The sequence below is a fragment of the Agromyces sp. NPDC029043 genome (assembly GCF_055564615.1).
Genome location: NZ_JBVHVX010000003.1, coordinates 135,073 through 247,049, shown reverse-complemented (window position 1 = coordinate 247,049; position 111,977 = coordinate 135,073). Strand labels below are relative to the sequence as shown.

The following is a 111,977-nucleotide window of genomic DNA, read 5'->3' as shown; positions in this document are numbered from 1 at the left end:
GCGAACGCACGCCCGCGAACGCGGGACGGTGCGTGACCGGGCGCAGCCGGGTGGGCGCGGAGAGGGTGGACATGGCGGTGCTCCTTCCAGAGCGACGTTGTGGGTGACATGCCGGAGTGCGGCGATGTCATCCAGTGAACCGTCGGCCCCGAGCCCGCGTATCCGGGCCGATCCCGGAACGATGCGAGGGATCGCCCTCCGTTTCCGTGGGGGCCCGCCCTGACCCCGACTCAGGGCCCTGCGCCATCCGCCCCTGTTCGGGGGCCGCGCCCCCGCGCCGCCCCGTGGTGGCATCGGACATGGCCGAGGTGATGATCGCCGTGATGCCGTTCGCGGGACACATCGCGCCGCTCGCCGCGGTCGCCTCGGCGTTCCTCGAGGCCGGCCACCGCGTGCGCGTGTACACCGGCGGCGCGTACGCCGGCCGGTTCGAGGCGCTCGGTGCGGAGGTCGTGCCCTGGTCGCGCGCGCCCGACTTCGACGAGCACGACCTCGCGGCGACGTTCCCGACGCTGCGCGGTCGCAAGGGCCCGTTGCAGGCGATCGCGAACATCGAGCACGTGTTCATCCGGACGGCCGCCGCACAGGGCGAGGACCTCGTCGCCGCGTACCGGGCGCGCCCGTGGGACGTCATCGTCGCCGACGGGCTCAGCCTCGGCGCTCGCCTCGGCTCCGAGCACACGGGCACGCCATGGGTGACGGTGTCCATCGTGCCGCTCACCATCCCGACGCCGGAGCTTCCGCCGCCGGGGTTCGGGCTCCCGCCCGCCCGGGGACCGCTCGGACGCATACGGGACCGTGTCCTCCACCGGGTGCTCGCGCTGGCCTCGCGCGGCCTGGAGCACGCATACGACGAGCAGCGCACGGCGTCGGGACTTCCGCGGTCGTCTGTGCCGTTCGAGCTGGTGTTCTCCTCTCCCGACCTGGTCTGCGCGTCGGGCATCCCCGATCTGGACTGGCCCCGACGCGGCTGGCCCGTGCCGATCGAGTACGTCGGCGCACTCGCCCCGACCGGTCGAGCCGACGCGACGTCGCCGTCCTGGTGGGCCGTCCTGCCCGAGGACCGGCCGATCGTGCACGTGACCCAGGGCACGCTGAACGTCGATCCGACCGATCTCATCCGGCCCGCATTCGCCGCGCTCGGCCGGCAGGCGGTGTCCATCGTGGCGACGACCGGGCGCGCCGACGCGCCCGAGCTGCCCTTCCCCGCGCCGCCGAACGCGTACGTCACCGGCCTGATCGACTACGCGGCACTCCTCCCCCGCCTCGACGCGATGATCACCAACGGCGGCTGGGGCGGCGTGCTCGCCGCCCTCGCGCACGGGTTGCCGCTGATCGTCGCCGGCGGCGACCTGGACAAGCCCGAGATCGCCGGTCGCATCGCGTGGACGGGCGCCGGGATCGACCTGCGCACGGGCACACCCACGCCCCGCGCGATCCTCCGCGCCTGGCGTCGGCTGACGGCCGACCCGGCCTACCGCGCGAACGCCGCGCGCCTCGGCCGTGAGCTGCGCCGGCACGACGGGCCGCGCGAGGTGGTCGCCCATACGACGGCGCTGCTCGACCGGCTGGGCGACCGCGAGCCCGCGCGCCGAGCGGAGGCGGAGGGGACGCTCGTCAGGCCTTCGCGTGCGAGATCGCCGCGAGCAGGCCGTTGACGAACCCGGCCGAGTCGTCGGTCGAGAGCACGGTGGCCGCCTCGACCGCCTCGCTGATCGCGACCGGGTCGGGCACCTCGTCGTTGTAGACGATCTCCCACACGCCGATGCGCAGGAGCGCCCGGTCGACTGCGGGCATGCGCTCGAGGGTCCAGCCGCGCGAGTGCGTCGTGATGAGCTCGTCGATCTCGTCGCGGTGATCGACCACGCCGTCGACGATCTCGCGCGCGTACAGCCATGACGCCTGGCGCTCGGGCTCGTTCACCGCGCGTTCGGCCTCGACCGCGAGCAGCTGTTCGACAGGCACCTGCCGCATGTCGGCCGCGTAGAGCAGGTCGAGGGCGCGCTTGCGCGCCTTCGTACGCGCGCTCACTAGTCGTTCACGCGCCCGAGGTACTCGCCCGAACGGGTGTCGACCTTGACCTTCGTGCCGGTCTCGAGGAACAGCGGCACCTGGATCTCATAGCCGGTCTCGACCGTCGCGGGCTTGGTGCCGCCCGTCGAGCGGTCGCCCTGCAGGCCCGGCTCCGTGTAGGTGATCTCGAGCACGACCGACGCGGGCAGGTCGATGTACAGCGGGTTGCCGTTGTTCAGGGCGATCGTGACGGCCTGGTTCTCGAGCATGAAGTTCTTGGCGTCGCCCACGATGGTCGCCGGAACGGTGATCTGGTCGTAGTCGGTCGCGTCCATGAACACGAAGCCGTCGCCGTCGCTGTAGAGGTAGGTGAAGTCGCGGCGGTCGACGTTCTCGATATCGACCTTCGCGCCGGCGTTGTACGTGCGGTCGACGACCTTGCCGCTGACGACGTTCTTCAGCTTGGTGCGCACGAACGCGCCGCCCTTGCCGGGCTTGACGTGCTGGAACTCGATGACGCTCCAGAGCTGGCCGTCGATGTTCAGGACGACGCCGTTCTTGATGTCCGCGGTGCTTGCCATGGGTGGATCCGTTCGATGGAGAGGAGAAGTCGAGGGCACGACGAGGCGTGCGACCGATCGAGTCTAGTCGAGAGCTACGGACGCCGCAGAAGCCAGTCGACCGCCAGCCGGTAGGAGTCGGCGCCGAACCCCGCGATCACGCCCGTCGCCACGCCCGAGATGACGCTCGTGTGGCGGAACGTCTCACGCGTGTGCGGATTCGAGAGGTGCACCTCGACGAGCGGCACGGCCGCGGTCTTCAGCTGGGCCGCGGCATCCCGCAGCGCGTAGCTGTAGTGCGTGAACGCGGCAGGGTTCAGCACGACGGGCGTGCCCCGGTCCACGGCCTCGTGGATCCATCCGATCAGCTCGGCCTCGTCGTCGGTCTGGCGAAGGTCGATCTCGACGTCGTCGGGCACGGATGCCGCGAGCTCGGCGCCGATGTCGGCGAGCGTCTGCGACCCGTACACCTCGGGCTCGCGCGAGCCGAGGCGGCCGAGGTTGGGCCCGTTGAGGACGAGGATCGTGGTCATCCTCGAAGCCTAGCGACGGTGCCGGTCCGGGAACGCACGACGCACGCGCCTCGCTGACGGCCGCCACGACCGCCGCTCAGGACGCGATCTCCTGGTACGCCGCGAACAGGAGCGACTGGTCGGGCGCGAGCATGACGGTGGGCTTGGCGAGGTCGTCGAGCACGATGAAGCGCAGCTGCCCGGCGCGCGCCTTCTTGTCGCGCTGCATGGTCGCCAGCAGCGTGTTCCAGCGGCCGGCGGGGTACGACGTCGGCAGGCTCAGCAGGTCGAGCACGCGCTTGTGCCGGTCGGCGACCTCGTCGGAGAGCCGCCCGGAGAGCCGGCCGAGCTCGGCCGCGAACGCGAGGCCGACGGCGACCGCGGCGCCGTGGCGCCACTGATAGCGCTCGGCGTGCTCGACCGCGTGGCCGAGCGTGTGCCCGTAGTTGAGGATCTCGCGGAGGCCCGCCTCGCGGAAGTCCTCGCTCACCACGTCGGCCTTCATCGTGATCGCCAGCTCGACCACGCGGCGGAACTCGGACGTGGTCGGGTCGGTCGCGACATCCGGATCGGCTTCGATGACGTCGAGGATCTCGGGATAGCGGATGAAGCCGGCCTTCACGATCTCGGCGAAGCCCGCGAGGATCTCGTTCCTCGGCAGCGTGTCGAGCAGCTCGAGGTCGCACAGGACCGCGGCCGGCGCGTGGAAGACGCCCACGAGGTTCTTGCCCTCGTTGGTGTTGATGCCGGTCTTGCCGCCCACCGCGGCGTCGACCATGCCGAGCACGGTCGTCGGCACCTGCACGATACGGACGCCTCGCAGCCACGTCGCCGCGACGAATCCGGCGAGGTCGGTGATCGCTCCCCCGCCCAGCCCGACGATGACGTCGGTGCGCGTGAAGTCGGCCTGGCCGAGGATCTGCCAGCAGAACGCGGCGACCTCGACGCGCTTGGCCTGCTCGGCGTCGGGCACCTCGGCGAGGAGCACCTCGTAGCGGCCGAGGAGCGACTCGCGCACGGCGGCCGCCCGCGCGCCCAGCGTCGGCGGGTGCACGATGAGCACCTTGGTCGCGCCGGTGCCGATCGCGTCGGCGAGGCCCGCGAGCACCCCGCGGCCGACGACGACGTCGTAGCCCGGCTCGCCTCCGACATGGATGGTGGTGGCCTCGTCGGTCATGCGCGTGCTCCTGCCCACTCGGTGATCTCGGCGACGATCCTCGCGACCGAGCGGCGCGAGGTGTCGATGACGAGCCCGGCGACCTGCTCGTAGAGCGGTCGTCGCTCGTCGCGGATGCGGATCCAGGCCTCCAGCCCGCCGTCCGCGATGAGCGGACGCGTGCCGCCCGTCAGGCGCGGCGCGACCGCCTCGGCCGACACCTGCAGCCAGACGGTGGCCAAGCCGGCGAGGTCGGCGCGCGTGTCGGCGTCGAGCACGGCACCGCCGCCGAGCGAGACGACGGCATCCTCTCGCAGCGCCTCGGCGACGACCTCGCGCTCGATGCGGCGGAAGCGCCCCTCGCCCTCGCGGGCGAAGATCTGCTCGATCGGCCCGTACCGCTCGACGATGCGCTGGTCGGTGTCGACGAAGGGCGCACCGACGGCGTTCGCGAGCCGGGCGCCGACCCGCGACTTGCCGGCGCCCATCGGACCGACGAGCACGATCGGCAGCGGCGGCACCGGCCGCCCGGAGCCGGACGGGACGTCGGCAGCGGCCGTGGGCGCGTCAGGCACGGATCGCGTCGGGCGCCGCGACCTCGCTCGCGAGCGCGTCGGGGATCGCCGCGAGGTAGCCCTCGAGGTTCCGGCGCGTCTCGGCGACCGAATCGCCCCCGAACTTCTCGAGCACGGCGTTGGCCAGCGTGAGCGCGACCATCGCCTCGGCGACGACGCCGGCCGCGGGAACCGCGCAGACGTCGGAGCGCTGGTGGTGCGCCGGCGCCGGCTCGCCCGTGGCGACGTCGACCGTCGGCAGGGCGTGCGGCACGGTCGCGATCGGCTTCATTCCGGCGCGCACGCGGAGCACGGTGCCGGTCGACATGCCGCCCTCGGTGCCGCCGGCGCGGTCGCTGGCCCGCACGATGCGGCCATCGGCCAGGTGCAGCTCGTCGTGCGCGGCCGAGCCGCGCCGCGTGGTCGTGAGGAACCCGTCGCCGACCTCGACGCCCTTGATCGCCTGGATACCCATGAGCGCCGCGGCGAGCTGCGCGTCGAGGCGGCGGTCCCAGTGCACGTGCGAGCCGAGCCCGGGCGGAAGCCCGTAGGCGAGCACCTCGACGACGCCGCCGAGGGTGTCGCCGTCCTTGTGGGCCGCATCGACCTCGGCGACCATGCGCGCGCTCGTCGCGGGGTCGAAGCAGCGCAGCGGGTCGGTGTCGAGCGCGTCGACATCGGCGGGCAGCGGCAGCGCGCTGCCCTCGGGCACGCGCAGCGGACCGATGGCGACGGTGTGCGAGACGAGCCGGATGCCGAGCTGGGCGAGGAACGCCCGGGCGACGGCACCGAGCGCGACACGGGCGGCGGTCTCGCGCGCGCTCGCGCGCTCGAGCACCGGGCGGGCCTCGTCGAATCCGTACTTCTGCATGCCCACGAGGTCGGCGTGACCGGGACGCGGGCGGGTGAGCGGAGCTCCGCGGCCGCGGCCGAGCGTCTCGGGGTCGACCGGGTCGGGGCTCATGACCTGCTCCCACTTCGGCCACTCGGTGTTCCCGACGCGGAGGGCGACCGGGCTGCCGAGCGTGAGGCCGTGGCGGACGCCGCCCGAGATCGCCAGCTCGTCCTGCTCGAACTTCATGCGCGCGCCGCGCCCGTAGCCGAGCTTGCGGCGGGCGAGATCGGCACGGATGTCGTCGAGCGTGACGGGGATGCCGGCGGGAAGTCCCTCGAGGATCGCGACCAGCTCGGGGCCGTGCGATTCACCGGCGGTGAGCCAACGGAGCATGCCCACCATCCTCCCACAGCGGGCTCAGGGGCTCCGACGCATGACGTCGAGCACCGCCGCCTCGTCGGGCAGTTCGGCGAGCGGGTCCCCGTTCACGAAGATGCGCACCTGGAGCAGCGCCTGGTGCACGAGCATGTCGAGGCCGTGCGCGACACGACCGCCGCCAGCCGTCCAGGCGGCCGCGAGCGGGGTAGGCCAGGGCGAGTACGCCACGTCGAGCAGCGGCGCGCCGACGAGTTCGTCGGACGGCCCGATGCCGAGGTCGGTGCCGCCGGGAACCGTGCTGATCACGAGGTCGGCCGGCCCGCCCTCCGTGAGCCGGGCGATCGGGCGCACGTCGACGACGAGCCCCATCGCGTGGCCGAGCTCGACGACGGATGCCGCGCGGCCGGGGTGGCGCGCGCAGACCTCGACGCTCACGGCGCCGAGCTCGGCCATGGCGATGAGGGCGGAGGCGGCGGTCGCCCCGCCGCCCACGAGCACGCCGTGCCGGATCGTCGTGACCCCGGAGTCGGCCAGGGCGCGCACGATCCCGCCGATGTCGGTGTTGAAGCCCAGCCGGCGCCCGTCGTCGGCGAGCAGCAGCGTGTTCACCGCGCCGGCGCGTTCGGCGAGCCGCTCGACCTCGTCGGCGATCGCCAGCGCCTCGGGCTTCAGCGGCATCGTCAGCGAGAGGCCGCGCCACTCCGGGCCGAGTCCGTCGAGGAACGCGGCGAGGTCACCCTCGCCGACCTCGGCGCGCTCGTACGTCCAGTCGGCCAGGCCCAGCCGGTCGTACGCCGCGCGGTGCAGCGCCGGGCTCTTCGAGTGCGCGATCGGCGAGCCCAGGACGGCGAGCCGGCGCGGCCCACCCGTCGTGCCCCGACGCTCGCCCGCGACCTCCGCCGACTGCTCGCTCATCACCCGCTCTCCTCGAGGTACTGGAGGAACCGCTCCACGGCCGCGTCGTGCTCGGCGAGCGTCGCCGAGAAGACCGTCTCGCCGGTCTCGAGGTTCACCGTCACGAAGTAGAGCCACGGCCCCTCGGCCGGGTTGCGCGCCGCGTCGATCGCCACGTCGCCCGGGTTGCCGATCGGGCCGGGCGGCAGGCCCGGATGCACGTAGGTGTTGTACGGGTTCGCGGGATCGGCGCGCTCGGCATCCGAGGTCTCCACCGTCGAGTCGTCGCCGATGCCGTAGTGCACGGTCGAGTCGAACTGCAGTAGTCCGCTCTCGAACTGCGCCGGGTCGAGGCGGTTCCGGATGACGCGCGAGACCTTGTACGAGTCGTCGGCCGATCCCGCCTCGCGTTCGATGAGCGACGCGACGACGATCGTCTCCCACCGGTCCTCCGGCGGCACGCCCGCGTCATCGAGGGCCTGGAACGTGCGGTCCACGAGCGTCTGCACGACCTGGTCGGCGGTGACGTCGGGCGGGAACGTGTACGTCGCCGGGAACAGGAAGCCCTCGACGGAGGTGGCCTGCTCGGGCAGGCCGAGCGCCTGCGGGTCGGCCGCGGCCGCCTGCAGCTCCTCGACCGGGATGCCGGTCGCCGCGGAGGCCGCCGCGAACGCGTCGCGCGCCCACAGCCCCTCCTGGATCACGAACGTGTTCTCGAGCTTGTTCGCCGGATCGAGCAGGGCGTCGAGTGCCGACTTCGCGCTCATCTCGCTCGCGAGCCGGTACGCGCCCGGGTAGAACGTCGGCGTCGACGACCGGCTCGTGACCTCCTCGATGAACGCCTCTGCGGAGGCGACCACGCCCTCCTCCTCGAGGTTCGCCGCGATCGTCTCGCCGCCGTCGCCCTCGTTGATCATGAAGACGACCTCGCCCGAACCGGAGCCGGAGTAGTCGGCCGCCGGCTCGAAGCGCTCCAGGAACGCCGTCACGGGCGCCTGCAGGAAGAAGAACCAGGCTCCGGCCGCGACGGCGGCGAGCACCAGCAGCGCGATGAGGCAGCCGAGCGCCCCGCGACCCCGGCGTCGACCCTGCTCGGGTTCCTGCTCATCGAGGTCGAGGGCTGCCGCGGCTCGGCGGTCCGCACGCGAGGGCCGCGGTGCAGGGTCGTCATCCCACGGGGAGAGCAGGTCGGGCTCGAGCGGGTCGGCGTCGGCCACGGCGTACGCCGGTCGGACGCCGCCGCCCCGGACGCGCTCCTCGCCGTTGGCGATTCCGGAGTAAGCGGCCCGGTCGTCGTACCCGCCTCGCGGTTCCTCCGAGGCGCGCTGCGCCTCGTACGCACGCCGTTCCTGCTCGGCGCGTCGCTCCTCCTCGGCCCGCTGCGCCTCCCGCGCGCGCCACTCCAGTTCGGCGCGGCGCTCTTGCTCCGCGTGCCATTCCTGCTCGGCGCGCCGTTCCTGCTCCGCCCGCCACTCCTGTTGGGCGCGCCACTCCTCCTCGGCGCGTCGCTCCTCGAGCTCCGCGACGCGGCGGCGCTCGGCCTCCTGTCGCTGCTCCAGCTCACGCAGCTCCCGCCGGCTCCGAGGCGCCGGCGGCCCCGAGGGGGTCTCGGGATGGTACGGCTGGTCGGAGCCGCGGCGATGCTCTGGGGGGAGCTGGGTCACGGGGTCAGAGCCCTTCGTCGGGGAGGATCGTTCGTCCGGGGGCGGTTCCCGATGCCCGTTCGGCATCGATGGCATGTTGCAGAATGATAACGGCTGCAGCTTGGTCGATGATCGGACGCTGCTTTCGCGCGGACTTGCCGGCGGAGCGGAGCGCCTGCTGGGCGCTCACGGTCGACATCCGCTCGTCGACCAGCCGCACGTGCGCCCCCGCGCCGGCGAGTCGCCCCGCGAAGGAGACCGCGTCGGCCGTCGACGCGGTCGCCTGGCCCGACAGCGACAGCGGATTGCCCACCACGAGCTCGATCGCGTCGTGGTCGCGCGCGATCTCGAGGATGCGGCGGAGATCGCCATCCTCGCCCTCGGGGCTGCGCGGGACGGTCTCGACCGGGACCGCGAGGATCGCGGAGGGGTCGCAGCGCGCCACGCCGATGCGGGCCCGGCCGACGTCGATGCCGAGGCGCGCACCGGGTCGCAGCGTCACCGCGCGATCGCCCCCCGCGCCGCCGCGAGGGCCGCCGGGATCGCGGCGAGATCGCTGCCGCCGCCCTGGGCGAGGTCGGGCTTGCCGCCGCCGCCGCCGCCCAGCGCCCCGGCCATGGCCTTCGCGATCACGCCCGCATTCGCCCCGGCGTTGCGCGCGGCGGGCGACGTCGCGGCGATCGCGAGCGGCTTTCCTCCGACCTCGCCCACCAGCGCGACGACGGATGCGGCGTCGCCGAGCTTCGCGCGCACCGCGGTCGCGAGCGACCGCAGTTCGTCGCCCGATCCGAGGCGCCCGACCGATTCGAGCACGACGAGCAGGTCGCCCACTCGCTCGGCCGCTCCGGCGAGCTCGGGCACGCGATCGCTCAGCGCCTTCGCCTCGTAGGCCTGGATCTTCTTCTCGGCCGCCTTGAGGCTCGCGACGAGCTCGCCGACGCGGTCGACGAGCGACTCGGGTCGGGTCTTCAGCGTCGACGTGAGCTCCTGGACCAGGGTGCGCTCGGCTGCGAACCGACGGAACGCATCCTGGCCGACGAGCGACTCGACGCGGCGGTTGGACGCGCCCACGGACGATTCGCCGATGATGTTGATCATGCCGACCTCGGCGCTCGTCGCGACGTGCGTGCCGGCGCAGAGCTCCCGCGACCACGGCCCGCCGATGTCGACGACGCGCACGACATCGCCGTACTTCTCGCCGAACAGTGCCATCGCGCCGAGGGCCTTCGCCTCGTCGATGGGCATCTCGCGCGTGACGACCTCGAGGTTCTCGCGCACGGCGCCGTTGGCGATCTCCTCGATCTCGCTGCGGGTCTCGGCCGAGAGGGCCTGGTTCCACCCGTAGTCGAGGCGCAGGTAGCCGGCCTTGTTGAACGAGCCCGACTGGTGCGCGGTGGGTCCGAGCACCTGGCGGAGCGCGGCGTGCACGAGGTGCGTGCCGGAGTGGGCCTGCGTGGCACCGCGCCGATAGTCCTCGTCGACGAGCGTGGTCGCGGGCACGCCCACGCCGACCTCACCCGACGACACCCGGACCGTGTGGCTGATCAGGCCCTTGACCGGCTTCTGCACGTCGAGGACCTCGAGCTCGAACCCGTCGCCGACGATCCGGCCCTGGTCGGGCGCCTGCCCACCCGACTCGGCGTAGAGCGACGTCTCGGCCAGGATCACCTCGGCGGTCTGGCCGGTCGTGGCCTGCTGGGCCGGGCGACCGTCGACGAGGATCCCGAGCACCGTCGAGTCGGTCGCGAGGTCGGTGTACCCCGTGAAGACGGTCTCGCCCTTCGCACGGAAGTCGCTGTACACCGACAGGTCGGCCAGCACCTTCTTCTTCGACTTCGCGTCGGCCTTCGCGCGCGAGCGCTGGTCGGCCATGAGCGTGTCGAACGCCTGGCGGTCGACCGCAAGGCCGGCCTCCTCGGCCATCTCGAGCGTGAGCTCGATCGGGAAGCCGTACGTGTCGTGCAGCAGGAACGCGGTGTCGCCCGCGAGCTGCTCGGCGCCCGACTCCTTCGTCTTCGCGACCGCGGTGTCGAGGATCGACGTGCCCGCGGTGAGCGTGCGGAGGAACGTCGCCTCCTCGCCGACCGCGAGCTGCTCGATCTGGGCGTAGTTGGCGGCGACTTCGGGGTACGCGGCCTTCATGGCGTCGCGGGATGCCGCGAACAGCTCGTGGAACGTCGGCCCCTCGACGCCGAGCAGCCGCATCGCACGGATGCTCCGGCGCAGCAGTCGCCGCAGGATGTAGCCGCGCCCCTCGTTCGACGGCGTGACGCCGTCGCTCATGAGCATGAGCGAGGAGCGGATGTGGTCGGCGATGACGCGCATGCGCACGTCATCCTCGTGGTCGGCGCCGTACCGGCGGCCCGAGAGCCGGGCGGCCATGTCGAGGACCGGGCGCACCTGGTCGATCTCGTACATGTTGTCGACGCCCTGCTTGATGAACGCGACCCGCTCGAGGCCCATGCCCGTGTCGATGTTCTTCTTCGGCAGCTCGCGCACGATCGTGAAGTCGGTCTTCGACTTCACGTCGGCGATGAGGTACTGCATGAAGACGAGGTTCCAGATCTCGACGTAGCGGTCGTCGTCGGTCGCCGGACCGCCGTCGATGCCGTACTCGGGCCCGCGGTCGAAGAAGATCTCGGAGCAGGGGCCCGCCGGGCCGGGCTGGCCCGTGTGCCAGTAGTTGGTGTCCTTGCCGAGGCCCTGGATGCGCTCGTCGGGCAGCCCGACGACGCGCCGCCAGATGTCGCGGGCCTCGTCGTCGTCCTCGTAGACCGTGACCCAGAGGTCCTTCGGGTCGAATCCGTACCCGCCGTCGGCCTCGGAGCTCGTGAGCAGGTCCCACGCGAAGGTGATGGCGCCTTCCTTGAAGTAGTCGCCGAACGAGAAGTTGCCGTTCATCTGGAAGAACGTGCCGTGCCGGGGGGTCTTGCCGACCTCCTCGATGTCGTTCGTTCGGATGCACTTCTGCACGCTCGTCGCCCGCGGGTACGGCGCCGGCACCACTCCGGTCAGGTACGGCACGAACGGAACCATGCCCGCGACCGTGAACAGCAGGGACGGGTCGTCCGACACGAGCGAGGCCGACGGCACGACCGTGTGGCCGCGCGCGGCGAAGAAGTCCAGCCAGCGCTGGCGGATCTCGGCAGTCTGCATGGTTCCGTTCTGGTTCCTGGGAAGGGTGGAGCGCCCGCGGGTCGCGGGAGTGGGGGGCGTGAGGGCTAGCGGCCTTCGACGGCGTGCGCCTCGGCGGCGCGGAGCTCGGCCTCGCGGGCGTGGTACCCCTCGGCGACGGCGCGGCCGAAGGCCCGCGCCTTCGCGTCGAGGCCGGCGAAGAACTCGCGGCCCTGCGCGGTGCGGTTGACCTGGTGCGCGGCGGCGAAGCCGGCCGCGACGCCGATGGCGAACCACAGGATGCTCTTCACGTGTCACTCCTCGAGGGGTCGGGCCCTGCGGCGTGCGATGCGCACGCGTCCTCCCAGTCTAGGGCTGGATCGTGCGCCGCGCGGGGACGACGAACGGGGCCGCGGCGAGCCGCGACCCCGTTCGGGAGACCGTCCGACTAGCGGGCGGCGTAGTACTCGACGACGAGCTGCACGTCACACGTGACGGGCACCTCGGCGCGCTTCGGGCGACGCACGAGCTTGGCCTGGAGCTTGTCGAGCTCGACCTCGAGGTAGCCCGGGGTCTTGGGGAGCACGTCGACGTGGCCGCCGGCCGCTGCGACCTGGAAGGGCTCGGTGCCCTCGGAGCGCTGCTTGACGCCGATGACCTGGCCCGGCTTCACGCGGAACGAGGGGCGGTCGACGATCTTGCCGTCGACGGTGATGTGACGGTGGACGACGAACTGGCGGGCCTGCGAGATCGTGCGGGCGAAGCCGGCGCGGAGCACGAGCGCATCGAGGCGCATCTCGAGGAGCTCGACCAGGTTCTCACCGGTCAGGCCGTCGGTGCGACGGGCCTCGTTGAAGGCGATGCGGAGCTGCTTCTCGCGGATGCCGTACTGGGCGCGCAGGCGCTGCTTCTCGCGGAGGCGAACGGCGTAGTCGGAGTCCTGCTTGCGCTTGGTGCGACCGTGCTCACCGGGAGCGTACGGGCGCTTCTCCAGGTACTTGGCGGCCTTCGGGGTGAGGGCGACGCCGAGCGCCCGGGAGAGGCGGGTCTTGCTGCGTGACTGGTTCGACACGAATGTCCTTTCGGAAGAATCTCAATTGAACCCACGGCGCGTTCGTGCGCCGGAAGTCTGTGTCAGAGGGATTCGCCAAGGGTGGATCGGCTACAGATCGCACCCGTTCGCCGGTGACTCTCTCACAGCCGCGCTCGAGAATCTGGCTTCAGGCCAGCGGAAATCCTATCACGAACCGGGGTTCCGGGCGGTCGAGCGGGCTCAGCGGTCGCCCCGGACGATCCGGCGCAGCTTCGCGAGCCGCGCGGACACCTCGCGCTCGTTGCCGTGCTCGGTCGGCGTGTAGTAGATCGCGCCGCGCAGCGCATCCGGCAGGTACTGCTGGCCCACCACGCCGATCGGGTCGTCGTGCGGGTACGCGTAGCCCTTGCCGTGGCCGAGTCGCTTCGCCCCGGGGTAATGCGCATCGCGCAGGTGCTTGGGCACCCGGCCGGCGTTGCCGGCGCGCACGTCGGCGAGGGCCGCATCGATGCCGAGGTACGCGGCGTTGGACTTCGGCGCGGTCGCGAGGTGCACCACCGCCTGGGCGAGCGGGATCCGGCCCTCGGGCATGCCGATGTACTGCACCGCATCGGCCGCGGCGACGGCGACGCCGAGCGCCGTCGGATCGGCCATCCCGATGTCCTCCGAGGCGAGCACGATGATGCGCCGGGCGATGAACCGCGGATCCTCCCCCGCCTCGATCATCCGCGCGAGGTAGTGCAGTGCGGCGTCGACGTCGCTCCCCCTGACCGACTTGATGAACGCCGAGATGACGTCGTAGTGCTCGTCGCCGTCGCGGTCGTACCGCAGCAGGGCCCGGTCGACCGCACGAGCGACGATCTCGGGCGTGATGAGGGGTCGCGGCGGCTGGCTCGCCTCGCCGTCGTCGCCGGATGCCGCGACAGCCGACTCCTCGGCATCGGCGCCAGTGACCGCGCCCACGGCCTGTTCCGCTTCGCTCACGGCCGAGACGGATGCCGCCTCGAGGGCGGTCAGCGCGCGGCGCGCGTCTCCTGACGCCAGCCGCACGATCGCGGCGCGCGCCTCCGGGGCGAGTTCGACGCGGCCGCCCAGCCCCCGCGGATCGGCGACCGCCCGATCGACCAGGACGCCGAGGTCGTCGTCGCCGAGCGTCTCGAGCGTGAGCAGCAGGGAGCGCGACAGCAGCGGCGAGATCACCGAGAACGACGGGTTCTCTGTCGTCGCCGCGACGAGGATGACCCAGCCGTTCTCGACACCCGGCAGGAGCGCATCCTGCTGCGCCTTGGTGAAGCGGTGGATCTCGTCGAGGAAGAGCACCGTGGAGACCCCGTAGAGGTCGCGGTTCGCGCGCGCCTCCTCCATGACCTGGCGGACGTCTCGGACGCCCGCCGTCACGGCGGACAACTCCACGAACTTGCGGCCCGACGAACGGGCGATCGCCTGCGCGAGGGTCGTCTTGCCGGTGCCGGGCGGCCCCCAGAGGATCACGGAGACGGCGCCGGACTCGCCCGTGCGATCGGCGGCGAGGGCCACGAGCGGCGATCCCGGAGTCAGCAGGTGCTTCTGGCCGGCCACCTCATCGAGGCTGCGCGGGCGCATGCGCACCGCGAGCGGGGTCGCGCCGGAACGCAGCCCCGGAGCCGAATCCACCATGTCGACCAGCGTAGCCGTGGCATCCGACACCCCCGGCGGCGCACCTCTCCGGGATTGGCACCCCGGGGTCGCGGCCCCGTAGAGTCTCCCCGCAGGATCCCCCGAAGGAGCAGCGTGGCAGCGAACGACCGTCAGGCGCGCGAGGAGCGTGCGCGCCTCCGCACCTACCAGGCACGCCAGGAGGTGCACCGTCGGACGGTGCGCCGGCGAGCGCGCGACAACGTCATCGCCGGCATCGCCCTGGTCGTGGTGCTCGCGCTCGCGACCGGCGCGCAGCTGCTGTACTTCAGCGGCGGACCGGGCACTCCCGAGGCCGAGGCGACGCCCACGCCGACGCCCACCCCGAGCGCGGCCGCCGTGCCCTCGTCCGAACTCGCCGAGAACCGCACCTGGACCGGCGCGCTCACGCTGAACGAGACGCCGCTGACCGTCGAGCTCGACGGCGCCGCGGCACCGCAGGCGGTCTCCAGCACGATCAGCCTCGTCGAGCAGGGCTTCTACGACGGCCTCTCGTGCCACCGCCTCACCACCGAGGGAATCTTCGTGCTCCAGTGCGGCGATCCCAACGGCGACGGATCCGGCGGACCCGGCTACAGCTACGGTCCGATCGAGAACGCGCCCGAGGACGGCGTGTACCCCGCCGGGACGATCGCGATGGCGCGCCAGTCGGGCAACGCGGAGAGCCAGGGCAGCCAGTTCTTCATCGTGTACGACGACACGACCCTGCCCGCCGACGCCGCGGGCGGATACACCGTCATCGGCCGCGTCACCTCCGGACTCGACGCGCTCCGCACCGACATCACCGCTCTCGGCACGGCCGACGGATCGACCGACGGCGCGCCCGCGGGTCCGGTGAGCATCACCGGGTTCACGGTCGAGTGAGGCACCTCCCCAGGCCCTCGCGCCGCGCCGGTGAGGCGCCCGGGACCGGACGGACGCCGCTTCCGGGGGTGCAATAGGCTTGATGCCGTCATCCGCCGCGCACGCGGCATCCGACGAACGACAGGGCGAGTCAGTGACCGATTCAGCACAGCAACCGTGGGGCCGCGTCGATGAGACGGGCACCGTCTTCGTGCGGACCAGCGAGGGCGAGCGCGAGGTCGGGCAGTACCCCGACGCCACCCCCGAAGAGGCGCTGGCGTACTTCGAGCGCAAGTACGCCGACCTCGCCGGCGCGGTCGGGCTGCTCGAGCAGCGGGTGCGTCGCGGTGCCCCGGCAGCCGATGTCGCCAAGGCCGTCGCGACGCTCCAGGAGAGCGTCGCCAACGCCCACGCGGTCGGCGACCTCGAGTCGCTGACGCGCCGCCTCGACGCGCTGTCGGGCACCACGCAGGAGCTCACCGCCCAGCAGCAGGCCGAGGCGAAGGCCGCCCTGCAGGATGCGGTCGCCGAGCGCACGCGGATCGTCGAGCAGGCCGAGGCGCTCGCCGCCCAGGACCCGGCGAAGACCCAGTGGAAGCAGACCAGTGCCGAGCTCGACGCCCTGTTCGCCCAGTGGCAGAAGCACCAGCAGGACGGCCCTCGTCTTCCCAAGGGCGAGGCGAACGAGCTCTGGAAGCGGTTCCGCGCGGCCCGTTCGACCATCGAGCAGCACCGGAAGGCGTTCTTCGCCGAGCTCGACGCCGCGCACCGCGACGTGCGCCAGCGCAAGCAGCAGCTGATCGAGCGCGCCGAGGCCCTCGCACCGCGCGGCGCCGACGGCGTCGCCGACTACCGCTCCCTCCTCGACGAGTGGAAGCAGGCCGGCCGTGCCGGCAAGAAGGTCGACGACGCGCTCTGGGCCAAGTTCAAGGCCGCGGGCGACGTGCTCTTCCAGGCCAAGGCCGAGGTCGACGCGAAGGATGACGAGGAGTACCGCGCCAACCTCACGGAGAAGCTCGCGCTCCTCGACGAGGCCGAGAAGCTCCTGTCGTCGAGGGATGCGCGCGCCGCGCGGACCACGCTGAACGGCATCCAGCGCCGGTGGGATGACATCGGCCGCGTGCCGCGCGACCAGGTCCGTCCCGTCGAGGACCGCCTCCGCAAGGTCGAGAACCACGTGCGGGCGCTCGAGGACGAGCGCTGGGAGCGCGAGGACCCCGAGAAGAAGGCGCGGTCCGAGGGCATGCTCGGCCAGCTGCACGAGGCGATCGCCAAGCTCGAGTCGGAGCTGGCCGATGCCGAGGCGGCGGGCGATGCGAAGGCCGTCGCCGCCGCACGCGAGGCGCTCGACGCCCGCCGCGCCTGGCTCAAGGCCGTCGGCGGCTGATCGCCGGACCGCGGCTCGTCCCTGCACGCCGCGCTCCGCCGAGCGTTCTCCACAGGAGCTCGCCTCGGCGGCACACTCCGTCGCCGGATACCGCAGCATGGGCGGATGGCCAGGCTTCCCCCAGTGCTCAGCACCGATGACCTCCCCCTCGCCGAGCTCTGCGCGGCACGACTCGACGGCGAGCTCGCCGCGATCGGCACCGGCTGGTGCCCGGTCGACGAACCCGACCTGCCCTCGCTGCGGGCAGCGGCCGTCGCGCCGAGGCTGCCGGCGCCGCTGATCGTCGAACGGCGCTCGGCTGCATGGGTGCATGGCGCGCTCCCGTCGCCGCCGCACGTGACCGAGTGCTGCGTGCCCCACGAGTCGCGGGTCGCCGCCCGAGCCGATCCGCTGCGCGCCGTCCGCGAGGTCGCGATCACCGACGGCGAGATCGTCGAGCTCGGCGGCATCCGGTGCACGAGCGTCGAACGCACGGCGTTCGACCTGCTGCGCGATACGAGCGCCGACGACGCGGCGACCATCCGCGTCGTCCGCGCACTGGTCGCGATCGAGCCCGCCGCCGCGCGACGCCTCGTCGACCGCATCGGGTCGGCGCATCGGCTGCCGCACAAGGCGCTCGCGCTTCGCCGGCTCGCCGAGGCCGTGACGGCGCCCGAGATCGATCCGAGCGGGACGGGTGCGATCGACCGGGTCGAGTCGGTCGGGCTCAGCCGTCGCTGACTCGGTACACGTCGTAGACGGCGTCGATCCGCCGGACGGCGTTGAGCACCCGGTCGAGGTGGGTCGTGTCGCCCATCTCGAAGACGAACCGGCTGAGCGCCAGGCGGTCGGTCGAGGTCGACACGTTCGCCGAGAGGATGTTGACGTGGTGCTCAGAGAGCACGCGCGTGACGTCGGAGAGAAGCCCGGCCCGGTCGAGCGCCTCGATCTGGATCTGCACGAGGAACACGCTCTTCGAGCTCGGCGCCCACTCGACGTCGATCATGCGCTCGGGCTCGCGGAGCAGCGCCTGCACGTTGTGGCACGACGCCTGGTGGACCGACACGCCCGAACCGCGCGTGATGAAGCCGACGATCTGGTCGCCGGGCACGGGCGTGCAGCAGCGCGCGAGCTTCACCAGGATGTCGGGCGCACCGCGGACGAGGACGCCCGAGTCGCTGTGCCGCGGCAGCGGTCGCGTGCGCACCGGGATGGGCAGGTCGGGCTCGTCGACGTCGTCGACGTCGCGGACCAGGGCGACGACCTTCTCGATGACCGACTGCGTCGAGACGTGGCCCTCGCCCACGGCCGCATAGAGCGCTGAGACGTCGTCGTAGCGCAGCTGCGCGGCGACCTCGGCGAACGACTCCTGGCTCATGAGCTTCTGCAGCGGCAGGTTCTGCTTGCGCATCGCCCGCGCGATCGCGTCGCGGCCGTGCTCGATGGCCTCGTCGCGTCGTTCCTTCGTGAACCACTGCCGGATCTTGCTGCGCGCGCGAGGGCTCTTGACGAAGTTCAGCCAGTCCTTGCTCGGGCCCGAGTCGGGATTCTTCGAGGTGAACACCTCGACGACGTCGCCGCTGTTCAGCACGCTCTCGAGCGGGACGAGACGGCCGTTGACCTTCGCGCCCATCGTGCGGTGCCCGACCTCGGTGTGCACCGCGTACGCGAAGTCGACCGGCGTCGCCCCGGCGGGCAGGCCGATGACCCGGCCCTTCGGGGTGAAGACGTAGACCTCCTTGGCCCCGATCTCGAATCGCAGCGAGTCGAGGAACTCGCCGGGATCGGCCGTCTCGGCCTGCCAGTCGGAGATGTGGGCGAGCCAGGCCATGTCGGCCTCGTCGCGCGAGCCTCCGCCGTCGGTCCGACCGGCCGCCATCCGCTCCTTGTACTTCCAGTGCGCCGCGACGCCGTACTCGGCGCGCTGGTGCATGTCATGCGTGCGGATCTGGATCTCGACCGGCCGGCCCTTCGGGCCGATGACCGTCGTGTGGAGCGACTGGTACAGGTTGAACTTCGGCGTCGCGATGTAGTCCTTGAACCGGCCGGGCAGCGGCGTCCACCGCGCGTGGATCGAGCCGAGGACGGCATAGCAGTCGCGAACCGAGTTGACCAGCACTCGGATGCCGACGAGGTCGTAGATCTCGTCGAAGTCGCGGCCGCGCACGATCATCTTCTGGTAGATCGAGTAGTACTGCTTCGGTCGTCCGACGACCTTGCCCCGGATGCGCGCGGCCTTCAGGTCGTCGGAGACCAGGTCGATCACCGACTGCACGTACTCCTCGCGCTGCGGCGTGCGGCCCTTCACGAGGCTCTCGATCTCAGCGTAGAGCTTGGGGTAGAGCACCGCGAACGAGAGGTCCTCGAGCTCCCACTTGATGGTCTGGATGCCGAGTCGGTGCGCGAGCGGAGCGTAGATCTCGAGCGTCTCGGTCGCCTTGCGCGCCGCGGAGTCGGCGGGGACGAACCCCCACGTGCGGGCGTTGTGCAGCCGGTCCGCCAGCTTGATGATGAGCACGCGGATGTCCTTCGACATCGCGACGATCATCTTGCGGACGGTCTCGGCCTGAGTGGAGTCGCCGTACTTGACCTTGTCGAGCTTGGTGACGCCGTCGACGAGCATCGCGATCTCATCGCCGAAGTCGGCGCGGAGCTGGTCGAGCGTGTAGGCCGTGTCCTCGACGGTGTCGTGCAGCAGGGCCGCGGCGACCGCCTTGGAGCCGATGCCGAGGTCGGCCAGGATCTGCGCGACCGCGATGGGGTGGGTGATGTACGGCTCGCCGCTGCGGCGCTTCTGCCCTTCGTGCGCCCGCTCGGCGACCGTGTAGGCGCGCTCGATGACCGTGAGGTCGGCTTTCGGATGGTGCATCCGAACCGTGCGCATGACGGTGTCGACGGCACCGGTCGGCAGCGCCTTCGAGAAGATCCGGGGCACGAGACGGCGCAACGACGCCGTCGAGTTGACTCCGGTCTCCGTCATCGCCGCACCTCCAGACCTCAATTATCACCGGTCCCGAGCCGGGCGCGTGCCACGGAGGCGGGCGGCACCTCGCTCAGGCGACGGGAACCGCCTCGACGCCGGATCCGCTCGAACCGCCGGCGCGCTCGCGCTCCTTGAGCACCTTCTGGTCGTGGCGCTTGATCTCGGGCTCGCCCTCGCGCAACTGCGAGTAGAGCGGCGCCGCGATGAACACGGTCGACCACGTGCCGACGATGATGCCGATGAGCAGCGCGAGCGAGATGTCGCGGAGCGTGTCGGCACCGAGCACGCCGGCGCCGATGAACAGGATCGCGGCGACCGGCAGGGCCGCGACGACGCTCGTGTTGATCGAGCGCACCAGGGTCTGGTTCACGGCGAGGTTCACCGACTCGGCGAACGTGCGCCGCGATTCCTGCCCGTCCTCGGCGGTGTTCTCGCGGATCTTGTCGAAGACCACGACGGTGTCGTACAGCGAGTAGCTGAGGATCGTGAGGATACCGATCATCGCCGCGGGCGTGACCTCGAAGCCCACTGCGGCGTAGACGCCGCCGGTGACGATGAGGTCGCCGAGGAGCGACAGGATCGCCGCGACCGACATCTTCCAGGTGCGGAAGTACAGGGCCATGACGATGGCGGCGAGCAGGAGGAAGGCGAGCAGGCCGAAGATCGCCTGGCGCGTGACATCGGCGCCCCAGCTCGCGCCGACGAACGAAGACGTGACCTCGGACTCGTCGACGCCGTAGGCCTCAGCCAGGGCGGTGGTGAGCTCACGCGCCTCGGCCTGCTCGAGCTGCTCGGTCTGGACGCGGACGCCGTCCTCGCCGACGATCGTGACACGCGGTGCGGCGCCCGGCGCCACCTCGCCGACCGCGTCGATCGCAGGCTGCTGCTCGGCGGTCTGGGCGCCGGTGATCACGAACTGCGAGCCGCCGCGGAACTCGATGCCGAAGTTGAAGCCGCGCACGACGGGGACGAGCACCGACAGGATGATCAGGACCGCCGCGATCGCGTACCACTTCTTGCGGCCGCCGACGAAGTTGAACGAGCGCTTGCCCGTGTAGAGGTCGTTGCCGAACGTGGTGAGTCGGTTGGCCATCAGGACTCCTTGCCTTCGCCGGCGCCGACGGTGGCGTCGACCTGTGCTGCCTTGCGCTCTGCGATGGTCTGGCGCTTCTGCGCCTCACGCGAGCTGGATGCGGCCTTCTTCGCGGGGACCGCGACGGGCTTGCGGAACTCGGCCCGCCCGCGGTACACGGCGCCCAGCGCCTGGGGGTCGAGCCCGGACCAGGGGTGACCGCTCGAGAAGAACCGCGTCTGCGCGAGCAGCTGCAGCATCGGGTGGGTGAAGAGGATGACGACGAGCACGTCGATCACGGTGGTCAGACCGAGCGTGAACGCGAAGCCGCGAACGCTTCCGACCGCGAGGATGAACAGCACGATCGCCGCGAGCAGGTTCATGCCCTTCGAGGACAGCACCGTGCGGAGTGCGCGCTTCCACCCCGCCTCGACCGCGCCGACGAGGGGGCGGCCGTCGCGCAGCTCGTCGCGCACGCGCTCGAAGTACACGATGAACGAGTCGGCGGTGAAGCCGATCGCGACGATCAGGCCCGCGATGCCGGCGAGCGAGAGACGGTAGCCCTCGCGCCACGACAGGATCGTGATCGTCAGGTAGGTGATGATGCCCACGATCACGAGCGATGCGATCGTCACCGACCCGAGCGCCCGGTATTGGAACAGCGTGTAGATCACGACCAGGATCAGGCCGATGAGACCCGCGATGAGGCCGGCCTGGAGCTGCGAGGTTCCGAGCGTGGCCGAGATCGTGTCGGACGACTGGACCTCGAAGCTGATGGGCAGCGCGCCGAACTTCAGCTGGTCGGCGAGCGCCTTGGAGGACTCCTGCGTGAAGCTGCCGGTCACCTGCGGGCGGCCGTCGGTGATGACGCCGTTCATCTGCGGCGCGGAGAGCACCGCGCCGTCGAGGACGAACGCGAACTGGTCGCGCGGGGTCTGGCCGTTCAGCGCGAACAGGCGCTGGCTGACCTCGGCGAAGGCCTCGGTGCCGCGCTCGTTGAACACGATGTTGACGGCCCACGTGCCGGTGGTCGCACCGGTCTGGGTCTGCACCATGCCGTTGGTGGCGTCGACGATGTCTTCTCCGCCGACCTCGACCGGGCCGAGCACGTACTTGATCGTGCGCGAGGTGTCGCAGGTGACGAGCGGCTCGTCGGCCGGCGCGACGTTGGCCTCGCCCTCGTCGAGGGTGGCGCAGTCGAACGTGTCGAACTCGTCCTGCAGGGCCGGCGTGATCCAGTTCGGGTCGCTCGCGTCGGTCGGCTCGACGGTCGGGGTCGCCTCGAGCTCCGCCTCGGCGCCGTCGGTCGGCTCGGGGCTCTCGGTCGGGTCGATCGACTGGTTCGTCGCGGCGTCGGCCAGCAGCACGGGGCGCAGCTCGAGCTTGGCCGACGACTCGATGCGCGAGCGGGTCTGGTCGTCGAGCTCGCCCGGGATCGCGACGACGACGTTCTGCCCGCCCTGCGTGTTGATCTCGGCCTCGGAGACGCCCGACGCGTCGACGCGCTGCCGGATGATCGACACCGCCTGGTCGAGCTGCTCCTGCGTCACGGACTCGCCCTCGGCCAGCTGCGGCGCGAGGATGATCTGCGTGCCGCCCTCGAGGTCGAGCGCGAGCTTCGGCGTCCACGAGCCGCCGCCCCAGATCACGCCGGCGGCGTTGATGCCGAACAGCGCGACGATGATGACGCCGAGCCAGGTGAGGGAACGCAGCGCCTTGCGGACGGGCGTCGGTCGAGACGACCGCTTGGATGGTGCAGCCACGAGATCTGCTTTCTGTGCAGGTGCCCGCGCAGCATCGCGCGGGCCGAGGGGAGGGTGAGCTCTAGTCGTCGGACTTCTTGACGTCGGGCGTCTCGTCGCCCGGGGTCTCGTCGACGCGCTGGCCGAACTCGGGCTCGCCCTCGAGGGCGGCGGCCGAGGCCGCGGGCGCCTCGTCGGCGGCATCGATGACGCGGGCGATCGTCTGACGGTGGACCGTGAGCACGGTGCCCGGGGTGGACTCGAGCTCCACCTGGTTGTCCTCCTCGTCGATCGAGAGGATGGTGCCGAACACCCCGAAGTTCGTCATGACCTTCGCCCCCACGACGGTCTTCGACTGCATCTCACGCGCGTCCTGCTGGCGCTTGCGCGAATTGCGGAACATGAAGAAGATCAGCACCGCCAGGACGACGAGCATGATGATGGTGAAGGGGTCGAAGACCATGGGGTGGAAACCTTCCGGGGTGCGCGACGCGCACGATCAGGGGTGGATTGGCCGAAGCCTCAAAGGATTATAGGTCATCGATCGGCAGCGTCGCCGGGCCGTCCCCACCCTCGCGGACGAGTCCGAAATGCCGCCAGGCGGCCGGGGTCGCGACGCGGCCGCGCGGCGTGCGGGTGATGAGCCCGATGCGCACCAGGAACGGCTCGACGACCGCCTCGATCGTCTCCGCCTCCTCGCCCACCGACACGGCGAGCGTGTTGAGCCCCACCGGGCCACCGCCGAAGCGCGTGAGGATGGTCGTCATGACAGCCCGGTCGAGTCGGTCGAGTCCGAGCGGATCGACGTCGTACAGGTCGAGCGCGGCGCGCACGGCCTCGACGTCGGCTCCGCCTGAGCGGCCCGACGGGTGCACGAGCGCGTAGTCGCGGACTCGTCGGAGCAGCCGGTTCGCGATGCGCGGCGTGCCTCGGCAGCGGCCGGCGATCTCGGCGACCGCCTCGCGATCGATGACGAGCCCGAGCATCGCGGCCGCCCGCGTGAGCACCTGCTCGAGCTCGGACTCGTCGTAGAACTCGAGGTGCGCCGTGAAGCCGAACCGGTCGCGCAGGGGATTCGGCAGCAGGCCGGCGCGCGTCGTGGCGCCGACGAGCGTGAACGGCGCGAGGTCGAGCGGCACCGAGGTCGCGCCGGCCCCCTTGCCGACCATGATGTCGATGCGGAAGTCCTCCATGGCGAGGTAGAGCATCTCTTCAGCGGAGCGGGCCATGCGGTGGATCTCGTCGATGAAGAGCACCTCGCCAGGGACGAGCGAGGAGAGGACGGCGGCGAGATCGCCGGCGTGCTGGATGGCGGGACCGCTCGACATGCGCAGCGGCCGCCCGCCCTCGTGCGCGACGATCATCGCGAGCGTGGTCTTGCCGAGCCCGGGCGGCCCCGCGAGGAGGATGTGGTCGGGCGTGCGCTGCTGGAGCGCCGCGGCCGACAGCAGCAGCTGCAACTGCCCGCGGACCCGGGTCTGGCCGACGAACTCCTCGAGGCTGCGGGGCCTCAGCGCGCCCTCGAACGCGAGCTCGGCCTCGGACGCGAGCGCCGGGTCGGTGAGGTCGAGGTCGGCGTCGCTCATCGCGCCCTGGCCGAGGACTGGGCCGGCCCGAGACGGGCGAGCGTGAGCCGCAGCATGGCCGGGACGGAGGCGGCCGAGACCGGGTCGACCGACTCCAGCGTCTCGGCGATCGCCTCGCCGGCGAGCTTCTCGGACCAGCCGAGCCCGGTGAGCGCCGCGAGCACGTCGTCTGCGACGCCGGAGGCGCGGACCGGAGCGCCGGACGACGTCACGGCGGGTGCGACGAGCTTGCCTGCCAGCGAGACCGTGATGAGCTTGGCGGTCTTCGGGCCGATGCCGCTCACCCTGCGGAACGCCGCGTCGTCATCGGCGTCGATCGCCCGCGCCACGTCTGCCGGCGACATCGCGGAGAGCACCCCGAGCGCCGACTTCGGCCCGACGCCCGTCACGCCGATGAGGAGCTCGAACACGTCGAGCTCGTCGCGCGTGGCGAATCCGTACAGCGTCATCGCGTCTTCACGGACGATGAGGGCGGTGTGCACGAACACCTCCTGCCCCTCGCGACTGGAGAGGACGAAGGCGGGCGTGGCGTTCACGAGGTAGCCGACGCCGGACACGTCGACGACGAGCGTGCCGCCGGATGCCGATGCGACGCGACCGCGGAGGGAGGAGATCACTCCTTCACCCTACGGGCGGCTCCCGACACCGTCGCGGCACGCTCCGCGGCGAGCCACGCACGCTGCGCCGGGGTGAGCCCGGACGCCTCGCCCGGTGCGCTCCCCCGTCCGGCCGCGGCGTCGGCGACCGCCGCCCCCGCGACGCCACCGGTGCGCCACGCGTGGCAGATCGCGAGTGCGAGCGCGTCCGCGGCATCCGCCGGCTTCGGCACCGCACCGAGCCCCAGGATGCGCGCGACCATCGTGCCGACCTGCTTCTTGTCGGCGCGGCCGTAGCCGGTGATCGCGGCCTTCACCTCGCTCGGCGTGTGCAACGCCACGGGCAGCGCGCGGCGCTCGGCGATGAGCATCGCCACGCCCGAGATCTGCGCCGTGCCCATGATCGTCGACACGTCGCTGCGGGCGAACACCCGCTCGAGCGCGACCGCGTGCGGCCGGTGCTCCTCGACGATCGCCTCGAGCCCGTCGGCGATGCGCGCCAGGCGACCGGGCGTCGCGAGCTCGGCGGGCGACCGCAGCACGACGACGTCGACGAGCACCGCGGTGCGGTCCGGAGCGACGTCGACCACGCCCACGCCGCAGCGGGTCAGCCCGGGGTCGATGCCGAGCACCCGCACCACGGCTACTCCGACTCGGATTCGAGTTCGGCCTGCACCTCGGGCGAGAGGTCGAAGTTGCTGTAGACGTTCTGCACGTCGTCGCTGTCTTCGAGCGCGTCGATGAGCCGGAACACCTTCTTGGCGGTGTCGGCGTCGACCTCGACCTTGAGGTTCGGCACGAACTCGACGTCGGCCGACTCGTAGTCGAGGCCGGCCTCCTGCAGCGCCGTGCGCACCGTGACGAGGTCGCCGGCCTCGGTGATGACCTCGAAGCCCTGCGCGTGCGGCTCGACCTCCTCGGCGCCCGCCTCGAGCACCGCCATCATGACGTCATCCTCGTTGGCGCCCTCGCCGGAGACCACGATGACGCCCTTGCGCGAGAAGTTGTAGGCGACGCTGCCGGGATCGGCGAGCGTGCCGCCGTTGCGGCTGAGCGCGGTGCGCACCTCGGCCGCCGCGCGGTTCTTGTTGTCGGTGAGGCACTCGACCATGAGCGCGACGCCGTTCGGCCCGTACGCCTCGTACATGATGTTGAGGTACTCGACGCTCTCGCCCGAGATGCCCGCGCCGCGCTTGATCGCGCGGTCGATGTTGTCGTTCGGGACCGAGGTCTTCTTGGCCTTCTGCACGGCGTCGTACAGGGTCGGGTTGCCGTTCAGGTCGGCGCCGCCGAGCTTGGCCGCGACCTCGATGTTCTTGATGAGCTTGGCGAACGACTTCGCGCGGCGCGCGTCGATGACGGCCTTCTTGTGCTTGGTCGTCGCCCACTTGGAATGCCCGGACATGCGTCTCCCGTAACGGTGATCAGTACCCCGACATTCTAGGCCAGGGCACCGTCACGCCCCGCGGGCCGGTGCGGCGGGCCGCCGGCGGCGGATGGCGCGCCGCGACATCCGGCCGCGTCAGGCGAACGCGACCCCCGTCGGTTCCGGGAAGAGCCGCCGCAGTGCTCGCTCGTACTGCCGGCGGCCGACGACCCGGTACGCGACTCGGATCGGCGCCGGCAGCTGCGTCGCGAACCACTCGTCGCGCTCGGACTCCGGCACGCTGTCGATCATCAGCCCGAGCAGGAGGAAGATCGGCAGCGGCGGCTTGTGGCGGCGCGCGTGCCGGTGGATGTCGTCCCACTCCTCGTCGGAGAGCACGGCGTCGAGCACCGGGAACGCGTCGCGCTCCTCGTCGGCGAGGTGCTGGATGAGCAGGCGGTCGACCACGTCGAGCTCGGCGGCGAGCCGCGCGGCGGCCGCCGCGTTCGCGTGCGTCGCCCACTCGTCGATGAGCACGTCGACGGCGTCCAACCGGTCCGAGACCGCTTCGTGCTGGCGGATCATCAGCGCCACGTGCAGGCCGCATGCCGGCGCACGGTCGCGCATGGGGTCCCAGAAGAACTCGTCCTCCGTGCGGTGGTGCACGTGGAGCAGGGTCGTGATGCCGTGCAGGTGCTTGGCGAGGAACCTCGCGCGGTCGGTATCGCCCGGCTCGACGTCGCGCACGAGGCGCGGCGCGTCGGCGAACAGGCGGCGGAAGATGCGGTGGATCACCACCACCTCGTCGCTGCGACAGGTCGTGGCCGGAACGGCGTCGGTCGCGGGCGCGACGCCGGTGCTGGGAAGTCGAGTGGTCATGCTCCGAACACAACCGGATGGCGCGCCGCGCCGCTCCGGTGCCAGCCCGCCGATCGCCCCGGGGCCCACCCTGAATCCCACCCCGAGGCCTGCCCCGACCGGAACCGGACGAGTCAGCCCACGAGCTTCTCGAGCGTGCGGAGGTTGCGGTTCGTGGTGCTGGGCTTGAACCTCGGTTTCGCGAGGAGCCTCGCGAACGGGGTTCCGACCGTGGTCCCCTTCACGGGATTCCAGTAGACGACGCCGTCGCCGCGCGCGACGGGGTCGACCGTCGGGTCCAGGCCCGCCGCCGCCTCGGCGAGCTCGTCGAGCGCGGCGTCGTCGGAGCCGAACACCGCATAGGGCTGGCGCCCCGCGTCGCCGGCATCGAACGGGAAGCCCTCGAGGACCTCGCGGACGTGCTCGGCGGTGGTGAGGACGATCCAGGCGTCGTACCCGAACGCGTCGGCGAGCGCGTGCTCGATCCGCCGCTTGAGCTCGGCGGTGCGGGCGGACTCGGCCTCGAAGACGACGTTGCCGCTCGCGAGCACCGTCCGCACCTCGGTGAAGCCGAGGTCGCGGAACACCTTCGCGAGTTCGGCGGACTTCACGGTGACGCCGCCGACGTTCACTCCGCGCAGCAGCGCGATGTACCTGGTCACCGCGACCACGCTACTCGCGACACGGCGAGCTCGGTGGTCACGGGATCGGCGGTACCGGCCGCCCCTCGTACAGCTCGTCCAAGGCACGCTCGTATCGTCGCTTCAGGAGCAGGGAGTAGAGCAGCCGGACGGGAGCCGGCAGGTTCGCCTTCGCCCAGTCCGGCCGCTCGTCGGGCGGCACGGTCGCGAGCATGAGGCCGAGCTGCAGCGCCATGACGTCGCGGGGCAGTTCCTTGCGGGATGCCTGGATGCCCGCGCGCGCGTGCTCGCCCATCTGGTCCCACTCCGACTGGGTCAGCGTCGACGCCGCGACCGGCGCGAGGTCGTCCTCCTCGGGCCGGAGGTGGCGGATCAGGATGTCGCGGACGTGCTCGACGCCGTCGGCGAGCCGGTCGCGCGTCGCCGCGTCGGCGTGCGCGCGCCACGGGGCGAGGAGGGGCTCCACCTGCCCGAGCGCCGCCGCCACCTCGGCGTGCTGGGCCTTCATCTGCTCCACGTGGGGCGCGCACCCCGGGGACCGGTCGACGAGCCGGTCCCAGAGCACGAGGTCCTCGCTCTCGTGATGGAGGTGCAGCGCGAAGAAGTCCATCGACGCGTAGTCGGCCACCAGGGCGGCCCGCTCGACGTCGCCGTCGCCCACCCCGCGGATGAGCCCCGGCAACTCGCCGTACAGCCATCGGAAGATCCGGTGGACCTGGATGAGGTCGGAGGTGTCGCATCCGATCGGCTCGCTGTCGGGCTTGGGCCCGGACGAGCTCGGCAGCTTCGTGACCACGGGTCACCTCGCTCCTGCGCCGCTCGGCGGCAGTCGCGGCCGGTACGGCGCGTCGCCGGCCGCGGCGATGACAGCCGCATCCTAGGAGCCGACCGGTTCGGCCGCATCGGTTCCCGCGAATCGCGGGCCCCCCAGTTCGCGGGGCGCGGCTCAGACCGCGGCGGACGCGGCCGCGCGCACCTTGGCGAGGAAGTACTCGTGGAAGCGGACGTCGCCCTCGATCTCGGGGTGGAAGCTGGTGCCGACCAGGTTGCCCTGCTCGACCGCGACCACGCGCCCGTCGGGAAGGGCGGCGAGCGGCGTCGCCCGCTCCCCCACCGACTCCACGACCGGGCCGCGGATGAACACGGCGTGCACCGGCGCGTCGCCGAGCACGGGCACGTCGAGGTCGGTCTCGAACGACTGGTTCTGCGAGCCGAACGCGTTGCGACGCACGACGACGTCGAGACCCCCGAGGTTCTGCTGGCCCTGGATCGTGTCGAGCAGCGTGTCGGCGATCATGATGAGCCCGGCGCACGTGCCGTACACGGGCAGGCCGTCGGCGATGCGGGCCTTCAGCGGCTCGGCCACGCCGAACGCGCGCGAGAGCTTGTCCATCACGGTCGACTCGCCTCCGGGGATCACGAGTCCGTCGATGCCCTCGACGTCCTCGGGTCGCCGGACGAGCACGACCTTCGCACCGAGCCCGCCGAGCACCCGGGCGTGCTCGCGGAAGTCGCCCTGCAGCGCGAGCACGCCGACCGTGGGGCCCGTGGCATCCGCCGGCCCCACGGATTCGTCGCGGAGACTCACCATCCGCGCTCGGCGAGGCGGTGCGGCGCCGCGAGGTCGGCGACGTTGATGCCGACCATGGCCTCGCCCAGCCCGCGCGAGACCTCGGCGATCACCTTGGGGTCGTCGTAGAACGTGGTCGCCTTGACGATCGCGGCGGCGCGCTGCTCGGGGTTGCCCGACTTGAAGATGCCGGAGCCCACGAAGACGCCGTCGGCACCCAGCTGCATCATCATCGCCGCGTCGGCCGGGGTGGCCACGCCGCCGGCGGTGAACAGCACGACCGGGAGCTTGCCGGTCTCGGCGACCTCGAGCACGAGGTCGTACGGCGCCTGCAGCTCCTTGGCGGCGACGTAGACCTCATCGCGCGTCATCGACTTCAGCTGGTTGATCTCGGACGTGATCTTGCGGATGTGCTTGGTCGCCTCGGAGACGTCGCCGGTGCCGGCCTCGCCCTTCGAGCGGATCATCGCCGCACCCTCGTTGATGCGGCGGAGCGCCTCGCCGAGGTTCGTCGCGCCGCACACGAAGGGCGTCTCGAAGCCCCACTTGTCGATGTGGTTGACGTAGTCGGCCGGCGAGAGCACCTCGGACTCGTCGATGTAGTCGACGTCGAGCGCCTGGAGCACCTGCGCCTCGACGAAGTGGCCGATCCGGGCCTTTGCCATGACCGGGATCGAGACCTCGGCGATGATCGCCTCGATGAGGTCGGGATCGCTCATGCGGGCGACGCCGCCCTGGGCGCGGATGTCGGCGGGCACGCGCTCGAGCGCCATGACGGCGACGGCGCCGGCGTCCTCTGCGATGCGCGCCTGCTCGGGAGTGACGACGTCCATGATGACGCCGCCCTTCAGCATCTCGGCGAGGCCGCGCTTCACGCGGCTGGAGCCGGTCTCGGCAGTGCTCATCGGGGATTCCCTTCGACGGATGGCGCGTGATCACGCAAACTTACGGACAAGACGCTTGCTTGACCTAGGCCAAAAGATAGCATGGTCCGAGCCCTACGTTCGGAGCATCCATGCAACATGACGTGACCCTCGAGATCACCGGCCGGTCTGCCGCGGACATCGCCGCGAGCGTCCGCGCGCTCATCGAGCGCGGAGCCCTGCTCCCCGGCGATCCGCTCCCACCCGTCCGGAATCTCGCCGACGACCTGGGCGTGAACCGCAACACCGCCGTCGCGGCCTACCGGCAGCTCACCGCGGCGGGCGTCGTCGTCACCCGCGGTCGGGGCGGCACCCGGGTCGCCGATCGGACCGCGGTCGCCCAGGAGGGGTTCGCCCCCGACAGCGTGCTCCGCGACGTGGCGACCGGCAACCCCGACCCCGACCTCATCCCCGACCCGTCGCGCGCGCTCGCGGGCATGGCGGGCCGTCCGGTGCTGTACGGCGAGCCGGTCATCGACCCCGACCTCGATCACTGGGCCCGGGCATGGATGAGCGCCGACCTCGCTCCGGCCGACCTCCGGCTCACGATCACGAGCGGCGCGGCCGACGCGGTGGAACGGCTCCTCGCCCAGTCGCTCGTCCGCGACGACGCGGTGGCGCTCGAGGATCCGTGCTTCCTGACCAGCATCCACACCGTCCGCGTGGGCGGGTACCGCCCCGTCCCGGTGCCGGTCGACGACGAGGGGATGACGGTGGACGGGCTGCGTTCCGCGCTCGACCAGGGCGTGCGCGCCGTCGTATGCACCCCGCGCGCGCAGAACCCGACGGGCGCGAGCCTGTCCGAGCGTCGCGCCGAGGAGCTGCGAGCGGTGCTGCGAGCGCACCCCTACGTCCTCGTCATCGAGGACGACCACTTCTCGATGCTCTCGCGCCGCCCGTTCCGCTCGATCATCGGCCCCGAGCACCGGCGCTGGGCGCTCGTGCGCTCGGTGTCGAAGTTCCTCGGGCCCGACATGTGCCTCGCCGTGACGGCGTCCGATCCCGACACCGCCGAGCGGCTCGCCATGCGGCTCACCCCGGGCACGACCTGGGTGAGCCACCTCCTGCAGCGCCTCACGTTGGCCCTCGTTTCCGATCCCGAGGTCGTCGCACGCATCGCGGACGCCGGGGCGCACTATGCGGCGCGGAACGACGCATTCGCCACGCGGCTCACCGCGCTCGGCGTGCCGGCGGCCGCCGGCGACGGGCTCAACCTCTGGGTCGCGCTGCCCGTGCCCGCCCGCGACGTGTCGGAGCAGCTGATGCGCCGCGGCTGGCTGGTCCGCGCGGGCGACGAGTTCGCCATCGGCCACGCGCCGGCCGTGCACCGGCTGCGGCTCACCGTCCACGACCTCGGCGACGCCGACGCCGCCAGGCTCGCCGCCGACATCGCCGCCGCCGTGCGCGCGGCCGGCGGACGGCTGGTCCCGACCAAGATGGAATGATCGAGGGGTGAAGGTCCTCTCGATCCAGTCCGCCGTCGCCTACGGCCACGTCGGCAACTCCGCGGCCGTCTTCCCGCTCCAGCGGATCGGCGTCGAGGTCATGCCGGTCTACACGGTCAACTTCTCCAACCACACCGGCTACGGCGCGTGGCGCGGCCCCCTGATCAGTCCCGACGACGTGCGCGCGGTGATCGACGGCATCGAGGATCGCGGCGCCTTCCCGAAGATCGACGTGGTCCTCTCGGGCTACCAGGGGTCCGAGGGCATCGCCGACGTCATCCTCGACGCGGTGGCCCGCATCAAGGCGGCGAATCCAGAGGCCGTGTACTCGTGCGACCCGGTGATGGGCAACGCGAAGAGCGGATGCTTCGTGGCGCCCGCCATCCCGGTGCTCCTGCGCGATCGCGTGGTGCCCGCGGCCGACCTCATCACCCCGAACCAGTTCGAGCTCGGTTACCTCACCGAGACCGAGCCCGACACCCTGGAGTCGACGCTCGAGTCGGTCGACCTGGCGCGCGCGTCCGGCCCCAGAACCGTGCTCGTCACGAGCGTCGAGCGACCCGACCGCGAGGAGGGCACCATCGAGATGCTCGCGGTCGACGACCTCGGCGCGTGGATCGTGCAGACGCCGCTGCTGCCGATGAAGGCCAACGGCTCGGGGGATGTCACGGCCGCGCTGTTCACCGCGCACTACCGTCGCACGGGCGACGCGGCCACCGCGCTGGCGCGGACGGCGTCGAGCGTGTTCGACCTGCTGGCGAACACCCACGAGTCGGGCGAACGCGAGCTGCAGCTCGTCGAGTCGCAGGAGGCGTACGCGCACCCGCGGATGCAGTTCGAGGTCCGCCAGGTCCGCTGAGCGGGCTCGCCGCGGCCGCAGCGCGTCAGTGCGGCCAGGCCTCGGCGATCTCCTGCCGCACCTCGCCGAGCAGCCGCGGGATCGCCTTGGTGCCGGCGACGATCGGGAAGAAGTTCGCGTCGAGCGCCCAGCGCGGCACGATGTGCTGGTGCAGGTGCTCGGCGATGCCGGCGCCGGCGATGCGCCCCTGGTTCATGCCGAGGTTGAAGCCGTCGCACCGCGAGACCTGCTTCACGGTGCGCATGGCGATCTGCGTGAGCTCGCCGATCTCGGCGACCTCGTCGACGTTCGCCTGATCGTACGTCGCGATGTGCCGGTACGGGCACACCAGCAGGTGCCCGCTGTTGTACGGGAACAGGTTCAGCAGCACGAACGCGTGCTCGCCCCGCGCCACGATGAGCGACTGCTCGTCGGAGAGCTTCGGCGCCCGGCAGAACGGGCACGTGTGCTCGTCGGGCTGCTCGCCCTGCTGGATGTAGACGAGCCGGTGCGGGGTCCAGAGCCGCTGGAAGGCGTCGGGCACGCCCGCCAGGTCGGTCGAGGCATCCGTCTGGACGCCCTCGAACTCGCCGTGCTCGTAGGAGGTCATGCGAACAGGTCGTCCCTCGTGGTCACCTGGCGGCGATCGGCGATCGCCTGGAGGATCCGGCGCTCCGCCTCGGCGATCGGCACGCCGTTCTCCTGGGTGCCGTCGCGGAACCGGAAGCTCACGGTCTCGGCGGTGCGGTCGTTCTCGCCGGCGATGAGCTGGATCGGCACCTTCTGCGTCGTGTGCGTGCGGATCTTCTTCTGCATGCGGTCGTCGCTCATGTCGAGCTCGGTGCGCACGCCCGACCCCTTGAGCTGGGTCAGGATGCCCCCGAGGTAGGGAGCGTACTCGTCGGCGACGGGGATGCCGACGACCTGGACCGGCGCGAGCCAGACGGGGAACGCGCCCGCGTAGTGCTCGGTGAGCACGCCGAAGAACCGCTCGATCGAGCCGAACTTCGCGGAGTGGATCATCACCGGCTGCTGGTGGGTGCCGTCTGCCGCGGTGTACTGCAGGCCGAAGCCCTCGGGCTGGTTGAAGTCGTACTGGATGGTCGACATCTGCCAGGTGCGGCCGATCGCGTCGCGCGCCTGCACCGAGATCTTGGGTCCGTAGAAGGCGGCGCCGCCCGGGTCGGGCACGAGCTCGAGGCCCGATCGCTCGGCGACGTCGCGCAGCACGTTCGTCGCGATCTCCCACTGCTCGTCGGAGCCCTTGAACTTGTCACTGTGCTCGTCGCGCGTCGACAGCTCGAGGTAGAAGTCGTCGAGGCCGAAGTCGCGCAGGAGCCCGAGCACGAAGTTCAACAGGTGCTCGATCTCGGCGGGCGCCTGCTCGGGGGTGACGTAGCTGTGCGAGTCGTCCTGGGTCAGGCCGCGCACGCGCGTGAGGCCCTGCACGACGCCCGACTTCTCGTAGCGGTACACCGTGCCGAACTCGAAGAACCGCAGCGGGAGGTCGCGGTACGAGCGTCCGCGAGAGCGGTAGATGAGGTTCTGCATGGGGCAGTTCATCGCCTTGAGGTAGTACTCGCTGTTCTCGAGCTCCATGGGCGGGAACATCGTGTCCTTGTAGTACGGCAGGTGCCCCGACAGCTCGAAGACGTGGGACTTCGTGATGTGCGGGGTCGAGACGTACTGGAAGCCCTCCTCGATGTGGCGCCGGCGGACGTAGTCCTCCATCTCGCGCTTGATGACGCCGCCCTTGGGGTGGAACACGGGCAGGCCGGAGCCGATCTCGTCGGGGAAGCTGAAGAGGTCGAGCTCGGCGCCGAGCTTGCGATGGTCGCGTCGTGCGGCCTCCTCGAGGCGGTGCTGGTACGCCCGCAGCTCATCCTTGGTCGGCCACGCGGTGCCGTAGATGCGCTGGAGCTGGGGGTTCTTCTCCGACCCGCGCCAGTACGCGGCCGCGACGCGCATGAGCGCCCAGCCGTTGCCGATCATGCGCGTGCTCGGCAGGTGCGGACCGCGGCAGAGGTCCTTCCAGGCCACCTCGCCCGTCTTCGGGTCGACGTTGTCGTAGATCGTCAGCTCGCCGCCGCCCACCTCGACGTTCTCGCCGGACTCCGACGGCACCGTGTCGCCGGATGCCGTGGCGCCCTTCAGGCCGATCAGCTCGAGCTTGTACGGCTCCCCGGCAAGCTCGGCGCGCGCCTCGTCGTCGGTCACGGCCCGACGCACGAATCGCTGGCCGGCGCGGATGATGCGGGCCATCTCCTTGTCGAGCGACTTCAGGTCCTCGGGCGTGAACGGCTCGGCGACGTCGAAGTCGTAGTAGAAGCCGTCGGTCACGGGCGGGCCGATGCCGAGCTTCGCGTCGGGGTTGACGTTCTGCACGGCCTGCGCGAGCACGTGGGCGGTCGAGTGGCGGAGGATCGCGAGCCCGTCGGGCGAGTCGATCGTGACGGGCTCGACGACGTCTGCTTCGGTGACCGTCGTCGCGAGGTCCTTCAGCTCGCCGTTGACGCGCATCGCGACAACGGACCGGTCGGTGAAGAGCTCGAAGCCGTCGGCCAAGTGGATCCACTCCCTGCAGTTGAGACGCAACCCCTCAACTGTAGTCGGGCGGCACCGACATGGCCCGCCGACGACTACTCCCACTTCTCCTTCTTCGCAAGCACCTTCCCGGTTCTCGGCAACGCTGCTTCTCTTCGAAGCGGAGGGCTTCCCGGGGGACGGCGCTGGAAGGAGGCGAAGGATGGACGTGAGCACGACGGAGCGCGACGATCGGCGTCGCGCAGAATGGCGGCGCCGGCAGCGTTGGACGCAGGCCCGGCTCGGCGAGTTGCCCGGCATGCGGGGTCAACGCCGCCGCTCGGCGGAGGAGGCGATCGTCCTCCGCCACCTCGATCTCGTGGACGGCATCGTGCGCCGCATGGCGTCGGGCTACCGCGAGCAGGGCGACCTTCGCCAGGTGGGCTGCATCGGCCTGGTGCACGCGGTCCGGCGCTACGACCCGGAGCGCGGCGACAGCTTCCTGGCCTTCGCGGTGCCGACCATCTCCGGCGAGATCAAGCGGTACCTGCGGGACTGCGGATGGTTCGTCCGCCCGCCTCGCAACCTGCAGGAGGTCGCCGCGCTGGCCTCGACGGCGGCGGACTCGCTCGCGCAACGGCTGGGCCGTGAGCCGAGCCTCGCGGACGTGGCGGAGTACCTGGACCTCCCCAAAGCGCTCGTCGCCGAGGCCGCCGCAGCGAGGGACAACATGCGCCCGGTGTCGCTGGACGTGGCGCTCGATGAGGACGACGACCCGCTGATCGGCTCGCTCGGCGCGCCCGACGAGCGCCTCGAGCGCGCCGACCTCCGGCTCTCCCTCCGGCTGGCGGTGAGCCGGCTGGCGCCGCGCGAGCGGCGGATCGTCTACCTGCGGTTCATCGAGGAGCGGACGCAGCGGGAGATCTCCGCGGAGGTCGGGGTCACGCAGATGCAGGTGTCGCGACTGCTCACGGCGATCCTCCGCCGGCTCCGGACGGAGCTCGAGGACGGCGCTCCGGCGCCCGCAGTCGATCGAAGCGCCGTGGCATCCCGCCCGGCGCCGGGGATGCCGTTGGCGGCCTAGGCGGGCCGAGCCATCGCGCCGCCGAGCACGCGCTCGACCGCCTCGAGCACGTCGCCGGCCTCCACCGCGAGCAGGGCCGGGTCAGGCTCGTCGGTGAAGACCTCGCCGACCCGGCGGGACGCGTCGGTGAGCACGGCGTGGGGTCCGCTCGACGGCGGCCCCCAGGCCTCGGGCGGGGCCGGTCCGAACAGCACCACCGAGGGCCGCCGGTACGCCGAGGCGAGGTGCGCGGCGCCCGTGTCGGCCGATACCAACACGCGGGCCTCCGAGATGAGGGCCGCGAGCCCGGAGAGATCGAGCCGTCCGGCGAGCACCGAGTCCGCGCCGAGTCCTGCGGCCCGCGCCACCTCCACGGCGCGCTCGCGCTCCTCGGCACCCGCGGTCACGACCACGCGATGCCCCGCGTCGGCGAGCGCGGCCCCGACGGCCGCGAAGCGGTCGACGGGCCAGCGGCGCGCGCCGTAGAACGCGCCGACGTGCAGCACCGACGCGCCGGGCTCGGGCGAGGGCACCGGAGCGCGGGCGATGGCGACGTCGTCCGCGTCGGCGGGCATCCCCCACGTGCGCACGAGCCTCGCCCACCGTTCGCGTTCCAGCATCCCGTCCACCCAGGCTGGTCCGTCCGGAGCGTCGGGTGCGTGCGCGAGAAGCCGCCGCGGCGCGACCGCGGCGAGGAGCCGCCCGCTCTCGGGACCGCGGCCGTGCAGGTTGACCGCCACGTCCACGTGCCGATCGCCGAGCCGGAGCGGTTCATCCAGCCCCTTGGCGGGGACCAGCTCGTCGACCGCGTCGATGAGCTCGACGATGGGCCGCAGCCATCCCGTCGTGGCCAGCACGATGCGATGCTCCGGGAAGCCGCGCCGCAGCCCGCGGAGGGCGGGGACCGCCACCAGGAGATCGCCGAGCTTCAGCGCCCGCAGCGCCAGCACGACGGGTGGATCCGACGGAGTGCCCATCGGGACAGCGTTGCAGCCTCCCGGCGTCCGGCGGAACCCCCGGCGGTCGACGTTTCGCTTCCCGAGAAGTGGGTACCGGACCTCGTATGGCGAACCGCATCCCGCGCGCAGTGCTCTTCGACCGCGACGGCACGCTCATCCGAGACGTGCCGTACAACGGCGATCCGTCGCTGGTCGAGCCGATGCCCACGGCGGCGGAGGCCGTCGCGCGCCTCCGCGCGCGCCGGATCCTGATCGGCGTGGTCACGAACCAGTCGGCCGTCGCGCGCGGGATGGTCTCCCCGACCGACGTCGACGCGGTGAACGCCCGGGTCGACGAACTGCTCGGGCCGTTCGACGTCTGGCGCGTCTGCCCGCACGCCGAGGCCGACGGCTGCGCCTGCCGGAAGCCCGCTCCCGGGATGCTCCACTCCGCCTGCGCCGAGTTGGGGATGCCGCCGGCCGACGTGGTGATGATCGGCGACATCGGCGCCGACATGGCGGCGGCCGCGGCCGCCGGGATGCGCGGCGTGATGGTGCCGACGCCCGTCACCCGCACCGCCGAGGTCGAGTCGGCGTCGGAGGTCGCCCCGACCGTGCTGGCCGCCGTTCGGCGACTGCTCGCGGAGGGGGGTGCGGATGTCGCCGCCTGACGCCCGTTCGCGCGTGCTCGTCGCCCGGCTGGACAGCCTCGGCGACATGATCCTGTGCGGTCCCGCGATCCGCGCCGTCGCCGCTGCCGCGGAGGTCCACGTACTGTGCGGACCGCGCGGCGCTCCAGCCGCCCGCCTGCTGCCCGGCGTCGCCGGCGTGCACGTGTGGGACGCCCCCTGGATCGCGAACCCCGCGCCCGCGATGACCGATGAGGCCGCCGCGGCCCTGCGTCGCATCGTCGAGCGGGTCCGGCCCGACGCCGCCGTGATCCTGACCTCGTTCCACCAGTCTCCGCTTCCCCTCGCAGTGCTCCTGCGGATGGCGGGGGTGCGCAGGATCACGGGCGCGTCCGTCGACTACGCCGGCTCCCTACTCGACGTGCGGCTCCGGCCGGGCGAGGACTTCCCGGAACAGCAGTCGGAGGTCAGCCGGGCGCTGACCATCGCGGGCGCGGCCGGATTCGCCCTCCCCGACGACGACGAGGGCCGCCTCGCCATCCGCCCCGCCACCGAGCCTTCGCCGATCGAGGGCGGTGCCGACGGCGTGGTCGTCGTGCATCCCGGCGCCGCGGTCGCGGCGCGGACCTGGCCCGCCGAGCACCACCGCGACGTCGTCCGGCGGCTCACCGCGGCCGGCATCCGGGTCGCGGTGACCGGAGGCGACGACGAGCGCGAGCTGACCCGGTACGTCGCGGGCGACGCCGGCATCGACCTGGGCGGGCGGACCACGCTCGGCACGCTCGCCCGGCTGCTCGCCGAGGCCGACGTCGTCGTGGCGGGCAACACGGGCACCGCACATCTCGCCGCGGCCGCGGGCACGCCGATCGTGAGCCTCTTCTCCCCCGTCGTCTCCGAGGCGTGCTGGCGGCCGTTCGGCGTTCCGGTGGTCGTGCTCGGCCTCGAGGACGCCGCGTGCGCGGGCACTCGCGCCCGGGACTGCCCGGTCCCCGGGCACCCGTGCCTCGCGGCGGTGACGCCGTCCGCCGTCGTCGACGCCGTGCTGGCCCTGCGTCCGCACCGCGCGACCGCGGCGGTCGAGCGTGGTGCGGCGTCCCGCGACGAGGAGGTGGTGCCCGCATGAGGATCCTCGTCTGGCACATGCACGGCGGATGGACGGACGCGTTCGTCCGCGGCGCGCACGAGTACCTCCTGCCGGTCGACGACGCCCGCGGACCGTGGGGGCTCGGCACCGGCGGCCGGGACTGGCCGGCGGTGCGCGAGGTGGCGCTCCACGAGCTCCGCGACGAGGCGGTCGACCTGGTCGTGCTGCAGCGAACCGAGGAGCTCGTGCTCGCGGAGGCGCTGCTCGGGCGCCGTCCGGGGCGCGACGTGCCCGCCGTCTTCGTCGAGCACAACACGCCGAAGCCGGATGCGGCGACCACGCGGCATCCGCTCGCCGACCGTGACGACCTCGTGATCGCGCACGTCACGCACTTCAACCAGCTGATGTGGGACGGCGGCCGCACCCGCTCGGTGGTCGTCGAGCACGGCGTGGTCGATCCCGGACACCGGTACCGGGGCGGGCTCGAGCGGATGGCCGCGGTGGTGAACGAGCCCGTCCGCCGCGGACGGATCACGGGCACCGACCTGCTGCCCCGCTTCGCCGAGGCCGGGGGCATCGACGTGTTCGGCATGGGCGGGGAGCCGCTCCCGGCCGCGCTGGGCGTGTCTCCCGACCTCATCCGTCCCGCGGGCGACCTGCCGACCGCCGACCTGCACGCGGCCATGGCCGAGCGTCGACTGTACCTGCACACGGCGCGCTGGACCTCGCTCGGCCTCTCGCTCATCGAGGCGATGCACCTCGGCATGCCCGTGGTCGCATTGCAGACCACCGAGGCCGCGCGCGCGGTGCCGCCCGGTGCGGGCTTCCTCTCGACCAACGTCGGGGAGCTCGTCGCCGCGGCGCGACTGCTGCTCGAGGACCGCGACGAGGCCGCTCGCCTCGGCGCCGCCGGCCGCGAGGCCGCACTCGACCGGTTCCGCCTCGCGCGGTTCCTCTCCGACTGGGACGTGCTCATCGCCGACCTGGTCGAACGTTCCCCCGGCCGTGGCCCGCTCGTCGCCGTGGGCGGCGGGCGCGGACCGCGGTCCTCCGGATGGAAGGAGTCATGATGCGCATCGCCATGGTGTCGGAGCATGCGAGCCCGCTCGCCACGCTGGGCGGGGCCGACGCGGGCGGGCAGAACGTCCACGTCGCGGCGCTCGCCCGCGCGCTCGCGCGGCGCGGCCATCACGTCCGCGTCTACACGCGGCGGGACGACCCGGCACTGCCGCGCGCCGTCGCGTTCGGGCCGGGCGTCGAGGTCGTGCACGTGACGGCCGGACCGGCCGAGCCGATCCCCAAGGACGACCTGCTGCCGCACATGACCGCACTGGCCGAGGGCATCGCCGAGGACTGGCGGTCCTGGCCGCCCGAGGTCGCGCACGGGCACTTCTGGATGTCGGGCATCGCCACGCTCGCCGCGGCGGCGGCGACCACCTCGCCGCCCGCCGTCCTGCAGACCTTCCACGCGCTCGGGGTGGTGAAGCGCCGCCACCAGGGGCCGGATGACACCAGCCCGCCCGAGCGCGAGTCGCTGGAGCCCGACGTGGGTCGCCGTGTCGATCGCGTGGTCGCCACGTGCTCGGACGAGGCGTTCGAGCTGAAGAAGCTGGGAGTCCCACAGTCCCGCATCTCGGTGATCCCGTGCGGCGTCGACCTGCGGCACTTCACGCCGGACGGCGAGGCCGAGCCGAAGCGCCGGCCGCATCGCGTGGTGAGCGTCGGCCGCCTCGTGCCGCGCAAGGGCGTGGGCACCGTCATCGAGGCGATCTCGCTCGTCGCGGCCGAGGGGCTCGACGTCGAACTGCTCGTCGTCGGAGGCGCCGCGCCCGCCGGCGGCGGCGCGGACCCCGAGCTCACGCGGCTCGCCGAACTCGTCGACCGATTCGGCGTCGCCGACCGCGTCGAGCTCCGCGGACAGGTTCCGCAGTCGGAGCTGCCCCCGGTGTACCGATCGGCCGACGTGGTGGTGTGCGCCCCGTGGTACGAGCCGTTCGGCATCGTGCCGCTGGAGGCGATGGCGAGCGGACGGCCGGTGGTCGCATCCTCGGTCGGCGGCCTCATCGACACGGTGGTGCATGGCGGGACGGGACTGCACGTACCGCCCCGGGACGCCGGGGCGGTCGCCGCAGCGATCCGGGAGCTGCTCGAGGATCCCGAGCGGGCTGGACGCCTGGGCGCCGCCGGGCGGCGGCGCGTGGAATCGCGCTACTCGTGGGACCGCGTGGCCGCCGACACCGAACGCGCCTACCGGTCCACGCTGTCGCGGCCGCGCGCCGCGGCCGAGCGCGGCTCGACCGTGGGCGGGGTGGTCCGATGACCTCGCTCACCGAGACCACGCAGCACCGCCGGGGCCGGCGCGACCCCGCGACCGCGGCGGCCGCGGCCGTGGTGCGATCGCATGTCGCCGGCGCGACCGACGTGCTGGGAGCGCTCGCGACCGAGGCGGATCGGATCGCCCGGTGGGGCGCGCAGCTGGCCCGCCGCCTCGGCGCCGGCGGGCGCCTGCTGGTCGCCGGCAACGGCGGTTCCGCTGCCGAGGCGCAGCACCTCGCCGCCGAGTTCGTCGGCCGCTTCCGCGACGACCGCCCGCCGTTCTCCTCGATCGCGCTGCACACCGACACGTCGGCCGTCACGGCCATCGGCAACGACTACGGCTTCGACGAGGTCTTCGCACGGCAGGTGCGCGCGCACGGGCGGCACGGCGACGTGCTGCTCCTGCTGTCCACGAGCGGAGCCAGCGCCAACCTCCTGCGGGCGGCCGCGGCGGCCGCCGATCTCGGCATGCTCCGCTGGAGCCTGACCGGACCGGCGCCGAACCCGCTTCATGCGGCGTGCGACGACGGGATCGCCCTGCCGGGCGCCTCCGCCAACGTTCAGGAGGCGGAACTCGTCGCGGTGCACGCCCTGTGCATCGCGTTCGAGCAGGCGCTCGAGGGAGGGCCGGCGTGAGCCCGCGCATCGTGGTGGTCGGCGACACGCTGCTCGACGTGGACCTCGACGGGACCGCCGGGCGGCTCGCGCCCGACGGCCCCGTGCCCGTGGTCGACGTCGACCGGCGGGTGGAGCGCGCCGGGGGCGCCGGGCTCGTCGCCACCTTCCTCGCCCTGGACGGCGCCGACGTGGCGCTCGCGACCGCGATCGGTCGGGACCCCGGCTCGGCACGCGTGAGGTCGGCCCTCGGGGCCGTCGTGCTCGCCGAGGCCGAGCTCCCCGGTCCCACGCCGACCAAGACGCGGATCCGCGCGTCGGGCCATCCGATCGCGCGGATCGACGAGGGCTGCGGACCGCCCGGACCCGTCCGCGGGACCGCGCGCCTCGTGGAGGCCATCCGCGGCGCCGACGCCATCATCGCGGCCGACTACGGCCGGGGCCTGCTCGGCGACCCGGTGGTGCGCGCCGCGCTCGAGGAACGGGCGCCATCCGTGCCGGTCGTCTGGGACCCGCACCCCCGCGGTGCCGAGCCGATCGCCGGATGCCGGGCGCTGACGCCGAACCGCGAGGAAGCCGCCGCGCTCGCCGCTCGGGCCGTGACGAGCCGTGAGGCGGCCCTCGAGGTCGCCGAGACCCTCCGCGGGCGCTGGGCGGCCGACTGCGTCGCGATCACCCTCGACGCCGACGGAGCCGCGGTGGCCGTCCGAGACCGCCCCGGGCGCGTCATCCCCGCCGAGCCCGTCGGCGTGGCCGACGCGTGCGGCGCCGGCGACCGCCTGGTGGCGACCGTGGGTCGCGAGCTCGCCGAGGGCGCCGACGTGCTCGAGGCCCTGTCGCGCGGCGTGGCGCGTGCCACCTCGTACCTCGCCTCGGGCGGCGTCGCGGTCCTCGACGCGGAGTCCTCGGCGAGGCGGGCACGGGCTCGGCCGCTCGCCGCAGTGGGCTGAGGCGCCGGGCCGACCGTTCCACCGATCCCCATGACACGCCGCATCGGCGGCGGGAAGGAGCATGATGACCGACACCATGACGACCCGGGCCACCAGCACGGCCGCGAACCCGGCGGGACGCGAACCGAGGACTCCGGGCCGGACGATCATCACCGGCGGGGCCTCGGGCCTCGGCGCGGCGATCGCCGACGCCGTGTCCGCCGCCGGGGGCACGCCCATCGTGCTCGACCTCGCGTCATCCGCGGCGGCGCACGAGTCCCACGTCGCGGACGTCTCGGACACGCGCGCGCTGGAACGCACGATCGCCGAGGTCGCCGCGCGCCACGGCGGCCTCGACGCCGTCGTGACCGCCGCGGGCATCGATCGCTGCGGACCACTCGACGGCGTCGACGGTGCCGAATGGGAGCGCGTCATCGCCGTGAACCTGCTGGGCACCGCGGCGGCGGTCCGCGCCGCGCTCCCCCACCTCCTGGAATCCGGCGGACGCGTCGTCACGGTCGCGTCGACGCTCGCCTTGAAAGGCGCGGCGGATGCCACGGCGTACTGCGCCTCGAAGTTCGGGGTGCTCGGCTTCAGCCGCGCGCTCGCGGCCGAGACGAAGGGGCGCGTCGGCGTCACGACGCTCATCCCGGGCGGCATGCGCACGAGCTTCTTCGACGACCGGGACGAGCAGTACCGGCCCGGTGCCGACGCCAAGCTGAACGATCCGGCGGATGTCGCGAACGCCGTCGTGTTCGCGCTCAGCCAGCCGCCCGGATGCGAGGTCCGGGAGCTGCTCGTGTGCCCCGCCGAGGAGACGTCCTGGCCATGAGGTCGCGGGCGTCGGCGAGCACGGCGTCCGCGTCGACCCCGTCGACGTGCGAGACGTCGTGCTCGCAGCGGGGCGCCGTCCATCCGACCTGGGTGACGTCGACCCCGCACACCGGGCAGGCGGTGACGAACGAGAGGTGAACGCGGTGACGTCCGCGGCCGAAGGGTGCGGCGTTCACGACGTTGCCGAACCAGAACACCCCCACGGTGGGTGCGCCGACCGCCTGCGCGAGGTGCCGCGGGCCGCTGTCGTCGGCAACGACCACGGCGGCCCGTTCGAGCACCGCCGCGGTGACGCCGAGCCTCGCCCGACCCGCGAGCCGCCGCACGCCCCGCCCCGCCGTCCCGATGGCGTCGACGAGATCGGCCTCCGTCGACCGGTCGGAAACGTCGCCCACCACCGCCACCTCGGCGCCGTCGTCGAGCAGGCCCCGCGCGACGTGGGCGAAGCGCTCGACCGGCCATCGCCGGCGCGGGTCGGTCGCGCCGGGGTGCACGACGGCGAGCGGCCCATCCGATCCGCCGAGCAGGGCATCCGCCTGCTCGCGGTCCCGGTCGAGGACGGCGAGGGTCGGCTCGAGCTCGACGGGCGTCGCGCCGGCGAGCCCGACGACCTCGAGCGCGCGGACGACCTCGTGCTGGTAGTAGACGTACGGCAGGGTCCGTTCGAGGGGCTCGGCGTCGCGAGTCGCCGCGCCGACGGTGTGGCGTGCGCCGAGGCCGAGCAGGAACGGGTTCGAGTTCCGACCGCCCCCGTGGAGCTGGACGCCGAGGTCGAAGCGCTCGGCGCGCATCCGGGCCCGGAACGCGTCGGACGGCTCCGAGCCCGGGCCGTCCGTATCGCGGACGCCGGGCGCGTGGGGCAGCACCTCGACCCTGCCGACGGGTCCGGGCCGCCCGGCGAGGAGCTCGGCGTGCAGCGGCATGCCGAGCAACACCAGCTCGGCGTCCGGGTACTCGCCGGCCAGCGCCGCCATCGCCGGCATGGCGAAGAGCAGGTCGCCGAGGCCTCCCCCGCGCAGGACGGCGATGCGTCGGACATCGTCGAAACGCGGCGCGAGCGGTGCGTACGCGGGCATGCGGCCTCCTGTTCCGGGCTGGGGTCGAGGGATCCCCTTCCCGCTGCGGGGCGCGGCGAAACCTCCTCGGCTCGATCGTGCGCGCCGGGCATTCGCGACGGCCGCGTGCGAGTCGCACGCATACCGGGCCGCGATCGTGGGTAGGCATCGGCGCATGGAGATGACCGCAGCCGCCGCCGAACGGATCCGCCAGCATGCGCCCCGCGTGGTCGTCGTCGGGGACGCCATCCTCGACCGCTGGTGGGCCGGGCCCAGCCGCCGCCTCAGTCGCGAGGCGCCGGCGCCGGTCGTCGAGCTGCGACATGCGGTGGACGCGCCCGGCGGCGCCGCGAACACGGCGGCGAACCTCGCGGCGCTCGGCGCGCGGGCCGACCTGGTCACCGCGGTCGGAACGGATGCCGCGGGCGACGCGCTGCTCGCCGCGCTCGCGGATGTCGGCGTGGGGACGCGCGGCGTGCTGCGACGCTCCGGGCGACGGACCGTGTCGAAGACGCGTGTCGTCGCCGACGACCAGGTCCTCGCACGGGTCGATGACCTCGGTGATCGGGATGCCGAGGATCCGGGGGCCGCACGCGCGCTCCGAACCCGGCTCGTGGAGGTGCTCACCGGTGCCGACGCCCTCGTCGTGAGCGACTACGGCGCGCCCGAGCTCCCCACGGTCGTTGCCGAGGCGATCCGGGCCACCGGACGCCCCCGGCACCTCATCGTCGATGCCCACGACCTGCGCCGCTGGCGCGACCTCGCTCCGGACGTCGTGGTTCCGAACGCCGCGGAGGCCGCGCGCCTGCTTGGGCGATCCCTGGGAGAGGGACGCGACCGGCGCCGCGCCGCGAGCGGCGCCTCGGCCGAGCTGCGGGCCGGCGCGGGCGCGAGGGCGGTCATCGTCACGCTCGACCGGGACGGCGCGGTGCTGCTGCGCGCCGGCGAGGTCCCGGTGCTGACCTCCGCGCATCCCGTGTCCGAGCGCTTCGCGTCCGGGGCGGGCGACACCTTCGCGGCCGCCATCGCCGCGGCACTGTCCGTCGACGTCCCGATCGCGACGGCGATGCGGCTCGCCCAGGGCGCGGCGGATGTCGCGCTCGCGCACGAGGGCACCTCGGTGTGCCGCGGCGACGAGCTGGTCCGGCGGCTCGCGCATCCGCCCGCCGCACTGCTGGAGGCGGAGGCCCTGCGCGACCGCATCGCCGACCATCGTCGCGACGGCCAGCGGGTCGTGTTCACGAACGGCTGCTTCGACGTCCTGCATGTCGGCCACACGACGTACCTCCAGCAGGCGCGCGACCTCGGCGACCTGCTCATCGTCGGCGTGAACAGCGACGACTCCGTCCGCCGGCTGAAGGGGCCGGAGCGCCCGCTCAACCCCGCCATCGATCGGGCGGGCCTCCTCGCGGCATTGGAATGGGTGGACTACGTCACGGTGTTCGACGACGACACGCCCATCGGGCTGATCGAGGCGCTGCGCCCCGACGTCTACGTGAAGGGCGGCGACTACAGCCCGGAGATGCTCGCGGAGACACCGGTCGTGGAGGCCTACGGCGGCGAGGTCCACGTGGTCGAGTACGTGCCGGATCACTCGACGACCCTGCTCGTGGACCGCATCCGAGCGGTCGGACCCGCCTCGGAGGAGGTCCGCTGACGCCGAGCGGCGCCGCCGGTCGGCGCGTGAGACCCGCTGAGACGACGAAAGCCCCGGCGAACCGGGGCTTCATTCTCTCTGGTGGGCGATACTGGGATCGAACCAGTGACCTCTTCCGTGTCAGGGAAGCGCGCTACCGCTGCGCCAATCGCCCGTGTGAGTGAGCTGCGAGGGGCTCGTCTCGAGGTGGATACGGGATTCGAACCCGTGTATACGGCTTTGCAGGCCGCTGCCTCGCCTCTCGGCCAATCCACCGTGTGCTGGGTTCACCACCAAAGAACAGGACCGGCTTGCGCCGGCCTGGTCAGAGCGGATGACGAGACTCGAACTCGCGACCCTCACCTTGGCAAGGTGATGCGCTACCAACTGCGCCACATCCGCGTTGTCGCTGTTTCGGCGACGTAGAGACTCTAACGGATGACGTGAACGAATGACAAACCGAGCGGGTCGCGTGGCACGTTCCGGCCGGTCACATGCGCAATCCGACCGTGCATCCCGGGCGTGTCACGCTCGACCGAGGGTCCGTCGGGACTCCCACCCCTCCCGATCGGCGGACCCGCCGGGCTCGACGCGCCCGGGCGGCGGCCGATGTGCGCCGGTGGCGCGACGTGGGCTAGTATCGACTTCGCGGTCACGGTCAACGGCCTGTCCGCGAAGACACCTCGGGCGATTGGCGCAGCTGGTAGCGCGCTTCCTTCACACGGAAGAGGTCGTCGGTTCGAGCCCGGCATCGCCCACCACGGAACGCCCCCGGTCCCCCGGGGGCGTTCGTCGTTCCCCGTCGATCGAGCGGGCCGCCGGCGATCGGCTCAGGCCGCCGCGTCCCAGCCGTAGCGCGCGGCCAGCGCATCGACGAGCCGGGTGTACCGTTCCCGATCGAGCGCGGCCGCCTCGCGGCGCATGCCGTCGGCGTGCACGCGGAAGACCCGGTCGAGGCGGGCCCAGCTCGGCCGACCCTGCGGATCCCATGCTCCGGAACCGAGCGGGATCGCGTCGCGGTCGTGGTCGCGCGGTGTGCTGGTCAGCTGGACCGCGAGGAACTGGCCCGGGGCGCCGGCGGCGACCACGACGACCGGCCGGTCCTTGCCGCGCCCGTCGTTCTCCTCGTAGGGCACCCAGGTCCACACGATCTCGCCCGGGTCGGGCTCGCCGTCGCGATCGGGCGTGTACGAGAAGCGCACGCGCCGGATGTCGGAGGGCACGAGCTCCGTCGTGGCCGACGGCCCCGACCGGCCCGGCCAGGATCCGTCCGCATCCGCCGTGCGGCGTTTCGGCGCGGCATCCGTCGCCGTCCTGCCCGTGCCGGTGAGCGAGCGGATGACGCGCCCGAGGGCGGCGAGGAAGCGGCTGGTGTCTGGCACACCGGCACACTACCCTCACCGCCCTCGCGGTGATCGCAGGGATCAGACGGTCTCGAGCTTGTAGCCCTCCTCGCCGTGCACGACGGTGTCGATGCCGGCGACCTCGTCCTCGTTCTTGACGCGGAAGCCGATCGTCTTCTGGATGACGAAGCCGATGATGTAGGCGAGCGTGAACGAGTAGAGCAGCACGGCGACCGCCGCGATGGCCTGGACGAGCAGCTGGGTGCCGTCGCCGCCCATGAAGAGGCCGGTGTTGTTGGCGAAGAAGCCGATGTAGAGCGTGCCGATGAGGCCGCCGACGAGGTGGATTCCCACCACGTCGAGCGAGTCGTCGAAGCCCCACTTGAACTTCAGGTCGATCGCCAGGGCGCAGACCGCGCCGGCGATGACGCCGAGCAGGATGGCCCAGACCGGGTCGAGCGCGGCGCAGGCCGGGGTGATCGCGACGAGGCCGGCGACGGCGCCCGAGGCGGCGCCGACCGAGGTGGGCTTGCCGTCCTTGATCTTCTCGACGACGAGCCAGGCGAGCAGCGCGGCGGCGGGGGCGGCGATGGTGTTGACGAACGCGAGGGCCGCGACGCCGTCGGCGGCGAGCTCGGAGCCCGCGTTGAAGCCGAACCATCCGAACCACAGCAGGCCCGCACCGAGAAGCACGAACGGCGGGTTGTGGGGCACGTGCGCGCCCTTCGAGAAGCCGACGCGCTTACCGAGCACGAGGGCGAGGGCGAGCGCGGCCGCACCGGCGTTGATGTGCACTGCGGTGCCGCCCGCGAAGTCGATCACGCCGAGCCCGAAGAACTCCTGCATGCCGTACGTCGTCCACCCGCCGTAGGCGAACGAGCCGTCGTCGGCGAGGCCGAAGTTGAAGACCCAGCTCGCGACCGGGAAGTAGACCACGGTGGCCCAGATGCCGGCGAAGATCATCCACGCGCCGAACTTCGCGCGGTCGGCGATGGCGCCTGAGACGAGCGCGACCGTGAGGATCGCGAACGTCGCCTGGAAGGCCACAAAGGCCAGCGGCGGGTAGGCCGCATCCTCAGGCGTCTCCAGGACGCTCGTCAGGCCGATGGCCGACCAGTCGATGGACCACGGCGGGACGAGGCCCTCGGCGCCGGGGAACGCGATGGCGTATCCGTAGAGGACCCACAGCACGCCGATCAGGCCGAGCGCGCCGAAGCTCATCATCATCATGCTGATCACGCTCTTGGCCTTGACGAGGCCGCCGTAGAAGAACGCGAGTCCGGGGGTCATCAGCAGGACGAGGGCTGCCGCGATCAGCAGGAACGCGGTGTTGCCTTGATCCATGTCGAACCTCTCTCAAGAAATCTGGGGGGCAGGTGCTGACCAGTTTCTTGATGGGAGGTTTCCGAACGCGTCGCCCGATGTTTCGTGACGGTTACGGGCCGCGGCCCGGCGTAAACAACGTGTTTCGCGGACCGGAGGATCGCATGTGAAGTCGTCGACTCGGGCGGCCGCGCAGGGGTCGGCGGGACTAGTCGTGGGGCGGCAGCTCGCCGGTCGTCAACGCGATCATGCGGGACATCGAGCGCAGGTACTTCTTGCGGTAGCCGCCCGAGAGCATGTCGCCGCCGAAGACCGAGTCGAGCGGGACCCCGCTTGCGACGATGGGCACCTCGGCGTCGTAGACGCGGTCGATGAACGCGACGAGACGAAGCGCGGCGTTCTGGTCGGTGAGCTCGTGCACGCCGGTGAGCGCGATGACCTCGAGGCCGTCGATGAGCTTGATGTACTTCGCGGGGTGCACGGTCGCGAGGTGCGCGATGAGCGCGTCGAACGAGTCGAGCGACACGCGGTGACCCCGGCCGGCCAGGGCGGATGCCGCGTGCTCGACCGCCGCGTCGTCGCCGTGCGCCTCGGCGTGGCCCTCGGTGTCGCGGCGACGGTAGTCGAGCCCGTCGATCCGGAGCGTCTCGAAGTTCGACGACAGCGCGTGGATCTCGCGGAGGAAGTCCGCGGCCGCGAACCGCCCCTCACCCAGCGCGTTGGGCGGGGTGTTCGATGTCGCGGCGACGCGCGTGCCCCCGGCCATGAGCTCGCCGAGGAAGCGCGTCATCAGCATGGTGTCGCCCGGGTCGTCGAGCTCGAACTCGTCGATGCAGACGAGACGCGCCCCCTTGAGCAGCTCGACGGCGGGCGCGTAGCCGAGCGCGCCGACGAGCGCGGTGTACTCGATGAACGTGCCGAAGTACTTCGGGCCGTGCGCCACGTGCCACAGCGCAGCGAGGAGGTGCGTCTTGCCGACGCCGAAGCCGCCGTCGAGGTAGACGCCGGGCAGCTCGATGCGCGCGGGCCGCTTGCGCGAGAAGAATCCGCCCGGGCGCTGCGCCGCCCGCCATGCGCCCGCGAAGGCGTTCAGCCGGTCGAGGGCGGCCTGCTGCGACGGGAAGTCGGAGTCGGGCCGATACGACTCGAACGACGCGTGCTCGAACTGCGGCGGGGGCACCAGCTCCGAGGCGATCTCCGCACCGGTGATCGAGGGGTTCCGGTCGACGAGGCGCTCGAGGGCGGATGTCGCTGCAGTGGTCATCGGCGAGGGGCTCCCGTGTTGCGCATGGTGACGGGCCCGGTGACGGCGACCGGCGCGCCGCGTAGATTCGTGGTGGACAGGTGACCAGCCTAGCCCGCGCCCCGCACGCCCCCGCCCCATCCGGGCGACCCCGAGGAGGACCGATGCCCGTCGAGACCGACCCCGCCGCGAAGCTGGCCGAGTACGCCCACCCCGAGCGGCTCGTCACGACCGATTGGCTCGCCGAACGCCTCGGGCGACCGGGCCTCGTGGTCGTCGAGTCCGATGAGGACGTGCTGCTGTACGAGACCGGGCACATCCCCGGCGCCGTGAAGGTGGACTGGCACACCGAGCTCAACGATCCCGTCGTGCGCGACTACCTGACCGGCGAGGAGTTCGCCGCGCTCGTCGGCTCGAAGGGCATCTCCCGCGACGCGACGATCGTCATCTACGGCGACAAGAACAACTGGTGGGCCGCCTACGCGCTCTGGGTGTTCACGCTGTTCGGCCATGAGGACGTGCGCCTGCTCGACGGCGGCCGCGACAAGTGGATCGCCGAGGGCCGGCCGATCACGACCGACGCGCCCGAGGTCGTGCCGGTCGAGTACCCGGTGGTCGAGCGCGACGACTCGGTCGTGCGCGCCTTCAAGGAGGACGTGCTCGCCCACCTCGGCAAGCCCCTCATCGACGTGCGCTCCCCCGAGGAGTACTCGGGCGAGCGCACCACCGCGCCGGCCTACCCCGAGGAGAGCGCGCTGCGCGCCGGCCACATCCCGACCGCGGCATCCGTGCCCTGGGCCCGCGCCGCCGCCGAAGACGGCACCTTCAAGACGCGCGCCGACCTCGAGGCGATCTACCGCGACGAGGTCGGCCTGGAGGACGGCGACGAGGTGATCGCGTACTGCCGGATCGGCGAGCGCTCGAGCCACACGTGGTTCGTGCTGACCCACCTGCTCGGCTTCGAGCACGTGCGCAACTACGACGGGTCGTGGACGGAATGGGGCAGCGCCGTGCGCGTGCCGATCGTGACGGGCACCGAGCGCGGCGAGCTGCCCGGCCGTTGACCCGGCGGCGGATGGGACAATGGGTGCGATGGATGCCACGACCCTGCCCACCGCACTCGCCGAGACCCGCGAGGACTTCCTCGCGCTCGGGCTGAAGGACCGGCTGACGCTGCTGCTCGACTTCTCCAACGAGCTGCCGGAGCTGCCGGAGCGGTACCGCGACCACCCCGACCTGCTCGAGCGCGTCGAGGAATGCCAGTCGCCCGTGTACATCTTCGTCGAGCTCGATGACGACGGGCTCGTGCACATGCACGCGACGGCGCCCGCCGAGGCGCCGACGACCCGAGGGTTCGCATCCATCCTCGCGCAGGGACTCGACGGGCTGAGTCCCGACGAGGTCATGGCGATCCCGGCCGACTACCCGCAGTCGCTCGGCCTCAACGAGGCGGTGTCGCCGCTTCGGGTCCGCGGCATGTCGGGCATGCTCGCGCGGGCGAAGCGCCAGCTGGCGGAGCGGCTGGCCGCCTGACCGCGATCCGCTCGTCGCGGTCGGCTCAGCGCGCGCCCAGCCAGCCGCGCACGAGGCCCGTCCACCGGTCGGGGTCGTGATTCCACAGCCGCGTGTGCTTGGCCTCGTCGAACACCTCGAACTGCACGAGGTCGGCCCGGACGGCCGCGAGGCGCCGCGACCCGTCGATCGGGACGAACCCGTCGTCCTCGCTGTGCATGAGCAGGATCGGCACGTCGAGCTCGTCGGCGCGCGCGACCGCGTCGAGCGCCTCGAGGTCGATCGGTGCCGCGAGTCCCGTGAGGGTGCCGGCGACCGGGGCGCTCAGCACGCGGGCCACCGCTCCCCCGAGCTCGGCCGGCCAGCCCAGTGCGCGACCCTGGAACCGCAGGATGTCGGGCCAGTCGACCGCAGGCGACTCGAGGATCACGCCGACCAGGTGCTCGCGCACCTCGGCCGACCGGAAGACGGTCTGCAGCACGATCGAGCCGCCCATCGACCAGCCCATGAGCACGATCCGTCGGGCCCCGTGGGCGACGGCGAACCGCACCGCGGCGACCACGTCCTCCCACTCGGTGCCGCCGAGCCCGTACCGGCGGTCCTCGCTCTCGGGGGCCTCGCCGTCGTTGCGGTAGGAGACGAGCAGGCTCGACCAGCCCGCCTCGCGCGCCGGTTCGACCGCGCGCAGCGCCTCGTGTCGCTTCGCCGCGCGCCCGTGCACCTGGATGACCCAGTCCGTCGACGGCGAACCCGCCGGGCCGGTGGCAGCGACGAACCATGCGGGCGCGGGTCCGACGGGCGTCTCGACGACCACGTTCTCATACTTCTCGGCGACCTCCCACGGACCGAGGTGGTACCACCCGCTGAGGCGGCCGCGCGCCGCGCGGTCGAGCCGGCCGAAGTCGACGGCCTCGATGCGGCGCCGCACGCGGTGGCCGTCGTCGTCGAGCACCTCGCCGAGCCGAGCGTGGCCCGAGTCGTGCTCGAACCAGAGGCCGTACCGGCCCGGCATGCGCGTGTCGTCGTTCGACGTCAGCAGCACCTCGCCGGCGGCGAGGTCGACTCCCTCGATCCTGAGGTCGTCCTCGCGCTGCGGCTCGGGGATCACCACGCGCCGCGCGAACACCACGGCCGTCGCGGCCGTCGCGGCCACGAAGGCCGCCCCCACGAGGGCCACGCCGCCGAGCACTGCGGCCACCGGTCCGACGGTGCGCTCCAGCCGTGACATCCTGCCTCCTCGAACGATCCGTGCCCTCGCCCGGAGGTCGCGGCGCGCCGTCGCCGACCCCCGTGGTCCAGACTCTAGTCTGCACACGTGTCCGACTCGGCGTTGCCACCCCCGGAGTTCGCCGCGGCGCTGGAGTCGCTGCGGGCGGCGTCGCCGCGTCCGGAGCTGCGCGTGTCGGAGATCCCCGCGCCGGCCTCGCTGGCCCCGTGGGCGGTGGCGCTCGCGGCCGATGTCGCGCCCGGGCGGCACGCCGACGACTCCGACCTGGGCACCGGTCGATTCGTCCTGTTGTACGACCCGTCGGAGCCCGAGTCGTGGGGCGGTCGCTTCCGGGTCGTCTGCTTCGCGCAGGCCCCGCTCGAGACCGACATCGGCACTGACCCGTTCCTGGCGGATGTCGCGTGGTCGTGGCTCGTCGACGCGCTCGACGCACGCGGCGCGAGGTACGTCGCCGCGTCGGGCACGGTCACGAAGATCCTCTCCACGGGATACGGCGAACTCGCGCGTCAGGGCGACGGCGCGGAGCTGGAGCTCCGGGCCTCCTGGACGCCCCTCGACGAGGTCGCGGCGCCGCATGTGGAAGGGTGGAGTGAGTTGTTGTGCATGCTGGCGGGGCTGCCTCCCTCGACCGAGGGGGTGACGGCCCTTCCGCGACGGAGGAGGAGACGTGGCTGACGAGTTCCACGTGATCGACTCCCGCGAGGCGTACGACGAGGCCGTCGACCGCATCGAGGGCGGCTCGGGGCCCGTGGCCGTCGACGCCGAGCGGGCGAGCGGGTTCCGCTACTCGCAACGGGCCTACCTGATCCAGCTCTACCGGCGCGGCTCGGGCACGTTCCTGTTCGACCCGACGATGCTCGCCGGGTTCACCGAGCTCCAGGAACGCATCCGCGACGAGGAGTGGGTGCTCCACGCCGCCAGCCAGGACCTCGCGTGCCTGCGCGAGGTCGGACTCGACCCGACGCGCATCTTCGACACCGAGCTCGCGGCACGACTGCTCGGGATGCCGCGCGTGGGCCTCGCGTCGGTCGTCGAGGAGCTGCTCGACATCCGGCTCGCTAAGGAGCACTCGGCGGCCGACTGGTCCACCCGTCCGCTGCCGCAGTCGTGGCTCCGCTACGCGGCGCTCGACGTCGAGCTGCTCGTCGACGTGCGCGACCGCCTGGTGGAGCGACTCGACGCGGCGGGCAAGGCCGGCATCGCGGAGCAGGAGTTCGAGGCGACCGTGCACCGCGAGGCGAAGCCGCCCGCGGCCGAGCCGTGGCGGAGGCTGAGCGGCATCCACGCGCTGCGGTCGCCGCGCAACCTCGCCGTCGCACGATCGCTGTGGCTCGCGCGCGACGCCCTGGCCTCCGAGGCCGACATCGCGCCCGGGCGCCTGATCCCGGATGCCTCGATCCTCGCCGTCGCGAAGTCGCTGCCCGAGTCCAAGCGCGCGCTCGCCGACCTCAAGGCGTTCAACGGCCGCGCGAGCCGCACCGAGCTCGATCGGTGGTGGGCCGCGATCGAGGCGGCCCGGACCGCCGAGCCGCCCGCGACGCGCGTCCCGAGCGACGCACCGCCACCGCCGCGCGCATGGGCCGCTCGGAACCCCGAGGCCGACGCCCGGCTCAGGATCGCGAAGGCCGCGGTCGCCGACGTGGCCGAGGGCATGGACATGCCCGTCGAGAACGTGCTGACGCCCGATCACCTGCGGCGCGTGGCGTGGCATCCGCCCGCCGAACCGACCGCGGCGAACCTCGCGGAGGCGCTCGCCGCACTCGGCGCGCGCGCCTGGCAGGTTGAGGCTACTGCACAGATAATCGCCGATGCGTTTGTGAAGGCCGCACAATCGCTCGAGGACGCCGCGCACGAGGCTTCGTAGGAACCGCCAACCGATTCCCGATGCGCCGACGCCGTTCCTAGGATCGGCTCATTCCTCATCGAAAGGGAGCTGCAGCGTGGCTGAACGAGCTGATGTCGTGTTCGTCGACGGGGTCCGGACCCCGTTCGGACGGGCCGGCGACAAGGGCATGTACTGGAACACCAGGGCCGACGACCTCGCCGTCAAGGCGATCACCGGACTGCTCGAGCGCAACCCGAACCTGCCGAAGGACCGCGTCGACGACGTGGCCATCGCGGCCACCACCCAGACCGGCGACCAGGGCCTCACCCTGGGTCGCACCGCCGCGATCCTCGCCGGTCTCCCGCTGACCGTGCCGGGCTTCGCCATCGACCGCATGTGCGCGGGCGCCATGACCGCGGTGACCACCACCGGCGCGGGCATCGGATTCGGGCAGTACGACGTCGTCATCGCCGGCGGGGTCGAGCACATGGGCCGGCACCCGATGGGCCTCGACGCCGACCCCAACCCCCGATTCCTCGCCGAGCGCCTCGTCGCCGCCGACGCGCTGAACATGGGCAATACCGCCGAGCGCCTGCACGACCGCTTCCCCGAGCTCACCAAGGAGCGCAGCGACCGCTTCGGCATGCGCAGCCAGCAGAAGGTCCAGGCCGCCTACGACGCCGGGCACATCCAGCCCGACCTCGTGCCCGTTGCGTTGCGCACCGACGAGGGCTGGGGCCTCGCGGCCGAGGACGAGGGGCGTCGACCCGAGACCACGATGGAAGGACTCGCGACGCTGAAGACGCCGTTCCGCCCGCACGGGCGCGTGACGGCGGGCAACGCGTCGCCGCTCACCGACGGCGCGACCGCTGCCATCCTCGCCAGCTCGGATGCCGCGAAGCAGCTCGGGCTGTCGGCCAAGATGCGCATGGTGAGCTTCGGCTTCGCCGGCGTGGAGCCCGAGGTCATGGGCATCGGCCCCATCCCCTCGACCGAGAAGGCGCTGAAGCGCGCGGGCCTGAAGATCGACGACATCGGCCTCTTCGAGCTCAACGAGGCGTTCGCGGTGCAGGTCCTGAGCTTCCTCGACCACTTCGGCATCGACGACGACGACGACCCGCGGGTCAACCAGTGGGGCGGCGCGATCGCGATCGGCCACCCGCTCGCCGCGTCCGGCGTGCGGCTCATGATCCAGCTCGCCCGCCAGTTCGAGCAGCACCCCGAAGTGCGCTACGGCCTGACCGCGATGTGCGTCGGCCTCGGCCAGGGGGGCAGCGTCATCTGGGAGAACCCGCACCACAAGCGCTACGGAAAGGGCCGCTGATCGAGATGACCGACTACTCGAAGATCGACTTCTCCGAGCTGGCCGCGGCCTTCGCCGACGACGAGGTCGTCACGCACTCGTACGTGCGCGACGTCCGCCTGCCGTCAGGCAAGGTGCTCGCACTCATCACGCTCGACAACGGCCGCGACCACACGCGCCCGTCCACGCTCGGACCCGTGACGATGCTCGAGCTCGGCGATCGCCTCGACGAGCTGAAGGGGCGTGCCGCCGCCGGCGAGATCCAGGCCGTCGCGATCACGGGCAAGCCGTACTTCCTCGCCGCGGGCGCCGACCTGTCGAAGGTGGGCGAGATCCCCAGCCGCGACATCGCGCTGAAGATGGGCCAGCTCGGCCACATGGTCTTCGGCAAGCTCGGCGAGCTCGGCGTGCCGACGTTCACCTTCATCAACGGACTCGCGCTGGGCGGCGGCCTCGAGGTCGCGCTGAACAGCGACTTCCGAACGGTGGATGCCTCGGCGCCGGCGATCGCGCTGCCCGAGGTGTTCCTCGGCATCGTGCCCGCCTGGGGCGGCGCGTACCTGCTGCCGAACCTCATCGGCATCGAGAACGCGCTGCGCGTGGTCGTCGAGAACCCGCTGAAGAACAACCGGATGCTGAAGGCGAAGGACGCCCTCGACCTCGGCATCGCCGACGCCATGTTCTCGCCGGTGAACTTCCTCGAGGACTCGCTGAAGTGGGCCGACCGCGTACTCGGCGGCACCATCACGGTCAAGCGGCCGAACGCCCCGGGCAAGCTCGAGAAGCTCGCCAAGTGGGACATCGCCGTCAACATCGCCCGCAAGAGCCTCGAGGGCAAGATCGGCACCACCGCGAAGTCGCCGTACGTCGCGCTCGACCTGCTGAAGGCCGCGAAGGGCGGCACGAAGGCCGAGGCCTTCGCCCGCGAGGACGAGGCGCTCGCCGACCTGGTGGCCGGCGACCAGTTCGTCGCGTCGATCTACGCGTTCAACCTCGTGCAGAAGCGCGCGAAGAAGCCCGCCGGAGCTCCCGGCACGGAGCTCGCGCGCAAGGTCACCAAGGTCGGCATCATCGGCGCGGGCCTCATGGCGAGCCAGTTCGCGCTCCTCTTCGTGCGCCGCCTGCAGGTCCCGGTGGTGATCACCGACCTCGATCAGGCGCGCGTCGACAAGGGACTCGCGTACATCCGCGACGAGATCGGCACGCTCGAGCAGAAGGGCCGCATCGATGCCGACGAGGCCAACCGCCTCCGCGCGCTCGTGACGGGGACCACCGACAAGTCCGACTTCGCCGATTGCGACTGGGTCATCGAGGCGGTCTTCGAGGATCTCGCCGTCAAGCAGCAGGTCTTCGCCGAGGTCGAGCCGTTCCTGTCCGAGACGGCGATCCTCGCGACGAACACGTCGTCGCTCTCGGTCGAGCAGATCGGTGCGAAGCTCGCCCACCCCGAGCGGGTCGTCGGCTTCCACTTCTTCAACCCGGTCGCGGTCATGCCGCTCCTCGAGATCGTGAAGGCGCCGGCCACCGACGACGAGACGCTCGCCACCGCGTTCGCGGTCGCCGCGAAGCTGAAGAAGAGCGCGGTGCTGACCGCCGACGCCCCCGGCTTCGTCGTGAACCGTCTGCTCGCCAAGGTGATGGGCGAAGCGGCCCGCGCGGTCGACGAGGGCACGCCCGTGCCGGTCGTCGAGCGGGCGCTGGCCCCGATCGGGCTGCCGATGGGCCCGTTCGAGCTCATCGACCTCGTGGGCTGGGCCGTTGCGGCGCACGTGCAGGACACCATGGTCCGCGAGTTCCCCGACCGGTTCTACTCGTCCCCGAACCTTCACGCGCTCGCGAAGCTCGACGGGCCCGTCGTGGAGAAGGACAAGCACGGCAAGGTCACCGACCTCGCGAAGGACGCGAAGAAGGCCATCACGGTCGGCTCGACGCCGGTCGACGAGGCGACGATCCTCCGTCGCGTCGAGGACGAGCTGGCGCGCGAGATCAGGCTCATGCTCGACGAGGGCGTCGTCGCGGCGGCCGAGGACATCGACCTCTGCCTCATCCTCGGCGCGGGCTGGCCCTTCCAGGCCGGCGGCGCAACGCCGTACCTCGACCGGGTCGGTGCGTCCGAGCGAGTCTTCGGCGACACCTTCCACCACCCGCCGATCCGCGGCGTCGGTGCGGAGCGCGCCGCGGCGGTCGCGTAGCGGCATCCCGCGTCACGAGCGGCCCCCGGCACCTGATGTCGGGGGCCGCTCGTATGCTCGGCCCGTGACCAGGATCCAGTACTACGTGGCATGCACGCTCGACGGCTTCATCGCCGACGAGCACGACGACCTCTCCTGGCTCCTCCAGTTCGGCATGGAGGACTTCAGCGAGGGCTACGAGCGGTTCTTCGGCGAGGTGGGTGCGCTCGTCCTCGGCGCGACCACGTACGAGTGGGTGCTTCGCGAGGGCGGCCGATGGCCCTACGGCTCGGTGCCCACGTGGGTCCTGACGCACCGCGAACTCGAGGTGCCCGAGGGCGCCGACGTGCGGTTCGCCTCCGGGCCGGTCGGGCCCATCGCCGACGCGGCCGCGGCCGCCGCGGGGTCGCGCAACGTCTGGATCGTCGGCGGCGGGCCGGTCGCCGCGCAGTTCCTCGAAGCCGGTCGGCTCGACGAGCTGCTCGTGACCTACATGCCGGTCGCCCTCGGCCGAGGCCGCCCGCTCCTGCCGATCGCGACGGTGACGCCGCCGCTGGCGCTGACCGGCGTGACCCGGCTGGGCGACGCGGTCGAGCACGTCTACCGCGTCGGCTGACCGAGACCTCAGACGCGCGGCTGCGAGCTCGCATCGGCCGGCACGTCGAGGCCGGCGTTGCGAGCGTGCGGCAGCTTGCTGCCGAGCACCATCGCGGTCACGTCACGGGCGATGTGCTGCGGGGTCAGGCCGACGCGCTCGAGGATGTCGCCACGCGAGCCGTGATCGAGGAACTCGTCGGGCAGGCCCACCTCGGTGACCGCGGTGTCGACCCCCGCCTCGCGGAGGTCCTGCCGGATCCGGGTGCCGATGCCGCCGACGCGGATGCCGTCCTCGATGCTGACCAGGATCCGGTAGTCGGCCGCGAGGTCCACGACGCTCTCGGGCACGGGAACCACCCAGCGGGGATCGACCACGGTCGCCCCGATGCCCTGCGCCTCGAGCCGTTCCGCGACCTCCAGCCCGATGCCGGCCATGGGGCCGACCGTGACGATGAGCACGTCCTTGCGCTCGGACTCGACGAGCACGTCGACGCCGTCGTGCGTGCGGCGCACCGCGCCGTACTCGGTGCCGACCGTGCCCTTCGGGAACCGGAGCACCGTCGGACCGTCGGTCACGCCGACGGCCTCACCGAGCTCCTCGGCGAGGCGCACGGAGTCGCGCGGCGCTGCGATGCGGATACCGGGCACCACTTGCAAGATCGAGAGGTCCCACACGCCGTGGTGGCTCGGTCCGTCGGGGCCGGTCACGCCCGCGCGGTCGAGCACGAACGTGACGCCGGCCTTGTGCAGCGCGACATCCATCAGGACCTGGTCGAACGCGCGGTTGATGAACGTCGCGTACACCGCGACCACGGGGTGCAGGCCGCCGAATGCGAGGCCCGCGGCCGAGGTGGCGGCGTGCTGCTCGGCGATGCCCACGTCGAACACCCGCGCCGGGAACCGCTCCGCCATGCGATGCAGCCCGGTCGGCCGGAGCATCGCGGCGGTGATGCCGACGAGACGCTCGTCGCGCTCGGCGAGGCTCACGAGCTCGTCGGCGAAGACGCTCGTCCACGAGGGCGCCGACGCGGTCTCGAGGGACTCGCCGGTCTCGGGATCGATCTGGCCGACCGCGTGGAACTGGTCGGCGACGTCGTTGCGCGCGGGTTCGTAGCCGCGCCCCTTCTCGGTGATCGCGTGCACGATCACGGGCGCCCCGTACGACTTCGCCTGGCGCAGCGCCTCTTCGACGGCGCGCTCGTCGTGGCCGTCGATGGGACCGATGTACTTGATGTCGAGGTTCGAGTACAGCGCCTCGTTGCCGCTGAACCGGCTGAGGAAGCCGTGCAGGCCGCCGCGCACGCCGCGGTAGATCGCCCGGCCCGGCGAGCCCAGCCGGTCGAACGCGCTGCGGCTGCGGAGGTGGAGCGTGCGGTACGACTGCTTCGTGCGCACCGAGTTGAGGAAGCGGGCCATGCCGCCGATGGTCGGCGCGTACGAGCGACCGTTGTCGTTGACGACCACCACGAGGTTGCGGGTGTTGTCGTCGGAGATGTTGTTGAGCGCCTCCCAGGTCATGCCGCCCGTGAGCGCGCCGTCGCCGACGACCGCGACCACGTGCCGATCACCCTGCCCGGTCATCTCGAACGCCTTCGAGATGCCGTCGGCCCACGAGAGCGAGCTCGATGCGTGCGAGCTCTCGACGACGTCGTGCTCGGACTCGGAACGCTGCGGGTACCCGGCCATGCCGCCGGTCTTGCGCAGCGTGGAGAGGTCGCGGCGACCGGTCAGCAGCTTGTGCACGTACGACTGGTGGCCCGTGTCGAAGATGACCGGATCGCGGGGCGAGTCGAAGACGCGATGGATGGCGATCGTGAGCTCGACGACGCCGAGGTTCGGACCGAGATGGCCGCCGGTCTTCGACACGCTCGCCACGAGCACTTCACGGATCTCGCGAGCCAGCTCCTCGAGCTGGTCGTGTGTGAGCGCATCGAGGTCGCGGGGTCCGCGGATCGTGTCGAGCAGCCTCATTCGTCGTGCCTCCGGAGCTGTGGGCGGCGGGTGCCACGGTGTCGTTCGAGTGTACGCCGGAGCACCTGTGAGCCCGGGCAGAGATCGGGGGCGGCGGGCCGAAGCCCACCGCCCCCGGTTTCGCGTTCGCGTCAGACGAGGCTGCGCAGGACGAACTGCAGGATGCCGCCGTTGCGGTAGTAGTCGGCCTCACCCGGCGTGTCGATGCGGACGACCGCATCGAACTCGACGGTCTGCTTGCCCTCGGGCGAGAACTCGCTCGGCTCGGCGACGACCCGGACCGTCTTCGGCGTCACACCCTCGTTGAGCTGCTCGAGGCCCGTGATCGAGACGACCTCGGTGCCGTCGAGGCCGAGGGAGTCGGCCGACTCCCCCGCCGGGAACTGGAGCGGCACGACGCCCATGCCGATGAGGTTCGAGCGGTGGATGCGCTCGAAGCTCTCGGTGATGACGGCCTTGACGCCGAGCAGGTTGGTGCCCTTCGCGGCCCAGTCGCGGCTCGAGCCCGACCCGTACTCCTTGCCGCCGAAGATGACGAGCGGGATGCCCTGCGACTGGTAGTTCATCGAGGCGTCGTAGATGAAGGACTGCGGCCCGCCCTCCTGCGTGAAGTCGCGCGTGAAGCCGCCCTCGACCCCGTCGAGGAGCTGGTTCTTCAGCCGGATGTTCGCGAAGGTGCCGCGGATCATGACCTCGTGGTTGCCGCGGCGCGAGCCGTACGAGTTGAAGTCCTTGCGGTCGACGCCGTGCTCGGTGAGGTACCGGCCCGCGGGGCTGTCGGCCTTGATCGAGCCGGCCGGCGAGATGTGGTCGGTCGTGACCGAGTCGCCGAGCTTCGCGAGCACCCGGGCGCCGACGATGTCGGTGACGGGGGTCGTCTCGAGCGTCATGCCCTCGAAGTACGGGGGCTTGCGCACGTAGGTGGACTCGGCGTCCCAGTCGAAGGTCGCGCCGGTCGGCGTGGGCAGGTTGCGCCACCGGTCATCGCCCTCGAAGACGCTCGCGTACTGGCGCGTGAACATCTCCTCGTTGATCGACTCGTCGATGGTCTTCTGCACCTCGCCGGCGTCGGGCCAGATGTCCTTGAGGTACACGTCGTTGCCGTCGGAGTCCTGGCCGAGCGCGTCGTTCTCGAAGTCGAAGTTCATCGAACCCGCGAGCGAGTACGCGATCACGAGCGGCGGGCTCGCGAGGTAGTTCATCTTCACGTCGGGGTTGATGCGGCCCTCGAAGTTGCGGTTGCCCGAGAGCACCGCGGTGACGGCGAGGTCGTTCTGCTGCACCGCCGCCGACACCTCCTCGATGAGCGGGCCCGAGTTGCCGATGCAGGTGGTGCAGCCGTAGCCCACCGTGTAGAAGCCGAGGTCCTCGAGGTCCTTCGTGAGTCCGGCCTTCTCGTAGTACTCGGTGACGACCTTCGAGCCCGGGGCGAGCGTGGTCTTGACCCACGGCTTGGCCTTGAGGCCCTTCTTCACCGCGTTGCGCGCGAGCAGGCCCGCCGCGAGCATGACCGACGGGTTCGACGTGTTGGTGCACGAGGTGATCGCCGCGATGGTCACCGCACCGTGGTCGAGCGTGTAGCTCGTGCCATCCGCCGTCTGCACCTGCGTCGGCTTCGAGGCGGTCTTCGGAGCGTGCGAGCGGTGGAAGTGCACGTGGTGGCTGTGCTCATCCTCGGGCGTGTTGCTCGGCGGGTCGGAGGCCGGGAAGGACTCGGCCACCTCGAGGTCGACGAGGTCGTGCTCGACGTCGGCGTAGTTGGTCAGGTCGTTCTCGAACCGGGCCTTCGCGTCGGAGAGCACGATGCGGTCCTGCGGGCGCTTGGGGCCGGCGATCGACGGGACGACCGTCGCGAGGTCGAGCTCGAGGTACTCGGAGTACTCGGGCTCGCTGTCGGCATCGTGCCAGAGCTTCTGCACCTTCGAGTAGGCCTCGACGAGCGCGATCTGCTCGTCGCTGCGGCCGGTCAGGCGCAGGTAGTCGAGCGTGACGTCGTCGATCGGGAAGATGGCTGCCGTCGAGCCGAACTCGGGGCTCATGTTGCCGATCGTCGCGCGGTTGGCCAGCGGCACGGATGCCACGCCCGAGCCGTAGAACTCGACGAACTTGCCGACGACGCCGTGCTTGCGCAGCATGTCGGTGATCGTGAGCACGACGTCGGTCGCGGTGACGCCCGTGGGGATCTCGCCCGAGAGCTTGAAGCCGACCACCTTCGGGATGAGCATCGAGACGGGCTGGCCGAGCATGGCCGCCTCGGCCTCGATGCCGCCGACGCCCCAGCCGAGCACGCCGAGTCCGTTGACCATCGTGGTGTGCGAGTCGGTGCCGACGCAGGTGTCGGGGTAGGCGCGCGTGACGCCGTTCTCGCCGTCGGTCGACACCGTGCGGTGGTAGATGACCTTGGCCAGGTGCTCGATGTTGACCTGGTGCACGATGCCCGTGCCCGGCGGGACGACCTTGAAGTCGTCGAACGCGGTCTGGCCCCAACGGAGGAACTGGTACCGCTCGCCGTTGCGCTCGTACTCGATCTCGACGTTGCGCTCGAGGGCGTTCTCGGAGCCGAAGAGGTCGGCGATCACCGAGTGGTCGATCACCATCTCGGCCGGCGAGAGCGGGTTGATCCGGTTCGGGTCGCCGCCGAGGGCGACGACCGCCTCGCGCATGGTCGCGAGGTCGACGATGCAGGGCACGCCGGTGAAGTCCTGCATGACCACGCGCGCGGGCGTGAACTGGATCTCGGTGTCGGGCTCGGCCGTGGGGACCCACGAGCCGAGCGCCTCGATCTGCGCCTTGGTGACGTTGGCGCCATCCTCGGTGCGGAGCAGGTTCTCGAGCAGCACCTTCAGGCTGAAGGGGAGCTTCTCGTGCCCGGCGACCGTGTCGATCCGGTAGATCTCGTAGGCCGCATCACCGACGTGGAGCGTGTCCTTCGCCCCGAAACTGTTCACTGCAGACACGATGTCCTCTCCTTCGCGGATGCCGCCGACGCGACGTTCGTGGGCGGCGCCCTGCCGTGGCTCCCGGGCCCCGCCCCAGCAAGGCTAGCCCAACCGCGTCGCACGCCGACAGGCTCGTGCCGGCACCCGTGATTTATCTCGATATCGAGATAACTGTATCACTCCGCGGCGACCGGCTTCGCGGGGTACACGGCGCGGACGACGAGCCAGGAGAACACGAGCAGCAGCGCGTACAGCGGCACGCCCATCAGGAGGCGCGTGGCGCCGAGCGCCTCGACGTTGCCGGCGAAGTAGAACGGCAGCTGCACGGCGATCCGCGCGACGAACATGCCGAGCCAGACGAGGGTCAGGAACTGCATCGCGCGGTAGACGCGCTTCTGCTGCCGCCACGCGGTGCCGTCGCCCTTGAGGAAGCCGACGATGATGCCCACGAGCGGCCAGCGCACCAGAAGCGAGACCAGGAGGCCGATCGCGTAGGCGGCGTTGAGATAGAAGCCGAGGACGTAGTTGTCCTCGGCGCGCCCGGTCCAGAGGGCGAGCGCGGCGGATGCCCCGGCCCCGACGAGACCGGCGATCGCCTGCGTCGGCTGGCTGCGCGTGGCCAGCCGGGCGATGGTGAACACGACCGCGAGACCGAGCGAGGCCGTGAGCGCCCAGGCCAGCTCGCGCGTGAAGGTGTAGACGACGAGGAAGACCAGGCCGGGCAGGATCGCCTCGGCGAGTCCGCGGATGCCCCCGAGCGCGCCGACCAGGTCGGCGGGCCTCAGCGTCTCGTCTCGTGCGATGCGGCCGAGCCCTGACCGCTCCGCGGCCGCGGCCATCGAACGCTGCAACTCGTCCTTCGCCTCCGCGCGCCCGTCGTCGCCCGCCTCCCGCGCTTCCCGCGCCTCTCCGGAGTCGCGCCGGTCGTCGGTCACGCGGCCGGACCGCCCGGCGACGGGGCGGGCATCCGCAGCGGGATGAGGTCGCGCGGCGGCATCGGCGTGCTGCCGCGCACCACGACGATCGATCGGAAGAGATCCTCGACCTTGGCCGCAGCGGTCGGGTCGGCGGCCGCCTCCCCGGCGATGACGCCGCGCAGGAACCAGCGCGGGCCGTCGACGCCGATGAAGCGCGCGAGGCGCATCTGGCCCGTCTGCCCGTCGGCGGTCGTGACGGGGATCTGGGCGAGCAGCTCGGGGCCGAACGATCCCTCGCGGACCGTGGTCGTGCCGCCCTGGCGGGCGATCTGGTCGGCGATCTGATCGCGGATCTCATGCCACAGGCCGCTCGACCGCGGTGCCGCGAACGGCTGGACCTGCAGCGTCGAGTTGGCGTAGTCGAGCCCGACGGCCACGACCCGCTTCGTGCCCTCCTCGACCTCCAGGCGCAGGTGGAGGCCCTCGCGGGGCAGCACCTTCACGCCGCCGAGATCGACGTAGGGACGCACGGGGTTCGCCTCGGACTCGTCGAGCGGGCCGTTGGTGGCGCGGTCGGCCGGCGCCGACTTGGGCTGGTCGGCGGGGAAGTCGTCGATGTTCTCGATGTCGCTCACGCGTGTGCTCCTGACTGGTGTGCCCCGAATCCGGTGGACCCGAATCCCCCTTCGCCGCGGAGGCTGCCGGGCAGCCTCTCGACCTCGACGAACCGTGCGCGGCTGACCGGCATGACCACGAGCTGGGCGATCCGGTCGCCCTTCTCGATCCGGTAGACCTCGCGGGCGTCGGTGTTCAGCAGCGAGACCCTGATCTCGCCGCGATAGCCCGCGTCGACGGTGCCCGGCGCGTTCACGATCGTGATGCCGTGCGTGAAGGCCAGGCCCGAACGCGGCACGACGAACGCGACGTACCCGTCGGGCAGCGCGATCGCCACGCCGGTGCCGACCGCAGCGCGCTCGCCCGGCTCGAGCACGACCGCCTCGGCGGCGTGGAGGTCGGCGCCCGCGTCGCCGGGATGGGCGTAGGCGGGCATGCGGTCGGCCGTGATCAGCACATCGACGGAATCGGTCACCGTTCGAGGGTAGTCCAGAAGTCTGGTCTGATAGAGCCATGCCCGAGTACCGCGAACGGCTGTGGCCGACGCCCTGGATCTACCTGACGAGCCTGCTGCTGATCCCGGCGAGCATCCTGGTCCTGGCGCCCGTGTCGCTCCCGGCGGGGATCGCCACCGGGCTCGTGCTCTACGTCGCCGTGGCGGGCTCGCTCTCGCTCACGGCCCCCGTGATCGAGGTGGCCGACGGCCGGTTCCGGGCCGGCCGCGCGTCGGTGCCCCTCGAGCTGACCGGCGACGCCGTGCCCGCATCCGGTGAGGCCGCGCGCGTCGAGCGCGGCACCGGCCTCGACGCGCGGGCGTTCCTCGTGATCCGGGGATGGATCCGCGACGTCGTCCGCGTGCCCATCACGGATGCCGCCGACCCCGCCCCCTACTGGCTGGTCTCCACGCGTCATCCCAATGAATTGGCCGCCGCGATCAACGGATCGCGACGGCCACGCGTCGAAGGGGAGCCGGCCTAGGCGGCGCACTCCAGGCAGATCGGCCCGAGCTTGGTCTCGTGGTCGATCTGCGAACGGTGCTTCACGAGGAAGCAGTTCACGCAGGTGAACTCGTCGGCCTGCGGCGGGAGCACCACGACGTCGAGCTCGACGTCGGACAGGTCGGCACCCGCGAGGTCGAAGCTGCCGGGGTTGTCGGCGTCCTCCACGTCGACGACACCCGACATCTTGTCGGGCACGCGCTCCTTGAGGGCCTCGATCGACTCGGAGTCGTCTTCGGTCTTCCGCGGCGCGTCGTAATCCGTTGCCATTCCCATCCTTTTTTCGGTGCCGAGGATTCGGCGGCCATAGTCTGCATCAAATCAATGGCGTAAGCAAACCACTTGTCGGCGCCGGATCCGGTGGAATGCACAACTTCCGGCACGCCCGCCGTATTCCCGGGGCCCGCAGCCGGCACGTGGCATCCTTGGGCGGAGACTCCAGGCACGGAAGGGCTTCGCGCGATGCAGGAACTCAAGGTGATCGGCGTCGAGAACGGCGCCCTCGTGGCCGCCTCCGACGATGGGGCGCGCTTCCGGATCGAGATCGACGAGGTGCTCCAGTCGCGCATCCGCCACGCCGCCCCTCCCGCCGAGAGCGGACCGAAGCTGTCGCCGCGCGAGGTGCAGGCGCACATCCGCTCCGGCCTGTCCGCCGAGGAGGTCGCCGAGCTCACGGGCGCGTCCGTCGACTTCATCCGCCGGTTCGAGGGCCCCGTGATCGCCGAGCGCGAACACATGGTCACCTCGGCACTGGCCGTGCCGGTCCACGTGGTCGAGGGCGGCGAGCCCGATGAACCCGCTTCGTTCGGGTCGATGGTGCGCGAGCGACTGGCGCAGCTGTCGGCGCACGGCGAGCGCTGGGCGAGCTGGAAGGACGAGGAGCGCGGCTGGATGGTCAAGCTGGAATTCACCGCCGACGGGATCGACCACGACGCCCGCTGGACGTTCGAGCCGCGCAAGCAGGCGCTGCACCCGCAGAACTCCGATGCCGTGACGCTGTCCAAGCACGGCGAGGTCCGGGGTGGGATGATCCCGCGGCTGCGCGCGGTGTCGGCCGACGACGAGCAGTCCCGCTTCGACAGCGGCGCGTTCACCTTCGACGCGCCCGACACGGCCGACGACGATACGGCTCCGCAGCCCGACCTGGCGCAGCGCGCCACGGCGCCGGCGCCGTCGTCGAGCGCCGCGGTCGCCCGCGCGGCGATCAAGCGCGCCGACGAGCCGGCGCCGCCCAGCGGCGAGACGGCCGACCTGCTCGAGGCCCTGCGACGTCGGCGCGGCGAGCGCGAGGCGGGCTCCGCCGAGCGGATGGCGCCGCCCTCGCCGCTGGCCCCGTCCACCGTCGCGCGTCCCGACGCCCACCTCGCCGAGCACAGTGCCCCGAGTCCGTCCGCTCCCATGGCGCATGCCGCCGAGGGTGAGGAGAGCCCCGAGAGCCGTGCGGGTGCAGCGGCACGCGCGCTGTGGGGAGGCGCCTCCAAGGCCGCCCCGCCGCGCCCCAAGAAGGGTCGCGCGGCGATGCCGAGCTGGGACGAGATCGTGTTCGGCGCGCGCAGCGACGACGACCTGGCGTAAGCCGGAAGCGGAGTCGGGGCGCCGGTCGCGACGTCCCGGGTACGACGCGAGCGTCGCGACGTGCGTTACGCGGACTTCTCGGCGCGCCGCGGCTTCGAGGGCACGATCGTGGGGGCCGCGTTGTCGATGACCGTCTCCTTGGTCACCACGACCCGGGCGACGCCGGTGGTCGAGGGCACCTCGAACATGATGGGCCCGAGCACCTCCTCCATGATCGCCCGCAGCCCGCGCGCGCCGGTCTGACGCAGTACCGCGAGGTCGGCGATCGCCTCGAGCGCCGCGTGCTCGAAGTCGAGTTGCACGCCGTCGAGCTCGAACATCCGCTGGTACTGCTTCACCAGCGCGTTCCGCGGCTCGGTGAGGATCTCCATGAGGGCGTCGCGGTCGAGCGGCGTGACCGTCGCGACGACCGGAAGGCGGCCGATGAACTCGGGGATGAGGCCGAACTTGTGCAGGTCCTCCGGGAGCACCTCGCTGAAGAGCTCAGCCTCATCCTGCTTGGAGTGCAGTGGAGCGCCGAACCCGATCCCGCGCTTGCCCGCCCGGGAGGAGATGATGTCCTCCAGGCCGGCGAACGCGCCGGCGACGATGAACAGCACGTTGGTCGTGTCGATCTGGATGAACTCCTGATGGGGATGCTTCCGGCCGCCCTGCGGTGGAACCGACGCGACCGTGCCCTCGAGGATCTTCAGCAGCGCCTGCTGCACGCCCTCCCCCGAGACGTCGCGCGTGATCGAGGGGTTCTCGGCCTTGCGCGCGATCTTGTCGACCTCGTCGATGTAGATGATGCCCGTCTCGGCGCGCTTCACGTCGTAGTCGGCGGCCTGGATGAGCTTGAGGAGGATGTTCTCGACGTCTTCGCCGACGTAGCCGGCCTCGGTCAGCGCGGTGGCATCGGCCACCGCGAACGGCACGTTGAGCTGCTTGGCGAGCGTCTGCGCGAGGTAGGTCTTGCCGCAGCCGGTCGGTCCGATGAGCAGGATGTTCGACTTCGCAATCTCGACGTCGTCGTGGGCCCGGTCGGCCGAGGTGATCGCGGTCTTCGCGCGGACGCGCTTGTAGTGGTTGTAGACGGCCACGGCGAGGGCGCGCTTCGCGGCCTCCTGGCCGATCACGTACTCCTCGAGGAATGCGAAGATCTCCTTCGGCTTCGGCAGCTCGAACTCGCCCGACTCGGGCTCGCCCGCCTCGGCGAGTCGCTCCTCGATGATCTCGTTGCACAGTTCGACGCACTCGTCGCAGATGTACACGCCGGGACCGGCGATGAGCTGCTGCACCTGCTTCTGGCTCTTCCCGCAGAAGGAGCATTTCAAGAGGTCAGCGCTCTCCCCGATGCGTGCCATCGCGTCCTCCCTCGCAACGAAATCTGTACCGAGCCTAGCCCGATGCGGGCCCTGCCGGGCCGATCCGCCACGGTTTGGCGGAAACCGGACGAACGAGGGGTGGATGCGTTGCACGCATCCACCCCTCGTCGCGTCGTGGCGCTATCGCGCGAGCGCCGGCAGCGTCTTGCGCGAGGTGAGCACCTGGTCGATGAGGCCGTAGTCGCGGGCCTCGTCGGCCGACAGGATCTTGTCGCGGTCGATGTCGGCGTTGACCTGCTCCATCGTCCGGTTGGAGTGCTTCGAGAGCGTCTCCTCCAGCCACGTGCGCATGCGCAGGATCTCGGCCGCCTGGATCTCGATGTCGGACGCCTGCCCGTGCCCGGCCTCGCCCATGGCGGGCTGGTGGATCAGCACGCGCGCGTTGGGCAGCGCGAGGCGACGGCCCGGCGTGCCCGCCGCCGCGATCACGGCCGCGGCCGATGCCGCCTGGCCGAGCACGACCGTCTGGATCTGCGGACGGATGTACTGCATGGTGTCGTAGATGGCGGTCATCGCGGTGAACGAGCCACCCGGCGAGTTGATGTACATCATGATGTCGCGGTCGGGATCCATCGACTCGAGCACGAGCAGCTGCGCCATGATGTCGTCGGCCGACGCGTCGTCGACCTGCACGCCGAGAAAGATGATGCGGTCCTCGAAGAGCTTGGCGTAGGGGTCCTGGCGCTTGTAGCCGTAGGCCGTGCGCTCCTCGAAGCTCGGCAGGATGTACCGCGAGCCCGGGGCCGGCATGCCGCTGAACGCGGTGCCGCCGAAAGCGGGGATGTTCATTCGCATTCTCTCTTTCTCAGGCCTTCGGGTCCTCGAGCTCGGGCGCGGTGCCGCCGCCGCCCGAGACGTCGAGGGCCGACTCGCGGATGTGGTCGACGAAGCCGTACTCCAGCGCCTCGTGGGCGTTGAACCAGCGGTCGCGGTCGCCGTCGCGGTTGATCTGCTCGACCGACTTGCCGGTCTGCGCCGCGGTGATCTCGGCGAGCCGCTTCTTCATGTCGAGGATCAGCTGCGCCTGCGTCTGGATGTCGCTCGCGGTGCCGCCGAACCCGCCGTGCGGCTGGTGCAGCAGCACCCGCGCGTTGGGGGTGATGTAGCGCTTGCCCTTGGTTCCGGCGGTCAGGAGGAGCTGCCCCATGGACGCGGCCATGCCGATGCCGACGGTGACGATGTCGTTCGGGACGAACTGCATTGTGTCGTAGATGGCCATGCCCGCCGTGATCGAGCCGCCGGGCGAGTTGATGTAGAGGTAGATGTCCTTCTTCGGATCCTCGGCGGCGAGGAGCAGCAGCTTCGCGGCGATCTCGTTCGCGTTGTCGTCGCGCACCTCGGAGCCGAGCCAGATGATGCGGTCCTTCAGCAGTCGATCGAACACACTGGGCTGCAGTGTCGGTTCGGCCATGGATTTCGCTCCGTTTCCTTAGGCGTTGCAACGAATCTATCCGTTGGAACGCGCGCGGATCGGGCTGTTCGCCGTCGGCGGATGCCGCGGCGCGGCGCCGTCGTCAGGGCGCCGTCCGCGCCCCGTCGCGCGGCGGTCGGACGAGGTCGCGCGCGTACGCGTCGACCGCGCGTCGGTACCGCGTGAGGTGCGGCGCGAGGGCCACCAGGGCGACGGATGCCGCGGCATCCGGCGCACCCGAGGAGGCGAGCGCGAGCGCACGGAACGCCTCGACCGCATCGGCGAGATCGCCGGCCTCGTCCCGGACACGGTCGAGCAGCTCGAGCGACTCCGCCGGCCGGCCGAGGTTGCGCACCGTCGAGGCGAGCTGGATGTGGGCCTCGACCCGGGCGCGCCCGGCGAGCCCCAGCTCGAGCGCACGGCGGTACAGCGGCTCGGCCTCCTCCTCGAGCCCGGCGGAGTCGCGCGCCCCCGCGGCCTCGAAGGGTCCGCGCGGGTCGTGGTCGGGCAGATCCGCGACCAGCTCGTCGATCCGCTCGATCAGGGCGCGCTCCCCCAGGTCGGACGCCGCCGCCCAGACGGCATCGACGCGACGCTGCCACTCGTCCACGGCTCCTCCTCCTTCTCCGGAGACGGCCTCCTCCGGAGACGACGGACGGGGCCGGGCCCGAGAGCCCGACCCCGTCGTGTGGTCGTCCGACCGACTACTCGGCGTCGGCCTTCTTCGCCGTGCGCTTGCGCGCGGGCTTCGTCTCCTCGGTGGGCGCCTCTGCGGCGGCCTCGTCGGCGGCCTTCTTGGTCGAGCGCTTCTTCGCGGGCTTGTCCTCCGCCGGCGCGGCCTCGGCGGGCGCCTCCTCGGCAGCGGCCTCGGCCTCGTCGTCGGCGACGGCGGTGAACTCGGAGAGGTCGACCGCATTGCCGGCGGCATCCGCGACCTTGGCCTTGCCGAGCGCGATGGCGAGCGCCTTGTTGCGCGCGACCTCGCCGACCATGGCGGGGATCTGGCCGTTCTGGCTCAGGATCTGCACGAACTCGTTCGGGTCCATGCCGTACTGCGCGGCGCCCTGCACGAGGTACTGGGTCAGCTCCTCCTGCGAGACCTGGACCTTCTCGGACTCGGCGATCTTGTCGAGGACGATCTGCGTCTTGAAGGCCTTGGTGCTCGCCTCGGTGACCTCGGCGCGGTGCTCGTCGTCCTCGAGGCGACCCTCGGACTCGAGGTGACGGTGCACCTCGTCCTCGATGACGCTGTCGGCGACCGGGACGTCGACGAGCTCGAGGAGGCGGTCGACGAGGAGGTCGCGGGCCTGCGTGCCCTGGCCGAACGACTTGTTCTTCGCGACCTGCTCCTTGAGGCTCGCGGTGAGCTCGTCGAGCGTGTCGAACTCGCTGGCGATCTGGGCGAAGTCATCGTCGGCCTCGGGGAGCTCGCGCTCCTTGACCGCCGAGACGGTCACGGTGATCTCGGCCGTCTCGCCCTGGTGGTCGCCGCCGAGCAGCTTCGACTCGAACGTGGTGGTCTCGCCGGCGGTCAGCGAGTCGAGGGCCTCGTCGATGCCCTCGAGCAGCTCGCCGGAGCCGAGCTCGTACGATACGCCGCTGGCGGTGTCGACCTCGGTGCCGTCGATGACCGCGACGAGGTCGAGCGTCACGAAGTCGCCGGTCTTGGCCGGGCGGTCGACCGTGATGAGCGTGCCGAAGCGGCTGCGCAGGCGCTCGAGCTCCTCGGAGACCTCGTCGTCGCCGACCTCGACGGAGTCGACCGTGAGCTCGAGGCCCGCGTAGTCGGGCAGCTCGATCTCGGGCCGCACGTCGACCTCGATCGCGAGCAGCAGGTCGCCGGAGAAGTCCTTCTCGTTCGGCCACTCGACGATGTCGGCCGACGGGCGGCCGAGCGGGCGGAGCTCGTGCTCGGCGACCGCCGCGCGGTAGAAGCCGTCGAGGCCCTCGTTGACCGCGTGCTCGAGCACGGCGGCCTTGCCGACCCGCTGGTCGATGATGGGCGCGGGCACCTTGCCCTTGCGGAAGCCGGGGACGTTGATCTGCTCGGCGATGTGCTCGTAGGCGTGGGCGATGCTGGGCTTCAGCTCATCGGGCGTCACCGAGATGGTGAGCTTGGCGCGCGTCGGGCTCAGCTTCTCAACCGAAGTGGTCGGCATGGGGAAGATTCTCCTGTTGTGTGAAGTACGTGGTCGAGCCGATGCGACTCGTCGGGGCGACAGGATTCGAACCTGCGACCTCCCGCTCCCAAAGCGGGCGCTCTAGCCAAGCTGAGCTACGCCCCGAGTCGCCGGCTGACTCGCCGGTCCGGCGTGTCGGCGCGCCGGAGCACGACGAAGCACGGATGGACCCGGGAAAGTCTACTGCACGCGCCGCGGCGCGCCCCGCCGCGGACCCGTCCGCGGTGCGCCTGTGGACGGACGCCTCGGTGTGGACACCGAGGCCGAGCCGGTCGCGCCATGTCAGAGTGAGCCCATGAGCGCCCCGCCCCGCTTCGCAGCGCCCGATCTCCGCCGCTGGCCGAGTGATCCGTCACTCCTCGTCGACTCCACTCGCTGCCCGGCCTGCTTCGCACCGCTCGCCCGTGCCGCCTGCGATACCTGCGGCCTCCGGCTCGACGTGCCCGCGGCCGGCGAGCTGCTCGCCGCCGGTGCGCGGGTGCGCGATGCCGAGCTCGAGCGACAGGGACTCCTCACCCGGATGCGCGTCGATCAGGCGGCGCGCGCCGCGGCGTCTGCGGCGGCCGCCGCCTCACCGGCTCCGCCCCCGCCGCCTCCGTCGGTCCCGCCGGCGTCCCCGCCGCCGTCGACTGGTGAGGCGACGGCGAGCCGTCCGGTCCGCTCGGGTGTCCAAGTGCTCCTGCTCACGCTCGGTGTCGTGCTGCTCTCGGTCGCCGCCGTCGTCTTCCTCCTCGTGGCCTACCTCGTCGCGACCCTTGAGGTGCGGTCCGCGATCACCGCGGTCGTGAGCCTCCTCGTTCTCGGTCTCGCCTGGTTCCTCCGCACCCGTCGACTGCCGGGCACAGCCGAGGGGGTCGCGGCCGTGGCGGTGGTGCTGCTCGTGCTCGACGTGTGGATCGTCCGCGAGAACGACCTGTTCGGCACCGGACGACTCGACGTCGCCGGGTACTGGGGTGCGGCGCTCCTCGTCGTCACGGCCGTGCTGGCCGGTGCGCGGGCGGCGAGCGGCGTCCGCGTGCCCGGGCTCGCCGCCGCGGCGCTGGCGCCGGTCGGCGTGTTCCTCGTCGCGTACGGCGCCGCACCCGACGACGAGGTCGGCACGGCCGCGTGGCTCGGCGGCATCGCGATGCTCGCGGCGGGCGCGCTCTCCCAGATCGCGCGACCGTCGGTCGAGCGCGTGATCGTGCTCTCGGCGGGCGCGACCGGTGGCGCGATCGCCCTCGCCGCCGCGGTGTGGGCGCTTCCCGACGTGTCGTGGAACGCCGCGTGGACGTTCGCCGCGGTGGGCGTGGCGTGGCTCGCGCTGCTCGGCGCTCGCTTGCGGGCGACCGGCCGGGCGATCGATCCCTGGTCGCTCCTGGCCGTCCTCGCATCGGGCGTCGCGTTCGCGCTGGCGCCGGCGATCGGAGCCGCGCTCGAACTCGAGCGCGGGGTCGCCGTCTGGGCGGCACCGTCCGGTGCCGCCGCCGTGGCATGCGTCGTCGCGGGTATCGCACGCGGGCGTCGGGCCGCGGTCCGCCGCCTCGCCGAGCGCGCATTCCTCGCCGCCGCGATCGTGTCCGCCGTCGTCGCGATACCGGCGCTGATGGCGCCGGTCGGCTTCGCCTCCGACCTCCCTGGAGCCGTCTCGTCGGGTTGGCAGGCCGACGCGACCGCCCTGCGGCAACCGTGGGCCGGGGTCGCATCGGAGGACGATCGCCTCGGGGCGGTTCTGGCCCCGATCGCACTGTGCGTGGCCGCCGTGATCGCGTTCGCGCTCCTCGGGCGGCTCCGCAGCCTCGCCGCGCTTCCGCTCGCGCTGGCGTTCGACGCGGCCCTGGCGGTCGCCGCGGTCGCGCCGACCCTCCTGTCGGCGGTGGTCGTGCTCGTCGCGATGGCCGCGTCGGGGCTCGCGCTGGCCTCGATCCCCGTCGTGCGCTCCCTTCCCGGTGCCCTGATCGTGCTCGCCGCATTCGGGCTGACCGGAGCGGTCACCGCGTGGGTGCTCGCGCACGCGAGCACCGCGCTGTGGTGGTGGGCCGTACCGAGCCTCCTCCTGCTCGCGATCGCCGGCCGACTCGTCACGGGCCGTGTGTGGACGTCGGGGACGGCGCGCACGGTCGGACCGCTGCACGTCGTCGCGGCGACGCTCATCGTGGTCGTGGGCGCGTTCGCCCTCGCGGACTGGGCTGCCGCGGCGGGCCGGCCGCTGGGCGAGCCGTGGGACTCCGGGATCTTCCTCGCGGGCCTGGCGAGCGCCCTGCTCCTGGGCGTATCGGCGCTGCTCCCCGCCCTGCCGCGGGCCGACCGGCTCGCCATGGCGGTGCCCGCGTTCGGCGCGGCCGCGGTGTCGACGTCGATCCTGTCGGCGACCCTCGTGGAGCCGCTCGGCTGGCTCCCGCCGTTCGCGTTCGCCGCCGCGGGCGTCGCCTGGCTCCGCTCGTCGCTCATGCCGATGCGGTGCGCCGCGGCGGCGGCGGTGCCCTTCGCGCTGGGGTTCAGTGCGAGTGGGCTGGCGGTCCAGTTCGGCGAGCCGGAATCCGTCGGCTACGCGCTCGCCGGTACGGCCGTGCTGGCGTCGGTCCTCGCCCACGGGATCGCTCCCGAGGATCGGGTGGCCCGGCGCGCATGGAGCGCATCGGCCCTCCTCCTCGCGGTCGCCGTCGTCCTCGTCGCGTTCGTCCCGTGGCTCGCGCCCGACGCGACCTGGCTCGTCCTGCTCCTCCTGGCGCCCGTGCCGGTACTCCTCGCCGCCCTCGACGGCGACCCCATCGGCGGCACGGCCCCCAGCCGGCACCTGGCATGGGCGAGCCCGGCGCTCGCCGTCGGCAGCGCGTGGGCCTGGTTCGGCGGCGACGAGGTCGACGACGTCGAGGCGTACACGCTGCCCCTCGCGGCGGCGCTGCTCGCGAGCGGTGCGCTGATCGCGTGGCGACGCGCCGCGTCCGCCGACGCCGTGCCGGGGCGTACGACCCTGCTCGCCTCCGCGGCGGCCGTCGCCGTGCTGCCGAGCGTCGCGAACGCCGGGCAGTCCGAGCTGCGCACCCTGGTGCTGGCCGCCGCCGGCGCGATCGTGGTCGTCGCCGGCCTCTTCCTGCCCGAAGCGGTGCGGGGAGTGCCGCTCCGGCTCCTCGTGGTGTCGACCGGCTGGGCGTCGATCACCGGTGCGGCCATGGTGCGTGGTGCCGCGATCGCGGTCGGCGAGCCGAGTCGCCTCGTCGTCGAGTTCTGGCCCATGGCGGCGCTCGCGGTCGGCGCGTTCGCCGCGACCGCCTGGGCTCGGACGGGTTCGCGGCCCAGCCGCCTGGCCGAGTGGGCGCTCGCGACGACCGTGACCACGTCAGCGATCCCGACGGTGATCGCCGCCGTCGACGACCGTCACGCGCTCTTCCGAACCGGTGTGCTGATGTCGGCCCTGGCGGCGCTGCACATCGCGAACGCCGCGACCCGGGCCCGCCCGGTGGGCGGACCCGTGATGCGGTGGACGAGCCTCGGCGTCGCCGTGCTCGCGGGAGCGGTCGTCCTCGGTGCGGGCACGGTGGAGCCGTTCGACGTGATCACCGTCCCGGTCGCCGCCGCACTCATCGGAGCCGGGTCCGTGAGGATGCGGCGGGATCCGAGGGTCGGGAGCTGGCCTGCGCTCGGTCCCGGTCTGGCCGTCCTCCTCGTGCCGGCACTGGTCGCCGACTGGACGGAGCCCGAGCTGTGGCGACTCGTCGCACTCGGCGTCGCCGCGGTCGTCGCCGTCGTCGCCGGGGCCGCCCTGCGGCTTCAGGCGCCGCTGCTCCTCGGCGGCACCGTCCTCCTTGCCCACGCGGTCGCCCAGCTCTGGCCGTGGATCAGCCGGCTCTACGAGGCGGTCTGGTGGTGGCTGTGGCTGGGCATCGCCGGAGCGCTCCTCGTCGCGGTCGCCGCGACCTATGAGCGGCAGCTGCGTCTCGCGCACGGCATCGCCCGAACGATCGCGGGCCTCCGGTAGCCCGGCTCGACGGCTCGTCCGGCGCGACCGAGCGGCGGCCGTGTACTACGATGATCGGGTGCCCGCGAGGGTGCTCGGGGATGTAGCTCAATGGCAGAGCCTCAGTCTTCCAAACTGATGGTGCGGGTTCGATTCCCGTCATCCCCTCCGAAGATCTGCCGGCTGACCGGGCTTTTTCCGCGATGAATGCCGCGCCGGCCCCCGCTCGATTCGACCGGATCGCTCCTCGTCGGCCGGGGCCTGTCGTCGCGCTTCCGGAGTACGCTGGTCGCACCAGCTGGCACCGTGGCCTCGAGGGGGTTCGTCATGGGTGCAACACGGTCGGAACGGACGCGGCTCATCGCCGACCTGGCGTGGCTCGGCGGCCTGATCCAGGTCGCCCTCGGCACGGCGCTGCTCGCAGGCCCCGAACCGCCGATCATCGCCGCCTCGCTCGCGATCGTCGGTGGCGCGGCCGTGATGCTGGCCGGCACGCTCGTCTTCTTCAATGCGCGGGCCTCATTCTCGGTGGCGACGGTGGCCTTCGTGCTCTCGTTCGGCGCCGCCGCATATGGCGCCTGGGTGGCCGCGCCATACTGGCGCGGTGCGCTCATCGCCGGGGCGCTGGCGCTGTGCGGCCTGATCGTCGAATGGACCCAGCGACGGCCCGGGCCGGCCGCCGCACCGTCCGGACCTCGCAGGGAGTGGGGCGCATGACCTCCGGCTCGAACACGCGATCCGGGTCACGCCATCGTTCACGCATGCACCCGAGCAAGCCGGAGTCTCGCTTGGCCGGGCGCTGGACCGAGGTCGACGGTCTCGAGGTGTTCTACCGCGAGTCCCCCAACCCGCCCGATGCCCCGACGATGATGCACGTGCACGGGTTCGGCCTGTCAGGCCGCTACCTGCTCCCCACCGCGGAGCTGCTGGCAGACGAGTTCCATACCCTCGTCCCCGATCTCCCGGGGTTCGGCCGGAGCCAGGGCGCCGCGAACGGGCTCGACGTCCCCGACCTCGCGCGCGCGGCTGCGAGGTTCCTCGACGACCGCGGGGTCGAGAAGGCGACCCTGGTCGGGAACTCGATGGGGTGCCCGGTCATCACGGAATTCGCCCGCCTCCATCCCGAGCGCCTCGAACGCGCGGTGCTCGTCTCACCGGCCGGCGGCATGTACAACCAGCCGCTCCGCCGCGCGATCGCACAGCTCACGCGCGACGGTCCGCGCGAGCCCACCCGGATGGTCGGGGTCGCCGCCCCCGACTACCTCCGCTTCGGCGTGCCGAGCACGCTCAAGATGTTCCGCGCGCTGACTCAGTACCCGTCGCTCGACCGGTTGCTCGAACTGCAGATCCCGACGCTGGTGGTGATCGGCGATCGCGATCCGCTGATGCCGCCGCCCAGCCGGGTGCACCAGGTCGCGGCGATGACCGACTCGCACGTGCTCCTGGTCGGCATCCGCGGCGCGGCGCACGCGATCAACTTCAGCCATCCCGGCGAACTCGCCCACGTCATCCGCCAGTTCATGGCCGACCGCGAGATCACCGACGACCCCGAGTCGCCCGGCGTCGCCCGAGTCGTCGAGATCCACCGCGGCACGCACCATCCGCGACCCTCGCGCGACTGAGTCGATCACGGCACGAGGTCAACCCCCTGCGAATCCGGCGGGAAACGCCGCGCCGCCCGGGTCGGGCGGCGTAGCGTGGCACCGTCACGTCATCGAGTGGAAGGGGACCACATGACCGACTCCAAGACGGCATCCAAGACCGCGTCGCGCAAGCCCAAGGCGCCGATGAAGGGTGCGGACCCCGAGGTCGCCTCGGGGGTCTCGCAGTTCTTCACCCCGATGGTCCACGAGCTCACCGCGCTCGCCCTCAACGGCAAGCAGGCGCACTGGAACGTGCGGGGCCGCGACTTCCTCGAGGTGCACGAGTTCCTCGACGTCGTCGTCGAGCACGCACAGGAGTGGGCCGATCTCGCCGCCGAGCGGGTCGTCGCGCTCGGGCTGCCGATCGACGCGCGGCTGGCGACCATCGCGAAGGAGAGCGACGCCGTGAACCCGTCGGCGGGCTTCAAGCAGTCCGACGAGACCATCGCCGACGTCGTCGCGCAGATCGATGTCGCGACCGAGAAGGTCAACGCGGCGATCGAGGGCCTTGAGGAGCTCGACCCCACCAGCCAGGACGTCGCGATCGAGATCCGGCGCGGCCTCGACAAGGACCGCTGGTTCCTCGCCGCGCACGTGAGCGTGAAGTAGCGGGGACCGCCTCGCCGCCCGATTGCTGCGGCGGCCACGGGCCCGGGTGCACAATGCCGGTATGGCGGATGCGCCCGGGCCCGACCCGTCCCCGCCGGCATCCGGCGACGCACCGGGCGCCGGGCGGCTCACCGATGCGCAGCGAGCGCTCCGCGCCCAGCTGCTCGCGACCGAGCACTGGAGCCTGCTCGCGTCGCGCAGCACCACCCAGGGCGAGGTGCTCACCCGCATCGCGATCTTCCTCACGGTGGTGTCGGCGGGACTCATCGGTCTGGGCATCCTCGGCAATGCGACCGAGTTCCGCGGATGGTTCGGGGCGGCGGCCCTCGGCGTCCTGTTCCTGCTGCTCCTGCTCGGCCTGATCACGATGCTGCGCGCCTACAACACGGCGACCGAGGACCTCATGTACGTCCTCGCGATGAACCGGCTCCGCGCCGCGTACCTCGACCTCGACCCGGGGCTCGCGCCGTATCTCATGACGTCGCCGTTCGACGACATGCCGGGAGCGGATGTCACGTACCACGCGTTCTTCCCCCGGCCGAGGACGCAGATCCTCGGCAGTTCCATGATGATCATCACGGTCGTGGAGTCGGCGGTCGCCGGCCTGTTCGCGGGCGGCGTCGCGTCCGCGTTCGACGCTCCCGTGTGGGTCTCGGTGGCGGTGGGCGTCGTCGCCGGCGTGGCGGCGTTCACGTGGATGCTGCGGCGCGGCTACCGGCTGTACCGGCGCGCGTGGCGCCAGCACACGCCGTACCGCCGCACGCCGCCGACCGCGTAGGCCGGTCCGGCGTCGGCGTGGCGCGGTCGATCCGCCGCCCTATCGCCGGAGCCAGGCGAGCACGGCGAGCACCCGCCGATGGTCGGTGCCGGAGTCCTCGAGCCCGAGCTTCTGGAAGATCGAGGTGACGTTCTTCTCGACTGCGCCGACGCCGATGAACAGCTGGGACGCGATCCCGGCATTGGTGCGACCCTCGGCCATGAGCTCGAGCACCTCGCGCTCGCGCGGCGTGAGCGCCGCGAGCGGGTCGCCACGCCGGGAGAGCAGCTCGCGCACGACCTGCGGGTCGAGCACGGTGCCGCCGTCGCGGACGCGCAGCACGGCGTCCTGCAGATCTTCCAGCGAGGCGACGCGATCCTTCAAGAGGTAGCCCATCCCGCCCTCCGCCGACGAGAGCAGCTCATGCGCGTACGTGCCCTCGACGTACTGGCTGAGCAGCAGCACCCCGAGACCCGGCGCGCGGCGTCGGAGCTCGATCGCAGCGCGGACGCCCTCGTCGCGGAACGTCGGCGGCATGCGCACGTCGAGCACCGCGACATCGGGCGCCGCCCGCTCGAGGTCGGCCAGCAGGGCATCGGCATCGCCGTAGGCGCCGACCGTCTCGAAGCCCGCCTCGTCGAAGAGGCGCACGAGCCCCTCGCGCAGCAGCATCGAGTCCTCGGCGAGCACGACGCGAACCGGGGGCGCTGACTGGTCGGTCACGCGCCCACCCTAGCGGCCGGGACGTAGGGGAAGTGAGCGCCGATCACGGTGGGGCCGCCGGCCGGGCTCTCCACGACGAGCATCCCGCCGAGGCCGCGGACGCGCTCGTCGAGGCCGGCGAGCCCGTGCCCGGCCACCGGCGCTGCGCCGCCGTGACCGTTGTCGGTGACCCAGAGGTCGAGCCAGTGACCCGACGCGCCGGTGTCGCGCGTCGCGAGCCGGAGCCGGATGGCGGTCGCGCCCGAGTGCTTCACGGCGTTGGTGAGCAGCTCGGCGGCGATGAAGTAGGCGTTCCGCTCGATCGCGGCGGGCAGCCCGTCGTCGGTCGGCACCTCGAGCTCGAGGATGACCGGCACGGGGCTCCGGCCGGCGAGCGACTCGAGCGCGCTCGCGAGGCCGCGGTCCTGCAGAAGGGGCGGCGCGAAGCCACGCGAGAGCGCCCGCAGCTCGTCGAGCGTGTCCCGCGCCTGGTCGCGCGCCTCGCCGAGCAGCACGCGCGCCGCGTCGGGGTCGGCATCGAGCTTGCGCTCGATCGCGGCGAGGTCCATCTGCAGTCGCACGAGCCGCTGCTGGGGGCCGTCGTGGATGTCCCGCTCGAGGCGGCGCAGCGCGGCGTCCTCGGCCTGCACGGCCGCACCGCGGGAAGCCGCGAGCTGCTGCACCTGGCGCTCGAGCGCCTCCGAACGCCATGCGCCGAGCATGCCGCGCCCGACCTGGTCATGGATCCAGGTGAGCCCGGCCGTCACGAGCGGAAGCGTCAGCAGGAAGACGGCTCCGAGCACGAGCTGGGCGATCGACTCGACGACCATCGGATCGACGTCGACGGCCGCCGAGCCGCCCGGCCAGATGCGGTCGAGCACCCACTCGAGCGGGAAGACGTCGCGGCCGCCGACGGGAAGGAACATCGCCCAGAACCAGTACGTGACCCCGCCGAGCCCGACCGCGAGCCACACGACCGTGACGGTCCAGCTGAACAGCGTCACAATGGGCGCGACGATCATGCCGTGCAGCAGGTACAGCCAGTAGTGGCCGTCGACGAATGGCGCGAAGAACGCCCGCCAGGGCCCCTCGCCGGCGGGCGACGCCGCCTCCCAGTTCGGCCGGCGGATCTCGGGGCGCCCCGCCCAGCCGAGGCGCACGAGCTCCAGCGTGCCGAATCCGCGCGCCGTGTAGAGCGCGGCCACCACGAACACGAGGCCGACGACGATCACGAGCAGGCTCGCGCCCGTCGAGAACAGGGTGACGAGCACCGTGAACCCCACGATCGCGATCGGGAAGCCGAGGAGCAGGTAGCCGAGCTCGCGCGGCACCGCGGCCCAGAGGCCGCCGTACCCGCGTCGGCGTGGCCGGGTGGCCTCGGTCACTGGTTCGGTCGGGCGGGCCGCGCCCGCGCTCATCGCGTCAGTGGTGGTCATGGTCGTTCGTCTCCTCGGTCATCGTCGCACGCTGACCGGGTTCGACGACGGCGAACTGGCCCATCATCCCCTGGTCCTCGTGCCACAGCAGGTGGCAGTGGTACATGTACGGCGTGTCCGGGTCGGCGAAGTCGTCGAACCCCAGGATCAGCTCGTACCTGGTCTCGGGCCGGGCGAAGATCGTGTCCTTCCAGCCGGCGAGCTCGGGCGGCGGCGGGGCGCCGTCGATCGACGCGACGCGGAACTGCACGTCGTGCACATGGAAGCTGTGGGGCATCTCGCTGACGTTCTCCACGACCCAGCGCTCGGTCGTGCCGACCTCGACGATGTGGTCGATGCGGTCCAGGCGCATCGGCTCGCCGTCGATCTGGAAGCCGTCGAGCGTGAAGGTCCGCGTCGTCGCGATGCCGTCGGTCGCGACCGGCGGCACGTCGGCGAGCCGGTCGGGCAGGGTGGGCGCAGGGTCCAGCACGTCGGCGGCGCGCAGCTCGAGCACGTCGAACGCGTCGACTCCGCCGTTCATCCCGGCGATCACCGGTTGCAGGCCGGATGCCTCGGGCGTCATGACCGACTGCAGCGTGACGCGACCGCCCGGCGTCATCCGCACGAGCACTTCGGCCCGCTCGCCGGGCGACAGCATGACCCGGTCGAGTTCGACGGATGCCTCGAGCAGGCCGCCGTCGGTCGCGATGAGCTCGATCGGCCGGCCGTCGCTCCATCCGAACGCGTAGCTGCGCGCGGTCGACGCGTTGAGCAGCCGCAAGCGCACGAGCTCGTCGCGGACGTCGGCGTGCGGGCCGCGAACGCCGTTCACGAGCAGCTCGTCGCCGAGCCGTCCGGCGAAGGCCTGCGCCGCGGTCTCGAGGCGGCCGTCGTCGGTGAACGCGGCATCCTGCACGATCACCGGCAGGTCGTCCACGCCGTACTCGCGCGGGAGCGGCAGCGCCGCCTCCGCATCGTCCCGTACGAGGACGAGGCCGGCGAGACCGCGGGCGACGTGCTCCTCGGTGTCGCCGTGCGGATGCGGGTGGTACCAGAGTGTCGCGGCGGGCTGATCGACGGTCCATTCGGGCGACCACAGGTCGCCCGGCTCGACCATCTGGTGGGGCCCACCGTCCATCTCGGCGGGCAGGTGCATGCCGTGCCAGTGCACGGTGGTGGGCTCGTCGAGGGCGTTCGCGACGTCGACGCGCATGCGCTCCCCCCGCTCGGCGACGAGCGTCGGGCCGAGGTAGGAGCCGTTGAAGCCCCACGTGTCGCTCCCGACTCCCGGCGCGAACTCGGTCGTTCCGGCCTGCGCCTCGAGTGCGAAGACGCGCGTGCCGTCGGCGTCGACGGTCGAGTCGGCGAGCGGCGGCACGGGCAGCGGCGTGTCGAAGTCGACCTCGCCGACGGTGTCGACGCGGGCCGGACCGGCGAGGCCGCACCCGGCGAACGCGACGGCGACGAGCGCGCCGGAGGCGATGACGCCGAGCGCGACCGCCGTTGCGCGGGGACGTCGGACGGCGGCGCGATCGCGACGCTCGTGGCGTGGTTCGGTGATCATGCCTCGAGCCTTCCGGCGCCGGCGTCCCCGCCCCAGCCGGTGGGCAGCCCGATCGGAACGGGGGTCTGCCCCCGATCCGGCGGGGGTCGGCCGGAAGGACCGCTCGCCCTCAGCGGGCGTCGTGCGTCGCGCGGCCGCCGAGGAGCGTGAGCGCCACGGGCATCCGGCGCAGCTCGTCGGCGGAAGCTGCGAGCGGGTCGCGTTCGACCACGGCGAGATCGGCAGCGAGTCCCTCCCGAACCTCGGCCCCGGCGCCGTCGGTCGAGGCGGCGAGCGCGATGCGGGCGTCGACGGCCTGCTCCGGATGCCACGGCTCGCGGCCGTCGCGCGTGCGGCCGACGGCGGCGGCGATCGCGATCCAGGGGTCGAGCTTCGCGACGGGCGCGTCGGAGCCGAGGGCGAGCTGGACGCCCGCCTCGGCGAGGTCGCGGAGCATGAAGGCCCGATCGGTGCGGCCGGCCCAATACCGTTCGGCGATGTCGCGGTCGTCCATGGCGTGCTCGGGTTGCACGCTCGCGACGACGCCGAGCCGGGCGAACCGGGCGACGTCGTCGCGGCGGAGCAGTTGCGCGTGCTCGATCGCCGCCCGGCCGCGCCATCCGCTCGGCAGCACCGCCTCGAGGGCGTCGAGTGCGCGCTCGTTGGCACGGTCGCCGATGGCGTGCACGGCGGGGTCGAGGCCGATCTCGCCGGCGCGGCGCAGGTGCGGCACGAGCTCGTCGTACGGCACGTTGGCGACGCCGTACGGGTGTTCGTCGGCTGCGAGGCCCGGGTAGGGGTCGACGCACCAGGCGGTGCGGGTGTTGAGCGACCCGTCGGTGATGACCTTGTAGCCGCCGACGCGCACGAGCCCGCCGGTGTGCGGAAGCGGCTCGCCCGTGCGGAGCCCGGCCTCGGCCGCGCGCTCCAGGTGCTGGGTGTAGACGCCGAAGCGCACGCGCAGCGCGTCGAACCCGCCGGCGGCGCGACGCGCCCAGTCGTCGCGGTTCCAGCGCATCTCGTAGTCGACCACCCCGACGACGCCGCGAGCCGCGGCGGCGCGAGCGGCGTCGGCGACCCACGCGTCGAGCACCTCGTCGGCGACGTCGTCGAGTTCGCGCACGAGGCGGAAGCAGTCGTCCTCGCGGAGCACGCCGCTCGCCCCTGCCCGGTCGAGCAGGCCGTGCCGACGCGCCGCGGCCGAGTTGACCCAGCACGAGTGCAGGTCGCCCGAGACCAGCACGACGGGTACGTCGCCCGTCGCCGAATCGAGCAGGTCGATGCGCTGCCGGTCGGGCCAGAGCCCGTCGCGGTAGCCCATGCCGATCACCTCGGCGGCGCCGCCCCGCACCGCGGCGGCGACGAGCTCCGCGGCGTGCGCCGCCGACGACACGTCGGCGAGGTCGATCCGGCGCGCGGCCATCGCCCACTGCGCCATGTGCACGTGCCGGTCCCAGAGGCCCGGAACGATCCACCGGCCGTCGAGGTCGATGCGCTCGGTTCCGGATGCCGCGGCAGGCGAGGCCGGCGGCGCGATCGCGCGCACGACCCCGCCCTCGACGTGCACGTCGACGGGAGCGTCGCCGCCGGGAAGGCGGACGCCGGCGAGCACGAGCGCGGCGGCCGGCGCCGCGCCATCCGACCCGCTCACCCGCGTGCCGCCCGCAGGGCGTCGTGCGTGCGCCGCATCTCGGCGGCGAGCGCGGGGCTCGCGTACGGGCCGTCGCCCTCGAGCTCGGCGATGATGCGGTCGACGGTCTCGGCCGGACGGTTCTGGCTCATCTTGTTCTTCGCGACGAAGCGGGTGACGGGGATGCGCAACCCGACGGTGCCCGCCGAGATGCGCTCGGCGTACGCCGCGTTCTCGGGAGTGGAGCGCATGCCGCGCGGCTCGGGCATCCGCTGCTCGAAGTGGTCGACGAGCGCCTCGAGCACCCGCAGGTTCTCGTCGGGTTCGAGCAGCTCGGGCGTGCCGTGGAGGTGCGCGGTCACGAAGTTCCACGTCGGCACGGCGGGGTTCGCGTCGTACCAGCCCGGCGAGATGTAGCCGTGCGGTCCCTGCACGATGACGAGCACCTCGTGTCGCCCGAGCTCGTGCACCTGCTCGTCGGGGCGGCCGACGTGCGTCAGCAGCACGATGCCGTCGGCCGTCTCGTCGAGCAGCACCGGGTAGTGGGAGGCCACGAGTCCCGCGGCATCCGTCATGCTCACGATCGTCGCCCACGGGTGCTCGCGGATCAGACGCTTGACGCCCTCCTCGCTCGCCAGCGTGAAGCTCGGGTTCTGTCTCATGCCGCTTCCGTTCCTAGGCCTGGCAGTAGGGGCACCAGTACAGCTTGCGGGCGCCCATCTCCTCCATGACGATGTTCGTGCCGCACACGCGGCACGGAAGTCCCTCGCGCTTGTACACCCAGTGCCGGTCGGCGCGATTCGCCATCGCCGCGCGCCACGCCTCGTCGTCGAGGTCGTCCATGGTCATCATCTGGCCCGTCTCGACGCCGATGCGCAGCAGCGTCGCCCAGTCGCGCCAGAGGTGCCGGACGTGCTCCTCGGGCACGAGCCTGCCGGGCGTGTGCGGGTTCTGCCTCGCGCGGAACAGCAGCTCGGCGCGGTAGACGTTGCCGATGCCCGAGACGACGTTCTGGTCCATCAGGAGCAGGCCGATGGGCGTGGGCTTGCGGCGCACGACGCTCGTGAAGCGCTCCTCGGCGGCGGCGCCGTCGTCGATGAGCGGATCGGGGCCGAGCCTGCCGACCACCGCCTCGACCTGCGCGGGGTCGAGCACCTCGCACGCGGTCGGGCCGCGCAGGTCGGCCACGACCGTCTCGGTGAGCAGGCGCACGCGCACCTGCCCGACCGGCTCGGGCGGGAAGGCCTCGACGCCGTCCTGCTCGCGTTCGGACTCCGACATGCGCAGTCGTGCGCGCCGCGGTGCCCCGATCGAACGGAGCGAGTTCTCGCCGGCGGTGTCGTGCACGACCGCGTCGGGGTTGGGGCCGCCGAGGAAGGTGCCCTTCTGGTTCGTCTGGCCCATTCGGCCGTTCGACGACGCGATCGTGGCATCCATCAGGATGTCGCCCGCGAAGTCCCACGCCCCGTACATGCCGAGGTGCACGCGCAGCCACCGGTCGCCCTCGAAGCCGAGGAACATCTGCTTGCCGACGGCGCGCGCATCCGTCATGCGCCGCCCGTCGAGATCGGCCGCGCCCTCGGCGAACCGGCCCTGCGGGCTCGAGGCGCGCACGACGTGGCCGACGAAGTTGCGCTCGAACTGCCGGGTGATGCGGTGGACGGAATGGCCCTCGGGCACCGGCGCCTACTCCCCTGCTGGGGCCTCGGCCGGCGCCTCGACATCGACGCCCTTGCCCGCGATGTCGCCAGTGCTCTCGTACTCGGCGAGCTGCGCGATGCGCCGCGCATGCCGCTCGTCGCCCGAGAACGGCTCGGCGATGAAGGCGTCGATGTAGCGGATGGCCTCTTCGACCGTGTGCTGTCGCGCGCCGATCGAGATGACGTTCGCGTCGTTGTGCTGGCGCGCGAGGATCGCGGTGTCCATGCTCCAGACGAGTGCGGCGCGGATGCCGGCCACCTTGTTCGCGGCGATCTGCTCGCCGTTGCCCGAGCCGCCGAACACCACGCCCAGCGTGCGGACGCCCGCGGCCTGGTCGCGCGCCACGGCGAGCGCCGCGTTGATGCAGAAGGCCGGGTAGTCGTCGAGCGGGTCGTACTCGGTGGGCCCGTGGTCGACCACCTCGTGGCCGCCGTTGGCCAGGTGCGCCTGCAGCGTCCGGCTGAACTCGAGGCCGGCGTGATCGGTCGCGATGTGGATGCGCATGGGGCAAGTCTAGGGAGCGCCGACCCCCTCCCGAGCCGGATGACGCGGGGCTAGGCTGATCGGGTTGCCCGCGCCACGAACGCGGGCCGACGCATCCGTTCGCCGCCGATCGCATGGAGACCCGAGTGCCTGGAGAGAACCTCACCCGCATCGAAGCCGAGGAGCGTGCCGCGCTCGTCACGGTGCACGACTACGACGTCCGCCTCGACGTCACGACGGGTCCGGAGGTGTTCCGCTCCGAGACGACCGTGCGGTTCGCCGCCCGCGAGGGCGCGTCGACGTTCATCGACGCGATCACGGCGGCCGTGCACTCGGTGACGCTGAACGGCGAGTCGCTCGACCCGGCCGAGGTGAGCGACGGCGTGCGCGTCCGGCTGCCGAACCTGAAGGGCGAGAACGAGCTGACGGTCGTCGCCGACGGCCGGTACATGCACACGGGCGAGGGCCTGCACCGGTTCGTCGACCCGGTCGACGACGAGGTGTACCTCTACACGCAGTTCGAGGTGCCCGACTCGCGCCGCATGTACGCGGTGTTCGAGCAGCCCGACCTCAAGGCGGCGTTCCGGTTCACGGTCACCGCGCCGGCGCACTGGCAGGTCGTGTCGAACTCGCCGACGCCCGAGCCGATCGACGCCCACGAGGGCGCGAAGACGTGGTCGTTCGAGCCGACCCCGCGCATCTCGAGCTACATCACCGCGCTCATCGCGGGCCCGTACGACGTCGTGCGCGACGAGCTCACGAGCGCCGACGGCCGCGTGATCCCGCTCGGGGTGTTCGCCCGCAAGAGCCTGTCCGAGTACCTCGACGCCGACTACATCTTCGAGAAGACCAAGCAGGGCTTCGAGTACTTCGAGGCGAAGTTCGGCGTGCCGTACCCGTTCGCCAAGTACGACCAGCTGTTCGTGCCCGAGTACAACGCGGGCGCGATGGAGAATGCGGGCGCGGTCACCTTCACCGAGTTCTACGTGTTCCGTTCGAAGGTGACGGATGCGGTGAAGGAGCGCCGCGTCGTCACGATCCTGCACGAACTCGCCCACATGTGGTTCGGCGACCTCGTCACGATGAAGTGGTGGAACGACCTCTGGCTGAACGAGTCGTTCGCCGAGTGGGCCTCGACCATCGCGACCGCCGAGGCCACCGAGTGGCACGGCGCATGGACCACGTTCAACGCGATGGAGAAGAGCTGGGCCTACCGCCAGGACCAGCTGCCGTCGACGCACCCCATCGTCGCCGAGATCCGCGACCTGGAAGACGTGCTCGTCAACTTCGACGGCATCACGTACGCCAAGGGCGGCTCGGTGCTCAAGCAGCTCGCGGCGTGGGTCGGCGTCGACGCGTTCTTCGCCGGCGTCTCGGCGTACTTCCGGAAGCACGCATGGGGCAACACGACCCTGGCCGACCTGCTCGCCGAGCTCGAGGCCGCCAGCGGCCGCGACCTCTCCGACTGGTCCGGGCTCTGGCTCGAGACCGCCGGCGTGAACACGCTGCGTCCCGAGTTCGAGACCGACGACGAGGGCCGCATCACGGCGTTCGCGGTGCTGCAGACCGCGGTCGAGGAGCATCCGACGATTCGCCCGCATCGCCTCGCGATCGGGTTCTACACCCTGCAGGAGGGCAAGCTCGTGCGCGACCGGCGCGTCGAGCTCGACGTCGACGGGGAGCGCACCGAGGTGGCCGAGCTCGTCGGCCTCACCCGGCCCGACCTCGTGCTGCTCAACGACGACGACCTGGCGTACGCGAAGATCCGCCTCGACGCGGCCTCGCACGGCGTGGCGCTCGCGAACCTGTCCGAGATCGACGACTCGCTGGCGCGCGCGCTCGTGTGGGGGTCGGTGTGGGATGCCACGCGCGACGCCGAGACGCGTGCGAGCGATTACCTCGCGCTCGTGCTGGGCAACATCGCCAGTGAGACCGAGTCGACGACGCTGCGCATCGTGCTCGCGAACGCGATCCTCGCCGCGAGCGCCTACGTCGACCCGGCCCGCCGCGCCGACGCCCTCCGCCGACTGGCCGACGCGTTCTGGGAGCTCTCGGGCCAGGCCGAGCCGGGAAGCGACGCGCAGTTCCAGTTCGTGAAGTCGTTCGCCGCGATCGCCGAGCACGGCACCCGCCAGGACGACCTCCTCGCGCTCTACAACGGCGACCTGTCGCTCGACGGCCTCGCCGTCGACACCGACCTCGGCTGGGAGCTGCTCGTCGCGCTGGCCGCGGCCGGCCGCGCCGGCGACGAGGAGATCGACGCGCGCCTGGCCACCGACGACACCGTCACCGGCCGCGAGGCCGCCGCGAAGGCTCGTGCCGCGATCCCCACGCTCGAGGCGAAGGAGCGTGCCTGGGCGTCGATCGTCGACGTCGACACGGCGTCGAACTCGATCGTGCGCGACACCGCCGCCGGGTTCCTGCGCGCCGCCGACCCGACGCTGCTCGAGGCGTTCGTCGAGCGCTACTTCGGCCTGCTCGAGCGCATCTGGGAGGAGCGCAGCTACGCGATCGCCGAGAAGCTCGTCGACGGCCTCTACCCGTCGCCGCTTGCGAACGCCGCACTGGCCCGATCGAGCCGCGGATGGCTCGACGCCCACCCCGACGCCCCGCCCGCGCTGCGCCGCCTCGTGGTCGAGAGCCTCGCCGGCGTCGACCGGGCGATCGCCGCGCAGCAGCGCGACGCGCAGGAGGCGTGAGCATGGCGCGAGCAGAGCTCACGCGTCTCGAGGCCGAGGAGCGTGCGGCGCTCGTCGGCGCGCCCACCTACGAGGTGACGCTCGACCTGACCGGCGACGACGGGCGCTTCCGCTCCGAGACCCTCGTGCGATTCACGTCGACGCCGGGCGCGTCGACGTTCATCGAGTCGACGACGGCCGAGCTGCACGAGGTGACCCTGAACGGGGTCGCCCTCGACGCGGCATCCGTGTCGGACGGGCACCGCATCGCGCTCGCCGGCCTCGCCGCCGAGAACGAGCTCCGCGTCGTGTCGACGCGCGAGTACACCAACACGGGTGAGGGCCTGCACCGGTTCGTCGACCCCGTCGACGGCGAGACGTACCTCTACACCGAGTTCGCGGTCGCCGAGGCGAACCGCGTCTACGCGGTCTTCGACCAGCCCGACCTGAAGGCATCGGTGCGGTTCACGATCACCGCACCCGACCACTGGGTCGTGCTGAGCAACGCCCCGTCGCCCGAGCCGGCGCCGGACGCGGCATCCGGCACCGCCACCTGGGCGTTCGAGACCGGGCCGGTGATCTCGAGCTACATCGTCGCGATCATCGCGGGCCCGTACGCGTCGTGGCAGGCCTCGGCCACGAGCCGCGACGGCCGCGACGTGCCGCTCGGCGTCTTCACGCGCCGCTCGCTCGCGCAGTACGCCGAGCCCGACGTCATGTTCGAGCTGGTGCGCGACGGGCTCGCGTTCTACGAGGCGGCGTTCGACGTGCCCTACCCCTACGGGAAGTACGACCAGATCTTCGTGCCCGAGTACAACTGGGGCGCGATGGAGAACGTCGGCGCGGTCACGTTCAACGAGTCGTACCTGTTCCGGTCGCGGGTCTCCGACGCGCGTCGTGAGCAGCGCGCGATCGTCGTGCTGCACGAGCTCAGCCACATGTGGTTCGGCAACTCGGTGACCATGAAGTGGTGGAACGACCTCTGGCTGAACGAGTCGTTCGCCACGTGGGCCTCGACCCTCGCGACCTCGCAGGTCACCGAGTTCGCCGACGTGTGGGCGACGTTCGCCACCGACGAGAAGACGCACGCCGCCGAGCAGGACCAGTTGCCGTCGACGCACCCGATCGTCGCCGAGATCGAGCGGCTCGGCGACGTCGAGGTGAACTTCGACGCGATCACCTACGACAAGGGTGCCTCGGTGCTCAAGCAGCTCGTCGCGTGGGTCGGGCTCGACGCGTTCCAGCGGGGCGTCGGTGCGTACCTCGCGAAGCACGGCGGCGGCAACGCGACGCTCGCCGACCTGCTCGCCGAGCTCGAGGCGGCCAGCGGCCGCGACCTCGCCGAGTGGTCGGCGAAGTGGCTCGAGACGGCCGGCGTGAACACCCTGCGCCTCATGGTGGAGACGGATGCCGCGGGGCTGATCGCCTCCGCGCGCGTCGAGCAGTCCGCGGCCGCGTCGCACCCGACGCTGCGGCCGCACCGGCTCGCGATCGGCGCGTACGACGACGTCGACGGCCGCCTCCGGCGCGTGCACCGCGTCGAGCTCGACGTCGACGGGCCGTCCACCGACGTGCCCGGCCTCGTGGGCCTCGCGCGCCCCGCGCTGCTGCTCGTGAACGACGACGACCTCACGTACGCCAAGGTGCGGCTCGACGAGGGCTCGTTCCGGGTCGCCCGCGATCACCTCGCCGAGATCGCCGATCCCGTGGCGCGCGCCGTGATCCTCGGCTCCGCATGGGACGGCGTGCGCGACGCCGAGCTGCCCGCGTCCGACTTCGTCCGCCTGGTCGTGTCGAGCGTCGGGCACGAGACGCAGTCCGCCGCTCGCGGCCTCGCCCTCGCCCGCCTCGAGGTCGCGGTCGGCCGCTACCTCGCCGACGACCACCGGGACCGTCTCGCCGAGGAGGCCGCGGATGCGGTCTGGGCGCTCGCCGAACTGGCGGAGGCCGGATCCGACGCGCAGCTCCAGTTCGTCAAGGCGTTCACGCGGCTCGCATGCGTGCCCGCGCACGCCGACGTGCTCGCCGCCCTCCGCTCGGGCGAGGCGCGCCTCGACGGGCTCGAGATCGACCTCGACCTGCGGTGGGAGATCACGATCGCTCGCGCCGCGCTGGGCGCGGCCGACGACGAGGAGATCGGCGTCTCGCTCGCCGACGACGACACGGCGAAGGGGCGCCAGCTCGCCGAGACCGCGCGCGCCGCGCGGCCCGACCAGGCGGTGAAGGATGCCGCGTGGCGGCGCGTCGCGACCGACGCGACCCTGTCGAACGACGTCGCCCGGGCGATCGCCGACGGCTGGCAGCGCACGATCGACCCGACCCTGCTCGCCGGGTCCGTCGACGACTACCTCGGCATGCTCGAGCGCGTGTGGTCGGAGCGCAGCTTCACGATGGCGTCGCTCATCGTGCGCCGGCTCTTCCCGGCGCCCGTGGTCGACGCCGAGCTCGCCCGCCGCACCCGCGCGTGGCTCGACGCCCACGCCGAGCCCGCGCCGCTGCACCGCCTCGTCGCCGAACAGCTGTCCGAGCTCGAGCGCGCGCTCGCGGCCCGCGATCGCGACGCGGCGGCCGTCCGCGACGCCGCCGCCTGACCCTCCCGCGATCGGCGGGGGACGGAGCGCACGTCCAGCCCCCGCCGATCCGCGCTCAGTACACTGCTGGATCATGCGTCCGTTCGAAGAACCCGTCCCCGAACAGATCGACATCTCCACTCAGCTCGACGCGTTCTGGGCGACCCCGTGGGGCATCATCCTCTCGAACGTGATCCAGGTCGTGCTGATCATCGTCATCGCGCTCATCATCCGCTGGCTCCTTCACTTCGCGATCCGGCGCACGGTCAACCAGATCGTGTCGGGCGTGAAGCGCAAGCAGGATGTCACGGACACGCAGGCACTCGCCGCCTCGCCGCTGGCTGCCGTGCGCGTCGTGCAGCGCACGCGCACCCTCGGGTCGGTGCTGACGAACATCGTCAACGTCACCCTGTTCGTGGTGGTGCTGCTCGCCGTCGTCGGCGTCCTCGCGCCCAACGTGCTCGGCTCGTTCACGCTCCTGTCCGCCGCCATCGGCGCCGGCCTCGGCTTCGGCGCGCAGAACATCGTCAAGGATGCGCTCAACGGGCTCTTCATGGTCGTCGAGGACCAGCTCGGCGTGGGTGACATCGTCGACCTCGGGTTCGCGACCGGCATCGTCGAGGAGGTCCGCATCCGCGTGACGAGCGTGCGCGACGTCAACGGCACGCTCTGGTTCGTCCGCAACGGCGAGATCCTGCGCGTCGGCAACATGTCGCAGGGCTGGGCGCGGGTCATCATCGACCTCGCGGTACCCTACGAGGCCGACATCGACGAGGTCGAGGCGACCCTGCTGCGCACCGCCACCGAGATGGCGCAGGCCGGCAAGTGGCGCTCCCGCATCCTCGAGAAGCCCGAGGTGTGGGGCCTCGAGTCCATCTCGGCCGACGCGATGGTCATCCGCGTCGTCATGAAGGTGCGCACCTCGTCGAAGGACGACGTCGCCCGCGAGCTGCGCGTGCGCCTGAAGCGGGCGACCGACCAGATGGACCTCAAGCTGCCCAGCCTGTCGAGCGTCGTGCTCTCCGGCTTCGACGGCGTCACGCGCGTGAAGGGCGCGAAGCCGCCGAAGACCTCCCCGAGCACGGTCGTCGAGACCGCCCCGCCGTCCAAGCGCTCGCTGCGCGCCAAGCGGGCCGCCGCGTCGATCAGCGGTGCGGGCAGCGTGCCCGACACGAAGAAGGCGGCGGCGGATGGCGCATCCGACGCCGGATCGAAGGACACCCCGTGACACTTCCCTCCCCCAGCTTCTACGACGAGGTCGGCGGTCGCGACACGTTCGTGCGGCTCGTGCACGAGTTCTACCGCGGGGTGGCCGACGACCCGGTCCTGCGCCCGATGTACCCCGAGGAGGACCTCGGGCCCGCGGAGGACCGGCTGCGCATGTTCCTCGAGCAGTACTGGGGCGGCCCGACGACCTACAGTGCCGAGCGCGGCCACCCGCGCCTGCGGATGCGGCACCTGCCGTTCAAGGTCAACCCCGATGCCCGGGACCGCTGGCTCGCCCACATGCGCGCCGCGGTCGACACGCTCGAGCTCTCGCCGATCGCCGAGGCCACGCTGTGGGACTATCTCCAGCGGGCCGCCTTCGCGATGGTCAACACCTTCGAGGAGTAGGCCGCCACCCGAACCCCGCGCAGATCCTGCGGCGCCTGCCGAGCCGTCCGAGCCGAGCGGATGCCGCGACCGCCCGAGACGAAGGAGTCACCGTGGCCCCGCCCCCTGCCCCTGCCCTGCCCGCCGAGTACGACGCCATCATCGTCGGCCACGGCCTGTCCGGCCTCGTCGCCGCCGCCGAACTGGTCGACGCCGGCAAGCGGGTCGCGATCGTCGACCAGGAGTCCGAGGCGAACCTCGGCGGGCAGGCGTGGTGGTCCTTCGGCGGGGTGTTCATGGTCGACTCGCCAGAACAGCGTCGGCTGGGAGTTCACGACTCGCTCGACCTCGCGCGCGAGGACTGGCTCGGCAGCGCCGCGTTCGACCGCGACGAGGACGAGTGGGGCCGCCGCTGGGCCGAGGCCTACCTCGGGTTCGCCGCGGGCGAGCAGCGGGCCTACCTGCACGAGCGCGGTGTGCGGTTCTTCCCGATCGTCGCCTGGGCCGAGCGGGGCGGGGGCATGGCCGTCGGCCACGGCAACTCGGTGCCGCGGTTCCACATCACCTGGGGCACCGGTCCCGCCCTGGTCGCGCCGTTCGAGGCGAGGGTGCGCGCGGGCGAGGCGGCCGGCCTGGTCCGCCTGCACCCGCGGCACCGCGTCGACGAGCTCGTGGTGGACGGCGACGCGGTCGTGGGCGTTCGCGGCGCGATCCTCGCCGAGGACGACGCGCCGCGGGGGGCGCCGTCCAACCGCGACGCGATCGCCGAGTTCGAATTGCGCTCGCCCGCCGTGGTGATCGCGTCCGGTGGCATCGGGGGCGACCACGAGCTGGTCCGCGCCGCGTGGCCCGAACGGCTCGGCCGCCCGCCGGCCACGATGCTGACCGGCGTGCCGGCCTACGTCGACGGCCGCGCGCTCGGCATCGCCGCGGCATCCGGTGCCCGCCTCGTCAACGGCGACCGCATGTGGCACTACACCGAGGGCATCGAGAACTTCGAGCCCGAGTGGCCGCAGCACGGCATCCGCATCCTCCCCGGGCCGTCGTCGATGTGGTTCGATGCGACCGGCCGTCGACTGCCTCCCCCGCTCTTCCCCGGCTTCGACACCCTCGGCACGCTCGAGCACCTCGCGAAGACCGGACACGACCACTCGTGGTTCGTGCTGACGCAGCGCATCATCGAGAAGGAGTTCGCGCTGTCCGGCAGCGAACAGAACCCCGACCTCACGAACAAGGACGTCATGCTGCTCACCCGGCGGGTGCGCCCCGGTGCCACCGGCCCGGTCGAGGCGTTCATGCAGCGCGGCGCCGACTTCATCGTCGCCGACACCCTCCCCGAGCTGCTCGACGGCATGCGGCGGAATTCGCCGGACGGCCTGCTCGACACCGACAACGTCGAGCGGGAGCTCGTGGCGCGCGATCGCGAGGTCGCGCACGAGTACTCGAAGGACCTCCAGCTCACCGCCGTGCGGGGCGCCCGGCGCTACGTCGGCGACAAGCTGCTGCGCGTGGCGCCGCCGCACCGGATCCTCGACCCCGACGCCGGGCCCCTCGTCGCGGTGAAGCTCCACATCCTGACCCGCAAGAGCCTCGGCGGGATCCAGACCGACCTCGCCTCGCGTGTGCTCGACGCCGACGGCGGTCCGGTCCCCGGGCTGTACGCCGTCGGCGAAGCCGCCGGCTTCGGGGGCGGCGGCATGCACGGCTACCGCGCGCTCGAGGGCACGTTCCTCGGCGGTTGCCTCTTCACGGGCCGAGCCGCCGGGCGGGCGATCGCGGGGCGCGCGCACTGAGGCCAGCGCGGACGGCGCCCGCCCGCGCCATCCGAGGGGTCAGGCCTTGAGGGTCCACGCCTTCCGGCGCACCAGCACGTGCCCGCGGCGGGAGCTGAGTCGCGTCCACGGGCCGGTCTCGAAGAGCCCGACCGGGTCGTCGCCGAGGAAGCCGAGGCTGTACGCCGCGAACGCCGCGCCCGCCGGCACGTACTCGAGCCCGTCGACGCCGCGACCCCACACCTCGGAACGGACCCGCTGCACGAGCTGCTCGCCCGTGCCCTCGGGGATGGCCTTCGCGACCTCGTCGATGCCCGCACGGGCCGCGCGCTCGAGGGTCGCGGCGTCGGTCTCGCCGAGTGGCCGCCATCCGCCGCGCGGCGGCGAGATGCCCGCCCACGTGACCGTGTTCACCTCGGGCGGGCGGGTCATGGTGACGGGACGCGACTCGGCCTCGTCGTCGTCGCCGAGCTCGCCGCGGGCCCGGACGATGCGGTCGACCACCGAGCGCATCGGCACGACGATGTCGAAGTCCTCGGTCTCGAAGAGCTGGAAGGTGCGCAGGCCCAGCACGGTCGGGCTCTCGTCGAGGATGCCGCGCGGGTACAGGATGGCCGTGTAGACGGCGAGGATGCCGTTGCCGGCGACCAGCCGCACCGAGCCGTCCTCGACCCGCGCCGCGCGCTGCAGGTACGTGTGGAGGTCGCCGAGCGCCAGGCTGTCGGCGAGCGTGAATTGCTGGACCATGGCCTGTCTAGACTACCGAGAGAGCGCCGCGGCCCCCGCCGCGGGCGCCCACCGGCGGGCGGTTCTGCGGCCGACCGACCCGAACGGAGGAACGATGAACGGTCCCATCGACGGCCTGCTCAGCACGCTGCGACTCACCGACACGGGCGCGCGCACCAACGAGGACATCTTCACCGGCCCGTCGCAGTGGATGCCGCTCGGGCGCGTGTTCGGCGGGCAGGTGCTCGCGCAGTCCATCACCGCGGCCACCCACACCGTGCCCGACGACCGCACCATCCACTCCATGCACGGCTACTTCCTCCGTCCCGGCGACGTGCAGCATCCCATCACGTTCTCCGTCGACCGCATCCACGACGGCCGGTCGTTCTCGACCCGGCGCACCCAGGCCTTCCAGCACGGCGAGCCGATCCTCTCGCTCATCGCCTCCTTCCAGACCCACGACGACGGGCTGGAGCACCAGCTCGAGATGCCCGACGACCTGCCCGACCCCGAGGGGCTGCCCTCGACGGCCGACGTCCTCGGGCACCTCGACCACGATGTCGCGCGGTACTGGTCGAGCGAGCGCGCGTTCGACGTGCGCCACATCCCGTCGCCGGTGTACCTGAAGGTCGACGGCGAGCGGATGCCACGGCAGGCCGTCTGGATGAAGGCCTTCGGCCGGTTGCCCGACGACCCCCGTCAGCACCGCGCCGCGCTCGCGTACGCGAGCGACTACTCGATCCTCGAACCCGTGCTGCGCGCGCACGGCGTCGCGTGGGCGACGCCGGGACTCAAGGTCGCGAGCCTCGACCATGCGATGTGGTGGCACCGCGACGTGCGCGTCGACGAGTGGCTGCTGTTCACGATGGAGTCGCCCTCGGCGAGCGGTGGCCGCGGACTCTCGCTCGGGCGCATCTACACCCGCGACGGCAGGCTCGTGGCGAGCGTGGCCCAGGAGGGCATGGTGCGCGTGCCCGATCCCGGCGCGTTCTCGTGAGCGCGAGCCGCGCGGCTGGGTGATCGCCGCGCAATCGCCCGCTCCGCCCTCGCGGTGTCGCAGAATGGCACCAGTGCCGCGCCCGACGCGGCCCCGACGAGGAGGCACACGATGGACGACGCCCGTGACCTGACGCGCCGCACGGCGCTCGCGCTCGGTGGCGCCGGCGCGCTCGCGCTCGCCGGATGCGCCCCGGCCGGAGACGGCGACGGCGCAGCGACGACGACGCCCGACAACGGTGCGGGCGGGTCGGATGCGACGACGGCGCCCGACACGGGCGCGGCGGCGGGCGAGGAGGTCGCGGCCCTCGCCGACATCCCGGTGGGCGGGAGCATCTCGGCCATGATCGGCGAGGATCCGGTGCTGCTGGCCCAGCCGACGGCCGGCGAGGTCGTCGCGTTCAGTGCGATCTGCACGCACCAGCAGTGCGTCGTCGCCGCGGCCGGTGATCGCTTCGAGTGCCCGTGCCACGGCTCCGCCTTCGACGCGGCGACGGGCGACGTGCTCAACGGGCCCGCGATCGAGCCGTTGAATCCCGTGGCGGTGACGGTCGACGGCGACCGCGTTGTCGCGGGCTGACCCGGATGCTCGACTACCAGTTCGCCGGACTTCCGCTCCACGTCCTCCTCGTGCACGTCATGGTGATCGGCGTGCCCCTGCTGGCGGTGCTGCTGGTGGTGCTGTGCTGCTGGCCCGCCGCGCGCCGAGTGCTCTGGCTCCCGGCGCTCCTGGGTGCCATCGTGCTGCTCGGCGTGATGTACGTCACGATCGAGGCCGGGAAGTGGTTGCAGGCGCGCGTGCCGGAGGCTCCCCTCATCGAGGCGCATACCGCGCAGGGCGAGGACATCGTGCCGTGGATGATCGCCCTCGTCACCATCGCGGCGCTCGTGGCGGGGGTCGCCATCGTCGAGCGCCGCGAGCGCCGCGACCGCACCGACCCCGAGGTGGCGGCGAACCGCGGCATGACCGTCCCGCCCGTGCGCCGCAGCCCGCTGCGCACCGTCATCGCAGTGCTCCTCATCGTGGCTGCGGTCGGCGTAGGCGCGGGTTCGGTGTGGACCATCGTGCGGATCGGTGACTCGGGCAGTCGGGCGGTCTGGGAGGGCTCGTTCAGCGACGAGCCCCTGGAGCGCTGAGCGGCGGATCGGTCGGGCGTTCAGCGGCGACGGAATGGGATGGGCTCGCCGAGGTACGGCTCCCACGCACTCCGCTCGGCCTCGGTGATGCGCCGTGGCCGCTCGGTGGCGGTGTCGACGAGCACGATCGTGGTGACCGCGCGGGTGTAGAGCGCGCGCGGCTCGGCGCCGGCGGGCGAGTACACCTCGTAGCAGACGTCGAGGCTCGCGCCGCCCATGTGCCCGATCCACAGCTCGATGTCGAGCGGGAGCCGCTGGTACGGGATCGGCGCGAGGTATTCCACCTCCTGCCGTGCGATCAGCGTGAGCGTGGCCGCACCGGGCGACGCGTCGAGCACCGCGGTGGAGGCGCCGACCGCGTGCTCGGCCGTGCCGTCGTCGTTCACCCAGAACGCCTGGATGCGAGCCTCCTCGAGGAGGCTCAGCATCCGGGCGTTGTTGACGTGTCCGTACGCGTCGAGGTCGCTCCACCGGAGCGGGGTCGGCACGTGCAGGCGCACGTCAGTCCCTCGTGAGCTTGCGATACGTGGAGCGGTGCGGCTTGGCCGCCTCCGGGCCGAGTCGCTCGACCTTGTTCGCCTCGTACGCTTCGAAGTTGCCCTCGAACCAGTACCAGTTCGCCGGGTCCTCGTCGGTGCCCTCATAGGCGAGGATGTGCGTCGCGATGCGATCGAGGAACCACCGGTCGTGCGTGATGACCACGGCGCAGCCGGGGAACTCGAGCAGCGCGTTCTCGAGGCTGGACAGCGTCTCGACGTCGAGGTCGTTGGTCGGCTCGTCGAGCAGCAGGAGGTTGCCGCCCTGCTTGAGCGTGAGGGCGAGGTTCAAGCGGTTGCGCTCACCGCCGGAGAGCACGCCCGCGCGCTTCTGCTGGTCGGGTCCCTTGAACCCGAACGTCGACACGTAGGCCCGGCTCGGGATCTCGGTCTTGCCGACCTGGATGTAGTCGAGCCCGTCGGACACGACCTCCCACAGCGTCTTGTTCGGGTCGATACCGGTGCGCGACTGGTCGACGTACGAGATCTTCACCGTCTCGCCGATCTTGAGGGCGCCGTCGTCGAGCGGCTCGAGTCCCACGATCGTCTTGAAGAGCGTGGTCTTGCCGACGCCGTTCGGCCCGATGATCCCGACGATGCCGTTGCGAGGCAGCGAGAAGCTCAGTCCGTCGATGAGCCGGCGGTCGCCGAACCCCTTCTCGAGCTTCTTCGCCTCGAGGACGACGTCGCCGAGTCGCGGACCCGCGGGGATCTGGATCTCCTCGAAGTCGAGCTTGCGCGTGCGCTCGGCCTCCGCCGCCATCTCCTCGTAGCGGGCCAGTCGCGCCTTCGACTTGGCCTGCCGGCCCTTGGCGTTCGAGCGGACCCACTCGAGCTCGTCCTTCAGGCGCTTCTGGAGCTTCTGGTCCTTCTTGCCCTGGACCTGGAGGCGTTCGGCCTTCTTCTCGAGATACGTCGAGTAGTTGCCCTCGTACGGGTAGAGGCGACCGCGGTCGACCTCGCAGATCCATTCGGCGACGTGGTCGAGGAAGTACCGGTCGTGGGTGACCGCGAGCACGGCACCGGGGTACTTCGCGAGGTGCTGCTCGAGCCAGAGCACGCTCTCGGCGTCGAGGTGGTTGGTGGGCTCGTCGAGCAGCAGCAGGTCGGGCTTCTGGAGCAGGAGCTTGCAGAGCGCGACGCGGCGCTTCTCACCGCCCGACAGCACCGAGACGGGCGTGTCGCTCGGCGGGCACCGCAGCGCGTCCATTGCCTGCTCGAGCTGCGAGTCGAGGTCCCACGCGTCGGCCGCGTCGATCTCCTCCTGCAGCGTGCCCATCTCGGCGAGCAGCGCGTCGAAGTCGGCGTCGGGGTCGGCCATGGCCGCCGAGATCTCGTTGAACCGGTCGACCTTGCGCTTGATCGGCCCGACGCCCTCTTGGACGTTCTCGAGCACGGTCTTCGACTCGTCGAGCTCGGGCTCCTGCATCAGGATGCCGACCGAGAAGCCGGGGGTGAGTCGGGCCTCGCCGTTCGACGGCTGGTCGATGCCGGCCATGATCTTGAGGATCGTGGACTTGCCCGCTCCGTTCGGACCGACCACGCCGATCTTCGCTCCGGGGAGGAACGCCATCGTCACATCGTCGAGGATGACCTTGTCGCCGACCGCCTTGCGGGCGCGCACCATTGAATAGATGTAATCCGCCATGTCCCTACCAGTCTATGGGGCGAGCCCTGCCGACCAGACAGCCGCCGGTGCCGAGGGCCGGTCGCACGGCGCCGTGGTAGCCGCCGGACTTCGGCCCGTACTGCCCTACGAGGCACTCCCCTGCGAACGACACCGCGAACTGGACGGAGTCGGCCTTCTCGCCGACGGTCGTGCTGTCGGCGGTCACCTGCATGGCCGCCCGGTCGAAGCCGGCCACGGCGAGCGCGTCGATGAATGCGCGCCCGCCGGCGCTCGGATCGGCCCGGATCACCGCCATGCTGGTCGCGTCGAAGTACGGCAGGTTGGAGGCGGCCGAGCCCCCGGGCAGCAACGCGGGCGGTGCGGCGTCGGGCGTCGCGCTCGGAACCACGCCGCCGGACGGGTCGGGCGTCGCGGTCGCCGGCGCGCCGGTCGGTCCGACCGGCGCGTCAGACGAGCATGCGCCGAGGCCGAGACCTGCGGACAGTGCGAACACGGTCACGGTCGCCGCGGTCACCCGCCGTCGCATCGCGCCCCTCCTCCGTCGCCATGATCCGCCGCGCCGAGTCTATGGCGGAGGGGACGACGGCGAGGCGGGTGGGATCAGGCCGGCACGCGTTCTGCGGCCACGTCGTCGGGGTCGACGTGCTCGAGCCGGTCGGCTCCGATCCCGACGTCGGTGCCGAGGTCGTCGCCCGTCGCGGCACCGACCGCCCACCCGTCACCCGGCGTGCTCCAGGCGTCGGCCGACGCCGCCGCCTCGGATGCGCCGGTCTCGGACGACCCCGCCTCGGTCGTCTCCGCCGCGCGAGCTGCGGAGCTCTTCGCGTACGTCGACGTGCCCCACGCCAGGTCGTGCCCGACCGAGTCGGCCTCGATCTCGATCGCCGTGCCCGACTTCTCCGCCGTCTCCCAGTGGCGGATGCGCAGGCGGCCGTGCACGACCACGCGCTCGCCCTTTCGGATCGAGGCGGCGGTGTTGACCGCGAGCTGGCGGAACGTCGAGACGGTGTACCAGTTGGTCTCGCCGTCGGTCCATTGCCCCGTGGCGCGGTCGAAGTACCGGCGCGTGGAGGCGAGCCGGAAGTTGGTGATCGTCAGTCCGGCGGGCGTGACGGTCGGGCGCGGGTCGCTGCCCACGGCGCCGGTCACGGTGATGAGGTCGGTCATGCTGTGCTCCTCGGAGTCGGCGCCGCCGCGGATCGGCGGCTCGCGGCATCCGGGGCCCTCGTGCCGGAACGACCCCGGATGCCGCTCACCACAGCGTGGCGCCCGGGCCGCGCCCTCCGCCGACGCGACCGGACGACGGTGGGCAACCGCCGTCTGAGCGGACCTGTCGAGGAGGGGTCAGGCGACGACGTAGTCGGCGTACGAACGCCGGATCTTGTTCACCTTCGGTAGCGCGACCGCGAGGCAGTAGCCCTGGCCCGGGTTCTTCGCGAAGAAGTCCTGGTGGTACTCCTCGGCCTCGAAGAAGTCGCCGAGCGGCTCAATCGTCGTGACGACCTCGCCCGGCCACCAGTCGCCCGCGCGCCGGCGGGCGGCCTCGAAGAGCTCGCGCTGCGCCTCGCCACGGAAGAACATCGCCGACCGGTACTGCGTGCCCACATCGGCGCCCTGGCGGTTCAACTGCGTCGGGTCGTGCAGCGTGAAGAACACGTCGAGGATCACCTCGCGCGGGATGACGTCGGGGTCGAAGTCCACGCGCACCGCCTCGGCGTGGCCGGTCGCCCCGGTGCAGACGAGCTCGTACGACGGGCTCGGCACCGAGCCGCCCGTGTACCCCGAGACCACGTCGTGCACGCCGCGCAGCGTGCGGTAGACGGCATCCAGGCACCAGAAGCAGCCCCCGGCGAGAACGAAGCTTTCCATCGCCATAGGCTAACCGCATGACCTTCGTCGCCGTTCCCGACCGTTACGACCGCATGGCCTACAACCGGATCGGCCGGAGCGGGCTGAAGCTCCCCGCGCTCTCGCTCGGGCTCTGGCACAACTTCGGCCACGACCGTCCGCTCGACACCCAGCGCGCCATCGTCCGCCGCGCGTTCGACCTCGGCATCACCCACTTCGACCTCGCGAACAACTACGGCCCGCCGCCCGGCAGCGCCGAGGAGAACTTCGGCCGCCTCCTCGCGACCGACCTCAAGCCCTACCGCGACGAGCTCATCGTCTCGTCGAAGGCGGGCTACCTGATGTGGGACGGCCCGTACGGCGAGTGGGGGTCGCGCAAGTACCTCCTCGCGTCGCTCGACCAGAGCCTCGGCCGGCTCGGCCTCGAGTACGTCGACGTCTTCTACTCGCACCGCCCCGACCCCGAGACGCCGATCGAGGAGACGATGGGCGCGCTCGCGCACGCCGTGAGACAGGGCAAGGCGCTCTACGTCGGCATCTCGAACTACTCGCCCGAGCAGACGCGCCGCGCCGGCGAGGCGCTCGCTGCCGAGGGCGTGCCGCTCACCATCCACCAGCCCCGGTACTCGATGTTCGACCGGCACATCGAGGACGGCCTGCTGCCCGTGCTCGACGAGGTCGGGGCCTCGGCCATCGTGTTCTCGCCGCTGGCGCAGGGCCTGCTGACCGACCGCTACCTCTCGGGCGACGTGCCGGCCGGGTCGCGCGCGGCGACCAGCCACTTCCTCCCCGCCGACCGGATCAGCGAGGAGTACCTCGAGCGTGCCCGCGCCCTCAACGAGATCGCGCTCGGCCGCGGCCAGTCGCTCGCGCAGCTGGCCGTCTCGTGGGTGCTGCGCATCCCGCAGGTCGCGAGCGCGCTGATCGGCGCGTCCAGCGTCGCGCAGCTCGAGCAGAACGTCGCCGCGCTCGACGCCGCGCCGCTCGCCGACGACGAGATCGCGGCCATCGAGCCCTACGCCGCGCACGGCACGGCGCTCGGCTGAGCGGTGAGCCGCGACGACGGAGGCACGCCGCGAGGCCTCCGACACCGCGCACGCGCGCGACGCTAGCCTTCGCTCATGCAGTGGTGGAATGACTTCGTCGCCTGGCTCGTCTCGGATGCCGCACGCCCGATCCTGTTCGCGGCCGCGGTGATCTTCGTCTCGCTCGTCGCGGCGGGGCTGCTCTCCGCGTGGATCGCTCGGCGCGCCGTGCGCGGCATCATCCGCCAGCGCGACCGCGAGCTGCGCAACTCCGCCGTCGCCGCGCTCGTCGATGCCGCGACCGAGGCGTCGGTGTGGAACTCGCTCACGCCCCAGGAGCAGGTGCTCGTCGACCGATCCGTCGGGCAGGCCGACATCCAGGTCCGCCTGCTGCCGATCAAGGGCGCGGATGTCGCCGCCGACTGGGCGGCCCACCAGCTGCACGAGCTCAAGCGCGCGTCGGCCACCTTCGGCTACCAGCTCGACCCGGCCGTCGTCGAGTTCCGGGAGCGGATGCTCGAATGGCAGCGCCATCCGTCCCGCACGCGCCGCGACTTCAAGAACGACCTCGATCGCTGGCGCATGCAGCGGGACGAGCCCGACCAGACGCTCGCCACCGCCCAGGACTCGTGGGTCGCCGAGCAGCACCACGACCGCTACGCCGCCACTCCGCTGCCGGAGGCGACGACGGCCGTCGTCGACACGACCGCCGCGCCGGCCGAGCCGGCCGACGTCGACACCGATCGCCGACCGGTCGCCGCCGACTGAGGTCGGCTCCGGCTCCCCGCCGCGGCGGGACCGTGCCGCGGTGGTGCCGTGCCGCGGTGATGCCGTCGCGTCAGCCGCGCCACCAGGCGTCGAACATCGTGACCGGCTCGGCGCGCTTGTGTCGGGTCAGCAGGAAACGTGCCTCGATCTGCTCGGCGACCGCCGGGTCGACCTCACCGCCCTCGAGGAACTCGTCGATGTCGGCGTAGCGCAGGCCGAGGTTCGCCTCGTCGGACTGCCCCGGCTGGTGATCGAGCAGGTCGGCGGTCGGGACCTTCTCGTAGAGACGCTCGGGTGCGCCGAGATGCAGCATGATCGCCCGCCCCTGGCGCTTGGTGAGGCCCGAGAGCGGCAGGAGGTCGGCGCCGCCGTCGCCGTACTTGGTGAAGAAGCCCGTGACCGCCTCAGCAGCGTGGTCGGTGCCGACGACCAGGAGCCCGCCCTCGCCCGCGAGCGCGTACTGGGCGATCATGCGCATGCGCGCCTTCACGTTGCCCTTGCCGAAGTCGCTGATCGGCCCGCCGAGCGCCGCGTCGAAGTCGGCGGCGAGCCCGTCGACGCCGCCCTTGATGTTGAAGTCGACCACCTCGGCGGGGCGGATGAAGTCGAGCGCGAGCTGCGCGTCGTCCTCGTCGCGCTGGACCCCGTACGGAAGCCGGACCGCGACGAACCGTGCGGAACGCCCGTCGGCGGTCAGCTCGTCGACCGCGAGCTGGCAGAGCCGGCCGGCGAGGGAGGAATCCTGCCCGCCGCTGATGCCCAGCGCGAGCCCCCTCGCTCCCGAGGCGATGAGGTACTGCTTCAGGAAGTCGACGCGCCGGCGCACCTGCTCGGCCGGGTCGATGACGGCTTCGACGTGCAGTTCTTCGATGATCTGGGCCTGGAGGTCGCGCATGCCACGACCCTACGGCACGCGTGTGACCGGCGGATGTCGCGCATCGCGCGCCCCCGGCGATCGACCTCCGTCGGCTAGCATGCGGACCAACGCGCGATGAAGGGGGCTCCCGCGTGACCGTCGACCTCTCCACGCTGGTGCTCGTCCCCGCGATCGCCGCGATCGCACCGCTGGCGACGCGTGCGGTGGGTCGGTGGCTGGCGATCCCGCTCGTGGTGTTCGAGATCCTGCTCGGCATCCTGCTCGGGCCCGACGTGCTCGACTGGGTGCAGCCCGACGACTTCATCGGGCTGTTCGCGGACTTCGGCCTCGCGATGCTGTTCTACCTCGCCGGCCGCGAGATCGACTTCGTCGCCATCCGCGGCACGCCGATCATCCGCGCCGGGGTCGGATGGCTCGTCTCGCTCGCGATCGCCCTCGGACTCGGCCTGCTGATCGAGCCGGGTGCCGGCGCGGTCTTCGTGGCGGTGGCGCTCACCTCGACGGCACTCGGGGCGCTCCTCCCGATCCTGCGCGATGCCGGGATCCTGGGAACGCCGTTCGGCGTGTCCATCCTCGCGGTGGGCGCCGTCGGCGAGTTCGGGCCGCTGCTGGCCATCTCCCTGTTCCTCAGCGGCCGCTCGCCGCTGCATGCCGCCCTCGTGCTCATCGCATTCGCCGTGATCGCGGGCGTGCTGATGTTCCTCGCCTCGCGCGGCGACGGCGTGCGGCTGCACCGCGCGATCGAGGCGAGCCTGCACACGAGCGGGCAGTTCGTCGTGCGCCTCGTGATGTTCGTGCTGCTGTCGCTCGTCGCCCTGTCGATCTTCCTCGGCATCGACATGCTGCTCGGCGCGTTCGCGGCAGGCGTGCTGGGCAAGCTGCTGCTCGCGGGAGCGTCCGAACGGGAGGCCGAGATCACCGAGGCCAAGATCGAGGCCGTCGGCTTCGGCCTGCTCGTGCCGGTCTTCTTCATCAACACCGGCATCACCTTCGACCTGCACGCGCTCGTCTCCGATACCCGCACCCTCCTGCTGCTGCCGCTGTTCACCGTGCTGCTGCTCGTGACGCGCGGCATCCCGACGGCAGCGCTGGCGCCGAAGGGGTCGAGCGCGCGCGAACGCGTCGCGACGGGCTTCTTCGGAGCGACGGGCCTGCCGATCATCGTCGCGGTCACCGCGCTCGGCGTCGACGCGGGAGAACTCGACCCCGGCATCGCGGCGGCGCTCGTCGGGGCGGGGCTGTTCTCGGTCCTCGCGTTCCCCCTCGTCGCGCTCACGGTGCGGACGGGAGATCTTCGGCGCCCTCGGCAGGAATCGAACCTGCGACCAAGAGATTAGAAGGCTCCTGCTCTATCCGCTGAGCTACGAGGGCCGAACGCCACCACGATACCGCAGCCGCCTCGGGGCCTCCCGGCACGCGCACCCGCCCGGTGTCGGGGCTCGCGATTAGACTCACCGCATGGCTTCCTCGAGTGACCGACTGGTCTGGATCGACTGCGAGATGACCGGCCTCGACCTCGAGGTCGACGAGCTGGTCGAGATCGCGGTCATCATCACCGACTACGACCTCAACCCCGTCGACGCCGGAATCGAGATCGTCATCAAGCCCGACGCGAGCGCGCTCGAGACCATGAGCGACTTCGTCCGGGCCATGCACACCGAGTCCGGACTGATCGACGAGATCCCCGACGGAGTCTCGGTCGCCGAGGCCGAGTACGAGGTGCTCGAGTACGTGCTGAAGCACGTGCCCGACGAACAGCGCGCGCCGCTCGCCGGCAACTCGATCGGCACCGACCGGGCCTTCATCTCGCGGTTCATGCCGCGCCTCGACGCGCACCTGCACTACCGCAACGTCGATGTCTCCTCGATCAAGGAGCTCGCGAAGCGGTGGTATCCGCGGGCCTACTTCAATGCACCCGCGAAGGATGGCGGCCACCGTGCGCTCGCCGACATCCTCGAGTCGATCCGAGAGCTGCAGTACTACCGTCGGGCCGTGTTCGTGGCCGACCCTGGCCCGACCAGCCAGGAGCTGCAGGTCATCGCGGCCGAGGTGGCGGCCGACGCCGGTGCCGGCGCGGCGGCCGAGCCCGCCCCGGTGTCAGCGACGACCCCCAACGTGGTGTAATCTCGTAGGGTTGCGAATCGCGGAAGCGGGTCGCGCATGGTGGGTATAGCTCAGTTGGTAGAGCGCCTGGTTGTGGTCCAGGAGGTCGCGGGTTCAAGCCCCGTTACTCACCCCAATGGACTCCTGGTCGTGGTGCGGTAACTTCGAAGAGGTCGCGGGTTCAAACCCCGATACTCACCCCGATCCTCCCCGATGACTCCCGAACGGAGCCGCCCGTGGAACTCGACGCCGAGGCATTCGAGCGGCTCGTCGTCGACGAGCTCGACGAACTCCCCGACGACATGGTCGACGGCCTGGAGAACGTCGTGTTCGTCGTCGAGGACCGCCCGGAGGACGGCTCCCTCGACCTGCTCGGCATCTACGAGGGCACTGCGCTCACCGAGCGCGACCGATACGGCTTCGGCGAGATGCCCGATCGGATCGTGCTGTACCGCGAGCCGCTGCTCGCCGTCGCCGACACCGAGCAGGAGCTCCGCGACGAGATTCACGTCACCCTCGTCCACGAGATCGCGCATTTCTACGGAATCGACGACGACCGGCTGCACGAGCTCGGCTGGGCGTGACGGGTCCCGGGTTAATCTGATCGCATGAGCCCCTCCCCCGCCCGCGTGGTCGGCATCGCCGTCGGCACGCTCGCGATCCTCGCCGTCGGAGTCTACGGTCCGGCCATGCTGCTCGGCCCGCTGCCGGCGGTCGACGTCCGCGTCGACCAGGCGAGTGCGGCTGCGCCGGCGCCCGCCTCGGTCGCCCTTCCCGCCGACGGTGCTTCCGCCGTTGCGCTCGTCGGCGATTCGGGCGAAGCCGAGATCGTCGCGGCAGCGGCCGATGACGCGGCGGCGCCGATCGGCGGCGCCGCGAAACTCGTGACGGCGCTCGTGACGGTCGACTCGCTGCCCCTGCCCGAGGGCACCGACGGTCCCGACATCCCCATCGGCGCCGAGGACTACTCGAGCTACCTGCGCTACGAGGGCGAGGGTTCGCGCGTCCTCCAGGTCTCCCCAGGCGAATCGTGGAGCGAGCGCGACGTGCTTCGCGCCATGGTCCTCGCCTCGAGCAACAACCACGCCGACACGCTCGCCACGTGGGCATACGGCAGCATCGACAACTACGTGCGCGAGGCGAACGGATGGCTCGAGGAGCACGGGTTCACCGACCTGCGGGTCGCCGACGCGACGGGCCTGTCAGGCGAGAACGTCGGAACCGCGAGCGAGCTCGCTCGCCTCGCCGCGATGGTCCTCGCCGATCCGGCGCTCGGTGACATGCTCACGGGCGAGAGCCGACCGCTCGCCGCCGACCAGCGACGCATCCCCGACGTCATCGCCCACCTCGAGGGCGATGGGATCCGCACGATGAGCCGCAGTTACACCGACGAGGCGGCGCTGTCGTTCGTGTTCACGTCGCAGATCACGATCGCCGACGAGGTGCGACGAATGGTCGGCGCGATGACCGGAGTCGACGACTACGGGACGCTCGATCCCGCCGTGCTCGCCGCCGTGGAGAGCATGCAGGCGGCGTCCGCTCCGATCGAGATCATCGCGGCGGGCACCTCGTACGGCGAGGTGGAGTCGGCGTGGGGCGACCGGGCGAAGCTGATCGCCGCGGCCGGCCGGACCGACGCCGCGTTCGGCGCCGGGCCCGAGGCGGCCGCCGTCGAGGTCGAGCCGTTCACGACGGCGCCCGCGGGCCGGCAGGTCGGCACGGTGACGGTGCGCCTCGGTGAGCGCGACATCAGCTCGGTGCTCGAGCTCGACGACGCGATCCGCGACCCGGGACCGCTCTGGCGACTCACCCATCCGGGCGAACTCATCGGAGCATTCCTCGACGGGAACGCCTGAGGCCGACCGTCAGTCGTTCTCCTCGTCGTACTCCACGGGGTCGGAATCGTCGGCGTCGAAGCGGAAGCGCACGCGAAGCTGCCCGTTCACCTCGTGCTCGTCGACCGCGTCGTACCAGAACAGCGACTCGAGCCCGTCGACCGCGGCGACCATCCCGACGCGCTTCTCGGGCTTGCCGCCGACGAGCGCGCGCTGCTCGAAGTCGCCTTCGAGGGGGCCGTCGAGGAATTCAGCCACGTAGGTCGATGCATCTGCCATGCCCCAACCGTAGTCCTGCAGGGTCGGTGCGGTCATGCGCCGCGCTGCGCCGGTCCGCCGAGCCGCACGCGGATGGCCGGGACGCGGTGGGGCCGAACTCGGCCGAGGTAGCGCCGCCAGTCCGTCTCCCAGCCGTCCCAGTACGGATCGAACGCGCCCAGGTCGCGCGAGAGCGCGCGGTCGCGGCGTTCGGCGTACGGCGCGTCGAGCCAGACGCGCACGGCATCAGCGCGGCCGGCGCCGGCGAGGAAGGCACCGCAGCCGTCCACCACCATCGGAGCACCGGGAGCGATCCGCAGGTCCACGCCGGGGCGGTCGGCGACCCAGTCCCAGCGATGCACCACGCCGACGACGCCGCGGGAGTGCGGTTCGACGAGCGAGACGGCGAGCGCGGCGGCGCCGCTGTGGAGGCCGCGCCATCCGGGGATCGCCTCGTCGACGCGCACGACGGTCGGCGCGTCGCCGCGCCAGGCCTCGAGCAACGCAGCCGTGAAGGTCGACTTGCCGGCGCCGCTGGGCCCGTCGACGAGCACGAGCGGATGGCGCGTGCCGGCGGCGGCACGTCGTACCGCGGCCACCGCCGGGCCCAGCGCCGACGCGCGGGCGCCGGTCACGCCCACACCGGATGGAACGTGCCGGCCCAGACGGACCCCGCGACGGCGACGGCGGCGATCGCCGCAGCCAGCACGAGCAGCGCCGCGTCGCGAGGGCTTACCCGCGACGGCCGCGCCCACGTGCGCTCCACGTCGGCGCCGAAGCCCCGCGCCTCCATCGCGGTCGCGAGCTTCGTGCCGCGCCGGATGGCCAGCACGAGGAGGGCGAAGGCCATCGTCGCGGCGCGGCGAGGCGCACCGTGGTCGCCGATCCCCCGCGCTCGGCGGGCGAGCGACATGGCCCGCCAGTCCTCGACGAACAGGCCGACGAGCCGAGTCGCCGCGAGCGCGCCGAGCACGAACCGCGCCGGCAGCCGGGCCACCTGCGCGAGCCCGTCGGCGAGGTCGGTGGGGTCGACGCGCATGAACAGCAGCGCGGCGGGCAGTCCGATGGCGAGGACACGGACTGTCACGGCGATCGCGAGCTCGATCGAGCCGTCGGTGATGCGCGCGAGCCAGAACTCCCAGTGCACGGTACCGGAGGGTCGGCCGTACAGCAGCATGCTGAGGCCTGCGACGGGCGCCGCGATGAGGATCGGCCAGGTACGGCGCAGGAGCAGCCCCGGCGTGACGCCCGCGATGGCGAACAGCACGAGCTGGATCACGAGCGCGATCGCCGCGCTCACCCAGTCGACCGTGAGCAGCAGCGGCGTGGTGAGCACCATGGCCGCCGCGAGGCGCGTCGCGGGGTTCACGCCGTCGACGAATCGGAGCGTCGGCTCAGGAGCGGGCCGGTCGAGGTCGGGCGCGCTCACGGTCGGCTCCTGGCGGCGTCGCGCGTGTCATGCGGCTGGAGCACGAGGCGCTGCGCGCCGAGCGCTTCGGTGAACGCGAGGTCGTGTGTGACGGAGAGCAGCGTCGTCCCGCCGCGGACGAGCTCGTGCAGCAGGCGCACGAGCTCCACCCACCCGAGGCGGTCCTGCCCGAACGTGGGCTCGTCGAGGATCACGACGTCGGGGCGGGTCGCGAGCACCGAGGCCACCGAGAGGCGTCGGGCCTCGCCGCCGGACAGCGTGAAGGGGTTCGCCGCGGCGAGGTGCGCGAGCCGCAGCCGCGTCAGCACCTCGTCGACGCGGGCATCGACCTCGGGGTCGGCGAGGCGGAGCGCTCGCGGTGCGATGGCGATCTCATCGCGGACGGTCGCGGCGACGAACTGGTGCTCGGGCTCCTGGAAGACCGTGCCGATGCGGGTCAGGAGGTCGCGCGACCGCCACCTCACGGGCGAAGCTCCGAGCCCGCGCGCGAGCTCGGGCGCCGCGACGACCGAGCCGGCCCGCGGCTCGAGCAGCCCGCCGAGCGTGAGCGCGAGCGTGGACTTGCCGGCTCCGTTCGGTCCGGTGAGGACGCTCGACGTGCCCGCCGGGAGCGCCAGGTCGAGGCTCCGGTGCAGGACGGCGCCCCGTGCGCGCCCGATGGCGAGCTCGCGCGCCGCGAGCATCGGTGCGCCTCCGGCGCCCGCGCCATCCGCCGACGGCACCCCGAGCGGAACGCCCGGCACCCACACGCCCGCGGCCGCGAGCTGCTCGGCGCGGGTCGCGAGCACGTCGGAGGGCGGTCCGTCGGCGACGAGCGCACCGTCGGCGCCGAGCACCACGACCCGGTTGACGAGGTGCTGCCAGACCTCGACGCGATGCTCGACCACCACGAGCGTCGCGCCGGTGCGTTCGAGCACGCGTTCGACGGCCTCGCGCACCTCGGCGACGCCCTCGGGATCGAGGTTGGCGGTGGGCTCGTCGAGCAGCAGCAGGCCGGGGCGCATCGCGATCGCGCCCGCCAGCGCGAGCCGTTGCTTCTGCCCGCCCGACAGCCGTGCGGTCGGGTGATCGAGGGGCAGGTCGAGGCCGACCGCGTCGACGGCCTCGGCGACCCGGCGCCACGTCTCGTCGCGGGGCACGCCGAGGTTCTCGCAGCCGAAGGCCACGTCGTCGCCGACGCGGGCGAGGATGACCTGGGAGTCCGGGTCCTGGAGCACGAGCCCCGCGCGCCCGCGGGCTGCGGCGGCCGGCCGGCCGTCGATCCGGAGCGAGCCGGTGTGTTCGCCCTCGTCGTCGCCGCCGAGCACCCCGGCGAGCGCGTGGAGCAGCGTCGACTTGCCCGACCCCGAGGGGCCGAGGAGCAGCACGCGCTCACCCGGCTCGATGACGAGGTCGACGCCCTGCAGCGCGTGCCGGCGGCGTCCGGCGTGCCGCCAGCCCC

The 111,977-nt window shown here is 72.1% G+C and carries 107 protein-coding genes and 8 tRNA genes (2 of these 115 only partly in view); 46 read left to right on the top strand and 69 right to left on the bottom strand.

Translation table 11 applies throughout. The features are described from left to right. Positions 1-73: the 5' portion of a DoxX family membrane protein gene (locus ACZ4TW_RS06495; RefSeq protein WP_465541306.1), read on the bottom strand. 458 nt of this gene lie to the left of the window's left edge; only the first 73 of its 531 coding nucleotides appear in the window; the start codon lies at positions 71-73; its stop codon lies beyond the left edge, outside the window. Positions 74-299: 226 nt separating this feature from the next. Here ACZ4TW_RS06495 and ACZ4TW_RS06490 point away from each other — a divergent pair, with 226 nt between their 5' ends. Then, positions 300-1,658 carry a glycosyltransferase gene (locus tag ACZ4TW_RS06490; RefSeq protein ID WP_465541304.1) on the top strand — a complete coding sequence of 453 codons (1,359 nt, stop codon included), beginning with the start codon at positions 300-302 and terminating at the stop codon, positions 1,656-1,658. Here ACZ4TW_RS06490 and nusB read toward each other — a convergent pair. From nusB to ACZ4TW_RS06425, 13 genes are all read right to left on the bottom strand, one after another. Next, on the bottom strand, positions 1,618-2,031 hold the full coding sequence (gene nusB, locus ACZ4TW_RS06485; RefSeq protein WP_465541302.1) for a transcription antitermination factor NusB: 414 nt from the start codon (positions 2,029-2,031) through the stop codon (positions 1,618-1,620). The genes ACZ4TW_RS06490 and nusB overlap by 41 nt on opposite strands. Further along, complete coding sequence (efp, locus tag ACZ4TW_RS06480) at positions 2,031-2,594, bottom strand: elongation factor P (RefSeq protein WP_465541300.1); 564 nt, start codon at positions 2,592-2,594, stop codon at positions 2,031-2,033. The genes nusB and efp overlap by 1 nt, the downstream gene beginning before the upstream one ends. A gap of 74 nt (positions 2,595-2,668) precedes the next feature. Further along, positions 2,669-3,106, bottom strand: coding sequence for a type II 3-dehydroquinate dehydratase (aroQ, locus tag ACZ4TW_RS06475; RefSeq protein ID WP_465541298.1), 438 nt, complete (start codon positions 3,104-3,106; stop codon positions 2,669-2,671). A gap of 76 nt (positions 3,107-3,182) precedes the next feature. Continuing rightward, complete coding sequence (gene aroB / locus ACZ4TW_RS06470; protein WP_465541296.1) at positions 3,183-4,262, bottom strand: 3-dehydroquinate synthase; 1,080 nt, start codon at positions 4,260-4,262, stop codon at positions 3,183-3,185. After that, positions 4,259-4,816: a shikimate kinase gene (locus tag ACZ4TW_RS06465; protein ID WP_465541294.1), complete on the bottom strand. Its 558-nt coding sequence runs from the start codon at positions 4,814-4,816 to the stop codon at positions 4,259-4,261. The genes aroB and ACZ4TW_RS06465 overlap by 4 nt, the downstream gene beginning before the upstream one ends. Beyond that, positions 4,809-6,023: a chorismate synthase gene (aroC, locus tag ACZ4TW_RS06460; RefSeq protein WP_465541292.1), complete on the bottom strand. Its 1,215-nt coding sequence runs from the start codon at positions 6,021-6,023 to the stop codon at positions 4,809-4,811. Before aroC ends, ACZ4TW_RS06465 begins: the two co-directional genes overlap by 8 nt. A gap of 24 nt (positions 6,024-6,047) precedes the next feature. Then, positions 6,048-6,923, bottom strand: coding sequence for a shikimate dehydrogenase (locus ACZ4TW_RS06455; protein ID WP_465541290.1), 876 nt, complete (start codon positions 6,921-6,923; stop codon positions 6,048-6,050). Beyond that, positions 6,923-8,566 (bottom strand): endolytic transglycosylase MltG, encoded by a 1,644-nt coding sequence (gene mltG, locus ACZ4TW_RS06450; protein WP_465541289.1) that lies wholly within the window; start codon positions 8,564-8,566, stop codon positions 6,923-6,925. The genes ACZ4TW_RS06455 and mltG overlap by 1 nt, the downstream gene beginning before the upstream one ends. Positions 8,567-8,570: 4 nt before the next feature. Continuing rightward, positions 8,571-9,041 carry a Holliday junction resolvase RuvX gene (gene ruvX, locus ACZ4TW_RS06445; RefSeq protein WP_465541432.1) on the bottom strand — a complete coding sequence of 157 codons (471 nt, stop codon included), beginning with the start codon at positions 9,039-9,041 and terminating at the stop codon, positions 8,571-8,573. Positions 9,042-9,043: 2 nt separating this feature from the next. Continuing rightward, positions 9,044-11,701: an alanine--tRNA ligase gene (gene alaS / locus ACZ4TW_RS06440; RefSeq protein ID WP_465541288.1), complete on the bottom strand. Its 2,658-nt coding sequence runs from the start codon at positions 11,699-11,701 to the stop codon at positions 9,044-9,046. Positions 11,702-11,766: 65 nt separating this feature from the next. Further along, on the bottom strand, positions 11,767-11,970 hold the full coding sequence (locus ACZ4TW_RS06435) for a hypothetical protein (protein WP_465541286.1): 204 nt from the start codon (positions 11,968-11,970) through the stop codon (positions 11,767-11,769). A gap of 137 nt (positions 11,971-12,107) precedes the next feature. Next, positions 12,108-12,731: a 30S ribosomal protein S4 gene (gene rpsD / locus ACZ4TW_RS06430; RefSeq protein ID WP_465541284.1), complete on the bottom strand. Its 624-nt coding sequence runs from the start codon at positions 12,729-12,731 to the stop codon at positions 12,108-12,110. A gap of 201 nt (positions 12,732-12,932) precedes the next feature. Further along, the gene (locus ACZ4TW_RS06425; RefSeq protein ID WP_465541282.1) at positions 12,933-14,348 is read right to left on the bottom strand and encodes a replication-associated recombination protein A; all 1,416 of its coding nucleotides are present in this window, start codon (positions 14,346-14,348) and stop codon (positions 12,933-12,935) included. A gap of 114 nt (positions 14,349-14,462) precedes the next feature. On the opposite strand from ACZ4TW_RS06425, the gene ACZ4TW_RS06420 reads away from it, so the two are divergent. The 3 genes from ACZ4TW_RS06420 (at position 14,463) to ACZ4TW_RS06410 (ending at position 17,316) form a co-directional block, all read left to right on the top strand. After that, positions 14,463-15,230 (top strand): peptidylprolyl isomerase, encoded by a 768-nt coding sequence (locus tag ACZ4TW_RS06420; RefSeq protein ID WP_465541280.1) that lies wholly within the window; start codon positions 14,463-14,465, stop codon positions 15,228-15,230. Positions 15,231-15,312: 82 nt separating this feature from the next. Further along, on the top strand, positions 15,313-16,596 hold the full coding sequence (locus ACZ4TW_RS06415) for a DUF349 domain-containing protein (RefSeq protein ID WP_465541278.1): 1,284 nt from the start codon (positions 15,313-15,315) through the stop codon (positions 16,594-16,596). 105 nt (positions 16,597-16,701) lie between these two features. Further along, complete coding sequence (locus tag ACZ4TW_RS06410) at positions 16,702-17,316, top strand: type IV toxin-antitoxin system AbiEi family antitoxin (protein ID WP_465541276.1); 615 nt, start codon at positions 16,702-16,704, stop codon at positions 17,314-17,316. Here ACZ4TW_RS06410 and ACZ4TW_RS06405 read toward each other — a convergent pair. From ACZ4TW_RS06405 to pdxS, 13 genes are all read right to left on the bottom strand, one after another. Beyond that, the gene (locus ACZ4TW_RS06405; protein ID WP_465541274.1) at positions 17,303-19,555 is read right to left on the bottom strand and encodes a RelA/SpoT family protein; all 2,253 of its coding nucleotides are present in this window, start codon (positions 19,553-19,555) and stop codon (positions 17,303-17,305) included. The genes ACZ4TW_RS06410 and ACZ4TW_RS06405 overlap by 14 nt on opposite strands. Before the next feature lie 73 nt (positions 19,556-19,628). Continuing rightward, a complete protein-coding gene (gene secF, locus ACZ4TW_RS06400; RefSeq protein WP_465541272.1) occupies positions 19,629-20,651 on the bottom strand; it encodes a protein translocase subunit SecF in 1,023 nt (340 codons plus the stop codon). Then, complete coding sequence (secD, locus tag ACZ4TW_RS06395) at positions 20,651-22,393, bottom strand: protein translocase subunit SecD (protein WP_465541270.1); 1,743 nt, start codon at positions 22,391-22,393, stop codon at positions 20,651-20,653. The genes secF and secD overlap by 1 nt, the downstream gene beginning before the upstream one ends. Positions 22,394-22,454: 61 nt before the next feature. Next, positions 22,455-22,835 (bottom strand): preprotein translocase subunit YajC, encoded by a 381-nt coding sequence (gene yajC / locus ACZ4TW_RS06390; protein WP_465541268.1) that lies wholly within the window; start codon positions 22,833-22,835, stop codon positions 22,455-22,457. Positions 22,836-22,902: 67 nt separating this feature from the next. Then, entirely contained in the window at positions 22,903-23,958 is a 1,056-nt protein-coding gene (gene ruvB / locus ACZ4TW_RS06385) for a Holliday junction branch migration DNA helicase RuvB (RefSeq protein WP_465541266.1), read from the bottom strand. Continuing rightward, entirely contained in the window at positions 23,955-24,575 is a 621-nt protein-coding gene (ruvA, locus tag ACZ4TW_RS06380; RefSeq protein WP_465541264.1) for a Holliday junction branch migration protein RuvA, read from the bottom strand. Before ruvA ends, ruvB begins: the two co-directional genes overlap by 4 nt. Continuing rightward, positions 24,572-25,192, bottom strand: a complete 621-nt coding sequence (ruvC, locus tag ACZ4TW_RS06375; RefSeq protein WP_465541431.1) for a crossover junction endodeoxyribonuclease RuvC — start codon at positions 25,190-25,192, stop codon at positions 24,572-24,574. The genes ruvA and ruvC overlap by 4 nt, the downstream gene beginning before the upstream one ends. Positions 25,193-25,197: 5 nt before the next feature. After that, positions 25,198-25,959, bottom strand: coding sequence for a YebC/PmpR family DNA-binding transcriptional regulator (locus tag ACZ4TW_RS06370; protein WP_465541262.1), 762 nt, complete (start codon positions 25,957-25,959; stop codon positions 25,198-25,200). Positions 25,960-26,076: 117 nt separating this feature from the next. Next, complete coding sequence (locus ACZ4TW_RS06365; RefSeq protein ID WP_465541260.1) at positions 26,077-26,799, bottom strand: hemerythrin domain-containing protein; 723 nt, start codon at positions 26,797-26,799, stop codon at positions 26,077-26,079. A gap of 113 nt (positions 26,800-26,912) precedes the next feature. Further along, the gene (locus ACZ4TW_RS06360; protein WP_465541258.1) at positions 26,913-27,440 is read right to left on the bottom strand and encodes a DUF1697 domain-containing protein; all 528 of its coding nucleotides are present in this window, start codon (positions 27,438-27,440) and stop codon (positions 26,913-26,915) included. Between the two features lie 37 nt (positions 27,441-27,477). After that, positions 27,478-28,215 (bottom strand): hemerythrin domain-containing protein, encoded by a 738-nt coding sequence (locus ACZ4TW_RS06355; protein WP_465541256.1) that lies wholly within the window; start codon positions 28,213-28,215, stop codon positions 27,478-27,480. Between the two features lie 150 nt (positions 28,216-28,365). Then, positions 28,366-29,010, bottom strand: coding sequence for a pyridoxal 5'-phosphate synthase glutaminase subunit PdxT (pdxT, locus tag ACZ4TW_RS06350; RefSeq protein ID WP_465541254.1), 645 nt, complete (start codon positions 29,008-29,010; stop codon positions 28,366-28,368). Continuing rightward, positions 29,004-29,894, bottom strand: coding sequence for a pyridoxal 5'-phosphate synthase lyase subunit PdxS (pdxS, locus tag ACZ4TW_RS06345; RefSeq protein WP_465541252.1), 891 nt, complete (start codon positions 29,892-29,894; stop codon positions 29,004-29,006). Before pdxS ends, pdxT begins: the two co-directional genes overlap by 7 nt. A 110-nt stretch (positions 29,895-30,004) precedes the next feature. Here pdxS and ACZ4TW_RS06340 point away from each other — a divergent pair, with 110 nt between their 5' ends. Beyond that, positions 30,005-31,357, top strand: coding sequence for an aminotransferase class I/II-fold pyridoxal phosphate-dependent enzyme (locus ACZ4TW_RS06340; protein ID WP_465541250.1), 1,353 nt, complete (start codon positions 30,005-30,007; stop codon positions 31,355-31,357). 7 nt (positions 31,358-31,364) lie between these two features. Then, entirely contained in the window at positions 31,365-32,216 is an 852-nt protein-coding gene (gene pdxY / locus ACZ4TW_RS06335; RefSeq protein ID WP_465541248.1) for a pyridoxal kinase PdxY, read from the top strand. Between the two features lie 25 nt (positions 32,217-32,241). On the opposite strand, the gene ACZ4TW_RS06330 is transcribed toward pdxY, so the two are convergent. Together ACZ4TW_RS06330 and thrS are read right to left on the bottom strand one after the other, a co-directional pair. Beyond that, the gene (locus ACZ4TW_RS06330; protein ID WP_465541246.1) at positions 32,242-32,805 is read right to left on the bottom strand and encodes an HIT family protein; all 564 of its coding nucleotides are present in this window, start codon (positions 32,803-32,805) and stop codon (positions 32,242-32,244) included. Then, complete coding sequence (gene thrS, locus ACZ4TW_RS06325; protein ID WP_465541429.1) at positions 32,802-34,715, bottom strand: threonine--tRNA ligase; 1,914 nt, start codon at positions 34,713-34,715, stop codon at positions 32,802-32,804. Before thrS ends, ACZ4TW_RS06330 begins: the two co-directional genes overlap by 4 nt. Before the next feature lie 232 nt (positions 34,716-34,947). On the opposite strand from thrS, the gene ACZ4TW_RS06320 reads away from it, so the two are divergent. Further along, positions 34,948-35,802: a sigma-70 family RNA polymerase sigma factor gene (locus tag ACZ4TW_RS06320; RefSeq protein WP_465541244.1), complete on the top strand. Its 855-nt coding sequence runs from the start codon at positions 34,948-34,950 to the stop codon at positions 35,800-35,802. Here ACZ4TW_RS06320 and ACZ4TW_RS06315 read toward each other — a convergent pair. Next, positions 35,799-36,758 carry a glycosyltransferase family 9 protein gene (locus ACZ4TW_RS06315; RefSeq protein WP_465541242.1) on the bottom strand — a complete coding sequence of 320 codons (960 nt, stop codon included), beginning with the start codon at positions 36,756-36,758 and terminating at the stop codon, positions 35,799-35,801. The two genes, ACZ4TW_RS06320 and ACZ4TW_RS06315, sit on opposite strands and share 4 nt — an antisense overlap. A gap of 86 nt (positions 36,759-36,844) precedes the next feature. Between ACZ4TW_RS06315 and ACZ4TW_RS06310 the strand changes: the two genes are divergently transcribed. The 7 genes from ACZ4TW_RS06310 (at position 36,845) to ACZ4TW_RS06280 (ending at position 43,124) form a co-directional block, all read left to right on the top strand. Further along, complete coding sequence (locus ACZ4TW_RS06310; RefSeq protein ID WP_465541240.1) at positions 36,845-37,390, top strand: D-glycero-alpha-D-manno-heptose-1,7-bisphosphate 7-phosphatase; 546 nt, start codon at positions 36,845-36,847, stop codon at positions 37,388-37,390. After that, positions 37,377-38,471 carry a glycosyltransferase family 9 protein gene (locus ACZ4TW_RS06305; protein ID WP_465541238.1) on the top strand — a complete coding sequence of 365 codons (1,095 nt, stop codon included), beginning with the start codon at positions 37,377-37,379 and terminating at the stop codon, positions 38,469-38,471. The genes ACZ4TW_RS06310 and ACZ4TW_RS06305 overlap by 14 nt, the downstream gene beginning before the upstream one ends. Next, positions 38,468-39,502 (top strand): glycosyltransferase, encoded by a 1,035-nt coding sequence (locus ACZ4TW_RS06300; protein WP_465541236.1) that lies wholly within the window; start codon positions 38,468-38,470, stop codon positions 39,500-39,502. Before ACZ4TW_RS06305 ends, ACZ4TW_RS06300 begins: the two co-directional genes overlap by 4 nt. Further along, on the top strand, positions 39,502-40,752 hold the full coding sequence (locus ACZ4TW_RS06295; protein WP_465541234.1) for a glycosyltransferase: 1,251 nt from the start codon (positions 39,502-39,504) through the stop codon (positions 40,750-40,752). Before ACZ4TW_RS06300 ends, ACZ4TW_RS06295 begins: the two co-directional genes overlap by 1 nt. Next, entirely contained in the window at positions 40,749-41,384 is a 636-nt protein-coding gene (locus ACZ4TW_RS06290) for a D-sedoheptulose-7-phosphate isomerase (protein ID WP_465541232.1), read from the top strand. Before ACZ4TW_RS06295 ends, ACZ4TW_RS06290 begins: the two co-directional genes overlap by 4 nt. Beyond that, positions 41,381-42,313 (top strand): bifunctional heptose 7-phosphate kinase/heptose 1-phosphate adenyltransferase, encoded by a 933-nt coding sequence (locus ACZ4TW_RS06285; RefSeq protein ID WP_465541230.1) that lies wholly within the window; start codon positions 41,381-41,383, stop codon positions 42,311-42,313. Before ACZ4TW_RS06290 ends, ACZ4TW_RS06285 begins: the two co-directional genes overlap by 4 nt. Positions 42,314-42,389: 76 nt before the next feature. Beyond that, complete coding sequence (locus ACZ4TW_RS06280; protein ID WP_465541427.1) at positions 42,390-43,124, top strand: SDR family oxidoreductase; 735 nt, start codon at positions 42,390-42,392, stop codon at positions 43,122-43,124. Here ACZ4TW_RS06280 and ACZ4TW_RS06275 read toward each other — a convergent pair. Then, positions 43,054-44,202 (bottom strand): glycosyltransferase family 9 protein, encoded by a 1,149-nt coding sequence (locus ACZ4TW_RS06275; RefSeq protein ID WP_465541228.1) that lies wholly within the window; start codon positions 44,200-44,202, stop codon positions 43,054-43,056. The two genes, ACZ4TW_RS06280 and ACZ4TW_RS06275, sit on opposite strands and share 71 nt — an antisense overlap. 154 nt (positions 44,203-44,356) lie before the next feature. On the opposite strand from ACZ4TW_RS06275, the gene rfaE2 reads away from it, so the two are divergent. Next, complete coding sequence (rfaE2, locus tag ACZ4TW_RS06270; RefSeq protein WP_465541226.1) at positions 44,357-45,838, top strand: D-glycero-beta-D-manno-heptose 1-phosphate adenylyltransferase; 1,482 nt, start codon at positions 44,357-44,359, stop codon at positions 45,836-45,838. 79 nt (positions 45,839-45,917) lie between these two features. Here rfaE2 and ACZ4TW_RS06265 read toward each other — a convergent pair. The 3 genes from ACZ4TW_RS06265 to ACZ4TW_RS06255 form a co-directional block, all read right to left on the bottom strand. Further along, positions 45,918-45,992 (bottom strand) — tRNA-Val (locus ACZ4TW_RS06265). 30 nt (positions 45,993-46,022) lie between these two features. Beyond that, positions 46,023-46,093: transfer RNA gene (locus tag ACZ4TW_RS06260), tRNA-Cys, on the bottom strand. 53 nt (positions 46,094-46,146) lie between these two features. After that, positions 46,147-46,219: transfer RNA gene (locus ACZ4TW_RS06255), tRNA-Gly, on the bottom strand. A gap of 283 nt (positions 46,220-46,502) precedes the next feature. Between ACZ4TW_RS06255 and ACZ4TW_RS06250 the strand changes: the two genes are divergently transcribed. Beyond that, positions 46,503-46,578, top strand: a tRNA-Val gene (locus tag ACZ4TW_RS06250). Between the two features lie 69 nt (positions 46,579-46,647). Here ACZ4TW_RS06250 and ACZ4TW_RS06245 read toward each other — a convergent pair. The 3 genes from ACZ4TW_RS06245 to zapE all read right to left on the bottom strand — a co-directional run bounded on the left by ACZ4TW_RS06245 (position 46,648) and on the right by zapE (position 49,747). Beyond that, entirely contained in the window at positions 46,648-47,199 is a 552-nt protein-coding gene (locus ACZ4TW_RS06245; RefSeq protein WP_465541224.1) for a type II toxin-antitoxin system PemK/MazF family toxin, read from the bottom strand. A gap of 42 nt (positions 47,200-47,241) precedes the next feature. Then, entirely contained in the window at positions 47,242-48,504 is a 1,263-nt protein-coding gene (locus tag ACZ4TW_RS06240) for an ammonium transporter (protein WP_465541222.1), read from the bottom strand. A 187-nt stretch (positions 48,505-48,691) separates the two neighbouring features. Next, the gene (zapE, locus tag ACZ4TW_RS06235; RefSeq protein WP_465541220.1) at positions 48,692-49,747 is read right to left on the bottom strand and encodes a cell division protein ZapE; all 1,056 of its coding nucleotides are present in this window, start codon (positions 49,745-49,747) and stop codon (positions 48,692-48,694) included. 143 nt (positions 49,748-49,890) lie between these two features. Here zapE and ACZ4TW_RS06230 point away from each other — a divergent pair, with 143 nt between their 5' ends. Both ACZ4TW_RS06230 and ACZ4TW_RS06225 read left to right on the top strand, forming a co-directional pair. Further along, entirely contained in the window at positions 49,891-50,790 is a 900-nt protein-coding gene (locus ACZ4TW_RS06230; protein WP_465541218.1) for a sulfurtransferase, read from the top strand. A gap of 28 nt (positions 50,791-50,818) precedes the next feature. After that, complete coding sequence (locus ACZ4TW_RS06225) at positions 50,819-51,259, top strand: SufE family protein (RefSeq protein WP_465541216.1); 441 nt, start codon at positions 50,819-50,821, stop codon at positions 51,257-51,259. A 25-nt stretch (positions 51,260-51,284) separates the two neighbouring features. On the opposite strand, the gene ACZ4TW_RS06220 is transcribed toward ACZ4TW_RS06225, so the two are convergent. After that, a complete protein-coding gene (locus tag ACZ4TW_RS06220; RefSeq protein WP_465541214.1) occupies positions 51,285-52,466 on the bottom strand; it encodes an alpha/beta hydrolase family protein in 1,182 nt (393 codons plus the stop codon). A gap of 87 nt (positions 52,467-52,553) precedes the next feature. Between ACZ4TW_RS06220 and ACZ4TW_RS06215 the strand changes: the two genes are divergently transcribed. From ACZ4TW_RS06215 to ACZ4TW_RS06195, 5 genes are all read left to right on the top strand, one after another. After that, complete coding sequence (locus tag ACZ4TW_RS06215; protein ID WP_465541212.1) at positions 52,554-53,141, top strand: DUF3000 domain-containing protein; 588 nt, start codon at positions 52,554-52,556, stop codon at positions 53,139-53,141. After that, positions 53,134-54,330: an HRDC domain-containing protein gene (locus ACZ4TW_RS06210; RefSeq protein WP_465541210.1), complete on the top strand. Its 1,197-nt coding sequence runs from the start codon at positions 53,134-53,136 to the stop codon at positions 54,328-54,330. The genes ACZ4TW_RS06215 and ACZ4TW_RS06210 overlap by 8 nt, the downstream gene beginning before the upstream one ends. 76 nt (positions 54,331-54,406) lie before the next feature. Further along, positions 54,407-55,615 (top strand): thiolase family protein, encoded by a 1,209-nt coding sequence (locus ACZ4TW_RS06205; protein ID WP_465541208.1) that lies wholly within the window; start codon positions 54,407-54,409, stop codon positions 55,613-55,615. A 5-nt stretch (positions 55,616-55,620) separates the two neighbouring features. Beyond that, on the top strand, positions 55,621-57,786 hold the full coding sequence (locus ACZ4TW_RS06200; RefSeq protein WP_465541206.1) for a 3-hydroxyacyl-CoA dehydrogenase NAD-binding domain-containing protein: 2,166 nt from the start codon (positions 55,621-55,623) through the stop codon (positions 57,784-57,786). Positions 57,787-57,850: 64 nt separating this feature from the next. Beyond that, on the top strand, positions 57,851-58,381 hold the full coding sequence (locus ACZ4TW_RS06195; RefSeq protein WP_465541205.1) for a dihydrofolate reductase family protein: 531 nt from the start codon (positions 57,851-57,853) through the stop codon (positions 58,379-58,381). Between the two features lie 8 nt (positions 58,382-58,389). Here the strand turns inward: ACZ4TW_RS06195 and dxs are convergent, their stop codons facing one another. The 5 genes from dxs to dut all read right to left on the bottom strand — a co-directional run bounded on the left by dxs (position 58,390) and on the right by dut (position 65,279). After that, the gene (dxs, locus tag ACZ4TW_RS06190) at positions 58,390-60,333 is read right to left on the bottom strand and encodes a 1-deoxy-D-xylulose-5-phosphate synthase (protein WP_465541203.1); all 1,944 of its coding nucleotides are present in this window, start codon (positions 60,331-60,333) and stop codon (positions 58,390-58,392) included. Positions 60,334-60,464: 131 nt separating this feature from the next. Beyond that, complete coding sequence (acnA, locus tag ACZ4TW_RS06185; RefSeq protein ID WP_465541201.1) at positions 60,465-63,290, bottom strand: aconitate hydratase AcnA; 2,826 nt, start codon at positions 63,288-63,290, stop codon at positions 60,465-60,467. A 158-nt stretch (positions 63,291-63,448) separates the two neighbouring features. Next, positions 63,449-64,207, bottom strand: a complete 759-nt coding sequence (locus ACZ4TW_RS06180; protein WP_465541199.1) for a DUF3159 domain-containing protein — start codon at positions 64,205-64,207, stop codon at positions 63,449-63,451. Continuing rightward, on the bottom strand, positions 64,204-64,824 hold the full coding sequence (locus ACZ4TW_RS06175) for a DUF3710 domain-containing protein (RefSeq protein ID WP_465541197.1): 621 nt from the start codon (positions 64,822-64,824) through the stop codon (positions 64,204-64,206). The genes ACZ4TW_RS06180 and ACZ4TW_RS06175 overlap by 4 nt, the downstream gene beginning before the upstream one ends. Then, complete coding sequence (dut, locus tag ACZ4TW_RS06170) at positions 64,821-65,279, bottom strand: dUTP diphosphatase (RefSeq protein WP_465541195.1); 459 nt, start codon at positions 65,277-65,279, stop codon at positions 64,821-64,823. The genes ACZ4TW_RS06175 and dut overlap by 4 nt, the downstream gene beginning before the upstream one ends. A 38-nt stretch (positions 65,280-65,317) precedes the next feature. On the opposite strand from dut, the gene ACZ4TW_RS06165 reads away from it, so the two are divergent. Further along, positions 65,318-65,782 (top strand): DUF3093 domain-containing protein, encoded by a 465-nt coding sequence (locus tag ACZ4TW_RS06165; protein WP_465541193.1) that lies wholly within the window; start codon positions 65,318-65,320, stop codon positions 65,780-65,782. Here ACZ4TW_RS06165 and ACZ4TW_RS06160 read toward each other — a convergent pair. Next, the gene (locus tag ACZ4TW_RS06160) at positions 65,779-66,072 is read right to left on the bottom strand and encodes a DUF4193 domain-containing protein (protein ID WP_092669728.1); all 294 of its coding nucleotides are present in this window, start codon (positions 66,070-66,072) and stop codon (positions 65,779-65,781) included. The two genes, ACZ4TW_RS06165 and ACZ4TW_RS06160, sit on opposite strands and share 4 nt — an antisense overlap. A 192-nt stretch (positions 66,073-66,264) precedes the next feature. Here ACZ4TW_RS06160 and sepH point away from each other — a divergent pair, with 192 nt between their 5' ends. Further along, on the top strand, positions 66,265-67,377 hold the full coding sequence (gene sepH / locus ACZ4TW_RS06155) for a septation protein SepH (protein ID WP_465541191.1): 1,113 nt from the start codon (positions 66,265-66,267) through the stop codon (positions 67,375-67,377). A gap of 65 nt (positions 67,378-67,442) precedes the next feature. Here sepH and clpX read toward each other — a convergent pair whose 3' ends face one another. From clpX to ACZ4TW_RS06125, 6 genes are all read right to left on the bottom strand, one after another. Further along, positions 67,443-68,720, bottom strand: a complete 1,278-nt coding sequence (gene clpX, locus ACZ4TW_RS06150) for an ATP-dependent Clp protease ATP-binding subunit ClpX (RefSeq protein ID WP_465541189.1) — start codon at positions 68,718-68,720, stop codon at positions 67,443-67,445. A 141-nt stretch (positions 68,721-68,861) separates the two neighbouring features. Next, positions 68,862-69,530, bottom strand: coding sequence for an ATP-dependent Clp protease proteolytic subunit (locus ACZ4TW_RS06145; RefSeq protein ID WP_465541187.1), 669 nt, complete (start codon positions 69,528-69,530; stop codon positions 68,862-68,864). A 16-nt stretch (positions 69,531-69,546) separates the two neighbouring features. Beyond that, complete coding sequence (locus tag ACZ4TW_RS06140; protein ID WP_465541185.1) at positions 69,547-70,152, bottom strand: ATP-dependent Clp protease proteolytic subunit; 606 nt, start codon at positions 70,150-70,152, stop codon at positions 69,547-69,549. Between the two features lie 103 nt (positions 70,153-70,255). Beyond that, the gene (locus ACZ4TW_RS06135; RefSeq protein WP_465541183.1) at positions 70,256-70,762 is read right to left on the bottom strand and encodes a tetratricopeptide repeat protein; all 507 of its coding nucleotides are present in this window, start codon (positions 70,760-70,762) and stop codon (positions 70,256-70,258) included. 94 nt (positions 70,763-70,856) lie between these two features. Continuing rightward, positions 70,857-72,311 (bottom strand): trigger factor, encoded by a 1,455-nt coding sequence (gene tig, locus ACZ4TW_RS06130; protein ID WP_465541181.1) that lies wholly within the window; start codon positions 72,309-72,311, stop codon positions 70,857-70,859. A 51-nt stretch (positions 72,312-72,362) separates the two neighbouring features. Beyond that, positions 72,363-72,437 (bottom strand) — tRNA-Pro (locus tag ACZ4TW_RS06125). A 190-nt stretch (positions 72,438-72,627) separates the two neighbouring features. Between ACZ4TW_RS06125 and ACZ4TW_RS06120 the strand changes: the two genes are divergently transcribed. The 6 genes from ACZ4TW_RS06120 to ACZ4TW_RS06095 all read left to right on the top strand — a co-directional run bounded on the left by ACZ4TW_RS06120 (position 72,628) and on the right by ACZ4TW_RS06095 (position 79,299). After that, positions 72,628-76,290, top strand: a complete 3,663-nt coding sequence (locus ACZ4TW_RS06120; protein ID WP_465541179.1) for an SCO7613 C-terminal domain-containing membrane protein — start codon at positions 72,628-72,630, stop codon at positions 76,288-76,290. A gap of 76 nt (positions 76,291-76,366) precedes the next feature. Next, a tRNA-Gly gene (locus ACZ4TW_RS06115) sits at positions 76,367-76,437 on the top strand. Between the two features lie 159 nt (positions 76,438-76,596). Beyond that, the gene (locus tag ACZ4TW_RS06110; protein ID WP_465541177.1) at positions 76,597-76,986 is read left to right on the top strand and encodes a hypothetical protein; all 390 of its coding nucleotides are present in this window, start codon (positions 76,597-76,599) and stop codon (positions 76,984-76,986) included. Between the two features lie 44 nt (positions 76,987-77,030). Continuing rightward, complete coding sequence (locus ACZ4TW_RS06105) at positions 77,031-77,891, top strand: alpha/beta fold hydrolase (RefSeq protein WP_465541175.1); 861 nt, start codon at positions 77,031-77,033, stop codon at positions 77,889-77,891. Positions 77,892-78,002: 111 nt separating this feature from the next. Then, on the top strand, positions 78,003-78,521 hold the full coding sequence (locus ACZ4TW_RS06100) for a Dps family protein (protein ID WP_465541173.1): 519 nt from the start codon (positions 78,003-78,005) through the stop codon (positions 78,519-78,521). Positions 78,522-78,582: 61 nt separating this feature from the next. Next, positions 78,583-79,299, top strand: a complete 717-nt coding sequence (locus tag ACZ4TW_RS06095) for a hypothetical protein (RefSeq protein WP_465541171.1) — start codon at positions 78,583-78,585, stop codon at positions 79,297-79,299. Positions 79,300-79,338: 39 nt separating this feature from the next. On the opposite strand, the gene ACZ4TW_RS06090 is transcribed toward ACZ4TW_RS06095, so the two are convergent. The 7 genes from ACZ4TW_RS06090 to ACZ4TW_RS06060 form a co-directional block, all read right to left on the bottom strand. Further along, positions 79,339-80,001, bottom strand: a complete 663-nt coding sequence (locus tag ACZ4TW_RS06090) for a response regulator (protein ID WP_465541169.1) — start codon at positions 79,999-80,001, stop codon at positions 79,339-79,341. Then, positions 79,998-81,416 carry a sensor histidine kinase gene (locus ACZ4TW_RS06085; protein WP_465541167.1) on the bottom strand — a complete coding sequence of 473 codons (1,419 nt, stop codon included), beginning with the start codon at positions 81,414-81,416 and terminating at the stop codon, positions 79,998-80,000. The genes ACZ4TW_RS06090 and ACZ4TW_RS06085 overlap by 4 nt, the downstream gene beginning before the upstream one ends. Continuing rightward, positions 81,403-82,962 (bottom strand): multicopper oxidase family protein, encoded by a 1,560-nt coding sequence (locus tag ACZ4TW_RS06080; RefSeq protein ID WP_465541165.1) that lies wholly within the window; start codon positions 82,960-82,962, stop codon positions 81,403-81,405. The genes ACZ4TW_RS06085 and ACZ4TW_RS06080 overlap by 14 nt, the downstream gene beginning before the upstream one ends. A 109-nt stretch (positions 82,963-83,071) precedes the next feature. Beyond that, positions 83,072-84,592: an amidohydrolase gene (locus ACZ4TW_RS06075; protein ID WP_465541163.1), complete on the bottom strand. Its 1,521-nt coding sequence runs from the start codon at positions 84,590-84,592 to the stop codon at positions 83,072-83,074. Beyond that, entirely contained in the window at positions 84,589-85,233 is a 645-nt protein-coding gene (locus ACZ4TW_RS06070; RefSeq protein ID WP_465541162.1) for an FMN-binding negative transcriptional regulator, read from the bottom strand. Before ACZ4TW_RS06070 ends, ACZ4TW_RS06075 begins: the two co-directional genes overlap by 4 nt. A 13-nt stretch (positions 85,234-85,246) precedes the next feature. Then, positions 85,247-86,251, bottom strand: coding sequence for an Fpg/Nei family DNA glycosylase (locus ACZ4TW_RS06065; RefSeq protein ID WP_465541160.1), 1,005 nt, complete (start codon positions 86,249-86,251; stop codon positions 85,247-85,249). 6 nt (positions 86,252-86,257) lie between these two features. Then, positions 86,258-86,776, bottom strand: a complete 519-nt coding sequence (locus ACZ4TW_RS06060; RefSeq protein ID WP_465541158.1) for a ribose-5-phosphate isomerase — start codon at positions 86,774-86,776, stop codon at positions 86,258-86,260. A gap of 125 nt (positions 86,777-86,901) precedes the next feature. Here ACZ4TW_RS06060 and pepN (ACZ4TW_RS06055) point away from each other — a divergent pair, with 125 nt between their 5' ends. The 5 genes from pepN (ACZ4TW_RS06055) to ACZ4TW_RS06035 all read left to right on the top strand — a co-directional run bounded on the left by pepN (ACZ4TW_RS06055) (position 86,902) and on the right by ACZ4TW_RS06035 (position 95,389). Beyond that, a complete protein-coding gene (gene pepN / locus ACZ4TW_RS06055) occupies positions 86,902-89,454 on the top strand; it encodes an aminopeptidase N (protein ID WP_465541156.1) in 2,553 nt (850 codons plus the stop codon). 2 nt (positions 89,455-89,456) lie between these two features. Continuing rightward, a complete protein-coding gene (pepN, locus tag ACZ4TW_RS06050; RefSeq protein ID WP_465541154.1) occupies positions 89,457-92,024 on the top strand; it encodes an aminopeptidase N in 2,568 nt (855 codons plus the stop codon). Positions 92,025-92,097: 73 nt separating this feature from the next. Then, positions 92,098-93,231, top strand: coding sequence for a mechanosensitive ion channel family protein (locus ACZ4TW_RS06045; protein WP_465541152.1), 1,134 nt, complete (start codon positions 92,098-92,100; stop codon positions 93,229-93,231). Beyond that, positions 93,228-93,617: a globin gene (locus ACZ4TW_RS06040; protein WP_465541150.1), complete on the top strand. Its 390-nt coding sequence runs from the start codon at positions 93,228-93,230 to the stop codon at positions 93,615-93,617. The genes ACZ4TW_RS06045 and ACZ4TW_RS06040 overlap by 4 nt, the downstream gene beginning before the upstream one ends. Before the next feature lie 92 nt (positions 93,618-93,709). After that, positions 93,710-95,389, top strand: a complete 1,680-nt coding sequence (locus tag ACZ4TW_RS06035) for an FAD-binding dehydrogenase (RefSeq protein ID WP_465541149.1) — start codon at positions 93,710-93,712, stop codon at positions 95,387-95,389. Positions 95,390-95,428: 39 nt separating this feature from the next. Here ACZ4TW_RS06035 and ACZ4TW_RS06030 read toward each other — a convergent pair whose 3' ends face one another. Further along, complete coding sequence (locus ACZ4TW_RS06030) at positions 95,429-96,115, bottom strand: DUF8185 domain-containing protein (RefSeq protein ID WP_465541147.1); 687 nt, start codon at positions 96,113-96,115, stop codon at positions 95,429-95,431. Positions 96,116-96,209: 94 nt separating this feature from the next. On the opposite strand from ACZ4TW_RS06030, the gene ACZ4TW_RS06025 reads away from it, so the two are divergent. From ACZ4TW_RS06025 to ACZ4TW_RS06015, 3 genes are all read left to right on the top strand, one after another. Then, the gene (locus tag ACZ4TW_RS06025; protein WP_465541145.1) at positions 96,210-97,091 is read left to right on the top strand and encodes an acyl-CoA thioesterase; all 882 of its coding nucleotides are present in this window, start codon (positions 96,210-96,212) and stop codon (positions 97,089-97,091) included. 111 nt (positions 97,092-97,202) lie between these two features. Further along, positions 97,203-97,670: a QcrA and Rieske domain-containing protein gene (locus ACZ4TW_RS06020; RefSeq protein WP_465541143.1), complete on the top strand. Its 468-nt coding sequence runs from the start codon at positions 97,203-97,205 to the stop codon at positions 97,668-97,670. Positions 97,671-97,675: 5 nt separating this feature from the next. Beyond that, entirely contained in the window at positions 97,676-98,227 is a 552-nt protein-coding gene (locus tag ACZ4TW_RS06015; RefSeq protein ID WP_465541141.1) for a hypothetical protein, read from the top strand. A gap of 20 nt (positions 98,228-98,247) precedes the next feature. Here ACZ4TW_RS06015 and ACZ4TW_RS06010 read toward each other — a convergent pair whose 3' ends face one another. The 5 genes from ACZ4TW_RS06010 to msrA all read right to left on the bottom strand — a co-directional run bounded on the left by ACZ4TW_RS06010 (position 98,248) and on the right by msrA (position 102,262). Beyond that, positions 98,248-98,727 (bottom strand): acyl-CoA thioesterase, encoded by a 480-nt coding sequence (locus ACZ4TW_RS06010; protein ID WP_465541140.1) that lies wholly within the window; start codon positions 98,725-98,727, stop codon positions 98,248-98,250. 1 nt (position 98,728) lies between these two features. Then, positions 98,729-100,411, bottom strand: coding sequence for an energy-dependent translational throttle protein EttA (gene ettA, locus ACZ4TW_RS06005; protein WP_465541139.1), 1,683 nt, complete (start codon positions 100,409-100,411; stop codon positions 98,729-98,731). A gap of 4 nt (positions 100,412-100,415) precedes the next feature. Further along, positions 100,416-100,919, bottom strand: coding sequence for a DUF6993 domain-containing protein (locus tag ACZ4TW_RS06000; protein WP_465541137.1), 504 nt, complete (start codon positions 100,917-100,919; stop codon positions 100,416-100,418). 74 nt (positions 100,920-100,993) lie between these two features. Beyond that, entirely contained in the window at positions 100,994-101,560 is a 567-nt protein-coding gene (locus ACZ4TW_RS05995) for a single-stranded DNA-binding protein (RefSeq protein WP_465541135.1), read from the bottom strand. A 177-nt stretch (positions 101,561-101,737) separates the two neighbouring features. After that, positions 101,738-102,262: a peptide-methionine (S)-S-oxide reductase MsrA gene (gene msrA, locus ACZ4TW_RS05990; protein WP_465541133.1), complete on the bottom strand. Its 525-nt coding sequence runs from the start codon at positions 102,260-102,262 to the stop codon at positions 101,738-101,740. Positions 102,263-102,279: 17 nt separating this feature from the next. On the opposite strand from msrA, the gene ACZ4TW_RS05985 reads away from it, so the two are divergent. Continuing rightward, positions 102,280-103,287 carry an aldo/keto reductase gene (locus ACZ4TW_RS05985; protein WP_465541132.1) on the top strand — a complete coding sequence of 336 codons (1,008 nt, stop codon included), beginning with the start codon at positions 102,280-102,282 and terminating at the stop codon, positions 103,285-103,287. Positions 103,288-103,362: 75 nt separating this feature from the next. Next, complete coding sequence (locus tag ACZ4TW_RS05980; protein ID WP_465541130.1) at positions 103,363-104,034, top strand: hypothetical protein; 672 nt, start codon at positions 103,363-103,365, stop codon at positions 104,032-104,034. Between the two features lie 70 nt (positions 104,035-104,104). Here ACZ4TW_RS05980 and nadE read toward each other — a convergent pair whose 3' ends face one another. Next, positions 104,105-104,929, bottom strand: a complete 825-nt coding sequence (gene nadE, locus ACZ4TW_RS05975; RefSeq protein ID WP_465541128.1) for an ammonia-dependent NAD(+) synthetase — start codon at positions 104,927-104,929, stop codon at positions 104,105-104,107. Between the two features lie 113 nt (positions 104,930-105,042). Here nadE and ACZ4TW_RS05970 point away from each other — a divergent pair, with 113 nt between their 5' ends. Continuing rightward, entirely contained in the window at positions 105,043-106,248 is a 1,206-nt protein-coding gene (locus tag ACZ4TW_RS05970; RefSeq protein WP_465541425.1) for a cation:proton antiporter, read from the top strand. On the opposite strand, the gene ACZ4TW_RS05965 is transcribed toward ACZ4TW_RS05970, so the two are convergent. Then, positions 106,210-106,282, bottom strand: a tRNA-Arg gene (locus ACZ4TW_RS05965). The genes ACZ4TW_RS05970 and ACZ4TW_RS05965 overlap by 39 nt on opposite strands. 87 nt (positions 106,283-106,369) lie before the next feature. On the opposite strand from ACZ4TW_RS05965, the gene orn reads away from it, so the two are divergent. The 4 genes from orn (at position 106,370) to ACZ4TW_RS05945 (ending at position 108,870) form a co-directional block, all read left to right on the top strand. Further along, positions 106,370-107,035: an oligoribonuclease gene (orn, locus tag ACZ4TW_RS05960; RefSeq protein ID WP_465541126.1), complete on the top strand. Its 666-nt coding sequence runs from the start codon at positions 106,370-106,372 to the stop codon at positions 107,033-107,035. Positions 107,036-107,074: 39 nt separating this feature from the next. Then, positions 107,075-107,150, top strand: a tRNA-His gene (locus ACZ4TW_RS05955). Between the two features lie 100 nt (positions 107,151-107,250). Further along, positions 107,251-107,598 (top strand): metallopeptidase family protein, encoded by a 348-nt coding sequence (locus ACZ4TW_RS05950; protein WP_465541124.1) that lies wholly within the window; start codon positions 107,251-107,253, stop codon positions 107,596-107,598. Between the two features lie 24 nt (positions 107,599-107,622). Next, on the top strand, positions 107,623-108,870 hold the full coding sequence (locus ACZ4TW_RS05945; protein WP_465541122.1) for a serine hydrolase family protein: 1,248 nt from the start codon (positions 107,623-107,625) through the stop codon (positions 108,868-108,870). A gap of 9 nt (positions 108,871-108,879) precedes the next feature. On the opposite strand, the gene ACZ4TW_RS05940 is transcribed toward ACZ4TW_RS05945, so the two are convergent. The 4 genes in view from ACZ4TW_RS05940 to ACZ4TW_RS05925 are tightly spaced (at most 32 nt apart) and all read right to left on the bottom strand, a layout consistent with a single transcriptional unit that may run on beyond the window. Beyond that, positions 108,880-109,128, bottom strand: a complete 249-nt coding sequence (locus ACZ4TW_RS05940) for a hypothetical protein (RefSeq protein ID WP_465541120.1) — start codon at positions 109,126-109,128, stop codon at positions 108,880-108,882. A 32-nt stretch (positions 109,129-109,160) separates the two neighbouring features. Beyond that, on the bottom strand, positions 109,161-109,742 hold the full coding sequence (locus ACZ4TW_RS05935) for a nucleoside/nucleotide kinase family protein (RefSeq protein WP_465541118.1): 582 nt from the start codon (positions 109,740-109,742) through the stop codon (positions 109,161-109,163). Then, entirely contained in the window at positions 109,739-110,536 is a 798-nt protein-coding gene (locus ACZ4TW_RS05930) for an energy-coupling factor transporter transmembrane component T family protein (protein ID WP_465541116.1), read from the bottom strand. Before ACZ4TW_RS05930 ends, ACZ4TW_RS05935 begins: the two co-directional genes overlap by 4 nt. Next, positions 110,533-111,977 carry the 3' portion of an ABC transporter ATP-binding protein gene (locus tag ACZ4TW_RS05925; protein WP_465541114.1) on the bottom strand. The gene runs 52 nt beyond the window's last position, so 1,445 of the gene's 1,497 nt are visible here — the last part of the coding sequence; its start codon lies off the right edge, out of view; the stop codon is at positions 110,533-110,535. Before ACZ4TW_RS05925 ends, ACZ4TW_RS05930 begins: the two co-directional genes overlap by 4 nt.

Coding starts and splice junctions, on each gene's coding strand:
- ACZ4TW_RS06490 (WP_465541304.1), top strand. CDS start 300: ATGGCCGAGGTGATGATCGCCGTGATGCCGTTCGCGGGACACATCGCG.
- efp (WP_465541300.1), bottom strand. CDS start 2,594: ATGGCAAGCACCGCGGACATCAAGAACGGCGTCGTCCTGAACATCGAC.
- aroQ (WP_465541298.1), bottom strand. CDS start 3,106: ATGACCACGATCCTCGTCCTCAACGGGCCCAACCTCGGCCGCCTCGGC.
- aroB (WP_465541296.1), bottom strand. CDS start 4,262: ATGACCGACGAGGCCACCACCATCCATGTCGGAGGCGAGCCGGGCTAC.
- aroC (WP_465541292.1), bottom strand. CDS start 6,023: ATGCTCCGTTGGCTCACCGCCGGTGAATCGCACGGCCCCGAGCTGGTC.
- ACZ4TW_RS06455 (WP_465541290.1), bottom strand. CDS start 6,923: ATGAGCGAGCAGTCGGCGGAGGTCGCGGGCGAGCGTCGGGGCACGACG.
- alaS (WP_465541288.1), bottom strand. CDS start 11,701: ATGCAGACTGCCGAGATCCGCCAGCGCTGGCTGGACTTCTTCGCCGCG.
- ACZ4TW_RS06425 (WP_465541282.1), bottom strand. CDS start 14,348: ATGGTGGATTCGGCTCCGGGGCTGCGTTCCGGCGCGACCCCGCTCGCG.
- ACZ4TW_RS06415 (WP_465541278.1), top strand. CDS start 15,313: ATGCCGTCATCCGCCGCGCACGCGGCATCCGACGAACGACAGGGCGAG.
- ACZ4TW_RS06410 (WP_465541276.1), top strand. CDS start 16,702: ATGGCCAGGCTTCCCCCAGTGCTCAGCACCGATGACCTCCCCCTCGCC.
- ACZ4TW_RS06405 (WP_465541274.1), bottom strand. CDS start 19,555: ATGACGGAGACCGGAGTCAACTCGACGGCGTCGTTGCGCCGTCTCGTG.
- secF (WP_465541272.1), bottom strand. CDS start 20,651: ATGGCCAACCGACTCACCACGTTCGGCAACGACCTCTACACGGGCAAG.
- yajC (WP_465541268.1), bottom strand. CDS start 22,835: ATGGTCTTCGACCCCTTCACCATCATCATGCTCGTCGTCCTGGCGGTG.
- ruvB (WP_465541266.1), bottom strand. CDS start 23,958: ATGAGCGACGCCGACCTCGACCTCACCGACCCGGCGCTCGCGTCCGAG.
- ACZ4TW_RS06370 (WP_465541262.1), bottom strand. CDS start 25,959: ATGTCCGGGCATTCCAAGTGGGCGACGACCAAGCACAAGAAGGCCGTC.
- ACZ4TW_RS06365 (WP_465541260.1), bottom strand. CDS start 26,799: ATGACCACTCGACTTCCCAGCACCGGCGTCGCGCCCGCGACCGACGCC.
- pdxT (WP_465541254.1), bottom strand. CDS start 29,010: ATGGTGAGTCTCCGCGACGAATCCGTGGGGCCGGCGGATGCCACGGGC.
- pdxS (WP_465541252.1), bottom strand. CDS start 29,894: ATGAGCACTGCCGAGACCGGCTCCAGCCGCGTGAAGCGCGGCCTCGCC.
- ACZ4TW_RS06340 (WP_465541250.1), top strand. CDS start 30,005: ATGCAACATGACGTGACCCTCGAGATCACCGGCCGGTCTGCCGCGGAC.
- ACZ4TW_RS06330 (WP_465541246.1), bottom strand. CDS start 32,805: ATGACCTCCTACGAGCACGGCGAGTTCGAGGGCGTCCAGACGGATGCC.
- thrS (WP_465541429.1), bottom strand. CDS start 34,715: ATGCGCGTCAACGGCGAGCTGAAGGACCTCGCGACGACGGTCACCGAA.
- ACZ4TW_RS06315 (WP_465541242.1), bottom strand. CDS start 36,758: ATGGGCACTCCGTCGGATCCACCCGTCGTGCTGGCGCTGCGGGCGCTG.
- ACZ4TW_RS06310 (WP_465541240.1), top strand. CDS start 36,845: ATGGCGAACCGCATCCCGCGCGCAGTGCTCTTCGACCGCGACGGCACG.
- ACZ4TW_RS06305 (WP_465541238.1), top strand. CDS start 37,377: ATGTCGCCGCCTGACGCCCGTTCGCGCGTGCTCGTCGCCCGGCTGGAC.
- ACZ4TW_RS06300 (WP_465541236.1), top strand. CDS start 38,468: ATGAGGATCCTCGTCTGGCACATGCACGGCGGATGGACGGACGCGTTC.
- ACZ4TW_RS06295 (WP_465541234.1), top strand. CDS start 39,502: ATGCGCATCGCCATGGTGTCGGAGCATGCGAGCCCGCTCGCCACGCTG.
- ACZ4TW_RS06290 (WP_465541232.1), top strand. CDS start 40,749: ATGACCTCGCTCACCGAGACCACGCAGCACCGCCGGGGCCGGCGCGAC.
- ACZ4TW_RS06280 (WP_465541427.1), top strand. CDS start 42,390: ATGACGACCCGGGCCACCAGCACGGCCGCGAACCCGGCGGGACGCGAA.
- ACZ4TW_RS06275 (WP_465541228.1), bottom strand. CDS start 44,202: ATGCCCGCGTACGCACCGCTCGCGCCGCGTTTCGACGATGTCCGACGC.
- rfaE2 (WP_465541226.1), top strand. CDS start 44,357: ATGGAGATGACCGCAGCCGCCGCCGAACGGATCCGCCAGCATGCGCCC.
- ACZ4TW_RS06240 (WP_465541222.1), bottom strand. CDS start 48,504: ATGGATCAAGGCAACACCGCGTTCCTGCTGATCGCGGCAGCCCTCGTC.
- zapE (WP_465541220.1), bottom strand. CDS start 49,747: ATGACCACTGCAGCGACATCCGCCCTCGAGCGCCTCGTCGACCGGAAC.
- ACZ4TW_RS06230 (WP_465541218.1), top strand. CDS start 49,891: ATGCCCGTCGAGACCGACCCCGCCGCGAAGCTGGCCGAGTACGCCCAC.
- ACZ4TW_RS06225 (WP_465541216.1), top strand. CDS start 50,819: ATGGATGCCACGACCCTGCCCACCGCACTCGCCGAGACCCGCGAGGAC.
- ACZ4TW_RS06220 (WP_465541214.1), bottom strand. CDS start 52,466: ATGTCACGGCTGGAGCGCACCGTCGGACCGGTGGCCGCAGTGCTCGGC.
- ACZ4TW_RS06200 (WP_465541206.1), top strand. CDS start 55,621: ATGACCGACTACTCGAAGATCGACTTCTCCGAGCTGGCCGCGGCCTTC.
- dxs (WP_465541203.1), bottom strand. CDS start 60,333: ATGAGGCTGCTCGACACGATCCGCGGACCCCGCGACCTCGATGCGCTC.
- ACZ4TW_RS06165 (WP_465541193.1), top strand. CDS start 65,318: ATGCCCGAGTACCGCGAACGGCTGTGGCCGACGCCCTGGATCTACCTG.
- ACZ4TW_RS06160 (WP_092669728.1), bottom strand. CDS start 66,072: ATGGCAACGGATTACGACGCGCCGCGGAAGACCGAAGACGACTCCGAG.
- sepH (WP_465541191.1), top strand. CDS start 66,265: ATGCAGGAACTCAAGGTGATCGGCGTCGAGAACGGCGCCCTCGTGGCC.
- clpX (WP_465541189.1), bottom strand. CDS start 68,720: ATGGCACGCATCGGGGAGAGCGCTGACCTCTTGAAATGCTCCTTCTGC.
- ACZ4TW_RS06145 (WP_465541187.1), bottom strand. CDS start 69,530: ATGAACATCCCCGCTTTCGGCGGCACCGCGTTCAGCGGCATGCCGGCC.
- ACZ4TW_RS06140 (WP_465541185.1), bottom strand. CDS start 70,152: ATGGCCGAACCGACACTGCAGCCCAGTGTGTTCGATCGACTGCTGAAG.
- tig (WP_465541181.1), bottom strand. CDS start 72,311: ATGCCGACCACTTCGGTTGAGAAGCTGAGCCCGACGCGCGCCAAGCTC.
- ACZ4TW_RS06120 (WP_465541179.1), top strand. CDS start 72,628: ATGAGCGCCCCGCCCCGCTTCGCAGCGCCCGATCTCCGCCGCTGGCCG.
- ACZ4TW_RS06110 (WP_465541177.1), top strand. CDS start 76,597: ATGGGTGCAACACGGTCGGAACGGACGCGGCTCATCGCCGACCTGGCG.
- ACZ4TW_RS06105 (WP_465541175.1), top strand. CDS start 77,031: ATGCACCCGAGCAAGCCGGAGTCTCGCTTGGCCGGGCGCTGGACCGAG.
- ACZ4TW_RS06100 (WP_465541173.1), top strand. CDS start 78,003: ATGACCGACTCCAAGACGGCATCCAAGACCGCGTCGCGCAAGCCCAAG.
- ACZ4TW_RS06095 (WP_465541171.1), top strand. CDS start 78,583: ATGGCGGATGCGCCCGGGCCCGACCCGTCCCCGCCGGCATCCGGCGAC.
- ACZ4TW_RS06085 (WP_465541167.1), bottom strand. CDS start 81,416: ATGACCACCACTGACGCGATGAGCGCGGGCGCGGCCCGCCCGACCGAA.
- ACZ4TW_RS06080 (WP_465541165.1), bottom strand. CDS start 82,962: ATGATCACCGAACCACGCCACGAGCGTCGCGATCGCGCCGCCGTCCGA.
- ACZ4TW_RS06070 (WP_465541162.1), bottom strand. CDS start 85,233: ATGAGACAGAACCCGAGCTTCACGCTGGCGAGCGAGGAGGGCGTCAAG.
- ACZ4TW_RS06060 (WP_465541158.1), bottom strand. CDS start 86,776: ATGCGCATCCACATCGCGACCGATCACGCCGGCCTCGAGTTCAGCCGG.
- pepN (WP_465541154.1), top strand. CDS start 89,457: ATGGCGCGAGCAGAGCTCACGCGTCTCGAGGCCGAGGAGCGTGCGGCG.
- ACZ4TW_RS06045 (WP_465541152.1), top strand. CDS start 92,098: ATGCGTCCGTTCGAAGAACCCGTCCCCGAACAGATCGACATCTCCACT.
- ACZ4TW_RS06030 (WP_465541147.1), bottom strand. CDS start 96,115: ATGGTCCAGCAATTCACGCTCGCCGACAGCCTGGCGCTCGGCGACCTC.
- ACZ4TW_RS06025 (WP_465541145.1), top strand. CDS start 96,210: ATGAACGGTCCCATCGACGGCCTGCTCAGCACGCTGCGACTCACCGAC.
- ACZ4TW_RS06020 (WP_465541143.1), top strand. CDS start 97,203: ATGGACGACGCCCGTGACCTGACGCGCCGCACGGCGCTCGCGCTCGGT.
- ACZ4TW_RS06015 (WP_465541141.1), top strand. CDS start 97,676: ATGCTCGACTACCAGTTCGCCGGACTTCCGCTCCACGTCCTCCTCGTG.
- ettA (WP_465541139.1), bottom strand. CDS start 100,411: ATGGCGGATTACATCTATTCAATGGTGCGCGCCCGCAAGGCGGTCGGC.
- ACZ4TW_RS06000 (WP_465541137.1), bottom strand. CDS start 100,919: ATGCGACGGCGGGTGACCGCGGCGACCGTGACCGTGTTCGCACTGTCC.
- ACZ4TW_RS05995 (WP_465541135.1), bottom strand. CDS start 101,560: ATGACCGACCTCATCACCGTGACCGGCGCCGTGGGCAGCGACCCGCGC.
- msrA (WP_465541133.1), bottom strand. CDS start 102,262: ATGGAAAGCTTCGTTCTCGCCGGGGGCTGCTTCTGGTGCCTGGATGCC.
- ACZ4TW_RS05985 (WP_465541132.1), top strand. CDS start 102,280: ATGACCTTCGTCGCCGTTCCCGACCGTTACGACCGCATGGCCTACAAC.
- ACZ4TW_RS05980 (WP_465541130.1), top strand. CDS start 103,363: ATGCAGTGGTGGAATGACTTCGTCGCCTGGCTCGTCTCGGATGCCGCA.
- nadE (WP_465541128.1), bottom strand. CDS start 104,929: ATGCGCGACCTCCAGGCCCAGATCATCGAAGAACTGCACGTCGAAGCC.
- orn (WP_465541126.1), top strand. CDS start 106,370: ATGGCTTCCTCGAGTGACCGACTGGTCTGGATCGACTGCGAGATGACC.
- ACZ4TW_RS05945 (WP_465541122.1), top strand. CDS start 107,623: ATGAGCCCCTCCCCCGCCCGCGTGGTCGGCATCGCCGTCGGCACGCTC.
- ACZ4TW_RS05940 (WP_465541120.1), bottom strand. CDS start 109,128: ATGGCAGATGCATCGACCTACGTGGCTGAATTCCTCGACGGCCCCCTC.